The organism is Sorangium sp. So ce124 (assembly GCF_051525235.1).
In the GTDB taxonomy this organism is placed as follows: Bacteria; Myxococcota_A; Polyangia; order Polyangiales; family Polyangiaceae; genus Sorangium; species Sorangium atrum.
The window spans coordinates 4,458,654-4,573,996 of record NZ_CP150312.1 but is presented as its reverse complement, the minus strand read 5'-3'; the positions used below and the strand labels follow the sequence as shown (position 1 = coordinate 4,573,996).

Annotated in this window: 86 protein-coding genes (2 of these 86 cut by a window edge); 44 read left to right on the top strand and 42 right to left on the bottom strand. The window is 71.5% G+C overall.

The window, feature by feature from the left end; all coding sequences use genetic code 11:
- The 7 genes from WMF19_RS17255 to WMF19_RS17225 form a co-directional block, all read right to left on the bottom strand.
- A protein-coding gene (locus tag WMF19_RS17255) for a tetratricopeptide repeat protein (protein ID WP_437900107.1) crosses the window boundary here: on the bottom strand, positions 1-5,067 show its start. 6,477 nt of this gene lie to the left of the window's left edge; only the first 5,067 of its 11,544 coding nucleotides appear in the window; it begins with the start codon at positions 5,065-5,067; the stop codon falls past the left edge of the window.
- Between the two features lie 76 nt (positions 5,068-5,143).
- Positions 5,144-6,052, bottom strand: a complete 909-nt coding sequence (locus WMF19_RS17250; RefSeq protein ID WP_437802111.1) for a tetratricopeptide repeat protein — start codon at positions 6,050-6,052, stop codon at positions 5,144-5,146.
- Between the two features lie 637 nt (positions 6,053-6,689).
- Positions 6,690-8,735 (bottom strand): AgmX/PglI C-terminal domain-containing protein, encoded by a 2,046-nt coding sequence (locus WMF19_RS17245; protein ID WP_437900106.1) that lies wholly within the window; start codon positions 8,733-8,735, stop codon positions 6,690-6,692.
- Positions 8,736-8,825: 90 nt separating this feature from the next.
- Positions 8,826-9,065: a hypothetical protein gene (locus tag WMF19_RS17240; protein WP_272098136.1), complete on the bottom strand. Its 240-nt coding sequence runs from the start codon at positions 9,063-9,065 to the stop codon at positions 8,826-8,828.
- Between the two features lie 378 nt (positions 9,066-9,443).
- On the bottom strand, positions 9,444-10,934 hold the full coding sequence (locus tag WMF19_RS17235) for a tetratricopeptide repeat protein (RefSeq protein WP_437900105.1): 1,491 nt from the start codon (positions 10,932-10,934) through the stop codon (positions 9,444-9,446).
- An 11-nt stretch (positions 10,935-10,945) separates the two neighbouring features.
- Complete coding sequence (locus WMF19_RS17230; RefSeq protein WP_437900104.1) at positions 10,946-14,827, bottom strand: tetratricopeptide repeat protein; 3,882 nt, start codon at positions 14,825-14,827, stop codon at positions 10,946-10,948.
- 91 nt (positions 14,828-14,918) lie between these two features.
- The gene (locus WMF19_RS17225) at positions 14,919-16,580 is read right to left on the bottom strand and encodes a tetratricopeptide repeat protein (RefSeq protein ID WP_272098133.1); all 1,662 of its coding nucleotides are present in this window, start codon (positions 16,578-16,580) and stop codon (positions 14,919-14,921) included.
- 654 nt (positions 16,581-17,234) lie between these two features.
- Between WMF19_RS17225 and WMF19_RS17220 the strand changes: the two genes are divergently transcribed.
- Both WMF19_RS17220 and WMF19_RS17215 read left to right on the top strand, forming a co-directional pair.
- A complete protein-coding gene (locus tag WMF19_RS17220) occupies positions 17,235-18,086 on the top strand; it encodes a hypothetical protein (protein WP_437900103.1) in 852 nt (283 codons plus the stop codon).
- A gap of 229 nt (positions 18,087-18,315) precedes the next feature.
- The gene (locus tag WMF19_RS17215) at positions 18,316-18,639 is read left to right on the top strand and encodes a YraN family protein (protein WP_272098131.1); all 324 of its coding nucleotides are present in this window, start codon (positions 18,316-18,318) and stop codon (positions 18,637-18,639) included.
- 85 nt (positions 18,640-18,724) lie between these two features.
- Here WMF19_RS17215 and WMF19_RS17210 read toward each other — a convergent pair whose 3' ends face one another.
- Positions 18,725-19,594 (bottom strand): HAMP domain-containing protein, encoded by an 870-nt coding sequence (locus tag WMF19_RS17210; RefSeq protein WP_437329680.1) that lies wholly within the window; start codon positions 19,592-19,594, stop codon positions 18,725-18,727.
- Positions 19,595-19,670: 76 nt separating this feature from the next.
- Positions 19,671-20,474, bottom strand: coding sequence for a HEAT repeat domain-containing protein (locus WMF19_RS17205; RefSeq protein ID WP_437900102.1), 804 nt, complete (start codon positions 20,472-20,474; stop codon positions 19,671-19,673).
- A gap of 495 nt (positions 20,475-20,969) precedes the next feature.
- On the opposite strand from WMF19_RS17205, the gene WMF19_RS17200 reads away from it, so the two are divergent.
- The 9 genes from WMF19_RS17200 (at position 20,970) to WMF19_RS17160 (ending at position 32,523) form a co-directional block, all read left to right on the top strand.
- Positions 20,970-22,721 (top strand): carboxypeptidase regulatory-like domain-containing protein, encoded by a 1,752-nt coding sequence (locus WMF19_RS17200; protein ID WP_437900101.1) that lies wholly within the window; start codon positions 20,970-20,972, stop codon positions 22,719-22,721.
- 146 nt (positions 22,722-22,867) lie between these two features.
- Positions 22,868-24,232 carry a signal recognition particle-docking protein FtsY gene (gene ftsY, locus WMF19_RS17195; protein WP_437900100.1) on the top strand — a complete coding sequence of 455 codons (1,365 nt, stop codon included), beginning with the start codon at positions 22,868-22,870 and terminating at the stop codon, positions 24,230-24,232.
- Positions 24,233-24,669: 437 nt separating this feature from the next.
- Positions 24,670-25,578, top strand: a complete 909-nt coding sequence (locus tag WMF19_RS17190; RefSeq protein ID WP_437900099.1) for an outer membrane beta-barrel domain-containing protein — start codon at positions 24,670-24,672, stop codon at positions 25,576-25,578.
- 139 nt (positions 25,579-25,717) lie between these two features.
- Positions 25,718-26,530: a hypothetical protein gene (locus WMF19_RS17185; RefSeq protein ID WP_272098125.1), complete on the top strand. Its 813-nt coding sequence runs from the start codon at positions 25,718-25,720 to the stop codon at positions 26,528-26,530.
- Positions 26,531-26,802: 272 nt separating this feature from the next.
- Positions 26,803-27,564 (top strand): HEAT repeat domain-containing protein, encoded by a 762-nt coding sequence (locus WMF19_RS17180; protein WP_437900098.1) that lies wholly within the window; start codon positions 26,803-26,805, stop codon positions 27,562-27,564.
- A gap of 314 nt (positions 27,565-27,878) precedes the next feature.
- The gene (locus WMF19_RS17175; RefSeq protein ID WP_437900097.1) at positions 27,879-29,483 is read left to right on the top strand and encodes a hypothetical protein; all 1,605 of its coding nucleotides are present in this window, start codon (positions 27,879-27,881) and stop codon (positions 29,481-29,483) included.
- A gap of 11 nt (positions 29,484-29,494) precedes the next feature.
- The gene (locus WMF19_RS17170) at positions 29,495-30,943 is read left to right on the top strand and encodes a cytochrome c3 family protein (RefSeq protein WP_437900096.1); all 1,449 of its coding nucleotides are present in this window, start codon (positions 29,495-29,497) and stop codon (positions 30,941-30,943) included.
- A 108-nt stretch (positions 30,944-31,051) separates the two neighbouring features.
- Positions 31,052-31,306 carry a hypothetical protein gene (locus WMF19_RS17165; RefSeq protein WP_044964942.1) on the top strand — a complete coding sequence of 85 codons (255 nt, stop codon included), beginning with the start codon at positions 31,052-31,054 and terminating at the stop codon, positions 31,304-31,306.
- A 77-nt stretch (positions 31,307-31,383) separates the two neighbouring features.
- On the top strand, positions 31,384-32,523 hold the full coding sequence (locus WMF19_RS17160; protein ID WP_437900095.1) for a hypothetical protein: 1,140 nt from the start codon (positions 31,384-31,386) through the stop codon (positions 32,521-32,523).
- Between the two features lie 16 nt (positions 32,524-32,539).
- Here the strand turns inward: WMF19_RS17160 and WMF19_RS17155 are convergent, their stop codons facing one another.
- On the bottom strand, positions 32,540-33,436 hold the full coding sequence (locus WMF19_RS17155; RefSeq protein ID WP_437900094.1) for a diguanylate cyclase: 897 nt from the start codon (positions 33,434-33,436) through the stop codon (positions 32,540-32,542).
- Between the two features lie 77 nt (positions 33,437-33,513).
- Here WMF19_RS17155 and WMF19_RS17150 point away from each other — a divergent pair, with 77 nt between their 5' ends.
- Complete coding sequence (locus WMF19_RS17150) at positions 33,514-34,284, top strand: DUF3105 domain-containing protein (protein WP_437900093.1); 771 nt, start codon at positions 33,514-33,516, stop codon at positions 34,282-34,284.
- 41 nt (positions 34,285-34,325) lie between these two features.
- Positions 34,326-38,831, top strand: coding sequence for a sigma 54-interacting transcriptional regulator (locus WMF19_RS17145; protein WP_437900092.1), 4,506 nt, complete (start codon positions 34,326-34,328; stop codon positions 38,829-38,831).
- A gap of 16 nt (positions 38,832-38,847) precedes the next feature.
- Here WMF19_RS17145 and WMF19_RS17140 read toward each other — a convergent pair whose 3' ends face one another.
- The 7 genes from WMF19_RS17140 to WMF19_RS17110 form a co-directional block, all read right to left on the bottom strand.
- Positions 38,848-39,582: an SCO family protein gene (locus tag WMF19_RS17140; RefSeq protein WP_437900091.1), complete on the bottom strand. Its 735-nt coding sequence runs from the start codon at positions 39,580-39,582 to the stop codon at positions 38,848-38,850.
- A 52-nt stretch (positions 39,583-39,634) separates the two neighbouring features.
- Entirely contained in the window at positions 39,635-40,636 is a 1,002-nt protein-coding gene (cyoE, locus tag WMF19_RS17135; RefSeq protein WP_437901641.1) for a heme o synthase, read from the bottom strand.
- A 371-nt stretch (positions 40,637-41,007) separates the two neighbouring features.
- Positions 41,008-41,889, bottom strand: coding sequence for a carboxypeptidase regulatory-like domain-containing protein (locus WMF19_RS17130; RefSeq protein ID WP_437900090.1), 882 nt, complete (start codon positions 41,887-41,889; stop codon positions 41,008-41,010).
- Between the two features lie 199 nt (positions 41,890-42,088).
- Positions 42,089-43,306, bottom strand: coding sequence for a hypothetical protein (locus WMF19_RS17125; protein ID WP_437329668.1), 1,218 nt, complete (start codon positions 43,304-43,306; stop codon positions 42,089-42,091).
- Positions 43,307-43,326: 20 nt separating this feature from the next.
- A complete protein-coding gene (locus WMF19_RS17120) occupies positions 43,327-43,830 on the bottom strand; it encodes a T3SS (YopN, CesT) and YbjN peptide-binding chaperone 1 (protein ID WP_272098114.1) in 504 nt (167 codons plus the stop codon).
- 44 nt (positions 43,831-43,874) lie between these two features.
- The gene (locus tag WMF19_RS17115; RefSeq protein ID WP_437900089.1) at positions 43,875-45,638 is read right to left on the bottom strand and encodes a hypothetical protein; all 1,764 of its coding nucleotides are present in this window, start codon (positions 45,636-45,638) and stop codon (positions 43,875-43,877) included.
- Between the two features lie 331 nt (positions 45,639-45,969).
- Positions 45,970-46,815: an SDR family NAD(P)-dependent oxidoreductase gene (locus WMF19_RS17110; RefSeq protein ID WP_437900088.1), complete on the bottom strand. Its 846-nt coding sequence runs from the start codon at positions 46,813-46,815 to the stop codon at positions 45,970-45,972.
- Between the two features lie 282 nt (positions 46,816-47,097).
- Between WMF19_RS17110 and WMF19_RS17105 the strand changes: the two genes are divergently transcribed.
- Positions 47,098-47,883, top strand: a complete 786-nt coding sequence (locus WMF19_RS17105; protein ID WP_437900087.1) for a J domain-containing protein — start codon at positions 47,098-47,100, stop codon at positions 47,881-47,883.
- A 4-nt stretch (positions 47,884-47,887) separates the two neighbouring features.
- Here the strand turns inward: WMF19_RS17105 and WMF19_RS17100 are convergent, their stop codons facing one another.
- Together WMF19_RS17100 and WMF19_RS17095 are read right to left on the bottom strand one after the other, a co-directional pair.
- Positions 47,888-48,622 carry an OAM dimerization domain-containing protein gene (locus WMF19_RS17100; RefSeq protein WP_437329665.1) on the bottom strand — a complete coding sequence of 245 codons (735 nt, stop codon included), beginning with the start codon at positions 48,620-48,622 and terminating at the stop codon, positions 47,888-47,890.
- 283 nt (positions 48,623-48,905) lie between these two features.
- Positions 48,906-50,450, bottom strand: a complete 1,545-nt coding sequence (locus WMF19_RS17095; protein ID WP_437900086.1) for a lysine 5,6-aminomutase subunit alpha — start codon at positions 50,448-50,450, stop codon at positions 48,906-48,908.
- A 125-nt stretch (positions 50,451-50,575) separates the two neighbouring features.
- Between WMF19_RS17095 and WMF19_RS17090 the strand changes: the two genes are divergently transcribed.
- The 4 genes from WMF19_RS17090 to WMF19_RS17075 all read left to right on the top strand — a co-directional run bounded on the left by WMF19_RS17090 (position 50,576) and on the right by WMF19_RS17075 (position 55,613).
- Positions 50,576-51,172 (top strand): FxsA family protein, encoded by a 597-nt coding sequence (locus tag WMF19_RS17090; protein ID WP_437900085.1) that lies wholly within the window; start codon positions 50,576-50,578, stop codon positions 51,170-51,172.
- A 475-nt stretch (positions 51,173-51,647) separates the two neighbouring features.
- Complete coding sequence (locus WMF19_RS17085) at positions 51,648-52,190, top strand: NUDIX hydrolase (RefSeq protein WP_437329662.1); 543 nt, start codon at positions 51,648-51,650, stop codon at positions 52,188-52,190.
- 456 nt (positions 52,191-52,646) lie between these two features.
- Complete coding sequence (locus WMF19_RS17080; protein ID WP_272098106.1) at positions 52,647-53,339, top strand: oxidoreductase; 693 nt, start codon at positions 52,647-52,649, stop codon at positions 53,337-53,339.
- Positions 53,340-53,432: 93 nt separating this feature from the next.
- Positions 53,433-55,613, top strand: a complete 2,181-nt coding sequence (locus WMF19_RS17075) for a RecQ family ATP-dependent DNA helicase (RefSeq protein WP_437900084.1) — start codon at positions 53,433-53,435, stop codon at positions 55,611-55,613.
- 13 nt (positions 55,614-55,626) lie between these two features.
- On the opposite strand, the gene WMF19_RS17070 is transcribed toward WMF19_RS17075, so the two are convergent.
- The 4 genes from WMF19_RS17070 to WMF19_RS17055 all read right to left on the bottom strand — a co-directional run bounded on the left by WMF19_RS17070 (position 55,627) and on the right by WMF19_RS17055 (position 60,241).
- On the bottom strand, positions 55,627-55,839 hold the full coding sequence (locus WMF19_RS17070; protein ID WP_437329659.1) for a hypothetical protein: 213 nt from the start codon (positions 55,837-55,839) through the stop codon (positions 55,627-55,629).
- Between the two features lie 309 nt (positions 55,840-56,148).
- The gene (locus WMF19_RS17065) at positions 56,149-57,258 is read right to left on the bottom strand and encodes a tyrosine/phenylalanine carboxypeptidase domain-containing protein (protein WP_437900083.1); all 1,110 of its coding nucleotides are present in this window, start codon (positions 57,256-57,258) and stop codon (positions 56,149-56,151) included.
- 81 nt (positions 57,259-57,339) lie between these two features.
- Positions 57,340-58,659: a PhoH family protein gene (locus tag WMF19_RS17060; RefSeq protein ID WP_272098102.1), complete on the bottom strand. Its 1,320-nt coding sequence runs from the start codon at positions 58,657-58,659 to the stop codon at positions 57,340-57,342.
- 220 nt (positions 58,660-58,879) lie between these two features.
- Positions 58,880-60,241, bottom strand: coding sequence for a sigma-54-dependent transcriptional regulator (locus WMF19_RS17055; protein WP_272098101.1), 1,362 nt, complete (start codon positions 60,239-60,241; stop codon positions 58,880-58,882).
- 394 nt (positions 60,242-60,635) lie between these two features.
- Between WMF19_RS17055 and WMF19_RS17050 the strand changes: the two genes are divergently transcribed.
- From WMF19_RS17050 to WMF19_RS17025, 6 genes are all read left to right on the top strand, one after another.
- Entirely contained in the window at positions 60,636-62,330 is a 1,695-nt protein-coding gene (locus WMF19_RS17050) for an aminotransferase class I/II-fold pyridoxal phosphate-dependent enzyme (protein ID WP_437900082.1), read from the top strand.
- Between the two features lie 117 nt (positions 62,331-62,447).
- A complete protein-coding gene (locus WMF19_RS17045) occupies positions 62,448-63,155 on the top strand; it encodes a hypothetical protein (protein ID WP_437900081.1) in 708 nt (235 codons plus the stop codon).
- A 316-nt stretch (positions 63,156-63,471) separates the two neighbouring features.
- A complete protein-coding gene (locus tag WMF19_RS17040; RefSeq protein ID WP_437900080.1) occupies positions 63,472-64,269 on the top strand; it encodes a hypothetical protein in 798 nt (265 codons plus the stop codon).
- Positions 64,270-64,342: 73 nt separating this feature from the next.
- Positions 64,343-65,800 (top strand): serpin family protein, encoded by a 1,458-nt coding sequence (locus WMF19_RS17035; RefSeq protein WP_437900079.1) that lies wholly within the window; start codon positions 64,343-64,345, stop codon positions 65,798-65,800.
- A gap of 119 nt (positions 65,801-65,919) precedes the next feature.
- Positions 65,920-67,107: an acyl-CoA dehydrogenase family protein gene (locus WMF19_RS17030; protein WP_437900078.1), complete on the top strand. Its 1,188-nt coding sequence runs from the start codon at positions 65,920-65,922 to the stop codon at positions 67,105-67,107.
- Positions 67,108-67,161: 54 nt separating this feature from the next.
- Entirely contained in the window at positions 67,162-68,226 is a 1,065-nt protein-coding gene (locus WMF19_RS17025; RefSeq protein WP_437900077.1) for an LNS2 domain-containing protein, read from the top strand.
- Positions 68,227-68,313: 87 nt separating this feature from the next.
- On the opposite strand, the gene WMF19_RS17020 is transcribed toward WMF19_RS17025, so the two are convergent.
- On the bottom strand, positions 68,314-69,507 hold the full coding sequence (locus WMF19_RS17020; RefSeq protein ID WP_437900076.1) for a vWA domain-containing protein: 1,194 nt from the start codon (positions 69,505-69,507) through the stop codon (positions 68,314-68,316).
- 357 nt (positions 69,508-69,864) lie between these two features.
- Between WMF19_RS17020 and WMF19_RS17015 the strand changes: the two genes are divergently transcribed.
- Positions 69,865-70,482 carry an HAD family hydrolase gene (locus WMF19_RS17015; RefSeq protein WP_437900075.1) on the top strand — a complete coding sequence of 206 codons (618 nt, stop codon included), beginning with the start codon at positions 69,865-69,867 and terminating at the stop codon, positions 70,480-70,482.
- 27 nt (positions 70,483-70,509) lie between these two features.
- Here the strand turns inward: WMF19_RS17015 and WMF19_RS17010 are convergent, their stop codons facing one another.
- Positions 70,510-71,178 carry a DUF2293 domain-containing protein gene (locus WMF19_RS17010; protein WP_437900074.1) on the bottom strand — a complete coding sequence of 223 codons (669 nt, stop codon included), beginning with the start codon at positions 71,176-71,178 and terminating at the stop codon, positions 70,510-70,512.
- A gap of 168 nt (positions 71,179-71,346) precedes the next feature.
- Between WMF19_RS17010 and WMF19_RS17005 the strand changes: the two genes are divergently transcribed.
- Both WMF19_RS17005 and WMF19_RS17000 read left to right on the top strand, forming a co-directional pair.
- Positions 71,347-71,931 carry a class I SAM-dependent methyltransferase gene (locus WMF19_RS17005; RefSeq protein WP_437900073.1) on the top strand — a complete coding sequence of 195 codons (585 nt, stop codon included), beginning with the start codon at positions 71,347-71,349 and terminating at the stop codon, positions 71,929-71,931.
- Positions 71,932-72,063: 132 nt separating this feature from the next.
- Complete coding sequence (locus WMF19_RS17000) at positions 72,064-72,873, top strand: fumarylacetoacetate hydrolase family protein (RefSeq protein ID WP_437329645.1); 810 nt, start codon at positions 72,064-72,066, stop codon at positions 72,871-72,873.
- Positions 72,874-72,912: 39 nt separating this feature from the next.
- Here WMF19_RS17000 and WMF19_RS16995 read toward each other — a convergent pair whose 3' ends face one another.
- The gene (locus tag WMF19_RS16995; RefSeq protein WP_437900072.1) at positions 72,913-73,530 is read right to left on the bottom strand and encodes a glycoside hydrolase family 11 protein; all 618 of its coding nucleotides are present in this window, start codon (positions 73,528-73,530) and stop codon (positions 72,913-72,915) included.
- Here WMF19_RS16995 and WMF19_RS16990 point away from each other — a divergent pair.
- The 3 genes from WMF19_RS16990 (at position 73,512) to WMF19_RS16980 (ending at position 77,078) form a co-directional block, all read left to right on the top strand.
- Positions 73,512-73,808, top strand: coding sequence for a hypothetical protein (locus WMF19_RS16990; protein ID WP_437900071.1), 297 nt, complete (start codon positions 73,512-73,514; stop codon positions 73,806-73,808). The two genes, WMF19_RS16995 and WMF19_RS16990, sit on opposite strands and share 19 nt — an antisense overlap.
- A gap of 1,378 nt (positions 73,809-75,186) precedes the next feature.
- Positions 75,187-75,537 (top strand): hypothetical protein, encoded by a 351-nt coding sequence (locus WMF19_RS16985; RefSeq protein ID WP_437900070.1) that lies wholly within the window; start codon positions 75,187-75,189, stop codon positions 75,535-75,537.
- 56 nt (positions 75,538-75,593) lie between these two features.
- Entirely contained in the window at positions 75,594-77,078 is a 1,485-nt protein-coding gene (locus WMF19_RS16980; RefSeq protein ID WP_437898412.1) for an IS4 family transposase, read from the top strand.
- Positions 77,079-77,157: 79 nt separating this feature from the next.
- On the opposite strand, the gene WMF19_RS16975 is transcribed toward WMF19_RS16980, so the two are convergent.
- From WMF19_RS16975 to WMF19_RS16960, 4 genes are all read right to left on the bottom strand, one after another.
- Positions 77,158-78,618: a serine/threonine-protein kinase gene (locus WMF19_RS16975; RefSeq protein WP_437900069.1), complete on the bottom strand. Its 1,461-nt coding sequence runs from the start codon at positions 78,616-78,618 to the stop codon at positions 77,158-77,160.
- A 79-nt stretch (positions 78,619-78,697) separates the two neighbouring features.
- Complete coding sequence (locus WMF19_RS16970; protein ID WP_437900068.1) at positions 78,698-81,010, bottom strand: DUF2169 domain-containing protein; 2,313 nt, start codon at positions 81,008-81,010, stop codon at positions 78,698-78,700.
- A gap of 167 nt (positions 81,011-81,177) precedes the next feature.
- Positions 81,178-82,038: a hypothetical protein gene (locus WMF19_RS16965; protein WP_437900067.1), complete on the bottom strand. Its 861-nt coding sequence runs from the start codon at positions 82,036-82,038 to the stop codon at positions 81,178-81,180.
- Between the two features lie 9 nt (positions 82,039-82,047).
- Positions 82,048-83,664: a hypothetical protein gene (locus WMF19_RS16960; protein WP_437900066.1), complete on the bottom strand. Its 1,617-nt coding sequence runs from the start codon at positions 83,662-83,664 to the stop codon at positions 82,048-82,050.
- A 125-nt stretch (positions 83,665-83,789) separates the two neighbouring features.
- Here WMF19_RS16960 and argJ point away from each other — a divergent pair, with 125 nt between their 5' ends.
- The 6 genes from argJ to WMF19_RS16930 all read left to right on the top strand — a co-directional run bounded on the left by argJ (position 83,790) and on the right by WMF19_RS16930 (position 89,103).
- Complete coding sequence (argJ, locus tag WMF19_RS16955; protein WP_437329634.1) at positions 83,790-84,965, top strand: bifunctional glutamate N-acetyltransferase/amino-acid acetyltransferase ArgJ; 1,176 nt, start codon at positions 83,790-83,792, stop codon at positions 84,963-84,965.
- Between the two features lie 329 nt (positions 84,966-85,294).
- A complete protein-coding gene (locus WMF19_RS16950; RefSeq protein ID WP_437900065.1) occupies positions 85,295-86,176 on the top strand; it encodes a hypothetical protein in 882 nt (293 codons plus the stop codon).
- A gap of 48 nt (positions 86,177-86,224) precedes the next feature.
- Positions 86,225-86,833: an OmpH family outer membrane protein gene (locus WMF19_RS16945; RefSeq protein ID WP_437329632.1), complete on the top strand. Its 609-nt coding sequence runs from the start codon at positions 86,225-86,227 to the stop codon at positions 86,831-86,833.
- Between the two features lie 41 nt (positions 86,834-86,874).
- Positions 86,875-87,342 (top strand): 3-hydroxyacyl-ACP dehydratase FabZ, encoded by a 468-nt coding sequence (gene fabZ / locus WMF19_RS16940; protein WP_272098066.1) that lies wholly within the window; start codon positions 86,875-86,877, stop codon positions 87,340-87,342.
- A 20-nt stretch (positions 87,343-87,362) separates the two neighbouring features.
- A complete protein-coding gene (locus tag WMF19_RS16935) occupies positions 87,363-87,974 on the top strand; it encodes a TlpA family protein disulfide reductase (protein ID WP_437900064.1) in 612 nt (203 codons plus the stop codon).
- A gap of 25 nt (positions 87,975-87,999) precedes the next feature.
- Positions 88,000-89,103 carry a dipeptide epimerase gene (locus tag WMF19_RS16930; RefSeq protein WP_437900063.1) on the top strand — a complete coding sequence of 368 codons (1,104 nt, stop codon included), beginning with the start codon at positions 88,000-88,002 and terminating at the stop codon, positions 89,101-89,103.
- Here the strand turns inward: WMF19_RS16930 and WMF19_RS16925 are convergent.
- Both WMF19_RS16925 and WMF19_RS16920 read right to left on the bottom strand, forming a co-directional pair.
- Entirely contained in the window at positions 89,069-89,779 is a 711-nt protein-coding gene (locus WMF19_RS16925) for a pseudouridine synthase (RefSeq protein WP_437900062.1), read from the bottom strand. The two genes, WMF19_RS16930 and WMF19_RS16925, sit on opposite strands and share 35 nt — an antisense overlap.
- Positions 89,780-89,790: 11 nt before the next feature.
- Positions 89,791-91,017 (bottom strand): protein phosphatase 2C domain-containing protein, encoded by a 1,227-nt coding sequence (locus tag WMF19_RS16920; protein WP_272098062.1) that lies wholly within the window; start codon positions 91,015-91,017, stop codon positions 89,791-89,793.
- A gap of 300 nt (positions 91,018-91,317) precedes the next feature.
- On the opposite strand from WMF19_RS16920, the gene WMF19_RS16915 reads away from it, so the two are divergent.
- Both WMF19_RS16915 and WMF19_RS16910 read left to right on the top strand, forming a co-directional pair.
- Positions 91,318-91,467 carry a hypothetical protein gene (locus tag WMF19_RS16915; RefSeq protein WP_272098061.1) on the top strand — a complete coding sequence of 50 codons (150 nt, stop codon included), beginning with the start codon at positions 91,318-91,320 and terminating at the stop codon, positions 91,465-91,467.
- Positions 91,468-91,726: 259 nt separating this feature from the next.
- A complete protein-coding gene (locus tag WMF19_RS16910) occupies positions 91,727-92,692 on the top strand; it encodes an FHA domain-containing protein (RefSeq protein WP_272098060.1) in 966 nt (321 codons plus the stop codon).
- Between the two features lie 66 nt (positions 92,693-92,758).
- Here WMF19_RS16910 and WMF19_RS16905 read toward each other — a convergent pair whose 3' ends face one another.
- The 7 genes from WMF19_RS16905 to WMF19_RS16875 form a co-directional block, all read right to left on the bottom strand.
- Positions 92,759-93,898, bottom strand: coding sequence for an acyl-CoA dehydrogenase family protein (locus WMF19_RS16905; RefSeq protein ID WP_437329627.1), 1,140 nt, complete (start codon positions 93,896-93,898; stop codon positions 92,759-92,761).
- A 79-nt stretch (positions 93,899-93,977) separates the two neighbouring features.
- Positions 93,978-94,121: a hypothetical protein gene (locus tag WMF19_RS16900; RefSeq protein ID WP_272098058.1), complete on the bottom strand. Its 144-nt coding sequence runs from the start codon at positions 94,119-94,121 to the stop codon at positions 93,978-93,980.
- Positions 94,121-94,399: a CcmD family protein gene (locus WMF19_RS16895; protein WP_437329626.1), complete on the bottom strand. Its 279-nt coding sequence runs from the start codon at positions 94,397-94,399 to the stop codon at positions 94,121-94,123. Before WMF19_RS16895 ends, WMF19_RS16900 begins: the two co-directional genes overlap by 1 nt.
- A gap of 4 nt (positions 94,400-94,403) precedes the next feature.
- Entirely contained in the window at positions 94,404-95,195 is a 792-nt protein-coding gene (locus WMF19_RS16890; RefSeq protein ID WP_437329625.1) for a cytochrome c biogenesis protein, read from the bottom strand.
- Positions 95,196-95,294: 99 nt separating this feature from the next.
- Positions 95,295-96,686, bottom strand: a complete 1,392-nt coding sequence (locus WMF19_RS16885; RefSeq protein WP_437900061.1) for a TolC family protein — start codon at positions 96,684-96,686, stop codon at positions 95,295-95,297.
- Positions 96,687-96,776: 90 nt separating this feature from the next.
- Positions 96,777-98,240 carry a sigma-54-dependent transcriptional regulator gene (locus tag WMF19_RS16880; RefSeq protein WP_437900060.1) on the bottom strand — a complete coding sequence of 488 codons (1,464 nt, stop codon included), beginning with the start codon at positions 98,238-98,240 and terminating at the stop codon, positions 96,777-96,779.
- Between the two features lie 21 nt (positions 98,241-98,261).
- The gene (locus WMF19_RS16875) at positions 98,262-99,428 is read right to left on the bottom strand and encodes a diguanylate cyclase (protein ID WP_437900059.1); all 1,167 of its coding nucleotides are present in this window, start codon (positions 99,426-99,428) and stop codon (positions 98,262-98,264) included.
- Positions 99,429-99,618: 190 nt separating this feature from the next.
- Between WMF19_RS16875 and WMF19_RS16870 the strand changes: the two genes are divergently transcribed.
- Positions 99,619-100,587, top strand: coding sequence for a COX15/CtaA family protein (locus tag WMF19_RS16870; RefSeq protein WP_437329621.1), 969 nt, complete (start codon positions 99,619-99,621; stop codon positions 100,585-100,587).
- 54 nt (positions 100,588-100,641) lie between these two features.
- Here WMF19_RS16870 and WMF19_RS16865 read toward each other — a convergent pair whose 3' ends face one another.
- Complete coding sequence (locus WMF19_RS16865) at positions 100,642-101,313, bottom strand: AMIN domain-containing protein (RefSeq protein WP_437900058.1); 672 nt, start codon at positions 101,311-101,313, stop codon at positions 100,642-100,644.
- Between the two features lie 60 nt (positions 101,314-101,373).
- Here WMF19_RS16865 and WMF19_RS16860 point away from each other — a divergent pair, with 60 nt between their 5' ends.
- Complete coding sequence (locus tag WMF19_RS16860; protein WP_437900057.1) at positions 101,374-101,949, top strand: DUF99 family protein; 576 nt, start codon at positions 101,374-101,376, stop codon at positions 101,947-101,949.
- A gap of 51 nt (positions 101,950-102,000) precedes the next feature.
- Here WMF19_RS16860 and WMF19_RS16855 read toward each other — a convergent pair whose 3' ends face one another.
- Positions 102,001-103,440 (bottom strand): hypothetical protein, encoded by a 1,440-nt coding sequence (locus WMF19_RS16855; protein ID WP_437900056.1) that lies wholly within the window; start codon positions 103,438-103,440, stop codon positions 102,001-102,003.
- Positions 103,441-103,688: 248 nt separating this feature from the next.
- Between WMF19_RS16855 and WMF19_RS16850 the strand changes: the two genes are divergently transcribed.
- The 4 genes from WMF19_RS16850 (at position 103,689) to WMF19_RS16835 (ending at position 113,084) form a co-directional block, all read left to right on the top strand.
- On the top strand, positions 103,689-104,300 hold the full coding sequence (locus tag WMF19_RS16850) for a bactofilin family protein (protein WP_437329618.1): 612 nt from the start codon (positions 103,689-103,691) through the stop codon (positions 104,298-104,300).
- A gap of 167 nt (positions 104,301-104,467) precedes the next feature.
- Positions 104,468-105,331, top strand: coding sequence for a hypothetical protein (locus WMF19_RS16845; RefSeq protein WP_437900055.1), 864 nt, complete (start codon positions 104,468-104,470; stop codon positions 105,329-105,331).
- A gap of 497 nt (positions 105,332-105,828) precedes the next feature.
- On the top strand, positions 105,829-108,975 hold the full coding sequence (locus WMF19_RS16840) for a PD-(D/E)XK nuclease family protein (RefSeq protein WP_437900054.1): 3,147 nt from the start codon (positions 105,829-105,831) through the stop codon (positions 108,973-108,975).
- Complete coding sequence (locus tag WMF19_RS16835) at positions 108,972-113,084, top strand: UvrD-helicase domain-containing protein (protein WP_437900053.1); 4,113 nt, start codon at positions 108,972-108,974, stop codon at positions 113,082-113,084. The genes WMF19_RS16840 and WMF19_RS16835 overlap by 4 nt, the downstream gene beginning before the upstream one ends.
- A gap of 56 nt (positions 113,085-113,140) precedes the next feature.
- On the opposite strand, the gene lon is transcribed toward WMF19_RS16835, so the two are convergent.
- A protein-coding gene (gene lon / locus WMF19_RS16830; protein WP_437329614.1) for an endopeptidase La crosses the window boundary here: on the bottom strand, positions 113,141-115,343 show its 3' portion. It continues 215 nt past the right edge of the window; only the last 2,203 of its 2,418 coding nucleotides appear in the window; its start codon lies beyond the right edge, outside the window — the gene reads right to left on this strand; its stop codon occupies positions 113,141-113,143.

Genomic DNA, 115,343 nt, shown 5'->3' with positions numbered 1-115,343 from the left:
CTCGTACACCGCGCCGATCTGGTAGTAGATGCGCTTCTTCTCGTTCGAATCGAGGACGAGATCGGCCTTCTTCGCGTAGACCGAGAGGAGCTCCTGCCAGCGCGAGAGGCTGAGGTAGAGCTTCGTCAGCGCGTCGATCGCCCGCAGATCCTCGGCGTCGAGCTCGAGCACCTTGCCGTAGACGGCGATGGCCGGATCGTGCCGCTCGAGCACCTCCTCCTCGATGCTCGCGGCCTGGAAGAGGGCGAGCTTCTTCTCGTTCAGGTCGTCGAGGATGTCCGCCTTCTGCTGGAGGATCTGCGACAGCTCGTTGTAGCGCTCCGCGGTCCTGAACAGCCGCTCGAGCGACTCGGCCGCGTGCAGGTTGCGCGGATCGATCTCGAGCACGCGCCGGTAGTGCCCGACGGCGCTGTCCATGTCGCCGAGGTCTCCCTCGTAGATCCGCGCGCTCATCGTGTAGAGCGAGCTCGCGAGCTCCGCGTCGGTCTGCTGCGCCGCCAGCGTCTCGAACACGCGCGCCAGGTCGGCGAAGCGGCCGGTCGCGCGCGCGAGCCGGTCGAGCCCCTCCTGCGTCGACTCCGAGGCCGGATCCTGGCTCAGCGCCCGCGCGTAGGTGTCGAAGGCCGAGCTGAGGTCGCCGCCCGCGTCCTCGTAGAGCACGGCGATCTGGTGGAGCAGCTCGACGCGACGGGTCACGTCGTCGCTGCGCCGCACCTGCACCTCGTGCACCCCGATGAGCTTCTGGAAGTCGCCCGACTGGCGGTACAGCGGCTCGAGGATCTCCGCGATCGCGAGCTCGTGCTCGGCGACCTTCCCGAGGCGCTCGAGCGCCCCGAGCGCCTCGACGTTCGTCGGCTCGCGCTCGAGCACCTGCCGGTAGATGTCGATCGCCGAGTCGACGAGCCGCATCCGCGACTCCCGCAGCGCGGCGAGCCGGAGCATCAGCCTGATCTGGGACTCCTCGTCGACGGCGATGCCGAGCTGCGCCTCGAGGTTGTCCGCCAGCTCTTCCCACATGCCCTGGCGGCTGAAGAGCCCGTCGAGCGCCGCCAGCGCCACCATGCTCGTGTTGTCGATGGAGAGGACCTCGCGGTAAGCGGCGATCGCCTCCTCCGGCTGCCCGAGCCGCTGCTCGTAGACCTCAGCCATTTGCGCATAGAGGCCCTCGCGCTCGGCCGGCTCGTGCACGAGCTCGATGCGGCGCCGGTAGACGCCGATGAGATCGCCCCAGCGCTCGGTGCGCCGGTAGAGCTCGTCCATCGCCTCCAGCGCCTCCGAGTCGGCGGGATCGATCGAGAGCACGCGGAGGTAGCCGTTCGCCGCCTCCTCGACCTTGCCGAGGCGCTCGTGGATGCTCGCGAGGCGCATCCAGTACTCGCGGCTCAGCCGGGCGTCGCTCAGCGAATCCGCGATCTCGCTGAAGATGACGTCGAGCCTGTCCCAGGCGCCCGCCTGCGCGGCGAGCGACTCGAGCTCCGCCCGCGTCTCGGCGTGCGACGGGTCGTCCTTGAGCGCCCGCGACTGCGCGTCGAACGCGCGGCCCAGGTCGCTCAGGCTCTCGGCCGCCGTACGCGCCACCTTCCGGAGCAGCGCGACGCGCGTCGCCGTGTCGCCCTCGGCCGCGGCGAGGATCTCGAGCGCCTGGATCAGCTTCTCCCAGTCGCCGCGCCCCTCGTAGATCTCCTGCAGGATGGCCGCCGCCTCGGCCCGCAGGGACTCGTTCGAGAGCAGCGCCTCGAGCGCGAGGCGCGCCGCGTCGTTGCCCGGATCGAGGATCAGGATTTCCTTGTAGTTCTCGAGCGCTCCGGCCGCATCGTTCAGGTGCTTCTCGAGGGTGCTCCCGAGCCGGAACTTGAGGTCGATGAGCGCCTGCTCGTCGAGCGGAGAGTCGATCCGCTTGCGGAGCACGTCGACGTAAGACGCCCAGTCCTGCTGCTCGCGGTAGAGCTTGTCGAGCGCCGCGAGCGCCTGCGGGTCCGTCGGCTCGTCGTCGAGCACCTGGCGGTACGTCCCGATCGCCTGCGCCGCGTCGCGCAGCTCCCCTTCGTAGAGCTCCGCGATCGCGTAGAGGATCTGCTTGCGCTCCTCCGGCTCGGTGACGATGCCGAGCTTCTTCTCGTAGATGCCGAGCAGCTCGCCGAACCGCCCCGTCTCGCGGTAGAGCCGCTCGAGCGCGCCGATCGCGGCCTGGTTCTCGCCGTCCGCCTCGTACACGGCGCGGAACTGCGAGAGCGCCTCGTCGATGCGCTTCACCTCGTCGAGCAGCACCCGCCCGAGCCGGAGCCGGAGATCGACCCCGAGCGCGATGTCCCCCTCGCCCTCGGCGCGCGAGATCGCCGACGAGTAGGCCTGGATCAGGGCGTCCCACCCCTCGGTGGAGCGCGCGGCCCGCTCGACGTCATCGATGCACTGCTCGTCCTGCGGCGCGATCTGGAAGGCCGAGAGGTAACGCTCGAACGCCCGCTGCGGCTCCTTGAGGCGCGTCTCGTAGAGCGCCGCGACCTGCCGGTAGAGGTCGAGCCGGGAGACGTCGTCCTGGTCGTGCGAGAGCTTCACCTCGATGGCGCCGGCGAGCCCCTTCGGGTTGTTCGCCTGCGTGTAGATCGGGATGAGCGCCTCGGCCGCGGCGAGGTGCGAGCCGTCGATCGAGAGCACCTTCTCGTAGGCGCGCGCCGCGCGATCCGCCTTCTGCTTCTGGACCATCCAGAGATCGGCGATCTTGACCAGCAGGCTGATCTTGGCCGCGTCGTCGGTCTCCTTGGCCTCCTGCGACTCGAGGACGCGGATGAACTCGTCCCACTTGCCGCTCTCGGCGTAGAACACCTCGAGGTCGTCCCAGCGCTGCAGCTGGAGGTACGCCTTCTTGAGCGCCTCCTGGGCCTTGCGGTCCTGGGGGTTCAGCGCGATCACCTCTTGCCAGGCCTTGACGGCCGCCTCGTCGTCCTTGAGGCGCTCGCCGTAGAGCTGCGCGAGCTTGCTGAGGAGCGCGAGCTTCTGGGTGCTGTCGAAGGTCGTGTCGACCTGCTTCTGCAGCACCCTCGCGAACGCCTGGTAGTCCTTGTTCTTCTCGTAGAGCCCGGCCAGCGCGTTCAGCGCCTCGGGGTTCTCCGGGTCGTTCGCGAGGACCTCGTCCCAGAGCTCGATGCAGAAGTCGACCTTCTTCACCCGCTCCGACGCGAGCTTCGCGATCTCGAGGTACTTCGCGGCGCGATCGCCGCCCTCCGGGAGCGCCGCGGCCTCGCGGCGGAGCAGCCCGATGAGCTTCTCCCAGTCGCGCCGCTTCTCGTAGCTCTGGCGGAGGAAGTCGATCGCCTGCGCGTGCTCGCCGTCGATCGCGAGGATCGCCTCGTAGCACTTCACCGCCTCGGCCGCGTTCGAGAACTTGCCCGAGTAGAGATCCGCCGCCTTCGCGTAGTTGTCGATCTTCTCGGCGGGATCCGAGACCGCCTCGGCGATCTCGATCAGCGTCTTGACGTACTCGTTGTACCGCTTGGCCTGCTCCTGCTTCTGGGCCTTGGCCTTGAGCTCCTCGACGCGGCCCGCGGTCTCCGCGGCCGGAGGCGGCGGCGCCGTCGGCCGCCGGCCGACCTCCGAATCGGCAGGCCTGCTCTCGGCGGGCGCCCGCGCAGGCGGCGGCGGCTCGATGTCGGCCACCGAGGACCTCGCGTCGCGCTCGGCCACCGACGAGGCATCCACAGGAGCGCTCACGGGCGCGCTCACCCTGCCGCTCACCGGGGCTGGCGTGCTGAGCGGCGCTGGCGTGCTGACGGGCGCAGGCGCGCTGACGGGCGCAGGCGCGCTCGTGGGAAGCGGCGTGGCGTCCGCAGGCGCGACGGCGACGGGCGCAGGCGGCGCGACGACGACGGGCGCGGGCGCGACGACGACGGGAGCGGGCGCGACGACGACGGGAGCGGGCGCGGCAGCAGCCGGCGGAGGCGCGGACGGCGCGACAGGCGCGGCCGTCAGGCGCTCGCCGATCTGCGCTTCGAACGCGCTCACGCTCGGGTGCGTCGGGGCGACCGCCGAGAGCCTCTCGAACCAGCTCCTGGCCCGGATGAGGTTGCCGAGCTGGCGCCAGGCAACGCCGCCCGCCTGCGCGATCATGTACGGGGAGCTGCCGTTCTGGTTGGCAGCGCTCTCCGCCAGCGACGCGACGCGCTCCCAGTTGCCCTCCTTCGTCCCCCAGAGCTCGCGCAGGTAGGCGAACGCAGCCTCGTTCGAGGGATCGAACCGGAGCGACTCCTCGAGGAGCTTCGATCCGATCTCGACGTTCTGGTGCCGCGTGGCCCAGCGCACGCCGAACTTGAACGCCGCCTCTCCGCGCGCCACGCCGGCGCGCGCGTCGAGGATGCGGCGCTGCGTCTCCACGATCGCCTGCGGCCGCTCCGCCTCGACGAGGAGCCCCTCGAACATCGCCGCGGCCTGCTTGTCGGAAGGCGCGGTCTCGTACGCCCTCCGGAGCAGGTCCTCGAGCTGACCGCGATCGAAGCGCTTCGCGAGGCGCGCCGCGCGGAGCAGGAGCCGCTTGCGCTCGTCGTTGCTCGCGGCCGCGTCGGCCGCGTCCACCAGCTCCGCCATGCGCGCCGACCACGACGACTGATCGACCTGCATGTCGAAGAGGCAGGCCCGCGCCTCCTCGCTCGTCCCGCCGGACGCAGCGAGCCCCTTCGCGTACATCTCCGTCGCGCGCTCGAAATCGCCCGCGTCGCAGAGCACGTCGCCGAGCTCCACGCGGAGCTCGGCGGCCGCGGTCCCCTCGGGGGCGTTCCTCAGCTCGAGCTCCAGGAGCTTCTGGACCATGTTGGTCTTGCCGAGGTCCCAGTAGATGGAACGAGCCGACTCCAGCGCCTCGAGCAGCGCTGGATTCAGCTTGTAGGCGTCCTGGAAGTGCTTCAGCGCCTTGACGGCCTGAAGGAACTTCTCCTCGAGCAGCCGCCCGAGCTTCAGGTGATATGCCGCCTTCCGGGTGGCGTCCCCTTCGGCCGCAATCCCCTTCTCGAGCTCCTCGACGAGCCCTTGCCAGTCATGAACCGACTCGAGATGATTGAGACGCTGCGCAAGATCCATTGATTATCGACCCTCGGCCCCGACCTTCGAACGAATTGAAACGCTTACGTGCCCCGTGCCGCGCGCGGCATCACGGCTACTGACCGCCGAGCCGCGCGACGAGCGTGTTCGCCGTCTCGCACTCGGTCTTGAAGCTCGCCGCCTTCGAGCCCTTACAGGCGCGGGTGGTGAACCCCTTGAGCATCTGGATCGCCTCCTGCTTGCGCGGCGGATCCAGGGTCGCGTAGGTGCTCCCGAGACTCCAGAGGATCTGTACAGACTCGGGACCATCCGTCGGCGCCACCGCCTTGGCGGCCTCGAGCTCGGACACCATCTCCGCCGTGGCCCCCCGGTCCTGGTAGACCGACGCGAGCAGGCTGTGGATGCCGAAGAGGTACTTGTCCCCCGGCTTCGCGAACGACATCGCCTCCTTGAGCACCTGCTCGGCCTCCTTCGTGTACCCGAGACGGGAGTACAGGTCGGCGAGCGCCGCGTAGTAGCGGATTTCGTTCGGGTTGTGCTCGATCGCCTTGGTGAGGTTCTCGAGCGCCTTCTGCTCGTCGTCCGTCCAGAGGTAGACGTTCCCGAGCTGGGAGTAGCAGTCCGCGAAGTTGGGGTCGTTCTCGATGCACTTCTGGTACGGCTCTTTGGACTCTTCGTAGGAGATCGTCTTCTTCTTCGCCTGCTGCTCGAGCGCCCACCCCCGTTCGAACCAGTAGTTGGCGAACTTCGGGGCGATCTGCGTGGCGCGAGACAGCGTCGATGCGACTTTGTCCCACTCCTCCTGCTTCTTGTGAGCCATCGCCAGCTTGAAGAAGATGCGGTGGTTGGTCGGGTCGAGCTTGGTCGCTTGCTCGTACTTGTTGGCCGCACCGTCGGGGTTGACGGCGACCTCCTTGTCGGCCTGATTCGCCAGGATGACGGCCTCCTGGCGGTGCCGGCTGCAGCCCAGGCCCGCCGCGCTCGCCGCGACCAGGCCAACCATCAAGAATGCCCCAAGCTTCATCTCGCTCACCTTTCGAATGGCCCCGGCATCGCCGGCCTCTGAGTGACCTGGGCGTCGCGTCGCCCCTCTTCAACGTCCCGGAGCCGGCTGCGCCGCTCCTTCAGTGTCCCGGAGTCGGCTGCGCCGCTCCTTCAGCTCAGCGTCCGGAGTCGGCTGCGCCGCTCCTTCAGCGTCCCGGAGCCGGCTGCGCCGCTCCTTCAGTGTCCCGGAGTCGGCTGCGCCGCTCCGTCCCCAATCCCGGAGTCGGCTGCGCCGCTCCTTCAGCAGTCTCGGAGACAGGCTGCCCCGCTCCGTGTGGCACCGTCACAAGCGTCCCGAGGTGGCGCGCGTTGAACCTCGCGCGGCGACGCGAGAATAGGCGGAGGCAACCGCGGAAGTCCAGGGCTTCAGACCCCGCGCATGCGCCTCGCGGCAGCGCCTCCACGCGGGGCCCCCACCCTCCCCCCGCGCGGCGGACGCCGAGCTGGCCACCCCACGGGCGCTCGCCGCAGACCCCCGGCCGCGACCAGCGCCAGCCGCGTCCAGCGCCGAAACGGAAAACGCCCCGCACGCGAAGTGCGGGGCGTTCGCTCGAACCGAGCGGCGAGGCGAACTCAGCCGCCGGGGCTGAGCATGTCAGCCGCCGGGGCTGAGCATGTCAGCCGCCGGGGCTGAGCATGATCGGGTAGACGACGGTGACGATACCGCCCTCGGGCTGCGGGAACGACAGGCCGTAGAACGCCCGAACGACGCAGGAAACCACGCCGTTATCGGGCAGATCCGAACCGCCGTTACCCACGTTGGAGACCGCGCCGTCGCGCCCGATGACGAAGCGCACCGCGACACGGCCCTGCAGATTCGGGTTGTTCCTGAGCCCGTTCTCGTAGCAAAGCCGGAATCGACCGAAGTTCTGACGGACGATACGCTGGATGACCTCGGGGGGCAGACGGCCGCTCACGCTGGTCGCACCCATGCGCACCTGCGGCGGCTTGGTGCGATGAGACCCACCGAGGCGGCCATGGCCGGAGCCGAAGCCCTGGCCGGTGCCGGTGCCGGCGCCGTGCCCGATGGTGCCGATCGAGCCGAGGCCGATGCCCTCGCCGCGCCCGCCACCGCCCTCGCCGATGCCGGAGAGGCCGAGGCCGCCGGCGCCGAACGAGTCGCCGATCTGATCGCCCCACATGTTGCCGCGGGCGCTCAGCGCATCGTTCCCGAGCGAATCGTCGCGTCCCCACGGCGCGGTCGGCGCGTTCGGATCGCCGCCGGCGCCGGCGTTCAGCAGCCCGATCATGCCGAACTCCGCGGCGTCGCGGAGCGCAGCCTGGCGGGCGATGTGCGGATCCGGGTTGTCGGCGGGCCCCTGGACGCCGTAGCGGTTGCCGGTGGCCTTGGTGTTCGGGTTACCCATCGAACCCTCTTCACCCTTGGCGCGTGTACCGGTGCCACCCTCCTTGTTGTCCGCCGCGTTCTCGGCGACCTGCTCGGTCTCCTTCTCCTCCATTTCCTTCTCGGCGGCCGCCGCGAGGTACTGCTGGATGAGGAACTGCTGGTCAGCGGAGATCCCGTCCTCGCCCGTATCGCCGAGGGGCGGCATGAAGAAGGCCATCGCCGCGAGCAGCCCGAGGTGAACCGCCATCGAGAGGCCCGTGTACAGCAGGCTCTGCGTGTCCAGCTGGAAGTGGCCAGCCACGACCTTGCCTGCGTTCACGGCGGACACCTGGAAGACGATGCCGTCGAGCTCGACCTTCGCCTTCCCGCCCGACGGAAGCGCCATCTGATAGGCGCCAGAGAGCTCGGAACACGGCTGCGTGAGGCCCTGATCGATCGCCTGCTGCACCGTCATCTTCGGCCTACCCGGGATCTCGATGGTGCCGGTCGCGCGAGGCAGGAGCACCACGGAGACCGAGCCGGAGCGATCCGCGAGGAGGATGGGCGCCCGCGTCGTGCCGAGCTTCTCCGAGGGGATGAAGTAGTCGCACTTGAAGTTCTTCCCCGCCTCCTCACCCACGTAGAAGGAGCGCGGCGGCGTGAGGTGCTCGACGTGGAGCACCGCGGCATCCCACAGGATCATGACCTCGACGGAGGCCGCCGGGACCTCGACTTCCTCGCTCGGCACGTCCGGCCCGTTCTTCACGAGCGTGTACGTGTACGAGCCCTCCGGCGCGTCCGGGGGCACCTCGTCGACGGCCGGCGCCGACTGCGCGAACGGGTTGTTGTAGGAGAACGGGTCCGCCCCGCCCGCGGCGGAGGCTGCGAACGGGTTCCCAGGCGGCGCGGCCGCGAACGGATTCCCGGGCGCCGCAGCGCCGAACGGGTTCCCACCAGGCGCCGCCGCAAATGGGTTTGCGGGGACCGGCTTGGCGGGACCCGCCGCCGCGGCGACCGCCACCGGCTCCGCGCGCTCCAGCATGATCTTCGTGCCGCCGATCTGCAGCTGATCGCCTGGGCTGATCTTGCACTTGTTGACGCGCGCCCCGTTCACCATCGTGCCCGGCTCGTTGCCGAGATCGATGAGCGTGATGTCCTGCGGGGAGGCGACCTCGATGACCGCGTGCATGCGCGAGGCAAGCTCGTCATCGACACGCAGATGGCTCTTCGCGTCCTTGCCTACCTTGACGATATCCTGGGTGATCGTCTCCCGGCGGACGAGCGCCTCGTTTTGGTAGAGCGCAAATGTGAGAGCGACCCTTTGCTTGCCTTCCATCTCCGCCAGCCTTCCCTGTGCGCCGCGCGGCGCACGCCCCCAGCACCGGGGGGTAAATCGATAGGGCAGGTGCCAAACCTGCCCATCACATCAGAGGTTCTCGACCGACTTGAGCATTTCCGGAACGAACGAGGTGCGGGGCCTGATCAGCGTCGTCCGGACAGGGCCGGGCCGCACGCGGATGGTGGCGTCGTTGGGGCCGAACCCGCCGGCGTTCAGCGGATCGTCCGAGAACTCGTACCCGTACCCCTCATCCTTCTTCCCAGCGCCAGGAGCCGCCCCCTGCGCGAACGCCGATGAGGCGACCACGCTCATAAGAACGGCAGCCACGACTCCCGCACCCAATCGGGTCAACCCTCTCATTCCAGCCTCCTCACAATGTTTCGACGCGGTTACAGTGCCATTGTACCGCCTTCCGCGGCGGCCGGTCAACCAGCTTCGCATGCTATCGAGGCGTCGGAGAGCACGACCCACACACGCCTCGACAACCGATTCTACCCAAGGTTCCCAGAACGCTGCGACGAAGACGAAAAAAACGAGCCCCCTTCTCCTTGATGCAGCTTCGTGCAGCGAGAGAAGGGGGCTTCAGGTGCCGTTGTCTGTCGCACCGCCACGCGGTCCGACCCGCCCGTCGAGCTCGCCCGGAATACTACCGTATCCCTCGCTCACCCTCCTTGCGACCCGGACAGCGCCCAGGACGAGGCTCCGCTACTGGGCAGGAGCCGGGGCCGGGGTCGTCGCTTCGCCCCCTTCGCCCCCTTCGCCCTCGCTCCCGGCAGCTGCCTCCTGCTCGGCTTCCTTCGTCTTCATGTCAGCCTCGGCCGCCTTCCGCTCGGCCTCGGTCTGCTTGTTGAAGGCGATGATCTGGTCGATCTCGCTCATGCGCTCCTTCGACCGCTTCACCGCGTCGGCGAACTCGGTGCTAGCGCCCGCCTTCTGGATGAACTGACCGAACAGCCCCTTCGCCGACATGAGGGCGCCCTCGGCCCCCTTGCCGCCCGACTTCGCCTTGTACTCCTGGGTCAGGATCGCCTCGTTGTAATAGGTCTCGGCGCGCTCGGGGGCGACCTTCTTGGCGGCATCGAGCTCCGCGCTGGCGGCCGCCACCATGCTGTCGAAGTTCGCGTCATCGATCTGACCGCGCAGAGCGAGCGCGAGGCCCAGATGAGCGTCGTAGTCGTTCGGACGCATCTTCAGGGCCGCGCGGTACGCCTCGTCCGCCTGCTGGAACCCCCGGAACTGGAGGTTCACCGCCGCGTAGTTCATCTGCGCCTCGTAGAAGGTCGGGTCGAGCTTCCTCGCGATGTTGAACTCCTGCACGGCGCCGTTCAGGTTCGCGAGCTCCACCTGGATCATCCCCGCGGTGTTGTGGATCGGCGCGTAGTTGGGGTTCTTGCGGATGGCCTGGGAGCAGACCAGCGCCGCGAGTTCCAGCGCCTGCGTGTCGACCTTCTTCTGCTTGCTGACGTTGGTCGCGACCGCCTTGCCCGACTTCCTGCCCGCCTTCTGCTTCGCCGTCTCCAGGTAGTAGATAGCGAGCTGGTTGAACGCGGGCATGAAGGCGTCGTCGACGGCCAGCGCGCTCTGGATGTACCGCTTCGCGCGCTGGAAGTCGTTTGGGCCATCGTTGTCGGCGACCTGGTTGCCACGCTTCATGTACAGGAGCGCGAGGTGCACGAGCGCCTCGACGTTCTTGTACTGAGCATCGACGACGGCGGCCTGGCGCATCTCGCTGATCGCCGCGTCGATGTTCCTGTCGCCCGACTCCGCCAGGTTGTAGAGCGCCACCTGGACCCGCGCGGGGTGGAACTTCGGGTTCTTCTGAAGCGCTTGCGTGAAGTGCTTCTTCGCCTCCGAGTCCTTCTTGCAACGCTGGTACGCGAGCCCCGCGTTGTAGATGGCCTCGGCGAACGTCGTGCCCCCTTGCTCGTCCGCCGCGTCCAGGAACAGCTGGGCCGTCGAGCTGCAAGTCGCCTCGGACCAGTCCCCAGCCTTGTCGTGCTGGACCATGGTGTCCATGGCGGTCTTGAACTTGTTGGCCGCCTCGACCGACACGGCCTGACCCTTGCTGTCCGTGATCGTCTTGCCCGTCGTCGGATCCTTCGCCCCGTGAGCCGTACCGCCGGTGCTCCCGCCGCCACAACCCGTCGCGGCCAGAAGGAGCACCGCAACCGCTGCCAATGAGGTGATGCTTCTCATGTTTCGCTCCATCACTTCCTGGGTCGGGTCGTGGCCCGATCGAGCGCCGAGCCTTCCTTGGACGCACCGGACGCAGCCGGCGCGGCCTTCTTGTCGTCGCTCGCCTTCTTGTCGTCGCCCGCCTTCTTGTCCTCGCCCTCTTCCTTCTCCTTGCTCGCAGCCGGCTTGTCAGCGGCTGTCAGCGCCTCTCGGAAGGGGGTCCCGTCGAGGTTCAGCGGCGCAGGGCGTTCGCTCATGCCGGAGTTGACCCGCGACGGCGAGCCGCGGAATTCGTCGATGAGGTGGTACTCGGCGCCGTAGTTCTTCGACAGCCACACCTCGCAGGTACGCGAGTAGTCGTCGAAGTACTGGTACTTCACGGACAGGTCGAGGCAGGTCTTGAACGCGCCCTTCGCCATCTGCTTCTGCGGCTCGCTCGCCTCGTCGAGGCGCGAGTAGTACTCGCCCCGGATCTCGTCGTACGAGACGTCGGTGCCCGGGACCATGCCGTGCCCCTTCCATTCCTTCGGGATGGGCGCGGCCCGGAACTCGGCGACGAACTTGCCCCACATCTGACCGACGCGCGCGCCGGCTGCGATGACCCACTTCGGCGGAGGCGTCGGCTCCAGCTTGAGGATCTTCTGGTACTCGGCGTCGGCCGCCTCGATCGCCGGGCGCTTCTTCTTCACCCAGTCGGCGACCTTGGTGTTGATGTGCTTGAGGACGTCCTCGCGGTTCCCGGAGCCCTTGTACTCGGGGAACTTGATCTTATCGACGTCCTTCCGCTTCTGCTCGGCGAAGTGGAAGTAGGCCTCGCCGACCGCGGTCAGCACCTTGCCGAGCCGACGCAGCTTCTCCGGCTCCTCGCCGCCGATCGCGTCGAGCTTCTTGAGCGCGGCCGCCGGGTCCTTCCAGTAGCCGCGGACCTTGTTGTACTCGCCATTCGCCGGGGTCACGCTCTTCGTCTGCAGGAGGACGCGCGCGTACATCGCGTGCGCCTGCACCTGGACGTCGAACGTCGCGTTGCGATCGATCTGCGGCATCGCCGTCGACAGCCGCCGGCGCGCCTGATCCCAGTCCTCGCGATCGATGTAGTGCGCGCCGATCGCGAACGCGATCTGCGCGGTCTGCGCCGGCTTCGCCTTGCCGTAGTTCTTGTTGAAGAGGTCGGCGTCCTTGATCGCCTGGTCCTCCTGACCGAGGCCGAGCCGCAGCACGACCGCGTCCTGGAGCGCCTCGGCGGCCTTGTCCCCCTTCGGGTTCTCGCGGGCGTAGCGCTCGTACCAGTTCGCCGCCTCGTCATAGACCGCGATCGCCTGGTAGTTGCCGCCGATCTCGTAGATCGACGTCTTCGCCAGCTCGGTGTTCTGGAGGTTGTACCGCGGATCGAGCAGGATCTTGCGGGCCGAGATGGACTTGGCGATGAGGCGGGCGGCCTGGAACGCCTTGGCCGCGTTGTAGAGGATCTCCTCGCTCTTCTCGCACGCGGGCTGCTTCGCCTCGCAGGCGGCCTCGCCGTACTTCTTCCACATGTCCATGTAGGCGACGGCGGCCTTCTCGTAGTTCTTGAGGGCCTCGACGCCGCCGGCCGCATCAGCCGCCTCGACGAGCTTCTGGGCGCGCAGGCGCTCGATGTCGCGCTGGATGCGGATCAGGATGCCGCACTGCTCGGCGTTCTCCTTCTCCTTGCCGCCCTTGCAGTAGAGGTCGACGAACTTGGGCACGTCCGCGGCCATGTCGTCGTAACAAGACGGACGCGGCGGGTCCATGTTCGCGCCGAGGACGTTGAGCGACTCGAGGTAGAGCTGAGACGCGTAGATGCCGACTTCCTTGTCGGCGTGGTTCAGCGCCACGTCGCGGAACGCGAGCGCGGCCTCCTCCCAGTGCTGCGCCTCGAAGTACGTGCGGCCGCGCGCGTACTTCACCTCGACGTACTGCTCCTGCGCTTCCTTGTCGTTCGCCGCGGGCTTGATGTAGCAGACGTACCGGTTGAAGGCGGTGATCATGCCCTTCTGGCTGTCGCTGAAGTCCTTGGGCAGGAACTTCGCCTTCTCCGCCTTCTTGTCGCCCTTCTTGCCCGTCCCCCCGTCGGGGAGGTTGCCGGACCCCTTCTTGTCGGAGCCGTCCTTGTGGGTCTCGGTGTAGATGTTCTGGTAGCAGAGCACCGAGGCGTACGCGGCCTCAGCCGCCTGCGGGCCGTTCGGGTCCTCGGCCACGACCGAGTCGAACGCGGGACCGCACTTGGCCCAGTCCTTCTGGAAGTACAGAAGGTCGGCCATCGCGTACTTGATCTTGAAGATGTTCGGCCAGTCCTCCTTCAGGATGCGGGGGAACTCGAACTTGGCGAACTGCTCCTGCTTGAAGTTGTTGACGACCTTGTCGTAGAGCTGCGCGGCGAGCTGCATCGTCTTCTTGTCGCCGGTGCCGCGCACGCCGCCCGAACCCACCGCCTCGAGGTGCCAGGCCATCGCCGTCTCGGTCAGCAGACCGGCGGTGATGTTCGAGCACTTCAGCTTGGCGTCCGCCGGGTGCCCCTCGCCCAGGAACTTGTTGTGGACGTCGAGCTGGCGCCCGAGCTCGCCCATGATCTGGTCCTTGTTGCCAGACTTCATGGCGAGCGTCGCCTCCGCGATGTGCCCCTGATAGACGCAGTACCTCGGGCCCCGATCGCGGGTCATCAGGTCGGTGTAGAGCTCGATGCCCTCCTTGTAATGACCGGTGTCGAGGTAGTTCTGCCCGAGGTCGTCCATCATCTTGAACGTCTTCTCGGAGCTGCCGCTCGCGTCGCCGCTGAGCGGCCGGAGGAAGTCGTGCGACTTGCGCGGGTCACCCGCGAGCGCGTAGACGGGGATGATGTCGCGCCGCGCCGAGACCGCGAGCTGCGCCGCGTTCGGCATCTGCTGGAACTGCTGCCCGTACTCGATCGTCTTCTTGAACTCGCTGATGGCGCGGGCGAAATCGCCCTTGTTCCAGTAGACGTACCCGAGCTTGTAGTGGGCGTAGCCCCAGACCTTGTTCTCGGGCGGCGGGTACTGGGTGACCTTGACGTACGACTGCTCAGCCAGGTCCCACTTGGACGGGTCGCCCTGCGCCTCGTTGAAGAAGAGCTCGCCGAAGGCGAGGTACGCGTTCGGGATGTACTTCGAGTTCGGCCAGTTCTTGATCAGCTCGAAGTAGACCTTGCGAGCGTCCTCGAGCTGCTGGGCCTGCTCGTACTCGTAGGCGAGGTAGTAGAGGACCTCGTCCGTGCAGCCCGTGCTCTTCGCGGGGTCGGCCGCGTTGGTGCTCTGGCAGTACTTGGGATACTGCGTCTTCAGGTCCGTGTAGTACTTGATCGCCTGCTTGCGCGCGAGGCTGAGGATCTTGTCGGCCTTGCCGATCTCGGCCTTGATCCCGGCGACCGCCTTCGGGTTCTTCCGCTTGGCCTCGTCCGCCTTGATCTGCCCCTCGGTCTTGTCGCGGAACGCCGCCGACTCGAGCTCGACGTAGCCCTCTGCGAGGCGCCGCATCAGCTTCGGCCGGTCCGGCGCGTTCTTCGGCGTCGAGGAGTACAGGCCCTCGAGCCCCTGGATCTCCGTGACCAGCAGGCTCCTCACCTTCGGGGCGAGGCGATTGCGCCGCTCGTCGCGCTGCGCCGAGGCCTGTGAAGCCGTCGGATTGGTCGGCTTCGTCAAGTCCTCGCGCTTCTTCAGCTGGATCCCCTGCGGGGCTGACTTGAAGCTGACCTGCGGCTTCTTGCCCGCCGACACCTGGAGCTTGCCGCCCGGACAGGCGGCGATCGCATCCTTCGCCGGCTGCGTGATGCACGCGTCGGCCGCCGACGCGGGGCTCGTCGTGACCGCGCACGCCGCTACGGCCAACGTACCCGCCGCCGCGCGGAGCGCATGCAGTACACCGAACTTCGACTGCTTCATCTCCATCTCCGTCCCTCCGCCACGGACCCCCGTGAGGAAGCGCTGCCTGCCCCGCGACCTAGGGCCGCGGGGCCAACCATGATGAAATCGCTCACTTGCTGCACTTCGACGTCACGACCTGCCGGTAGAAGCCGAGCTCGTCGCGCCAGTACTCGCCGTCGAACGGCCAGAGCACGTGCTCGTCGTCGGGCTTGACGACGCCGTAGGTGAGCGCGTCCTCCTTCGACAGCTGGCCGCTGACGACCTGCTGATCCAGCTTGTTCCTTTCGGCCGCGGTGATGTCGATGAGGATCTTCGACGAGTCGCGGAGGTGCTCGTTGAGCTCGTCGAGGTTGCGCTGGTAGCGCTCCCGGCCGAGCGTGCCGGCGTTGCGGATCGCGAGGCTCCTCGCGAACTCGAGCGCGTCGGTCACGTCGCTTCCGACCGGGGAGTTCCGGAAGTTGGCGGGCGCCTTCTTGAACCGATCCGCCTCCTCATCGAGGATGCGCACGTACTCCATGTTGCGGCGGAGCTGGCGGTCGGAGAGCGCGTTCTCGACGATCGGCCGGACCCTCGGCGGGATGTCGCCCTTGCCGGCGCCCACGTCCTTCAGGAACTGGAAGAAGCGCTCCTCGTTCCCCTCCCCCTGGTACCGGGACAGGATCGACTCGAGGTCCTTCTTGATCGGCTCGTACTTCTTCTTCATCTTCGCGACGATCGTGGTCGCGTCGCCGTACTGGCAGATCGTGAACGAGACGACGGCCTTCAGGATGTCGGCCTCGGGATAGAACGAGTTCGGGAAGTAGGGCGACTCGATCGTGTGGATGTTGCCGAGCGCCTGCGGGTACAGCCCGGCCATGAAGTACGCCCAGGACTGCTCGAAGAGGCTGTCCAGCCAGTACTCGCTCGCGACGTCGACGCGGTTCCAGTACTTGACGGCCGCCGAGAGCTTCGCGGCGTCGATCGTCGGAACGTTGTTGTCGTCGAGGCGGACGGACGCCGAGTAGTAGGTGCGCGCCATCGAGAGGAACGCGAGGTCGCGCATGCGCGCCTCGTCCTCGAGGCCCTCGACGCCCTCGTCGATCGCCTGGACGATGCGCTGGAACGACTTGACCGCCGGCACCGACTTGCGCAGCTGCACGTACGAGATGCCGCTGAAGAACTGCGCCTGGACGTAGTACTTGCTGTTCGGGTCGACCTTCGCGAAGAGGCTGATGGCCTCCTCGTAGTTCCGGTTCCGGTACTTGTAGCGGCCGAGCAGGTAGTTGAGCTGCCAGTAGAGGTCGCGCTGCTGGGGGTTGTTGAACCGCGCGATCTGCTCGGTCTTGTACTTGCCGACGCGCTCGATGATGTCCGCCGGCTCCGGGAGCTGCGTCGCGAGCTTGGACAGCCAGAGCAGCGTCTCGTTGAACTTGAGGTGGTTCGGCTTGTCGGCGATCTGCGAGAAGAGCGCATAGCTCGCCTGGTAGAACTGCAGGCGGTAGAGCGCGATCGCGAGGTGGTACTGGGCGATCTGCTTGTTGCCCTCGTCATCGCCGGTGTCGCCGTCGACGACGCGCTTCAGCTGCCGCGCAGCGTCGCTCCACCGCTCGCTGTCGAAGAGCCGCTTGCCCTGCGCCGCCTCCTCCGTCATCTGGCCCGCGGTCACGGGGCCCGCATCCTCGTCGGCGCTGACCTCTTTGCTGGGCTTCTTGTCGCCCTTGGCGTCCGCCTTTTCAGCCGCGACGGGCTTACCTTTGCCGGGCTGCGCATGCCCCACGGCGGGGGATAGCAACAGGGCAGAAGCTACAAGGCAGATACTCGCCACCCGGTTCCGCATCGTCGTTCCTCGCTTTCGGCGACGTAAAGATCGTGGCCCCTTCGCCCCGTTCGCGGCTCCACACACGGAGAACGCGCGCCGTAGACCCCCGAGGCAGCTCGGTCAGGAACCAAAAAGTTCAATGAGAATCAACGGATACTTGCGTGTGGCGGGGGATGGTAGGATTGTGGCGCGCAGCTTGTCAAGCGATGCCGGGCGAGGGGCCCCCTCTTGCATTCCCGTCCTGAGACACCCGGCGCCGCGTCGACCTTGGGGTTGCGCACTGCGTAGGAGTCGACGGTGGAATTATCGAACGGAGGCGCGATCGCTTCCTTAAACGCGATCGTCGCGCCGCCGCCTCACCGCCGCCGCCCAGGCGGCAGCCAGGCCGTCCGCCGCCAAGGGATGAGCGCGCGCAGGGTCGAACGCCTCGCACCGGCGGCGCCCGCCACCTCGGCGACGTGGACGGGCGCGCCCCATCCGGCTGTTGACGCTCAAGGCGCGCTTCGTCTAGGGTCCAACCGCTGACGTTGTGCCTTTGAGCACCTCGACTTGAGCGTTTTCTTGCCTCCCGTCCGCGCGCCGCTGCCGAAGCGGTGGCGCGCACCGCCGCCGAAGGAGCACGTTCTGATGACCCGTTCCATTCTGTCCGGCCTGCTCGGCCTGCTCAGCGTCGTCGCTATGGCGAGCCTGCCCTCCGCGTGCGAGAGCGGCGGCGTCGGCGACCCGTGTCTGCCTGAAGACGAGTACGATTCGCAGTTCGCTGGCTTCAAGGTGACGGAAGAGAACATCGAATCGCGATCCTTCCAGTGCCAGACGCGCATCTGCCTGGTGAACCACTTCCAGGGGCGCGTGAGCTGCCCGCTCGGCCAGGAGGCGCCTGCGACGTGTAAACCCGGGGAAGGCGGGTGCACCACCTGCGAGGAGTCGGGGACGTACGCGCCCGACTGCGACCCGACGAGGCCGGACGGCGGCAAGAGCCAGTGCCTCAGCGGCAACTGCGACGCCGCTGGCGCCTTCTGTCGCTGCGGCGGCGACACCGACTGCCCCGGCGACGGCTGGAAGTGCGATGACGGCGTCTGCAGGCTGTACCTCTGCCGCGACGGCTTCACCGGCTGCCAGGACCCGACCAAGTCGGCGGCAGAGAACGAGGGCAAAGCCTGCTGCGTGCCGGGGACCGACGACCAGGTCGCGTCGCCCGTGTGCGGCCAGTGCGCCGCCAACTCGAACCGAAACGCGCAGCAGGCGGTGTACTGCTCGTGCCGGTGCGGCGTGGCCGATGGCGAGCCGGACGACCCGAACTTCAACTTCTGCGAGTGCCCGCAGGGCTTCACCTGCTCGGAGATCCGCCCGAACGTCGGCCTCGGGGACCCGAACATCACCGGCAAGTACTGCATCAAGCAGAACACGCAGTTCGAGAACGAGGGGGCCTGCGGCGACGTGCAGGGCCGCGCCAACTCGGACCAGTGCGAAGGCTTCTAGGCGTCGGGTGACCGGCCGTCGCGGCTCGCGCAGCTCTCCGCCGACGACGGCCGATCTGGCCGGAACCTCCCTCTCCCTCCCTCCCAGCGACGATTCGGGCTCACATGACGGCCGGCCGCCCGGGCGCGCCGTGACGCGCAGCGCACGGCCGGCTCCGGCGAAGAGCCGGCCGGCGATCGGGCCCGCTGCCGACGCGCGGCGAGCGCTGGGCGCGCGCGCGGAGGACGCGGTGGTCGCTCACCTCGCCGCGCAGGGCGTGGAGATCATCGCGCGCAACGCGCGGGTGGGGCGGCTGGAGATCGACGTGGTCGCGCGCGACGGCCCTGTCATCGTGATCATCGAGGTGCGGACACGCGGCGCCGGCTCGTACGTCCGCGCCCTCGACAGCATCGACGCGAGCAAGCGCGCCCGCGTGCGGCGAGCGGGCGAGCGGCTCTGGCGCGCCACGTTCTCGCGCGTGCGCGGCGTGGAGCGGATGCGCTTCGACGCCGCATCCGTGACGTTCCTCCCGAGCGGCGAAGCGACCGTCGAGATCATCAAGGCCGCCTTTTAGCGCGGCCTGAACTCTTCTTATTTTTGGCTTGATCTCGGGAGGGATTCGGACAGCGCGTGCGTCGATCGACCGCGCGCGGGCTCGATCACGCGTCGAGCTGCTCCTGCATCTCGCTGCGGAGGCGCTTCAGCTGGGAGAGGCCCTCGGGGTCGATCTCGAGCGTCCCCTTCTCGGCGCGCGCCCCTGCCTCGAGCTTCTCGAGGACCGCATCCATCTTGGCGATCTTGCCCTGCTGGCGCGCCCTGAGGTCCTCGACCATCTTCTCGAACGCCTCGAAGAAGTGCTGGAGCTCGTCGCCCTTCCGGAGCTTCTCGCGCACGACCAGCTTGCCCTCGCCGACCTGACGGAGCAGCCGCTTCATCTTGAAGATCGGCCCGGCGATCTTGTGCGTGAAGACGATGCCCGCGATGCCGACGCCGAGGACGAGCAGCGACAGGAGCGCCACGATGAGTCGTAGCAACATCTGCTGGTTGTTCGCGACGTCGGCGGCCTGCCGCTCGAGCGCCTCCGCCCGCTGCTGCAGCGTGGCCGCGTCGCGCTCGAGCCGCGACTGCTCGTCCTTGAGCTTGTTCTCGTCGCGCTGCGCCGCCTCGCCGAACGTCTTCGCGAGCTCGGGATCGTCCTTGTACTCCTTCGCGATGTTCATCGCGACGACCTCGCTGACCCGACGGCTCTGGACGAGCACCTCCTGGCCGCGCTTGACCGTCTCCTGCCCCTGACGGACGGTCTCTTGTCCCTGCTGCACGGCGCTGCGGCTCTGCTCGATGATCTTCGAGCTCGCGTTCCAGAGGAGGATCCCGAGCGCCACGGAGAGCGCAAGGCTGATCCCCACGAGGAACCCCGTGTACTTCAGCTGGAAGTTCTGGTCGATCAGGTAGTTCCGCGCGCTCCGCTGGTAGCGCGCTCTGACCTCCGGCGCGGAGGTCTGCGGGGCCGTGCTGGAAGCGTCGCTCATGGGATCCTCGGAGCTGGCTGGAGATGACAAGGGTCGTGAGGCACTGGAGAAGCCAAATTCGAGCAACGAAGGTGCGTCACAACGAGGCGACGACCTTGTGGAAGGTCTCGACCGCGTTCTCGACGCACATCTTCATCAGGATGTTCTCGCTCTGGACGTCTTTCTTCGGGGTGCCGCTCTGCGTGAGCTTCGGCGCGAACTCACCCTGGAGCGACTTGGACGGATAGGTCCACATGCTGACGCGGACCACCTGGGTGAGGTTGCCGCCCTGGTACACGGCGGGCTCGACCGTGGCGAGGAGATAGAAGCCCTTCAGCTTCTTGCCGTTCAGAATCTTCTTGCCTTGCGCCACCGTCTCGCCCTTGGGGGCGACCGCGTAGCCGGCCTTCGCGAGGATCTTCGACTGGATCGCTGCGCGCACGAGCGGCTCGATCTCGGACTCTGGGCGGCCGCTCTTGTTCGTGATCTCGATGGCCACGTAGTACTTCGTGTCCGCGCCCGGAGGCGGCGGCGCAGCCGAGCCGCCGCTGCCACCGCCGCCGGCGGACAGCGCCGCGATCGACTTCTGCATCTGCGACTTGACGGCCGGCGTCTGCTCGCGCCCCTCGGCGCGCTCCAGGCACGCGAGCCCCGCGGGCTTGCCGAGCTTGCCGAGCGCCGCGGCCGCCGCGACCTTGACGGACGCGTTGCTGTCCGTGAGAGCATCGCAGAGCGGCCTCGTGGCGGCGTCGTCTCCCGACGCGCCGAGCGCGAGCGCCGCCTGCGTGCGGACGCGATAGTCCTCGTTGGTCCTGAGCTGGTCGGCGAGGTAGCTCGTGCGCTGATCCGCGTAGAGCCTCGTGGGTATCAGCGAGAGTACAAGCGTCACAACCAGCAACACGAGCACTGAAAAGGGCCGACGCATTCCACGTCCGACGATACACGAGCGCATCGCCGCCGTGGCGATCGGATCAGCCGGTCTACACCCGAAATTTGGTGCGCACACGCTCGCACTTTTGCCTTGCATTCGCTCGCTCCTCGCTGCGACCAGACTGGACGGTTTGACGCGGCCTGCCCGCGGCGCTTCAACGCGTGAAACATGTTGGGCTCACGGCGAACACGGCTTCATCATCCGCTTATCTACCCACCCGCTGCCGCCATCGACCCGACGCGCTGCCGCGAGCTCGCGTGCACGTCCGCTCACGTCCGCTTACGTCCGCGCTCGCCGCTTGCTCGCTCGCTCGCGCCGCAGGCGGCGGGCGAGCGCGAGCTCGGCATGGCTTCGGATCGGCTTCCCCTTGCCCATGCCGTGTCCGCGTGACGGATAATGCGCGACCATGACGAGGAGCTCGCCGGAGGCCTTCGGGAGATGCGCGCACTGAGACGATGCCTGCCGTTGGCGCTCCTCGCGGCCACGGCGCTCGCGGCGGCGCCCGCGGCGCACGCGCAGACGCAAGGTGCGCCGCTCCGCATCCATGTGCGAGGAAGCGCGCAGATCGAGGCGGTCGCATGGACCGAGCCCGACGGGTTCGTCGTGCGCGGAAGCGTCGTCGACGATGCGCGGAGCGCGATCGCGGAGGCGCCGCTCTCCATCGATGCGCTCACGAGCGCCGGCGCGCCTGCGGTCCTGCCGGCGGTGGATGGGTGCGCAGCCGACGGCGCGGCGCGCGCCCGCGAGCCCCGCCCCTCGCAAGGCGGCTACGTGATCGCGACAGACGAGCGCGGCGGGTTCTGCCTCCGCGGGCGCGCGCCGCTCGCGGACGCGACGCTGCGCATCCGGTTCGCAGGAGGAAAGCTCTACGACGCGGCCGAGGCGAAGATCCCGATCGAGGCACACGCGGCCCCGCTCGCGCCGGTGATCCTCCGGTTCGATCCGCCGGTGGACGCGATCGATCTCGATCGCCCGACGGTCAACGTCGCCGTGGCGCTCCGGCTCGATCGCAGCGGCGCGCGCGGCTTCGCGAGCGGCGCGCCGTTCGAGCGCGACCGGCTCCCGGTCGTGCTCGAGGACGAGCGCGGCGCGCGGCTCGCCGAGGCGCCGACCGGCGGCGACGGCCGCGCGCGCTTCGAGCTCCCGACCGAGCGCCTCGACGGCGCCGGCCAGGGCGTGCTGCGCGCGCGCTTCGATGGAACCGCCACGCTCGCGAAGGCGAGCGTCAGCCAGGGCGTCGTCCGGTACGCGCAGGTCACGCTCGATCTGTCGCATCCCGTCGAGCCGGCGCGCGCGGAGGACGGCGTGTCGATCGACGTCGAGGTGCGCTCGTCCCGTGGCCCGGTCGAGGGCGGCGTCGTCGAGGCGCTGCGCGCGGGTGAGCCCGTCGGAGCGGCGACCGTGACCGGCGGCAAGGCGCGGGTGATCGCCGCGTTCACCGCCGAGCGAGCGGGTACGGTCCCGATCTCGCTCCGCTACGTGCCCGCCTCTCCATGGTGGATCCCCGGCGCGGAGCTCGCGATCGACGTGCCCGTAGCGGGCCCCGGGGCGTGGCGACAGATCGCGCTCGGCGCCGCCGTCCTCGCCATCGCGGGCTGGGTGCTCGGCGGCTGGCGGCGGGCGCCGAAGCGCGCCGCGGCGACGCGCGCGGGCGACGAGCGGCCCGTCGCGCCGCCCGGCCGCGCCGGCGTGCGTGTCATGGGACCGCTCGAGGGCGCGACCGGCTGGCGTGGCGCCGTCGCCGACGCGCACGACGGCACGCCCATCGCGCGCGCCGAGCTCGTGATCGTCGTGCCCGCCTTCGACGGCAGCGGCGTCATCGCCCGCGCGCTGACCGACGACGTCGGCGAGTTCTCGATCGAGGCGCCGTACAGGAGCGACGCGAGGCTCGTGGTCCGCGCGCCGATGCACAGCAGCCATGAGCAGGCGCTCCCGTCGCCGAGCAAGCTGGGCATCGCGCTCGTCACGCGGCGCCGCGCCGTCCTCGACCGCCTCGTCCGCTGGGCGCGGCGCCAGGGAGCTCCCTTCGAGGGGCCGCCCGAGCCGACGCCCGGGCACGTGCGCCGCGCGGCGAGCAGGGTTCAGCAGCGCGAGGTCGAGCTCTGGGCGAGCCGGATCGAGCACGCCGCCTTCGGCCCCGATCCCGTCGACGAGCGGATCGAGCAGGACCTCGGGGCGTCGGAGCCCAAGCCGGGCGCCTCGCCGCTCGCCCCGTGAGCCAGGCGCACGGGGGCCCGCGCAGCGCCGGCCCCGCCGCCGCGTCGATCTGCCGTTTCGCTGGCCGGATCGCGCCCCCGCGCGACCGCACGTTGACGTATGGGGTGCGTCCCATATAGTCGGCTCCCTCGCCGGAGAACGCCAACGTGGAAATCGCCCTAATTATCGTCGGCCTCGTCGTGGTGGCGGCGATCGTCTACTTCGTCACGAAGAAGGCGCCGCCACCGGAGATCGCAGCGCCCCCCGAACCGAAGAAGCTCCAGGAGAAGGCGAAGCAGCCCTCCGAGAAGCCGGCGGACAAGCCGACCGAGAAGCCGCGTGCCCCGAAGAAGCCTCCGGCGGAGGAAGCTCCTCCCGCGAAGGCGAAGGAGCCCGCGCCGCAGGAGGAGCCGCCCGCGGCGGTGCCCGCCCCCGTCGAGGCGCCCGTCGCGCCGCCGGCCGCCATCGAGCCGGCGGCGCCGGAGCCCGCCGTCGCGGAGGCGCCCGTCGCGCCCGCGATCGAGGCGCCGGCCGCCAAGCCGGCCGCCAGGCCGGCGCGGGAGACCGCGCCTCCGGCCGCGCGCAAGCGAGACATCGAGGGGCTCCGCAAAGGCCTCACGAAGGTGCGGGAGAGCGAGGGCTTCTTCGGCCGGCTCAAGGCGCTGTTCGCCGGCAAGAAGGAGATCGATCCCAACGTCGTCGAGCAGATCGAAGAGGTGCTGCTCACCTCGGACGTCGGCGTGAAGACGACAGAGCTCCTCCTCGACGAGATCCGGTCGGCGCTCAGCAGGAACGAGCTCGCCGACACCGACAAGGTCTGGGACGCGCTGCGCGAGCACGCGAAGCGGATCCTGCGCGTCGGCGCCGGCGGCGGGCTGCCGCTGAAGGCGCAGCCCACCGTGGTGATGGTGGTCGGCGTGAACGGCGTGGGAAAGACGACCACGATCGGCAAGCTCGCGACGCAGCTCAAGGCCGAAGGCCGGACGGTGGTGCTCGCCGCGGGCGACACGTTCCGGGCGGCGGCGGTGCAGCAGCTCAACGTCTGGGGCAAGCGCGTCGGCTGCGAGGTCGTGCGCGGCAAGGACGGCGCGAACCCCGGCGCGGTGATCTTCGACGCGATCCAGAAGGCGAAGGACACCGGCGCCGACGTGGTGCTCGCCGACACCGCCGGCAGGCTGCACACGAAGACGAACCTCATGGAGGAGCTGTCCCGGGTCGCGCGCACCATGAACAAGGCGCTCGAGGGGGCGCCTCACGAGACGCTGCTCGTGCTCGACGCCACGAACGGCCAGAACGCCATGCAGCAGGCCGCGCTCTTCAAGGAGGCGCTGCCCATCACCGGCATCGTGCTGACGAAGCTCGACGGCACCGCCAAGGGCGGCGTCATCCTCGGCATCTGCGCCGAGCATGGGCTGCCCGTCCGGTACGTCGGCATCGGCGAGCGCGCGGAAGACCTCCGCGAGTTCGAGCCCGACGAGTTCGTCGAGGCGATGCTTGGCCGCGCCAGCGGCTCCGAAGACGCGGCCGCCTGACGCGCCCCGCGGCGTGAGCGCCGGCGGCGCTCGATCTCTCCTCACCACCCAATCGCGCGGCTCGACACCGGTCCAACCAACGGGCGATGGCTCCGATGTCTCAGCACGCCGCGCCTCTGCCGCTGAACCCGTCAGGCGTCACGATCGTCGCGCCCTCGGCGCAAGCACACCGGCGATCCGAGCCCGCGGTGATTGTGCAGCGAGTCTGCCGCTCGCCGCGAATCCACCCGGCGCGCCCCCTCTGCGACGCCGCCGGTCGTCCGTGGCAAAAGGATTTGGTTGTTGATCCTTTTATTTTCGGCGTGATATAGTCCGTCGGGCTTGGCGGTTGACCGAATTATTTAATGAATTCGAGTAGTTAGGAAGCTGTACTACCTGGGCGATCGATCGCTCGCATCGCACGGACTTTGGAAGGGATGGCGATGAACCAGGCTCGCGTGGGGCTTCTCGTTGCGGCTGCGCTGGTCGCGGTGCCGCTTACGGCGTCGGCTCAGCCAAAAGGGCAACCCAAGGAAATCAACCTCGACGAGCCAGAGACTCCTGCCGAGGGCACGGAGCCGGTGGAGGCGCCCGCTGCCCCGACCGAGGGCGGCGAAGAGACGGGGCTTGGGGACATCTGTAAGATCGACCCGACGGCGTGTCCCACGATCAATTTGGAGAAGGAGGCCGCGAAGGATCTCAAGAACGAGACCTACGCGGTGCAGCAGATCTACGCGCTGCGCTACCACCGCTTCGAGGTGAACCCGTACTTCGGGCTGACGATGAACGACCAGTTCGTCGGCCACAACGGGCCGGGGCTCGCGGTCAACTGGTACCTCACCAACGTCCTCGCGATCGGGGTCAACGGCAACTGGTACGGTGCGCTCAACACGCCGTCGGACTTCAACTTCCAGACGAGCAGGGCGGCGCGTATCGGCGAGCCGATCACCGAGTATCAGTGGAACGCGAATGCGAACTTCACGTACGTCCCCGCGTACGGCAAGTTCGCCGGGTTCAGCGACTTCATCTTCCACTACGACTTCTTCGTGCTGGGCGGTGTCGGCGCGATCTCGACGAGGCCGATGGCCGTCGTCGACCCCGACAACCGCACCTTCGACTGGAAGCCGAAGCTCTCCTTCCACGTCGGCGGTGGCCTCCGCATCTTCTTCAACCGCTGGTTTGCGGCGATGTTCGAGGTCAGCGACTACATCTTCTTCGACGAGCTCGAGAACCCCAGCGTCGCGGCGAACCCTCAGGACAAGAGCACCTGGCTCGCCGAGGGGAAGAGCTTCACCAACAACGTACAGGCGCAGGTCGGATTGTCGGTCTTCCTGCCGTTCTCCTGGGAATACCGGCTGCCGAAGTGAAGACTTTGGACGTGGGGACGCGCGGACGCCGAGCGCGAGACATAGGATGATTCAGCCAAAGACGGGGACAGGCATGATGCGTCGATTCGTCCAAAGCCTCTGCACCGTGGTGGCAGGGCTTACCGGCTGTGCACTTCTGATGACGGCTGCGCCCGCGGAGGCGCAGGAGATCCAGCTCACGGGCCCTCTGGCCGGCGCGCCGGCCGTGCGGCAGCTCCGGCTCCACCGTGCCGGGCGGTTCGAGGTGGCTCCAGGCGCATCGTTCACTCTGCTGGACGAGTACCGGCGGACGATCATGCCGGGCCTGCGCCTCACCTACCACTTCACGGACTGGCTCGGCTTCGGCGCCTGGGGCGGGTACGGGTTTCAGTACAACGCCGGGTTGACGGACGAGCTCCAGCGCGTCGCGATCGACGGGCGTAACTGCGATGCCCAACCGTTCACGAAGGCGTGCCAGTTGACCAGGGTCAACCTGACCAAGGGCGACCTTACGAAGGATCAGCTCGGACAGATCCAGTGGGTCGCAGCGCCCCAGGTCACGGTCGTTCCCTTCCGCGGAAAGCTGGCGCTGTTCGCCGAGCTCTTCGTTGATACCGACGTGAGCTTCTTCGCGGGAGCCGCGGCGATCGGCGTGAAGGAGCGCAAGGAGTGCGGCACGACCAACCAGAACGCCTGCGCGGAGACCTTCGGACTCGAGAGCCGCATGGCCTTCGCGCCGACGTTCGGCCTCGGCTGGAACTTCTACCCGTCGGACTTCATCGGCTTCGGCGCGGAGTGGCGCGCCCTGCCGTTCGCATGGAATACTTCGGGCTTCGACAACCACGGGCTCGGAACGGACGAGGCGTTCCCCGACCGCAAGGTGGACGACAAGGACCGCGAATTCCACTTCACGAGCATGGTCACCGTGAGCCTGAGTATTCAGTTCCCCACCGGCATCAAGACGACGGAGTAGACGGCTGCGCCGGCTCGCGGTGACCGAGCCGGTTCGCCCGGGGTAGCTCAGGCGGGAAGCACCCTCTGCCGCGAGCCACTCTAGCGGGGCGCCGATTCATGTGATACGGGCTCAGCCGCTAGGCAGGCGCGTGAGGCGGGCGAGAGCACGCTGCAGCGAGCCGAACGACGCGGATGAGCCCGTAGCGCACGAAGATGCGCCCCGCTATAGATCCGGTGACGATCGCCGGGTAGCTCGGACCGGGCGGCGGGGACAGCCACCAGAGGTCAGCGTTGGGTATTTTCGATTTTCTCCGCAAAAGCAATCCCCCTTCCGGGGGCGTCCCCTCCGACAAGAAGGTGGCCGGGCCTGCGAAGGTCGTCGCGGACAAGCGCGCTCAGACGTACGACCGCCTCGACGCCATCCAGTCGCTCGCCGCGATGAAGAGCGCGGATGCGGCGGCGGCGCTCCTCAGGCGCTTCACGTTCTCGATCGACCCCTCCATCACGGATCAAGAGGAGAAGGATCTGGCTTTCCGGGGGATCGTCGATGCGGGCAAGGACGCGGTGCCGGCCGTTGTCGAGTTCTGCATCAAGGCCGAGGCGCTCACCTGGCCGCTCAAGATCCTGCGGGCGCTGCTCGACGACGCCGAGTACCGGACCGAGCTCGTCCAGCTGCTCGACCGCCTCGACACGGAGTATGCGCGCAACGTCGAGCCGAAGCAGCAGCTCATCATGGCGCTGGGCGACATCAAGGGCGACGACGTGCGGGTGGCGGTCGAGCGGTTCCTGGACGACGTCAACGAGACGGTCAGGTTCCACGCCGTGCAGACCATCTTCTCCCAGGGCGATGAGGCGAGCGTGCCAGCGCTGGTGAAGATGCTCGCGACCGAGGAGTCGGTCCGGGTGAAGAACAAGGTCGCCGAGGGGCTGATGACCCGGGGCTGGACGGTGCCGGCCGAGCTGCGGAGCAGCGCGAGCCAGGCGCTCCAGGACTCGAACGGCTTCAGCGTGGGCTCGGACGGCAAGCTCCGGAAGGGCGCTGGATACAGCTGACCCGGCGCGCATCGTGACAAACCCGTTCGTCCTGCGATCGGGTTGACAGCATCACCGCGTGTGGACGAAACTCCACGCCATGCTTGTTCAGCCCTCGGCGGCAGCTGAGAGCGAAGCCGCGCAGACCGGCCCGCACAAGACGAAAGCGAGCGCCATCCGTGATTGAGCATCTCTCATGGATGGCGGAGCTTCCGTCGCGACGTCGTCCGCGGCACGCCAGCGACGCACGCCCTGGCACGCTCGTGGGGAGCGCCCGTCGCGTCCCCCTCTGTCGCCTCCCCCTCCCTCACCTCCCCCTGTCACGCGCGCTGGCCGTGGCGTGCTTGCTGCCTTGCGCGCTCGTCCCGCGCACCGCAGCCGCGGCCGACTTCGAGGTCGAGTCGACGACCGGCGTCCAGGCCTACGAGGTCGCGAGCCCCTGGGGCGACACGAACATCGAACGGAGGCGGCTCCTTCAGACGCTGGGGCTCGCCGTCTACAACCTCCAGGGCGACTCTGCCCCAGGCGAGGCCGACTACTCCGCGACCGTGCGGCTCCGGCTCGACGCGGACTTCGGGATCAATGGCCACCTCGACGGCGCGCAGCGGGGCGGCGAGACCGACTACAGCATCGATGGCGGCTCGCGCTACATCCCGGGGCTGCGCGAGGCGCCCATCGATCTGATGTACGCGTACGTCGAAGGGCGGAACGTCGCCGGCGGGTGGCTCGGCTTCCGGGTCGGCCGTCAGTACGTGAGCGACGTGCTCGGGTGGTGGTCGTTCGACGGCGCGCTCCTCCGGGTGACGACACCGTACTACGTTCAACTCGAGGCGTACGGCGGGCTCGAGCAGCGCGGCGGCCTGCCGCTCTCCACATCGCGCTTCGAGCAGCAGGGGATCTGGCGCGGCAGCCACCGGGGATTCGGCGATGACCGGACTCAGCCCGGGAGTGCAGCCGATTTCCCGTCGTATCAGGAGTCCGATCTGGCGCCAGCGTTCGGCGTCGCGCTCGAGAGCGCGGGTCCGAGCTTCGTCCACGGTCGCCTGACCTACCGCCGCGTTTACAACCTGGGGACCTCTGTCACCCAGCAGTTCCCGGATCCGGGCGGAGGCGTCCGGACGTCCGATGCGTCGCGCATCTCGCAGGATCGGCTCGGGTACGCCGCCAACATCAACAAGCCGGATCTCGGCGGCCTCAAGGGCGGAGTGACCTACGACTTCTACAACCAGCTCGTCGGCTCGTTTTACGGCGGCCTGGAGGTGTACGCCGGGAGCCGCGTCACGCTGGGGGCGGACGTCGACTACTTCGTTCCGACGTTCGACGCTGACTCGATCTGGAACTGGTTCACCCACGATCCCATCACCACGATCACGGGACGGGCGGCGGTGGACGTCACCCGCGAGATCGATGTCGCGGCGTGGGGCGGCACGCGGATGTGGATCGCCGAAGGCAACCCGGAGGAGTTCGGCGCCGGCCAGTGTGAGGCGGTGAATCGACCAGGCTGCGTCGGCGCGACGTCGCTCGATCCGAATGACGGCGCGCTCCGCGACTACGCGCGCGACGAGAAGAACCGCGCCGCGACGATCTCGACCGACGTGCTCGCGAACCTCGCGGGACGCTACCGCACGCGCACGACGTCGGTCGAGCTCCGCGGGATGCTGCAGACGGGGGAGCGCGGGCGCCGGACGGGGGCCGATCTCTCGGGAGAGAAGCGGCTGAGCGGGCAGCGCTACGCGCTCGGAGCACGGATGTCGCTGTACGACTGGGAGGATCCGCTCAGGCCAGACCGGGGCGCGACGTCGTTCGGATATGTCCTCGGGGCTGGGTATCGGCCGGGCGAGGTCGCGGATTTCAAGATCGAGTGGGAGCACGACATGAACCGGCTGGTGGGCCAGCGCTTCCGGGTCGTCGGCCTCGTGAACCTGCGGGTGGCGCCGTGAGCGAGGATCGCATGGAAGCAAGACAGGACGGCCGGCGCCGCGCTCGGCGAGACGAGGCGAGGGTCGTCCCTGGATGGGTCGCGATCGTCGCGTGCCTGGGCGCGCTGGCGCTCGCGATCGTGGGCCCCGAGGCGGCTGCCCAGCCGAAGCCGCCGGCGGCAGCAGGCGACGACAGCGCCGAGGCGGCCGATGGCGACGCGGACGAAGGCGACGCCGAGGGAGAGGCGCCTGCGAAGGCGCCGCACGGCGGGTACACGTCGGGCCTCCACCCGATGCCCGCCGACGCGGAGGTGCCCCTGGCGTGGATGCCTCCCGGGACGAGCGCGACCCCGGTCCCGAGCGACGAGATCTATCCCCCGCAGACGCTGACGATCCGCTTCAACCACAAGAAGCACGTCAAGGGGCTCAAGCAGACGTGCAAGTCGTGCCACGGCGCGGCCTACACGAGCGGCGCGGTGACGGACCGGCTGCTGCCGAAGCCGAGCGAGACTTGCGACAACTGTCATGATGTCGATCACTCCGACCTCACCCAGGTGAAGGCGGGGACGAACGAGAACGGACAGTGTGCGTACTGCCATATCGGGGAGAACGCTGGCAGCGACGGAAAGGTGGCGCCGCTCGTGCTGCCGCACGCGAACCTCCGCTTCCCTCACGCGAAGCACGTGAGCCGGAACATCAAGTGCAGCCAGTGCCACGGCCGCGTCGATCGGATCGAGCTCGCTACCCGGGACCAACTGCCGCGCATGGCCGGCTGCTTCACGTGCCACAACATGAGCGGCGCGGCCCAGGGTGAGGCGAAGAGCGACTGCGACGTCTGCCACGTGACGCGCCCCGACGGGCGGCTCGTGACGGCGTTCGCCACGGGCGATCTGCTGCCGCCCGCGTGGCTGCACAACGCGGGGCACACGCCCGACTGGCTCGAGCGGCACAAGCAGATCGCCGCGAACGACAGCGCCTTCTGCGGGTCATGCCACAGCGCGAACTACTGCACCGACTGCCACGACGGGAAGATCCGTCCGCGCAACGTCCACCCGAACGACTTCCTCTCGATGCACCCGCAAGCGGCCCGGCAGGACAATCCTCGCTGCGTGAGCTGCCATCAGGAGCAGACGTTCTGTGCGGACTGTCACCGGCGGACGGGCGTGGCGCGCGACGCGCCGAGCGCAGCGCGGCCCACGGGGCGCCGCTTCCATCCCCCGCCGGCGGAGTGGACCACAGCGCCGCGCGGCGCGAAGCATCACGCCTGGGAAGCAGAGCGAAACCTGAATGCGTGCGTTTCCTGCCACACCGAGCGGGACTGCGCGACCTGCCACGCGACGCGCGGGGCGTCAGGCGGGCAAGGGCTGAACCCGCACCCGCTCGGGTTCGAGAGCAAGTGCAAGACGGCGTTCTCCCGGAACCCGCGTCCGTGCCTGGTGTGCCATCAGTCGAGCGACAGGTTCGTGCAGCGGTGCCAATGAAAAGTCAAAATCCGTCAGTATATTCCTTGCCCTGGCCTTCCAGCGACGGGTATAGCGAAGTGCGCGCGGCTTCCCTAACGATCGCCGCGAACGCCAAGGAGAACGGGCGTGAAGGAGCTGATCAAGTACCTGATCGACAACCTCTATCTCGATTTCCAGGGGGAAATCACGCTGGAGACAGTGCGGGGCTTCCTCCGCGAGGACGACGGACGGGAGGCACGCCAACTTTTGTCGAAGCTCATCGAGGAGAAAGGGGTAGACGACATGCTGATCACGCTGGCCGACTGTCTCAAGGAGCACATCCAGTCCGGGGTGAACGAGAAGGTCGTCCGCGAGCAGCTCTCGCTCTACTCCGAGAGCTGAGCACGCTGGCTCGCGCGACGCGCCTCGCCCCCCTCCCCCTCTGTCTGCAGGCGGCCCTCGCGACGGCCGGCTGCGACGTGGGGGAGGCCACGCTCCAGCCGATCGACGCCCCTCCTGTCCAGCTGATCGAGGCGCGCGCCACGACCAGCCTCGACCAGAACTACCAGCCCGTCCGCACCGCGCTCGATCCCGCCGGCACGACCGAGGTCCTGTCGACAGCGAGCTTCGTGCTGAAGTTCGATCGCTTCCTGCTGCCGAGCTCGGTGAGCGCCACGGTCGGCGCCGAGTCCGTGTGCGTCTCGGGCGATCTGGCCACGGTCCAGACCTACGCCGACTGCGTCAATCCGATCGCCCTCGCGCCCACGTACAACCCTGTCCAGCGGGAGGTCATCTTCCGCCAGATCGAGGGCATGCCGGGCCTGGTTCCCGGGACCCGGTATGCGCTGACCGTCTTCAAGCCGGCGGACGAGGCTGCGCCGTCCGGCGTCCGCGCGTTCGACGGCGCGCCCCTCGACGGCAACACGCGCATCGAGTTCTCCGTCGCGGCGACGAACCCGCCCCAGGCGATGCCGGAGCGCCCGCCGAGCGGCGACTTCTTCTGCCAGCGAGACCTCGAGTGCGTCATGCGCACGGAAGCTTGCCAGGGCGACGCTCCCGCGGATCCGACGTGCATCGCCTGCGTGAAGGGCGCCGCGTACCACCTCTTCTACGGCTGCTTCGGGTGCCACAACGGCGCGAGCGCCGCCGCAGGGCTGGACCTGAACCTGGGCACGGCGTTCAACCAGCTCGATCCGCTGCTCGAGACAGCGATCGGGCGCACCGCCCACCAGACCCAGATGGGCGAGAAGGCGCACGTGGGGGAGGCATCCCCGGAGCGCTTCGGCAGGGCCATGCCGCTCATCGACCCGGGAAACCCGGGGAATAGCTACCTGCTCTACAAGATCCTCATCGGGCAGATCGCGGTCGACCCCTCCTTGCCTGCCGATGCGGCGGAGAAGCTCCGCCAGGAGAACGAGCGGCTGCAGGCGGCGTTCGTGGTGGGGATGCCGATGCCGCCCCCGCCCTCGAAGCCGATATTCTGGTTCCACCCCCAGAACCCCCAGATGCCGGACGATCAGTACACAACGCCTTACGTGGACGGCATGGACATCCTGTCCGCGTGGATCCTCGACGGCGCCGTGCCGCGAGACTGCTCCGCCCCGGCTGCCTCGCCCTGACGGCGCTTGCGCAGCGTCACATCACGCGATTCCGCCCGGCCTTCTTCGCATGATAGAGCCGCTCGTCGGCGCGGCGGTAGAGCTCCATCGGCGAGACAGGCGCGTCCGGCGTGACGGCGGCGACCCCGAAGCTCGCGGTGACGGCGACCTCGCCATCCTCGAAGCGGAACGGCGTGCGCTCCACGAGCGCGCGCAGCTTCTCGGCGACCAGGCGGGCGCCGTCGAGGGCGATCTCCGGCACGAGCAGCGCGAACTCCTCCCCGCCGACGCGCGCGAGGACGTCGTCGCGGCGGACGTTCGCGGCGGCGAGCGCGGCCATCTGGCGGAGCACGGCGTCGCCCGTGAGGTGCCCGCGGGTGTCGTTGATGTTCTTGAAGTGATCGATGTCGAACATGATGAGCGCGAGGTGGCGATGGTAGCGGCAAGCCCGCGATACCTCGCGCTCCAGCGCGACCTCGAAGGAGCGCTTGTTGTGGACCTGCGTCAGACCGTCGAAGGTCATCAGCCGGTAGATCTCCTCGTGATACGAGAGCTCGACGTTCCCACCCTGGATGAACTTGAAGATCGTCCGGCCGATCTTCACCTGGTCGCCGTCCTTGAGGGCGCGCTCATCGACGGAGACGTCGTTCACGTAGGTGCCATTGGTCGAGCCGAGATCGCGGACAACGTAGCTCATCCCCGTCCAAGAGATGCGCGCATGACGCCGGCTCACCGCGTCGTCGTCGAGCGGGATATCGGTCTGTATCGCGCGCCCACACTCGATTGCCCCGGTCCCTAGCGCGATGCGGCGCCCGAGCTCGGTGCCGTAGATCACCACCAGACACGCGGTGCCAGGCGCCACCGGCAGCACCGGCGGGGCGATCGAGGTGCAGGTGACGAGCGTCTGCCGATGATCGTTCTCTTGCTTCGCCACGCTAGGGGAGCCAAGTACACCAGAGCCGACGTGCCAGGGCAACGCGCGTCGCGCGTCGGACATGGTAGGCTTCGGCCATGAAACACTGCGGTTTCGCGCAGATGTGTGTCGCTGCCACGATGGCCGCCGGGCTCGCCGGTCCTCTCAGCGGGTGTGGCACGAGCGCGCCCCCGATCGACGAGGGCGACGCCGCGCCCGCGCCGCAACAACCCGAGACCGTCACGAGCTTTCCGGAGGCTCCGCCGCTCCCGGGCGAGACCGAGTGCAAGGTCGTCGTCAGGACGGGGATCCCCGTCACGTCGGCGCAACACGTGGCCACGTGCGCGCCTGTCCAGTACACGACCAACCCGCCGAGCGGCGGAGATCACTGGGGCATCTGGGCCGAGTACAAGCGCTTCGAGTCCGAGGTCCCGCGCGAGATGTACGTCCACAACCTCGAGCACGGCGCGATCGTCCTCGCGTACCGGTGCGCCTCGTCCGGCTGCGCGGAGGTGAAGGCGGCGCTCGACGAGGTGCGGGCCGAGGCCGCCTCCGATCCGAAGTGCCTCCTGGTGCCGGGAGGGCCGGAGGCGCGCCTCGTGATGACGCCCGACAGCGCGCTGGACACCCCCGTCGCAGCCGCGGCCTGGGGCGCCACGTACACCGCGACGTGCCTCGACAAGGCGTCGCTCGCGCGCTTCGTGGCGGACCACTACGGCAAGGGCCCGGAAGACACGTGCGGCGACGCGGGGGCCGTCGATATCGATCTGCCAGACGGCGGCGCGCCGAGCTGCGGCGACGGCCCGGGCGGCGGCGGCGGCGGCGGAGGCGCGGGAGGCATGGCGGAGGGCGCTCCACCGGAGCCGTAACCGGGTTGACAGGTGGCTCGCGGCCCGGGAGCATTCTGGGCATGAGCGAGCCGTCGACCGTGACACCTCGGTTGGCAGAGCGCTTCCGGCTGCTGGACGTCGCGGGGTCCGGCGGGTCGGCCGAGGTCTGGAGGGCCGTCGATAGGGAGCGCGGCGGCATGGTGGCGCTCAAGATCGAGCCGCGCGAGCGCGGAGCGCCCGCGGCGCAGCGCGCCTCCGCGCGGCGGGCGCTCGCCCGAGAGGCGCTGCACGCGGCGCTGGCGCTCTCGCCGCGGCTGCCGGAGCTCGTCGACGTCGGCTGGCTCGCGATGCCGTCTGGCGTCGCTCGCGCCGCGCGCGTCGAGGGCGCCCCCGGCGAGGAGGGGCGCGCGTTCGTCGCGATGCGCTGGGTCGAAGGGCGAGCCGTCGCCGACGCCCTGCGCGGGCTGCCTCCCGGCGAGCGCGCGGCGCTCGCGCTCGCCGCCGCGCGCGACGCGGGCGAGGCGCTCGCCGACCTGCACGGCATCGGCCTGGCGCACGGAGATCTCAAGCCGGAGAACCTTATCCTGACGCCGGAGGGGCGGGTCGCGGTGATCGACCTGGGGCTCGCGTGCTCGATCCACGAGGCCTCCGTGGACGGGGCGACGCTGAGGTACATCGCGCGCGGGGACGCGGAGCTCGGAGACGCGCGGGCGAGGGACCTGCTCGCGCTGGGGACGCTGCTCGCCGAGATCGCCTTCCCTGGCGTGGCGGACGCGGACGATCCCATCGGAGCGGCGCGGGCCGCGGTGGCCGCGGAGAGCGCGGCCGGGCCGCCGCTCGACGCCATCTGCCGGGCGCTCCTCTCGCCCTCCCCCGCGGCGCGCCCGTCGTCCGCGTGGGTCACCGAGTCGGCCCGCGCCGCGCTCGCCGGCGCGCCGCGCGCGCGGCACCCGGTCGCCGCGTCCCCCGCGGGGCGCGCCGGCCGCGACGCGGGGGCGCCCGCCGCTGAGCGCGATCGACAGGACCGCGACGCGCGCCGCGTGCGCGCCGCCTACCTGCGCCTGCGGCGACACGAGCTCGATGCGGCGCTCGGGGTGCGCGACGACGTCGCCCCCTGGCTCGTGGACGCGTTCGCGGTGGTCGAGCGGGTGCGCGCGCTCTCCGGCGCGCCGCTCCGCGCGGGCGACGGCGCGGCGCGCGCGGGTCCGCCGCAGGGCGACGCGGCGTGGCTGGGGCGGCTCGGGCCGGACCGCGTCGCGCGGTGGCTCACCGCGCTCGCGGGGACGAGCGCGGCGGCGTGGCCGATGGGGCCCCTCGCGTCGGCGCCGGAGAGGGCGCTCGCGGACGCGCTCGTCGCGCTCGCGCGGCAGGTCCCGCCGCGCGCCTGGACGTACGCGGACGTGGAGGCGGCCGTGCTGGGAACCCCGGGGAGCGGCGCGCGGCGGCGGGCGAGCGCGGCGCCGGAGGACCGCGGAGCTGCCGAGGGCGCCGCCGAAGCACGAGCCCTCGGCGCTGCGGAGGCGGCGGCGCTGGCGCTCGCGATCGCGCGGGTGCCGCCGGATCCGCTCGCGCTCGAGGCGGTCGAGCAGCGCGACGACGCGCCCGCCAGCCTGGTCGTCGCGGCGGCCAACGCGCTCCGGCTGCACGGCGACGCCGGGCGCGCGCGGAGCCTGATGCTGCGCTCGTGCGTTCGAGGCGCGACGGATGCCGCGGCGATCGCGGCGGAGGTGCTTAGGCGCGCCGGCGATCGCGCCCTCGCGGAGGAGCGCGCGCGCGCCGCGATCGACGCCGGCGCGGACCCGGAGGGGCGCGCGCGCGCGGTGCTCGCGCGCGTCGCGATCGACGCGGGGGCGCTGGAGGCGGCCGACGCGCTCGCCGGCGATGCGGTCACGGCGCCGCTCTGCGAGGTGCGCGCGCTGCTCGCCGTGCTGCGCGGCGACACCGCGCGGGCGCTGTCGGAGGTGGCGCGCGGCGAGGCGCTCGCGAGCTCCGTCGAGGAGCTGGCGCGGATGGCCGCCGTGCGCGGCTACGCGTGGCACGCGAGCGATCCGGAGCGCGCGCACGCGTCGTTCAGCGCCGCGGTGGACTACGCCGTCCGCGCCGGCGCGGTGGTCGAGGAGGCGACCTACCGGACCGGCGAGGCGGCGGCGGCGGTGGATCTCGGCGATCTCGACGGCGCGATCGCGACCTCGACCCGCGCGGCGCTGCTCTGGGAGCACCTCGGCCGGCCGGCGCAGGGCGCCCGGGCGCTGCTCGCCTGCGCCGCCGCCTACGCAACAGCGGGCCTGGTGCACGAGACCTGCCGGACCGCCGAGGACGCCATCGCGCGGGCCCGCGACGCGGGCGACGCGAAGGCGGAGGCCTACGCGCTCTGGGCCATCGCCGACGTGGTCGCCGCGCGGGGCGACGGCGGCGCCAGCGCGGACGTCGGATCGCACGTCGACCCGCGCGCGGCGGCGGCGCGCGCGGCGGCGCTCCTCGCCGGCGGCTCCGCGGACGACACGCTCCGGGCGGCCGCGCGGCTCCTGCGCCACGGCGCAGACGAGCTCGATGGATCCCGCGTCGAGGAGCTCGACGAGCTCGCGAACGGCCCGGAGCCCGCGGCGGCCTCGCGGCTCGACTGGTGGGGCGCGCGCGCCGCGATCGCGCTCGCCGCGGACGACGTCGGCGCCGCGATCGCCGCGGACGACGCGCCGCGCGGCCCGGCGGGCGCGTCGGGCGCGTCGGCGTGGCGCGGCCGCAGCGACCGCGTCCTCGCCGCGATCGCCGCGCTCGCGGGCGCCCGCGCCCCGATCGCGGCGCGCGGCCCGGCGCTGGCCGCGGCGCACGCGCTGGCCGTCAGGGCCGGCCAGACGGACGTCGCGCACCGGGTGCTCGCGGCGCTCGCCGACGCCGCCCGCGAGCTCTGCGGGCGCAACGCGGGCGCGGGCTCGGCCGGCGCCTCCGCTGCGTCGCCAGGGGCGGCGGCGCTCTCCGGCGCGGTCCGATCGCTCCCGTGGGTGGTCCGCGCGCGGGCGCTGCCGGAGAGCGGGCTCCGGCCCGAGCAGGCGCGCGATCTGGAGGCCCTCGTCGGCGCGCTCGGCGAGCGCGAGCGGCTCGCGCCGCTGCTCGACCGGGTCGTCGACGCGCTCGTGCTCTGGACGGGGGTCGAGCGGGGGCTCCTGCTCCTGCGCGCCCCGAACGGGCGCCTGGTCCCGCGGGCCGCGCGCAACCTGGCGCGCTCGAGCCTCGGCGCGGAGCAGCTCGCGCTGTCGGAGACGCTCGCGCGCCGCGCCCTGGAGGCGCGCGAGCCGGTGGTCGCGGTCGACGCGGCGGGGGAGCTGCCGAGCGTGCACCGCAGCGTGCACGCGCTGAAGCTGCGGAGCGTGCTGGCCGTCCCGCTCGTGGCGCGCGGCGAGGCGCTCGGCGTCGTCTACCTCGACGACCGCGTGCGCCGCGGCGCGTTCGGCGCGCAGGAGCTGCGGTGGGCGCGCGCCATCGCGTCGGTCGCGGCGCTGGCGATCTCCGACGCGCGCGCGCAGGTCGAGCTGCGCCGCGCCGCGCGCCGCGCGGAGCGCGCCTCGTCGCGCCTCGCCGAGGAGCTCGCGCGGCGCGAGGCGGAGCTCGACGCCGCGGCGCTCGAGCTCGCCAGGGCGCGCGGCGGCCGCGACACGCGCTACCGGTACGACGCCATCATCGGCGAGAGCGAGCCTCTGCGCGCGATGCTGCGCCTCGTCGATCGGGTGACCGCCTCCGAGGTGCCGGTGCTCGTCTGCGGCGAGTCCGGCAGCGGCAAGGAGCTCGTGGCGCGGGCCATCCACCACAACGGGCCGCGCGCCGCGCACGCGTTCGTGAGCGAGAACTGCGGCGCGATCCCCGAAGGGCTCCTCGAGTCGGCGCTCTTCGGGCACGTGCGCGGCGCGTTCACGGGCGCGGATCGCCCGCGCGCCGGGCTCTTCGAGGTGGCCGATCGGGGCACGCTGTTCCTCGACGAGATCGGCGAGATGAGCCTCGCGATGCAGACGAAGCTGCTGCGGGTCATCGAGGACGGCCTCGTGAGGCCGATCGGCTCGGAGCGGGCGCGCAAGGTCGACGTGCGCGTCATTGCCGCGACCCACCGGGATCTGGAGGCGCTCGTCCGCGCCCGCGCTTTCCGGGAGGATCTGCTCTACAGGCTGAACATCATCACGATCCGGGTGCCGCCGCTGCGCGAGCGCGCGACGGACGTGCCGCTCATCGTCCAGCACTTCCTCGAGAAGCACAGCCGCGGTCCGGTCCGGGTCACGCGCGGGGCGATGGATCGGCTCTCGGCCTACGCGTGGCCGGGCAACGTGCGCCAGCTGGAGAACGAGGTCCGGCGGGCGCTCGTGCTCTGCGACGGGACCATCGATCGGGAGCACCTCTCCCCGGAGATCGCGCACGGCGGCAGCGCGACGCCGCGCGAGCTCGGCCTCAACGTCCGCGCGAGGATCGACGCGCTGGAGACGGAGCTCGTGCGCGACGCGCTCGAGCGCACGCGCGGGAACCAGACGCAGGCCGCCAAGCTGCTGGGCCTGTCCAGGTTCGGCCTTCAGAAGATGATCAAGCGGCTCGCCATCGAGGCGTGAGGCGGGCCCGAGCGGGTCACCTCGACTTCACGAGCGCGCCCGCGTCGCGCAGGATCGTGTCGATCCCGTCGTCGTTCGCCTCGTAGTAGCCGCGGATCACGCCCTGCTGGTCGACCAGCACGAGGCGCTCGCCATGGAAGATGCTGAAGAGGCCAGGGCTCGACTCCTGCTTGCCCATGGCGATCTTGAAGCCGTCGAGGACCGTCGACTCTATCTGATCGAGGGAGCCTGTCAGGAGCGTCCAGCGATCGAGCGGGAGCTGCTGCGACGCCGCGTAGGCCGCGAGCACCGCCGGGGTGTCGTTCTCCGGGTCGACGGTGAATGTCAGGAGGTGCAGCGCGTCACCGAGATCGCGGCCCCGGTGCTCGATCTCCTTCATGCGCTGCGTGAGCTTGGGACACACGGTCGGGCAGGTCGTGAAGATGAAGTCCGCGATCCACACGCGGCCCCGGAGCTGCTCCAGCCCGAACCGCGCGCCCCGCTGATCCGTGAGCTCGAAGGCGGGCAGAGGGATGCGGATCGCGGGCGTCTCCGCGGCCTGACCGCGGAGCGCGCGCCCGGCGACCCCGATGGTGATGAGCGCCACGAGCCCGACCAGCGCGAGGAGCCCGGCCCAGAACACGGGCGTGCCCACGAGCCCACGGCGCGGGGGCCTCCCCGCGTCGCCGCGGTCGGACGGGAGTGATTGGCCGGTCGGCTCCGCAGGCGACAGAGCGCCGTTCGCGTGGCGCGTGGGCTCGCTTGAGACCATCCGGTGACGCTTAAGGGCCTGTCCCCTGTGAGTCAAGGCGACGAGGCGCCGCTCAGGCGCCGATCATCAGCGCGGCGAAGAGGAGCACCAGGTAAACCATGGAGGCGAAGAAGACCTGACGCGCCCAGCGAGCGCCGGTGCCCGCGCGGAGACCGTAGACGCCGAGCCCGAAGAACGCGCCGCCGAGGAGGACCGCGGCGCCGAGGTAGACAGAGCCCGCCACGCCGAGCGGGACGAACAGCACCGAGGACACCACGAGCAGCGCGAGGTAGCCGACGATGTGGCGCCGTGTCGTGAGATCGCCCTTCTCGAGCGGCAGCACCTTGAGCCCCGCGCGCTGGTACTCGTCCTGACGGAAGAGCGATATCGCGAGGAAATGCGGGATCTGCCAGAGGAACATGACGGCGAAGAGCAGGAAGCCCGGCGCGTCGATCTGCCCTGTGACGCTCGTCCACCCGAGCAGCGGCGGGATGGCGCCGGGGATCGCGCCGATCGGCAGCGAGAGCGTCGTCCGGCGCTTGAGCGGGGTATAGACGAGGACGTAGCTGAGCAGCGCCACCGCGGCGAGCACGCCCGTGGTCGCGTTCACCCCGATGAACAGCACCGGAATCGAGGCGGCAGAGAGCGCGATCCCGAACCAGAGCGCCAGCTCCGGCGAAAGCCGCCGCGCCGGCAAGGGGCGGCTCCGCGTCCGCTCCATCAGCAGATCGGTGTCGCGCTCGATGTACATGTTGAGCGCGTTGGCGCCCGACACGACGAGCACCGTCCCCAGCAACGCCAGCGCCAGCTGCGCGGGCGGCACCGCCGCGCGCTCGATCGCGGCCTCTCCCGCCAGTCCGGCGCGGAGATAACGGCTCGCGACCCACATGCCGCCGAGCATCGTCGCGGCCACCATCCTCGTGATGCGCGGCTTGGTGAGGCTCACGAGATCGGCCGCTCCCTTGAGCAGCGGGCGCGCGCTCGTGGGGACCGCACAGCCGCCGCCCTCGGACGGCTCAGCCTGGCGAACGTAAGGGACGACCGGGGCGCGCTCGGCGGCCTGCTCGACGCTCATGGTCACGCGCGCACCTCGCTGCTGTGCTCGGGGCCCACGCCGCGCGCTCGCACGGCATCTCCGAAGATCCCTGGGCTCGGGACAGTTACACTGAAAAACGTCATCACCGGAGCGCGGGAGGCGGGAGAAAACAGCATCGGGGCCGGGAGACTAGCGCGCACAACACGTCTCGGGGAGTCGAGTTCGTCAGTTGTCGCCCGCCTCCCTTTAGGGCACGAGTCGCCTTGCGGCAACCGTCGTGGCGTGCTCAGCCGTTCTTTGCGCGTCGAGCGAGCCTGGAAAGGTCGCTCCCCCGCGCCGCTCGCCGCCAGCCGGGCGGCCCGGGGCGGGGCGGGGCGGGGCGACGCCTGCCGCAGCCGCCGCCATGGATCTCACCAAAGGCCCTTGAGCTCGTCCTTGTTTTCCGCCGGCTCAGGCTCGGTTCCGGCGTACGTGAACGTGACCTGGGCGGGCTTGTCGTCCGCGACCGCGACGTCGGCGGTCTTCAGGCCATAGCGGGGGTGCCACGCCTCGAGCTTGTACTTGCCGGCAGGGACCTTCTCGATGGTGAACGAGCCGTCATCCCCGCTCACGGCGAAGAACGGGTGATCCGTCACCACGACAAAGCCGCGCATCCACGGGTGGACGTCGCAGGTGAGCTTGATGATGCCGTCCTTCCACGCCTTCGTGAGCGGCGCGGCGCCCCCCGGCTGCGCCTGGTTGAACAGCGTCTCAGAGCCCTTGTAGGTGTGCACGTTGTGCAGCGTCCGGTCGCTGTTCTTGATGTCGACCTGCTGCTCGGAGACCACGCCCTGGATGCGCGGCACATACATGCAGTCCTGCTGGTCGACCACCGCGTGCGCGTCGGGCGCCTTCCAGCTGCCCGGCACGCCCCCGACCGCGATGCGGACGAAGGTGTCCTTGAGCTTGCCATCGTTGACGACAACAGCGTTGTAAAGGACGTCCTTGTCCTGGCAGAACGGAGCGTCCTTGCGCGCGGTGGGGACCTTCATCTGGACCGGCTTGCCGGTGAACTTGACGATCCCCTTGATGATCCCGTTGCCCTCGGGGGCCGCCGGGGCGGCCGCCTGCGCCGTGGCCTTCGGCGCTTCGGACCCCTGAGGGGCCGCGGCGGGCTTCTCGACCGAGGCCACCGGGGGTGCCGCCGTGATGGCCGTCGCGGCCGTGCCGCCGCTCGGTCTCGGGGGCTCCTCGGGGCACCCTGCGAGCGTGAGCGCGAGAGCAGAGAGCGAGGCGAGATCGCGACGATGCATGAGGACTCTCCCGCGCCCGCGGCGCGCCACGCGAGCCTGATTCGCGCCCCTCCGAGCCTGATCTGGCGTCTTCAGGGAGGGGTCGTCTGGACCGGGCGGCGACTCCCACCGCGTCTTTCTCATGGCGAGCAGCGGGTGGAATGCCGCGCGCCGTCGTTCCGCACAGCGAGGGCGTGCTTAACGAGTGTCGTCGCTCGCGTCAACCTGACGCGCCGCCGGTGATGTCCGGTTTCCCGGCGCCCGGGAGCGAGCCAGAGGTGCGCTCGCGCTCGTTCGCGAGCACGGCCGCCCAGAAGCCGCGCTCGTCGCGGGCCGCGAGCGCGACGCAGAGGGCGGCGATCACCAGCGACAGCGCGCCGAGCGGCACCTCCGGAGCGCTGCCCGCGACGAGCAGCAGCGCGAGCGCGCCGCCCAGCGCCGGCAGCCGCGGCGGGGCGACGAGCGCGAGCGCGACGATCACCACCGAGAGCGCAGCGACGAAGAGCTGTATCGAGAGCGGCACGACCGGAGCGGGGCGGGTGAGCAGCCGGTCGAGCGCGCGGCGGAAGAGCGCCTCGACCATGGATGCGTCGTCGGCGGCGCCCGCGAGCGCCGCCCGCGTGGCGAGCAGGGCCGACGCGAGCGCCACCAGCGAGAGCGGGCTCACGAGGCGCGGCCGCGGCGGCTCGGCCTCACGCGGCCGCGCCTCGCGGCCCGCGCCGAGCGCGACGGTCGCCGTGAGGACGGCCAGCGCATCGAGCGCGAACGCGGCGGTCGCGACGGAGCTCGTCGCGCCGGCGAGCGCCTTCGAGCCGCGGTCGTTCGCCCAGACGGCCAGGAGGACGCCGGCGAGCCGCACGAGCGCAGAGGCGCCGACGAGCCCGAGCGCGGCCGCGACCGGCCGCACGAACGGGACGCGGAGCGCCTCCCACGCGCTGCCGAGCGCGAGGATCGCGGCGCTCACGCCGATGAGCGCGGCGGAGAGGTCGGGCACGCGCTGCACGGTCGCGTGCAGCACGACGAGGATGACGAAGCTTCCCGCGACGATCGTGCCGATCCGCAGCGCGTACGGGACGCGGCTCCGCACGACCGCGCTGATCAGCGCCATCGCGACGACGATGGCGCCGATCGCGAAGAGCTGCGAGGCGCCGGCGCCGGCGAGCTCGATCGTGTGGACAGCGCGCTCGATGCCCACCGCCAGGCCGACCATCGCGGGCGCGAGCATGCGGCCGAGGATCATCGCGAGCAGGGCGAGGACGGCGAGCGGCCGGATCAGCGCGAGCACAGGCAGGCCGGCGAGCGGAGGTCGCCCGGCGGCGGAGGACCGGCGCTCGGGAGGCGGAGGCTCGCCGCCCTCCTCGCGATGGGGCGAGGCAGCGGCGTCCGGCGCGGCGGTGGGAGGAGGGCCTTCGGGTGGGAGATCGATGTTGAGGAGCATTGAAGATGAGCGCCCGTCGCTCAGCCCTTGTCCCAGGCGCGGGGAGCGTCGAGATCCGTGAAGACCGCGGCGGTCGCCGAGGCGTCGATCAGGTCCTGCATCCGCTGGCCGCCGGCCTCCTCGACGATGCGGTCGTCGTACTCATCCGCGAGCACGGACAGATCCCGGAGCGCGACGAGGATCTCGTCGGCGTCGAGCGTCTCGCCGCCGAGGAGCGTGTGGACGATGACCACACACGAGCCCTGCGCGACGTAACCGAAGGCGCCGAAGCGGATGCGCGCGTTCAGGCGGAGCAGCTTCATCGCGAGGTCCGGCGTCATCTCGACGCCGCGGGCGAGCTGCGCGACGAGCCGCACGAGCGCGCGATCGGGCGCCCAGGGGAGGACATGAAGGTAGACGTACGCGGTCCCCTGGCGGACGACGTAGAACTGCGGCTCGACACGGGTGAACGCCGGGGAATCCGCGAGCGCCGCCTCGATGCGCGCGTTGGTCACTCGAACGGCCTCGTCGGAATCCTTCGGCATGACGCGCAGGATACATCGCCGCGGTCCCGGTGCAGAGCCGGGACCTAACGCCCGAGCGGAAGCAGCGGACCTGGCGGCGCCGGCGCACCCTCGTCGCCCGGGACGGGCCGCGGCCCCCTGCGCACCGGCGCCGGCTCGACCGGGGCGGCGCCGGTGGGCGCCTTCAGCAGGAACGGGCGGGCGTTGCGGGTCGAGCACGCGTCGTACGGATCCCTGTGGAACTCCCAGTGCAGGTACACGTTGCCGTCCGGCGAGACGATCGCGTCCGGCGCCTTGCCGAACGGCGACGCGCGCTGCACCGAGTTCAGCGCGACGATGTCGAAGGCCGTCATCCCGCTCGGCCTCGTGACCCCGAGGCGCACGATGCTGCCGCTGTCCTTGTTCAGGACGATCTCCACGTGGGTCACCCGGTTCTGGTTGAACGCGTGCCCGGAGGGCAGGCTCTCGAGCGACGCCAGGAACTCCTCCGCGAAGATCGGGTGGAGCCGGTTGTGGATCATGTTGATGTACGTCGCGAACGGCACCCGCGCGGCGTTGAGCGAGGTCTGGTTGCCGGGCTTGACCGAGGGGTCGTAGTTCTCGATCGCGGCGCGCCATTTCTTCCACTTGTCCGTCGTCTCCCACGAGCCCCGGTGCGCGCTCTTGCGGGAGGCGCCGTCCGAGGCCCGCTCCGCCCTGAGCTTCTCGTTGCCGACGGCCGCCTGCACGCCGGCCATGTCCAGGTTGAGGTTGGGCCCGCCGGGGAGCCCCGGCGCGCCGAGGCCGATCGAGCCGACGCGGACCGGGCTCTGGTAGGGCTGCGGCGTCGCCTTCTTGCCGGCCACGCGGCTCTTGCCGTCGCCGCCCGGGTTCGCCGGATTGAGGGTGTAGCCGCCGCGCGCGCCGTCGATCACCTCGGGCGACGCCGGGCCGGAGCCGCCCGCGGCGCCCCTCTCCGGCGGCGGAAGCGCGGGAGGTGCCTGCGCGACGCGAGCCCCGCCGCTCGCGCCCGGCACGCTCGGGGAGGACGCTGCCCGGGAGGCCTGCGCGGCCTGCGCCGGCGACGCCGGGCTGTGGTGCTCCGCGCTCTCGCTCCTGGGGTTCCCCTCGCCGGGCGCGTGCTTCTCGTTGCCGGCGCGCTCCTCGCTGTGGCCGCTGTGATCGTGGTCGCTGTCGCCGACCGTGTCCGTCGGCGCCTTCGGCCCCGACGGCGTCCCGGGCGTCGGCTCCGGATCGTCCTGATCCTTCGAGCGGATCTGCGCCATGGTCTCCTCGGCGACCTTGTTGGCGTCGTCCGCGATCCGGTTCGCCTCGGGGTTGTCCTCCTGGTCCTTCTGGACGTGCTGGCGGACGGCGATCCGTTGATCCGCCGGCGGCAGCGGCGGCGGCGGCGCCGGCTGGACCGGTACGATCTTGGCCGCCGCTTCCTTGGGCGGCTCGGGCTTTGGCGGCGCGGGTGGAGGCGCCTTCGCCTGGCGCGGCGGCTCAGCCTTCGGCGGCTTCCGCGGTGGGATCGTCGCCGCCTTGGTCGGATCGGGCTTCGGCTGCTGCGGATCGGGCGTCGCGTCCTTGTCCGGCTCGCTGTCCGCCGGTCGCTCCGGCGGCGCGAGCGGGGCGGGAGGCGGCGTGAGCGCCGCGCCGTCGGTCAGGATCTCGAACGTCGTGTCGCCCGGCCGGAGGCCATCCCTCACCGCGTGGACCATCTGGCGGAGCTGGGCGCGATCCTCGATGACCTGCGCCACCTCGACCGCGCCGCCGCCGCCCGCCATGTGCGCCACGATCGCCGCGCAGATCCACAGGGCGAGCGGGATGTGGGCGTCACGTGACACGGCGCTCAACGCCTCCGCGCTGCAGAGGCCGCACCGCGCGACATGGCGCAGCCGTAACAGCAGCGAAAGACGGTCACCGGTGGCACCTCCAGACTCCGCGTGAACGACCTGCTCGAACAGTGCGCCGATGCGCCAATCGTACCCCGGAAGCGGTTCGAACCTAGCATCCAGGGATCAGCGCAGCAACGGTCGGCTCGCGCGAAGCCGCATCGTCCGCGCCGCGCCGCGCATGCGACGCGGTCCGCGGGGAGCAGCCCTGGGCGGGCGCGCCGGCGCTCCGGCCGCGCCCGCCGTCGGCCAGGCGCCCTGCGCCGTCGCGCCCGCGCCACGATCAGAGCTTGATGATCGCGTCCCAGTGATCCGCGATCTCCTGCGCCGTCCAGACGCCGCCCTCGTCCTTGAACTTCCCGGGGCTCTGGACGACTTTGTAAATGTACATCTGTGCACCCGCGACGGCGAGGACGTTGCCGGTCTTGTCGGCGCACAGGTCGGACGCGAGGAACAGCGCCGCAGGCGCCACGTGCGCCGGCGTGAGCGTGTCGCCCGCCGATTGGAACATGGGCAGATCCTCCGTCATGCGTGTCTTGGCGATGGGCGCGATCGCGTTGACGGTGATCCGTTGCTTCTGCAGCTCGATCGCGGCGGTGCGGGTGAGCCCGTAGATGCCGGCCTTGGCAGCCGCGTAGTTGGCCTGCCCGAAGTTGCCGATCATCCCCGAGACGCTCGTGGTGTTGACGATCCGCCCTCCCCCGCCCTGCGCGACCATCTGCTTCGCGGCGGCCTGCGTGCAAAGGAACGTCCCCTTCAGGTGAACGGCGATGACGGCGTCCCACATGCCCTCATCCATCTTGAGGAGCGTCTTGTCGCGGACGATTCCCGCGTTGTTCACCAGGATGTCGACCCGGCCGAACGCATCGACGGCGGTCTTCACGATCTTCGCCGCGCCCTCGGGGGTCGCCACGCTGTCGAAGCTCGGCGCGGCCTGCCCGCCCGCGGCCTTGATCTCCTCCGAGACCTGCGCCGCCATCGCGTCGCTCGAGCCCGCCCCATCGCGCGTCCCGCCGAGATCGTTGACGACGACCTTCGCGCCCTCGCGGGCGAAGAGCAGCGCTTCCTCGCGGCCGATCCCGCCGCCGGCTCCCGTGATGATCGCGACCTTTCCGTCGAGCAAGCCCATCGCAGATTCCTCCTGATCCGCGCGCCGGCGCGGTGCGCCGTGCCGTTTTCGCGCGGAGCTTCGCACGGCGGGCCCCGGCCCGGGCACACATTCGTGCGCGCAGGGGCGCGCAATCGCGCGAAGGCCAAGAGACGACCAAGCGACGGCCGAACGCAGGCCCGAGCGATGGCCGAGCGACGGTGCGCGCGAGCGGGCCCGTCCGGCGAGGGAGACATCCGCGTGCCCGAACGCCTGCGCCGCTTCTTTGGCCGATCGAGCGCGGCAGTGATAACGCCGCCTTCGATGCAACTGCCCAGCCGCCTTTCCACGTCGACCCTGGGAGACCTGCTCGGCGCGCTGCACCGCGAGAAGACCACCGGGCTCCTGGAGCTCTGCGAGCTCCGGACGCCGAGCGGCTCGACGGTGCCGGGCCGCCAGCACCGGATCCAGCTCTTCTCCGGCCTCGTGACGGCCGTCGAGACGCCGCTCCGGGTGCCCCGCCTCGGCGAGATCCTCGCGAAGGAGGGCTCCGCGCCCGAGCCGTCGATCCAGCGGCTCGCCGCGCTCGTCGCCGCGCACCGGGGGCGCCGGACAGGCGAGGTGCTCGTGGCGGCGGGGCTCATCCCGGCGAGCGCGGTCGACCGCGCGCTCCGGATCCAGCTCCGAGAGCGCCTCGAGGCGCTCTTCAGCATCGAGGAGGCGACCATCTGCTTCCACACGGCGAGGCCCCTCGCCGGGTCGCTGCGGCAGACCGGCCCGCTCTCGCCGAGCGATTTCCTCCACGGCCGCCCGCGCGCGCGGGATCGGCAGCGGCGCGGCTCATCGGCGCGCGCCGCGCACGGCGGGCCGGCGAGCGCGCCGCCGCGGAGCGCTCCGCCGCGCGCCGCTCGCGTGGACGAGCCGCGCCGCCGGGCGCTCGAGGCGCTGGGCCTGCGCGAGGGCGCGACCGAGGCCGACATCCGCCGCGCCTTCCGCCGCCTGGCCGCGTCGCTGCACCCCGACCGCGCCGCGGCGCAGGCCGGCGACGGCGCCCTGCGCACCGCGCGGTTCGCCGAGCTCTCGGCCGCCTACCACCTGCTCGTCGCCTGACCGCCTACGCCCGGCCCACGAGGCGCTCGATCAGGAACGACGCCACGGTGATCGGCTTCGTGCCCGGGCCGAACCCGGCGTCGAAGCCGAGCTCGACGGCCAGGTTGTGATCGATGCGCGGGCCGCCGAGCAGCAGGATCACCTTGTCCCGGAAGCCCTGGCGCGTCGCCATCTCGACGAGCGCCGCCGCGTTCTCCTTGTGGCAGTTGCGCTGGGTGATCACCTGCGAGACCAGGATCGCGTCCGCGCCGAGCGCCTTGGCCTTCTCGCAGAGCTCGGCGTTCTCGACCTGCGCGCCCAGGTTGTGGGCGTCGAAGCACTTGAAGCTCTCGAGCCCCTTCTCGCCGGCGAACCCCTTGTAGTTCAGGATCGCGTCGATGCCGACCGTGTGTGCGTCGCTGCCGGTGCACGCCCCGACGACCACGATCTTGCGGCCGAGCTTCTTCGCCTGCGCCTCGATGTCGTCCCGCGTGAGCGGCTGTGCGGCGAGCTCCTCGACCTCGATGTCCGAGAGGTCGACGCCGTGCTGGGAGTGCCCGTAAACGACGAAATACGTGTGCTCCCGGCTGGCTTGCTCCATCGCCGTGACCAGCGGCTCGCGCAGGCCGTGCGACTCGGCAAAGCGCTTCGCCGCCTCGCGCGCGCGGTCGCCCGGCAGGACGCGGAGCGTGAACGACATCTGGACCATCCCGTCCCCCTCTCGGTCGCCATACGCACGCAGGATGTTTCGCAGTGTCATGCTCACCTCTGTCTACAGCGGTGGGCCAGAAGAGCCCATCCATCGTTGACAGTAGCGCCATGCGGCGTCGCGCGGCCAGCGCGATCGAGAGGGAGAGAGCGCGCTTCTTCCATGCTTCCATGCTTCAGCCATGCTTCGGCGCACGGAAGATGCCAAGTCAGGAAGAATGTCGTCCGGCGCGCTGACGCTCCGGCTCTGTCGAGAGTTGTCCCGGGAATCCCGTCCTTCTCGGCGCGCCCCCAGCCCGAAGGCCCTCCGACCGGAACGGCGCAGCAGGACAGGCCTACGACCGCTCCAGGACCTCGAGGATCGGGTTCAGGTACTCCGGATGGCGCGCGACGACCCCCGAGTACCCCTTCCCCCCGGTGCGCGTGCGCTTGACGTCGCCGAACGCGCCGCGCCCGATGGCGTCCCAAACGGTCTCCTGCTCGACCTCCCGCAGCAGCTCGTGCGCCTTGTCGAGGACCTCGCGGGCGCGCCGCTCGACGATGCCGCCCGGCTTCCACTGGATCTCGTCGCCGAGGTGCCGCGCCGCCGTGAAGATGTAGCGGGCGCTCTTCAGCGAGAGATACCGGTCCATGAGGAGCGGTGTGTGGACCGCCTCGCTGAACATCCCGAGCAGCTCGATCGACTGGCCGGTCGTGATCCCGACCAGGTTGAACATCGCGTCGTGGACGTGGCTGTGGAAGATGTCGCCTGTCTTGAACTTGGTGGGCGGCATCCACTTGATCGGGTGCCGGTCGAAGATCTGCCGGACGAGCTGGGCCTGGGCGAGCTCGAAGAGGAGGCTGTCCTCGAGCCAGGGGTCGATCTCGAACGCGTGGCCGAGGCCCATCTGCTCCTCGCGGAGGCCCGCGCGCCGCGCGAACGCCTCGTTGATGAACTGCGACGCGAGCACCGTATGGGCCTTCTCGACCGCATCGGCGGTCGTGAGGTAGTTGTCCTCTCCCGTGTTGATGACGATACCGCTCCTCGCGATGATCCTCCGGGAGAAATACTGATCGATGAACGTCCGCTGCATGTTGATGTCGCGGAACAGGATCCCGTACATCGCGTCGTTGAGCAGCATGTCGAGCCGCTCCACCGCCGCCATCCAGGCGATCTCGCTCATGCAGAGGCCGGACGAGTAGTTCGTCTGCGCGAGGTAGGTGCCGGTGTCGCGGGTCGCCTCGTCGGCGGCGCGGCGGATGATCCTGAAGTTCTCCTGGGTCGCGTAGGTGCCGCCGTATCCCTCGGTCGTCGGCCCCTCCGGGACGTAGTCGAGGAGCGACTGGGCGGTCGCGCGGATCACCGCGACGATGTCGGCGCCGGCGAACCCGGCGGCCTTGGCCTGCACGGCGTCGTCGTAGATGTTGCCCGTCGCGACGATGACGTACTTGAGCGGCGCGACGCCGACCCGGTGCGCCGCCTTGTTGGCCTCGCGCTCGTCGCGGGCCCTGTCGATCCGGGCGATCGCCTCCCGCGTCGCGGCCTCGAGCGCGCCGCGCGCCTCGGCCGCGGACGGCCCCGCGCCGAGGTCGGCCGCCTCGCTGAACGCCAGCATCTCCGCGGCCTCCTGCACCGAGCCGGCGCCCTCGCAGAGCGCCCGGCCCAGGTGGTAGGCGACGCCGCGACCGGCTTGCCCCGCCCTGTGGATGCGATCGACGAGCGCGTTCACGAGCGGCGTCCCCTCGGCGTCGGCGCCGACCACGCCGTACGCGCGGGCGACGGTGCGCTCGACGCCGACCGTGGTGTGGCGGTCGATGAAGCGCTGCACCTCGTCGGCGATGTCGGCGGCAAACGCGCGACACGCCTCCACCTTTTCCTGCTCCACGGGGACAGTCGTCATGGATTTCTCCGGGGCAAGCGCTCTTAGCGCACTCTCACCGCGGCCGGTACTCCGGCGCAGGATCCATGGCGGCGGGCGGCCTCACGCGTGCGCGGCGCGGCGGGCGGCGCTAGACGACGGGGGTCATGGGCAAGCTCATCCTGCTCTTCACGGCGCTCCCGATCCTGGAGCTCTGGCTCCTCCTGTCGATCGGCGACGTCATCGGCTTCTGGCCCACCGTGGCGATCGCGCTCGGGACGGCGATCCTCGGCGCAGCGCTCGCGAAGCGCGAGGGGCTCAAGGTGCTCGCCTCGTGGCGCGGCGCGCTGGCGGCGGGCCGCGCCCCGGACGAGGGGCTCACGGGAGGGCTCCTCGCGCTCCTCGGGGCGGCGCTGCTCATCACGCCGGGGGTGCTGACCGACGTGGCAGGGCTCATGCTCCTGCTCCCACCGGTGCGCCGCCGGATCGCAGCGGCGGTGCGGGAGCGGATCGAGCGGCGGGTGGCCGCGGCGAGCGCCGCCGGCATCGGCGTGGACAGCCCCGGCAACGGCGCGTTCTTCAGCATGAGGGTCATCGACCTGAGCGGCGGGCCGTTCGGCGAGCGCGCCGATGGGCGCGCTGGCGCGTCCCGCGGTCGACCGGCGTCATGGCAGGTCATCGACGTCGAGGCGGAGGTGACCGAGGGGGCCGAGGAGGATGAGGCCGGCGGGCCAGCGCGGACGACGCGACGACTGCCCGGCTGACACCTCGATGTCATCGACGCCCCGGCGAACGCATGCGCGCTCGCGCGGCCCGGATCACCAGCGACTCTCACGCACGACACACGAACACCGGCGTCAGGAGCTCGGCGAGACAGCGAGCAACGACGCAGGACAATGATTCACGTCCGAGCTGCACGACTGAAACGACAAAGAAACAGAGCGCATTGTAGGCTCCTCAACGTCGTCGGCGCAGCCCGACATCCCAGGAGAAACGACATGAAGATCTGAACCTGCGCAACATGACGCAACAACGCACAACCACACCAACGCAGCACCCTCCTATGAAAGATCCAACTCGAACCTCGATCCCATCGACCCGGCCGCGCCGCCCCGGCGGCAGCGCGAAGAGCGACCCCGGCACGACGTCCAGCCCTGAGCAGCGCCGACGCCCTCGCTTGAACGCCCGGCGGGCGGTGCTCCAGCGGCCCCGCCGCGCGCCCTCGCGGAGGGTGCCCAGATGAGGCTCATCAAGTCGATGGCCAGCTGGCTCCTCGGGTACGTCGATCCACGGGAGCCGCTCGGCAGCTCGCTCATCAACGCTCTTTCCCGACTCCCCATCCACCTCGCCGCGGACGCCGTGTGCCTCCGGAGGAACGCGGACTCTGGCGCCCTCGAGGTGCTCCTGACACAGCGCGGAGCGTCGGCGGCAGGCCCTGGAGAGTGGTGCTGCCCAGGCAGCGTCCTCTCGCCGGGCGAGCAGCCCGAGCACGTCCTCCACCGGGTCGGGATGACGATCTCCGACTTCACGTTCGTCGGCGATTACTTCTCGGCCGCCACGCGCGGCTGGATGCTCTCCCGGGTCCATCAGGCGAAGCTCGCCGAGGTGCCGGCCACGGGCACCTGGTGGCCAGTCGAGCAGCTGCCGAACAACCTGGTACCCAAGCACAGGGAGCTGGTCATCCCGATGGCGGTCAAGGCCTTCCATGCCCAGCGCGCGAAGCGCTCGCAGGCCCAGCGCACGAAGCGCTCGCAGAAGGTCGCCAGCGCGCAGCTCACGTGAGGCGCCGCGCGGGCCCCGCGCCGCCGCGACGCAGGAGGCGGGCGGCCCGCTCAAGGCACATCTCGCACGCTCGCTCCGAGCGGCGCCCGCGGGATCACAGGAGATGTGCGATCATCCCCCCTTCAGCGTACGGCCATCTCCAGAGCCGGCAGCTCGATGGAGCCCTGCGGTCGTCCGTCTATGCTGCTCCGGACGAGCGCGGCGCGTGGCTGAGCGCGGCGCGTGGCTGAGCGCGGCGCGTGGCTGAGCGCGGCGCGTGGCTGGCGCGTAGCTGGCCAACGACAGAGCATGTAGCGCCCGGACACACCAGGAAAGGAAGCGTGGGGGGCCCGCGCCGTCGGTCCGCTCGCGCCGCGCACGGCCGGCCGCTATGGTTCGCGCGCCGCTTGCGTTACGCTGCGTGGTACGGCTGTGGATCCCCGCGGCGGCGCTCTCCGCGGGTGATTCCGCACGGACATGGAAGACATGACGGTCGACAAGACAGCTCTCATCGTGGGAGGAACGGGCCTCGTCGGCGGCCACTGCCTGCGCCTCCTCGTGCAACAGCCAGCGTACACGAAGGTCGTCGCCCTGCTCCGCCGCCCGGCCCCGATCGAGGACGCGCGGCTCTCGCAGCGCATCGTCGACTTCGACCGGCTCGAAGGCGCGGACTTCGCCGGCGTGAGCGACGTGTTCTGTGCGCTCGGGACGACGATCGCCAAGGCCGGCTCCGAAGAGGCCTTCTACGAGATCGATTATCGCTACCCCATCACCATCGCCAGGCTCGCCGAGAAGGCCGGGGTGAAGCAGTTCGTCCTGGTCTCCTCCGTGGGCGCCGACCCGCGCTCGACCAGCTTCTACCTTCGCGTGAAGGGCGAGCTCGAGCAGGAGCTCTCGGCGGCGAGCTTCGCGGCGGTCCACGTCCTCAGGCCCAGCCTGCTCCTCGGCGAGCGGGGCGAGGTCAGGAAGGGCGAGGCCATCGGCGTCGCGGCGGCGCAGACGCTCCGGTTCACGATGAAGGGCGGCCTGCGCAGGTACCGGCCCATCGACGCGAGGACCGTCGCCGGCGCGATGGTCGCCGCGGCGCTCGGCGGGCGCAACGGTCGCCACGTCTATCACTTCGACGACATGGAAGCGCTCGCCAAGGGCATCGGCGTCGTCCAGGCCTGATCGCCGCCATGGCGCCGCCACCCACCGGGCGACGCATGCGCGCGGAAATGCTAGGGCTCGCGGCAGGCACGGCGCTCGCTCGACGACGCCGCCATGGTCCTCGCTGAACGCCCCTCGCCGATCGTGACCGAGCGCCTCGCCCCCTCCTCGCTGCGCCCGCCGGAGAGCCCGCCCCCGTCGCTCGACGCCGTGCTCGCGGAGCGGTTCGGCATCGCCGCGTTCCGGCCGTGGCAGCGCGAGGCGATCGAGGCCCTGCTCGGGGGCGCGGGCCGCGTCCTCGTGGTCGCCCCGACCGGCGGCGGCAAATCGCTCTGCTACCAGCTCCCGGCCGTCGCCCTGCCCGGCACGACGCTCGTCCTGAGCCCGCTCATCTCCCTGATGGAAGATCAGGTCCGCGCCCTCGAGGCGCGCGGCATCCCGGCGACGTTCATCGCGTCCAGCCTCGCGCGCGACGAGAACGGCCGCCGCCTCGCCGCCCTCCGCCGCGGCGAGTACAAGCTCGTCTACGCCGCGCCCGAGCGCCTCGCCCTCGACGGGTTCCTCGAGGCGCTCGCCGCGAGCCGGCTCTCGCTCGTCGCCGTCGACGAGGCGCACTGCATCGTCCAGTGGGGGCACGACTTCCGGCCCGACTACCTGCGCATCGGCGCCGCGCTCGCGCGGCTCCGGCCGCCCCGGGTCCTCGCCTGCACCGCGACGGCGACCCCCGACGCGCGCGACGAGATCATCCGCCGGCTCGGCTGGCCGCTGCCCGCGCCCGACGGCGCGGACGGCGACGGCGATGCGGTGAGCGGGCGCGCGCGCGGCGCCGAAGAGCCGCCGCCCAAGGTGATCCTGCGCGGCTTCGCCCGGCCCAACCTCCACCTGCAGGTATCGGCGGTCGACGGCCCGCGCGAGGCCGGGCGCCGCACGGCGCGCGCGCTGCTGGAGGCCCTCGGCGATCCCGGGCGGCCCCGCGGGGCGGGCATCGTCTACGCCGCCACCCGCAAGGGAGCCGAGCGCCTCGCCGAGGCGCTCCGCGACGCAGGCTGGAACGCGGAAGCGTACCACGCCGGGCTCGCCCCCGAGTCCCGCGCGCGCATCTCGGCGGGCTTCGCCGATCGCAGCCTCTCCGTGGTCGTGGCCACGAACGCCTTCGGCATGGGGATCGATCGCCCCGACGTCCGGCTCGTGGTGCACGCCCAGCCGCCGTCGTCGATCGAGGCCTACTACCAGGAGGTCGGCCGCGCCGGGCGCGACGGCGACCCGGCCCGCGGCCTCCTCTTGTTCGCGCCCGCGGACATCGCGCTGCGCCGCCGGCTCTGCCAGCTCGGCGAGGGGGGCGTCGAGGCGAACGCCGACGACGCCGCGCGCGCCTGGGGGCTGTTCCGAGAGCTTCTCCGCTACGTCGACGCCGCGACGTGCCGGCACGACTTCATCCTCCGCTACTTCGGCGACGAGGCGGAGTCGCTCGGCGGCTGCGGCCACTGCGACGTCTGCCTGGAGGTCGACGCCCTCGAGGCGAGCGACCCGGCCGCGCTCGCCCGGGACAACGACCTCGTGCGGCGCGCGCTCGCCGGCGTCGCGCGGGTCAAGGGCGGCGCCGGGATGCAGGCGGTCGCGTCGATGCTCGTCGGCGAGTCGAACGAGCGCGTCCGCCGCATGGGGCTCGACCGGCTCTCGACCTTCGGCGTCCTCGAAAGGAAGAGCCACGACGAGGCCATGTCGATCCTCCGCGCGCTGCTCGCGAACGCCTGGATCGATCTCACGACCGGCGAGTTCCCCGTCCCCCTCATCACGCCGGCGGGCTGGCGCGTGATGCGCGGAGAGGTGCCCGCGCGGGTGCGGCTCCCGGTCCCCGCCGCGCGCCGGCGGCCGCGCCGCGCGGCGCCGGGCGCGTCGCCCGCCGCGCGGCCGCCGGCGGCCGCGCCCTCCACGCGGGCGCGCGCGCAGCCGGCCCCGCAGGCGTTCGCGTCCGCAGCGACCCGCGACGACGCGGCGCGCCCCGCGCCGGGCGCCCCCGTCCCGGCCTCGCGCGCGCCAGCGGAGCCCGGCGTCGAGCTCGAGGAGCACGACGTGCCGCTGTTCGAGGCGCTCCGCGCCCACAGGGCCGCGCTCGCCAAGGAGAAGTCGCTGCCCGCCTACGTCATCGCGCACGACCGGACGCTCCGGGAGATCGCGCGGATCCGGCCCGCGTCGCTCGACGACCTCGCGCTAGCGCGCGGCATGGGGCAGGCGAAGATCTCGAGCTACGGGGAGGGCATCCTCCGCGTCGTCCGGGAGTTCTCGGGCCCCTGAGCGGCCCGGGACCTCAGGCGAGGCCCGCGACGCGGAGCTCCGCGATGAGCTGGCCATCCAGGCTGACGAAGGTCGTCAGGCGCCCCTCGACGTTGATGAACACGTCGAGCATCAGGCCCGCGCCGAGATCCAGGACATGGAGGTCCCCCTTGAGGACCACCGTCGGGGCCTCGCCTCCCCTCGGCGGCCGTCTGGGTTCCCTCTCCATGGCCTTCTTCGAGTTCATTCCCGCCTCCGCCTGCCGGCCCGTCCGCGCCGCGCGCTTCCAGGACCGCCACCGCGCGCCGCGCGGATGCGACAGCACGCGCGAGGCAGCCCGCCCGCCGGCCACCACGTCAAGCGCGTTCCATGCCGCGCTCGCACGGCTGGAGTGATCCTTCCCTTCACGCAGCCCCCTTTCTCGCCCGCCCCTCACCGACCGGCGATGCCTTCATTTCATGGGATCGGCTTCCCAGGAAGGCACGAAGTTCAGCGAGGATCGGACTTTTCTTCCCGGCTTCCCATCCTCTCGGTCGAGCTGGGCAGCCACGGTCCATCACCTCTCCCTCGCCCAGGACGAAAGCGACGCCGCTGCGCCCACCGAGACCCGGCCCGAGGCGAGCACCGGCCCCAGCGCTGGCTGCTCCACGAGCAGCGCCTCGACCCGCAGCAGCGCCGGCAGGTAGACGACCTCCCGCGCGAGGCCGCCGCCCCGGTGGACGCGCGCCGCGATGCGCAGGGCGTCCCCCGTGGAGCGCGCGCCGCGCGCCTCGAGCAGCCGCGCTGTCTCGACGAAGCCCGCGCCGCGCTCGACGCTCCGCGCGGCGAGGTGGCGCAGCCCGAGCTCGATCCGGCGGGCGCCGACCAGGTACCCCGCGGCGCGCTCGCGCGCGAGCGCCCAGCCCTCCTGATCGTCGCCCCCGTTCGCGGTCCCGATCGCGAAGATCCCGAGCGGGAGCGCCGCGGCGCGCACGCTCGGCGCCGCGTGCCCCTCGATCTCGTGGAGCACCGTGCGCTCGACGTCGTCGCGCGTGAGCATGCGCCCCCGCGCGACCTGGATCACCCCGTCGCCCGTCGCGGCGAGCGGCGCGATGTCGGCGATCACGACCCGGAGGGGCAAGCGCCGCGCCCCGATCTCGCGGCGCATCCGCGACAGGAGCGACCAGGGCGAGCGCGCGTCGTCGCTCCGCACCCGCTCCTCGTCGCTCGACGCGGCGCCCGCCTCCTGCTCGACCCATGTCGCGGCGAGCGCGTCCGCCTGCTCGTCGAACGCGTCGCGCGCGGCGTAGCGGCGGCGCGCGGCGGACCAGCACCCCGCCCCGCCAGCGGCCTCGCAGATCGCGGCCTCCGCGGCGAGCTCGCTCGCGCGGCCGGCATAGACCGCGCCGAGCTCCCCTTGCCCTGCGAGCCGCTCGGCCGCCGCCTCCATCGCCTTTCGAAGCTCGCCGTGGTCCTGCGCGGGCGCGTAGGTGAACCGCGGGAGCTCCGCGCCGCTCCGATCCCAGGAGGCGGCGAGCCGCGCGAGCTCCTCGACGAGGTTCACCGGCGTGCTCGACCCGACGACGCGGATCCGCCGCGCCGCGGCGCCGAGGAGCCGATCCGCGTCCGGCACCCACGCCGGAGGCGCCGGCCGTTCGGCCGATCTAGCTCGAGGACGCCGCGCCACGGCCCGCCGCTCCTTCCAGATACGCCCCCGCCCCGCACGCCCCCGCCCCGTGAGAGCGCCGCGCGCCCGGCGCCGCTCGCCTCAGAGCAGGTTCGCCGCGAGCTCCGCGAGCTCGCTGCGCTCGCCCTTGGCGAGCACCACGTGACCCGCGATGCGCTCGCGCCTGAACCGCTCCGCCACCACGAGCAGGCCGTTCGACGCGTGGTCCACGTACGGGTTGTCGATCTGCTGAGGATCGCCGGTCAGCACGATCTTGGTCCCCTCGCCGCATCGCGTGATGATCGTCTTCACCTCGTGCGGGGTGAGGTTCTGGGCCTCGTCCACGATGAGGTACTGGTGCGGCAGGCTGCGCCCACGGATGTAGGTGAGCGGCTCGACCTGGATCCGCCCGCTCTCCAGGAGCTCCACGAAGCCGCGCGCGTCGCGCCCCGGCTTCGTGCCGCCGTTCGAGAAGAGGAACTCGAGGTTGTCGAAGATCGGCTGCATCCACGGGTTCAGCTTCTCGTCCACGTCGCCCGGAAGGAAGCCCAGATCGCGCCCCAGCGGCATGATCGGCCGGCTCACGAGCAGCCGGCTGTAGGCGTTGTCCTCGGTCGTCCGCTTCAGCGCCGCCGCGAGCGCAAGGAGCGTCTTGCCCGTCCCGGCCTTGCCGATCAGCGTGATCAGCCGCACCGAATCGTCGAGCAGGAGGTCCAGCGCGAACGCCTGCTCCTTGTTGCGCGGCCGGACCCCCATCACCCCCTCCCGCCCGACCCGGAGGGCGACGATCTGCCCGCGCGCCGCGTCGAACCGGCCGAGCGCCGTGTGGCTCGGCGCCCCCGCGTCGCGGAGCAACACCGCAGAATTCGGCAATAAATCCGCGAGCTTGTCGCTGGAGAGAGAGCCGTTCTGGAAGAACGCGTCGACCTCGGAGCCGGGCACCTCGAGCTCCACCACCGACTGCTCGATGGCCGGGTCGTGCACCCGCTGGTTCTCGTACGTCTCCGCCGGGATCCGGAGCGCGTCGGCGCGGATCCGGAGGTTCGTGTCCATCGTCACGAAGATGGTCGGCCGATCCTTGTGCCGATCGCGGATGTCGATCGCCGTCTGCAGGATGGCGCTGTCCTGCGATCCGGACTCCAGCCCCACGAGCAGCTCCGGCCGCCGCTCCGGGATCGCGATCCGCAGCGTGCCGCCGCTCTCGAGCAGCACCCCGGTCGCGAGCGTCCCGGCGCCGCGGACCTCGTCGAGCAGCCGGGCGATCGTCCTCGCGTTGCGCCCGCGCTCGGAGCCCTCCCGCTTGAACTGATCGATCTCCTCGATCGCGTAGATCGGGATGATGACGTCGTTGTCCTCGAACCTGAAGATCGCGTGCGGATCGTGGAGGAGGACGTTCGCGTCGAGAACGTAATTCTTCTTCATGGGGGAGCGGGACGACGTAGCCGCCTGAGGCGACGGGCGCAAGAGAGCTGTTGTGCCGCCCGCGCTTGGTTGCGGTCACGCGTTGACCCATGCATCGGCGCGAGCCCCTCGCGGACATCTGGAGAAATACCGACCTTCGACTCGGCCGGATCTGGAACATCGTCCACGGTCGTCGCGCCGTCCGCGTCGTCCCCGTCGACTCCCGGTCGGCCCGCCGACGTCAGAGATCGATCCGGTAGTCCTTGATCTTGTAGAGCAGCGCCCGGTGGCTGATCTCCAGCACCTCGGCCGCCTTGGTCCGGTTGCCCTTCGTCTTCTGGAGCGCGCGCCGGATGAGGATCTCCTCGATGACGCGGGACGTCTTCTTGATCGACAGCTCGCCGCTCGTCAGCTGCATCTGGATCGGATCGCGCGCCTCGCGGATCCGCTCGGGCAGGTCGGCCTCGCCGATGCGCTCGCCCTCGCAGAGCACCATGGCGCGCTCGACGGTGTTCTCCAGCTCCCGGACGTTGCCCGGCCACCGGTACTCCAGGAGCAGCCGCCTCGCCTCGGGCTCGAAGCCGCGGATGTTGATGCCGAACCGCGCGTTGTTCCTCGCGAGGAAGTGATCCATGAGGATCGGGATGTCCTCCCGCCGCTCGCGGAGCGGAGGGATCGCGATGGGGAGCACGTTGATCCGGTAGAAGAGGTCCTCGCGGAACCGGCCGGCCTGCGTCTCGGCCATCAGGTCGCGGTGGGTCGCCGCGAGGATGCGGACGTCGACCTTGATGTCCTTGCTGTCCCCCAGCCGGCGGAGCGTCTCCTCCTGGAGCACCCGGAGCAGCTTCACCTGAAGCGCGAGCGGCAGCTCGCCGATCTCGTCGAGCAGCAGCGTGCCGTGGTTCGCCTGCTCGAACAGCCCCGCCCTGTCGTTCACCGCGTCGGTGAACGCGCCCCGCTTGTACCCGAAGAGCTCGCTCTCCAGCAGGTTCTCCGGGATGGCGCCGCAGTTGACCGCGACGAACGGACCGCCGCGGCGGCTCGACCGCCTGTGGATCGCCCGGGCCACGAGCTCCTTGCCGACGCCGCTCTCGCCCGTGATGAGCGCCGTGGTCTTGTAGTCGGCGACCTTCGCGATCGTCTTGAAGATCACCTGCATCGGCGGGCTCTTCGCGAGGAGCTCCTCGAAGAGGTTCTCCCGCCGGATCTCCTGGCGCAGGACGCGGTTCTCGCGGCGGAGCGCCTCCCGCTCCTCGGCCTTGCGGAGCGTGAGCAGCACCTCCTCGGCCTTGAACGGCTTCTGGATGTAATCGTAGGCGCCCGCCTTCATCGCCTCGATCGCCAGGTCGACGTTGCCGTAGGCGCTCATCACGATGACCGTGGCCTCGTTGCCCTTGGCCTTCAGCGTCGCCAGCAGATCGAGCCCGCCCATCCTGGGCATCCGGACGTCGGTCAGGATGACGTCGGGCCCGAACGTCTCGACCATCGCGAGCGCCTCCTCGCCGCTCGAGACCGCCTCGACCTCGTAGCCGTCCCGCTTGAGGAACGTGCGCACCACGAGGCGCAGGTTTTCTTCGTCGTCAACGACTAGGACACGGCGCATAGACCCTGAAAACTTTTCCTACACCGGCGCGCACCACTCCGCAACGAGTTGCGCCTTTGCCCTTGCCGCGGCCTGTCATCCGCGGTGTTTGGGAGTCAGGTGCAGCGCGCGCAGGGCCCCCGGCGGGCGAGCTCTGCGAACGTCGCCGCGCACCACGCGAACGCCCCTGCGCGACGCGGAATGCGCGTGCGCGGCGACGGCGCTCCGCGGCGCTCGTGGCACGCCGGGACGACGCGGTGGTGGCAGTTGACGCGGCCCGCGCAGGCTGCTTTAGCGGCGACACGCGCAGGGAACGAGCAGGGGCCCGAGAGGCCTCGATCCTGCACGCCGGAGCGGCTTTCGCGGACAGGACCGCGCCCCTTAATTCGATCGCGTGAGGAGCCAGGGCATGAGGATGAAGGATCGTCTGGTCGACCAAGCAAAGAAGCTCACCTCGTCGGGCGTGGTCGTCCGTGTCGTCAGCAACGATCGCGTGATGCGGCTCGCCACGGGGGTCATGGACGCGAAGAACCGCCTGCGCGCCGCCCGGGAGCGGGCCGCGGAGGCCTGGGACATCCTGCTCAACGGGCACGCGCTCCCGAACATCGATCCCTCGCTCGACGACGAGGCCGGCGTCCACGGGGCGACGCCGTCGCGCGCGGCGGCTCGTCGGCCCGCCGCGCCCGCCGCGCCCGCCGCGCCCGCCGCGAGCGGCGCGGGGCTGTCGGTCGTGGAGGAGACGGCGAGCAGCGAAGCCCCGCGCGAGCGCGGGGCCGCGAGCCGCCCGCACGTGAACGGCGTGGGCTCGAACGGCGCCGGCTCGAACGGCGCCGGCACCTACGTGGCCGCGGCGGCCGAGCAGCAGCTCGCGACCCAGATGGCGGCGCGGACGTCGCTGGCGCGGATCGGCGGGCGCGACGTGTTCGAGAAGGCGTACAAGTTCATGACCGCGGACAACGCCCGCGCCATGGGGGTCTACCCCTTCTTCCGCCCGCTCGACTTCAACAACGGCCCCGAGGCGCAGCTCGAGGGCCGGACCGTGATCATGCTCGGCTCGAACAACTACCTCGGGCTGACGACCCACCCGAAGGTGCGGGAAGCCGCGCGGAACGCGATCGACAAATACGGCACCAGCATGACCGGCTCGCGGCTCGTGAACGGGTCGATGCGCCTCCACAACGAGCTCGAGCAGAAGCTCGCCGCCTACCACGGCAAGGAGGCGGGGCTCGTGTTCACGACGGGCTATCAGGTGAACATCGCGACCATCTCGGCGCTCCTCAGCAACAAGCGGAGCGTCGCGATGATCGACAAGGACGATCACGCCTCCATCTACGACGGCGTGCGGCTCGCGCAGGCGGCCGGCGCCCGGATGGTGCGCTACAAGCACAGCGATCCCGCCGCGCTCGACAGCGCGCTCTCCGAGATCGCCGACACCGAGGGCGCCCTCGTGATCACCGACGGCGTGTTCAGCGCCCAGGGCGAGATCGCGAGTCTGCCCGGCATCGTCGAGGTGGTGAAGAAGCACAAGGCGCGGCTCCTCGTCGACGACGCCCACGCGCTCGGCGTCATCGGCCCGGGGGGCCGCGGCACCGCCGCGCACTTCGGCCTCGGGAAGGAGGTCGACCTCATCGGCGGCACCTTCTCGAAGTCGCTCGCCTCGATCGGCGGCTGGCTCGTCGGCGAGCGAAAGGTGCTCGATTATATTCAGCATTTCGCCTACAGCTTCCTCTTCGCGGCGAGCGCCGCGCCGCCCTGCGTTGCCGCCGCCATGGCCTCGCTCGAGGTCATGCAGGAGGAGCCCTGGCGCCAGGAGAAGCTCCGCGAGAACTTCACGTACATGCGCACGGAGCTGCAGCGGCTCGGCTTCGAGCTCGGCAAGACCGAGACGGCCGTGATCCCCATCTACATCCGCGACGATCTCAAGACCGTGATGATGTGGAAGTCGCTCCTCGACGACTACTCGCTCTACGTGAATCCGTTCATCACCCCGGGCGTCCCGCCCAAGCAGCAGGTGCTCCGGACGAGCTACATGGCGACCCACGAGCGCAAGCACCTCGATCACGCGCTCGAGGCGTTCGAGAAGGTCGGCAAGAAGTTCGGCGTCATCTGAGGCGGGCCGGGCGGGAGCGGCGCCCTCCGGGCCCGCTCCCCGTGCTCGCGGTGATCGACGCGCGCCCGCCACGTTCGGCATTTTCGCCGCGCGGCGGGCGTGGTCAGCTGAGCGGTCATGGATCTTCGACCGTTCGCGCAAGGTGTCGCCGGGGCGCTGGGCCCTGCGCTCCGCTCTTTCTTCCTGACGGCCGCGGCCATGTCGTTCCTGGCCCTCGCCCTCGCCGCCTCGTCGTACGCCATCGCGGCCGACGGCTCGGCGCTGCGCGGGGCGCTGGCGGCCGTCGCGGCGCTCGCGCTCTCCGCCGTGATCGGCTTCACGCTGTCGTGGAAGCGGGCGCTCGGCACCGGCATCCTGCAGATCGTGCGGGCGAAGCGCCTCGGCGGGATGCTCGTGGCCTCCGTGTTCGAGCGGCTGCTCGGCGTCTCCGAGCAGGCCGAGGCGGGCGCCCGCGGCGGGCGGGTGGCGCAGGCGGTGGAGCGCGTCCCGCTCAACGAGGCGGTGAAGCGCCTGCGCCTCGCCGTGATCCACAGGGTGCAGGCGGCGCCGACAGGGGGCGGCGTGCGGGGGTTCCTGCGGCGCAAGATCGAGGCGCAGCTGCTCGGGACCATCGAGACGCTGACGCTGGCGCGCTTCCGCAACGAGGCCAACCAGGCAGGCGGCATCGACCTGCTGAAGGTGCGGGACGAGCTCTCCCAGGGCGTCGACGGCCTCGTCACCGACCAGATCGAGGGGACGCTGCTGAAGATGACGCTGCTCCTCGTCGGGGCCGCCGCGCTGGCGTCGCTCGGGGCGGCCGCGGGCATCCAGTACATCCCTCTGTGATCCTCCTCTCAAGAAGGGCGCAGGCCCCTCTCCCCCTGCGCGCCCGCGGCCCTCGGCGAACGACACCTCGCCCGGTCCAGCGCCGCCGACGGCTCAAGCCGCTCCCCTGCCGATCGACGCCTGTGGCCAGCGAGGCAGCGAGGTGCGCCCGCGCGGGCAGGCCACGCGGCCGCGCGCCGCTCGGGGGCTCTCCATGCACATCGGCTTTGCCTAACTGCTCTGCACTACGTTAGTGTCGACCGACTGCCGTTACGTTTCATGTTGCTCTCATGTTTCATGTTGCTTTCACCTCGTGCTGCGCAGAGGAGGCAATTCGATGATGGAGAACGATATGCGGAGAAGTTGCTCGGCGCTCGCTTGCGTCGTGGGGTTGCTCGCGTCGCCCGCCGCCTGGGCTCAGGATCCCGCTGCGCCCCCGGCTGATCCGGGCGCAGCGGCCGCGGCCGCGCCGACGCCCGCGGCGGAGCCCGCCGCGCCGGAGCCGCAGGCGAGCCAGATCCCGAGCTGGTTCCGCTTCGACGCAGACAGCCTCGGTCTCCAGCTCTGGGCGGGCGCCACGCACCAGGTCGGCCCCATCAGCCTCTCGAGCGACATCTACCTCACCACGCTGGGAACCGCTGAGTTCGACATCGGCCCCGCCTTCACGATGGGCCCTGTCATCCTCAACCCGATGGTGGGCTTCTCGTTCAACTTCACGACGATGCAGCCGGCGGCGCTGGTCGCCCCGCAGCTGTTCACCTTCGTCGACTCAAAGCCCGTTTACTTCGAGTCGTGGATCCTGGGGTCGTTCTCCAGCATGTTCGACGAGAGCGTCCAGAACTACGTCTACACGCGGGACTTCCTGCTCTACTACCCCATCGACGACTTCGGCATCGGCCCGCACCTCGAGGCCACGCTCGACCTCAACGAGGTCACGCTCGAGGACGATCCATCGACCGCCGGTGTGGACGTCGACGAGAGCGGCCTCGCCAGCCTGCAGGTCGGGGGCGTGCTCGGGCTGAACTACGGCACGGGAAACAAGCTGCTCCTTTACCTCGGCTACGAGACGCAGGAGGAGAGCCAGATCGGCGGGAAGAAGCTCGCCGGCCGGTTCACGTTCGTCCACAATTTCTGACGACGGGAGCACACGCTCGCTCCGCCTTCCGGTCGAGCTTCCCGCCGGCCTGGCGCGCTGGTACCTCAGCGCCATGGCCAGACCGATCTCGTTCTTCACGACCGCGTTATGCACGCTGCTGGGGCTCGGGTGTCAGGCCCGGGACGGCGCCCCGCCGGCCGCGCCGGCCCCGAGCGCGTCCGCTTGCCAGCCCGCCGACTGCGGCCCCCTCGCGATGATCGCCCGCGTCTGCGACGACGGCTCCACCGGCACCCCGCAGTGCGCGCGCGCCGAGGGCGGGGCGTGCCGGTGGGAACACGTCTGTCCCGGCGCGAAGCCTGCCTCCGGGGCGGCGGCCCCTGGGCCGAGCGAGCCCGCCCCGCCGGACGCTCAGCAGCCGGATCCTCCGCCGCCGGCCACGGCGCTCGCCGACACGAACGCCGCGTTCGCGCAGCGCCTCTACGGCAAGCTCGCCGCGACCAAAGACAAGCTCTTCTTCTCGCCGGCGAGCATCTCGACGGCGCTGGCCATGACCTACGCCGGCGCCCGCGGCGAGACAGCGGCTCAGATGGCGAAGACGCTCGAGTTCACCCTCCCGCCCGAGGCGCTCCACGCCGCCTTCGGCGGGCTCATCAAGGAGCTGGCGCTGGCGACCGGGCCCCAGGGGCCCGAGCTCCGGATCGCCAACCGGCTGTGGGGCCAGGCCGGGCTGCCGATCGAGCCCGCGTTCCAGAGCACCACCCAGCAGCACTACGGGGCAGGGATCGAGCTCGTCGACTTCAAGGGCGGGAGCGAGCCGGCGCGGGGGCGCATCAATCAATGGGTCGAACAACAGACGAACGGGAAGATCAAGGACCTGATGCCCGCCGGGAGCATCACCGGCCTCACGCGGCTCGTCCTGACGAACGCCGTCTACTTCAAGGGGAAGTGGGCGACGCCCTTCGACAAGAAGGCCACCAAGAACGAGCCGTTCACGGTCAAGCCCGGGACGGCGCCGGCCGTGCCGATGATGCGCAAGACGCTCAAGGCGGGCTTTGGAAAGACCGCTGACGCATCGGTGCTGGAGCTCGCGTACGAGGCGCAGAGCCCCGAGCGCCGGCTGGCCATGGTCGTCGTCCTGCCCGCGCAGGTGGACGGGCTGGCGCAGGTGGAGCAGCGCCTGGCAGCGGGGCAGCTCAAGGCGTACGTGGATGCGCTCGAGCCGGCGCGGGTCGACGTGGCGCTCCCGCGCTTCAAGATGACCGCCGAGCTCGAGCTGTCGGCGACCCTGAGCGCGCTGGGGATGCCGCTCGCGTTCGACGAGAAGAAGGCCGACTTCTCCGGGATCACGAGGGCAGAGCCGCTCTACATCTCCCAGGTGCGCCACAAGGCGTTCGTGGAGGTCAACGAGGAAGGGACCGAAGCCGCCGCGGCCACGGGGGTCGTCATGACGACACGATCCGCCCCGGCGCCGCCCCAGGTGTTCCGCGCGGATCACCCGTTCGTGTTCCTGATCCGCGACGTGGCGACTGGCACCGTGCTGTTCATGGGCCGGGTGACCGACCCGCGATGACCTCGCTCCCGGCGGACGGGGGGCCGAAAGTCCGCGCGGAGCTCCAGAACCGCCGTACGATGAGCCGTTTTGCCGAGCCCTCACGGGCTCCGCCAACCCCCGATGTCAAGGAGCGAGCGATGAAGAACGAAGACGCCGCGAAGGTGCTGCATGCCGTCCGTGACCTGGCCCCCGCGATCGCCTCACGGAGCGCGGAGATCGAGGAGGCGCGGCGCCTCCCGGCGGATCTCCTCGGTCAGCTCAAGGCGGCGGGGTGCTTCCGGATGTTCCTGCCGAGGAGCCACGGCGGCCACGAGGTCGACCTGCGCACGGGGATGGACGTCCTCGAGGCGCTCGCCCGGGCGGACGGGGCCACCGGCTGGACCGTGATGATCGGCTCGGAGAGCCCGCAGCTCTTCGCGCTCCTGTCGCGCGAACGCTTCGACGCCATCTACGCCGGCGGGCCGGACGTGATCATCGGCGGCGGCTTCAACGCGCAGGGCGAAGCCCACGCGACGGACGGCGGCTACCGGGTCACCGGGCGCTGGAGCTTCGCGAGCGGCTGCGAGCACGCCAGCTGGCTGTTCGGAAACTGCGTGATCATGGACGGCGGCCGCCCGCGGATGGGCCCGGCCGGCGAGGCGCGCGAGGCGCGCGAGACGCCAGAGGTGCGGGGCATGCTGTTCCCGGCGAGCGAGGCGCGCATCATCGACACCTGGTCCGTGCTCGGCCTGCGCGGCACGGGCAGCCACGATATCGCGCTGGAAGGGGCCTTCTGCCCCGAGGCGAACACCCTCGATATCTTCCGGGGCCAGCCGTCGGTGGCCGGGCCGGGCTTCGTCGCGCCCGTCCTGCACTTCGCGCTCCACATGGGGGCGGTGGCGGTGGGGATCGCCCAGGGGGCGCTCGACGACATCGTGACGCTCGCGAGCTCGGGCAAGAAGCGGCTGTATGCGCGCGCCCAGCTGGCAGACTCTCCGCTGTTCCAGGTGAACCTCGGCCGCGCCGCGACGAGCGTCCGCGCCGCCCGCGCCCTGCTGCGCGACATAGGGGACGAGCTCTGGGCCGCGTGCGTGAACAACCCTGGCGCCGCCCTCGCGGTGGCGCCGCGGATCTCGGGCGCCCTGGCGTGGGTGACGGAGGTGACGGCCCGGGCCGTGGACACCTGCTATCAGGCGGGCGGGGGCGGAGTCGCCCGGAACGCGTCGCCCTTGCAACGGCGGTTCCGGGACATTCACACCTTCTCCCAGCACGCCGCCGCCGCAGAGGGCTGGTTCGGCCAGGTCGGCGCCGCGCTCCTTGGGCAGCCGACGGGCCTCTGGACCTGAACCTTAACGACCACGACTGCGACCACGACCACGTTCACGACCAACGCGGTATAGGTGGTCGTATTGCGCCCCGCCCCGCTCGCCCCGCTGGTCCTCGCCGCCGTCTCGTTCGTCGCCTGCGCCGGTGCCCCGCGGCAGGCCGATGCCCCCGCGCCGCCGCGGCCCCGGGCGGGCGCCTGCCCGGCCCGTCCGGCCTGCGACGCGCCGCCGCCGGAGGCCTTGCCGCGCGGGTTCAGGCACACGCGCTCGCGCCTCGTCGCGGCCGGGTGGCCGCGCCACCGCGGGCGCGACCTCTTCGCCCGCGCCGACGGGCCCCAGTGGGCCATCGCGAAGTTCGCTTACGGGCCGCAGGACGACGACCTCGAGGACGAGGACGTCGAGGCCTATCTGCTCCGCGGCTGCAGCGGCGCCTGGGAGCGGCTCGGCACCTTCCGGACGAGCGACGATGACCACCCGCACCCGACGACGGAGGGGATCCCGGACACCGGCGGGCGCGTCTACATCGACCTCGCCGCGGGCCGGCGCCTCGAGGTCGGCCGGCACCGCGTCCACCTCGCCGTGGCCGGCGACGCGACGAGCGCGGACCTGTTCATCGAGGTCCTCCCGCCAGGCGCGCAGGTGGCCGTGACCGACGTCGACGGGACGCTCACGTCGAGCGAGGCGGCGGTCGTCAGCGAGCTGGTCGGCGGCGCCCCGCCGGCCGCCCACCCCGGCGCGGCGGACGCGATGCGCGCCCTCGCCGAGAGCGGGATCTACCTTTTCTACGTGACCGCGCGCCCCGAGTGGCTCGTGGGCAGCACGAGGGTCTGGCTGCGAGAGCAAGGCTTCCCGCCGGGCATCCTCCACACCACCATCGGCGTCACCGGCGCGTTCGGCGGCGCGGCGGCCAAGTACAAGACGATCGAGCTCGGATGGCTCAAGGCGCGCACGGGCATCGTGCCCTCCTTCGGCTTCGGCAACATGCCGAGCGACGTGGCGACGTACACGGCCGCCGGGATCGCCCCCTCGCGGTGCTATTATTACAAGCTCGGCGGCGATCTCCGCGGCGGCGTGCCCCACGACGACTACCGGGGCCTCGTCCGGGCGCTCTTCCGCCCACAGGCCGCCTGCGCGCCCTGAAGGACGCGCTCGCGACCCGAGCCTCCGCCCCCGCAGGCGGGGCGGGCGCGCCCGCATCAGGGAGCGCCCCCGCCGCCCATCACTGGATCACTGCGGGATGTCGATCACGTCCTCGCAGGTGAAGTCGACGCCCAGGGACGCCTCTGGATCGGACTGTATCGCGTTGCACACGCTCTCGCAGAGCTCGATCTGCGACGGGTTCGATGGATTGTCGTAGCGCCAGGCGTCGTCGCTCGCGCACTCCTGATCGTACGCGACGGCCTTCGGTTGGCCCCCTCCGCTCGTGTACGTCACGCGCACCCGCTGCTTGTCGAACGTCCTCCCGTCGGGCGCCGCCGGGATCGCGACGTTGCACGTCACCGCGGCGCCGCGGATCTGGTCGATGGCCGCCCTGAACGCGGTCGCGGTCGCGTCGGGGTTGCCGGTCTCGATGATGAAGGCCTGCCCCGTGCCGCCCGCCTCGGCGATGTCGCGCAGGTTGTCGACGTTCCCCGGCTCGTCCTCCGGCGGGTTCGCCACCCCGATCACGTAGGTCGGGATGTTGTCCTGGCGCGCCCCCTCGACGCGCTGGACGACGGCCTCGATGGAGTCCGCCTGTCCGCCGCAGCGCTGCGGGTAGCCGTCGGTCACGAGCACGAGCGCGTACTTCCCGGGGCTCTCCTGGCGCTGCCGCTCGATGAAGGTCACCGTCCCATCGACAACGAACGCCGTCGGCGTGCTCGTGCGCCAGTCGTCGTCGGTCGCTGGCGTGACGTCGTCGATCGCCTTACCGAACGCGTCGGAGGGCAGCGGCGTCATCTCGACGTCCGGCGCGCCGTAGGTTCTGGCGTCGCACATCCGCCGCTCGCCGGGGAAGAACGTGAGCGAGGCGGTGAGCCCCGCGGACGCCGGATCCGTGAAGAACTGCTTGGTCGCGGCGACGACGGGATCCCACTTGAGCTCCTTGCTGTGCGAGGGCCTGTCGTTCATCCCCATGCTGCCAGACACGTCGAACGCGACTGCCAGGTACACGGGCTGGAGCCCGGCCTGGGCCGTTTGCGTCGCGCACGCCTCGCCGGCGCCGGTCGAAGGGCCAGCGCCGCTGCTGGGGTTGCCTGAGCCCGAGCCGCTGCCCGAGGTCACCCCCCCTGAACCGAAGCCGCTGTCGTCGCCTCCGCTCCCGCTGCCCGAGCTGTTCGCGGCGCCCGAGCCACTCTGATTCTCGTCGCCATCGCCGCCGCCGCACGCCGCGCTGGCCACGGCGACCGTGAACAAGGCAATGCCCATAGCAGGCAATCTCATGGCCTGACTCCTTTTAAGTAAGTGCCGGCGCTGCGCGCCGGTAGAAAAGCAGACCAACCACACGAGTCCTCAGGAGCCGGCGCATCGCCGGACCACGCTCCTGAGGACTCGCCACCCATGCCCAGTATAAGCCATCGCGCAGCGCATTGCGAGATGCGCCTTCCCAAAGTTCGTATCAATTTTGTGTCTTTGTTACACGCCGCTTACACGCCGCTTACACGCCGCTTCCACGCCGCTGCCACGCCGCTCTCACGTCGCGGCGCCCTCAGCGCAACTCACCGGTGTGGCCGCACGCCTGTATGCCCGTGTGACCTGTGTGCGCACACGCGCGCGTGCCGGTGCTACGGTTCGCGCCTGATGGTCCGCGCAGTGTGTTTCGATCTGATGGATACCGTCCTTTACGACCCGTACCGGGAGGCGCTCGCCGCGGCGATCCGGTCCGCCGCGCCCGCCGCGCCCGCCGCGCCCCCCGAGATTGCGAGGCATCGCGACCCCACGTGCTGGCCTGCGTTCGAGATCGGCGAGATCGATGAGGCCGAGTTCGCTCGCCGATTCTTTCGTGAAGGCGCGGAGGGGTTCTCGTTCGACCTCGACGCGTTCAACCGGGTGCGCCGCGCGGGATATCGCTTCTTGCCCGGCGTGCGGGAGATCGTCGCGTCGCTCGAGGGCCGCGCGCTCCGGTTCGTGGCGAGCAATTACCCCGTGTGGGTCGAGGAGGTGCGCGAGGCGTTCGCGCTCGACGTCCTGTTCGAGGGCGTCTATTCGAGCCATCACCTGGGCGTGCGCAAGCCGGCGCGCGAGTTCTTCGATCGGCTCATGGCGCGCATCGGGGTCGACGCGGGCGAGTGCCTCTTCGTCGACGATCGCGCGGAGAACTGCGAGGCTGCGGCCGCGATCGGGATGCGCGCGCACGTGTTCGACGGGGCCGCGGGGCTTCGCGCGCGGCTGGTCGGAGAGGGGCTGCTCGGCGCGTGACGGGCTCGCCCCGCTCCGCCCCGCGCGTCAGAGCGCCGCGCAGAGCGGGCACGAGGCGCCCGCGTGCGGCGCGTCGCCGCGATGGAGATCGAGGATGGCGCGGGAGATCTGCGCGAGCTCGCGCCGCACCTCGCGGCGCATCCCCTTCACGCGCGGGATGGCCATCGAGTCGTAGGCCGTGGTCTGGTGCCGCATCCAGGCGATCACGGCCGACTCGGCGCGCTGCGCGACCGGGATCCGCTCGGTGCGGGCGACGGTGCCGCTGCCGACAGGCGTGGCGTGCAGCGTCACCTTGGTCGCGACCGCGCGCGCGAGCGCGGCGTAGCGCGGCGAGAACCGGAGGAACGCGGCCACCGCGGCCTCGAACTCGCGCACGTACTCCTCCTGGTCGCGCTCCCTCCGCCGGGCGTCCGCCTCCCGCTTCTTCGCGTACGAAGGCGTGCTGCGCTCGGCCTCGAGCGCGGCGCGGGCGGCCTCGATGGTGGCGGCGGGCGCCCAGAGGCCCCGGGAGAACGTCTTCCTCCCGCGCTTCTCGACCACCATCCAGGATGGGCCCGCGAGCTTCACCCGGCGGGTGAGCCCGGCGTCACCCGGGGGCAGGCACGCCCAGCCTTCGGGCGGCGAGAGCAGCGCGCCGTCGGGCGCGCGGAAGCGGCGGGGATCCGGGGTCGGGGCCAGGGTCAGGCACTCGGGCATGGCGAACCGGCGGCGTGCTAGGCCAGGTCATGCCGCGCGTCCAGCGCCGGCCGGCCGCCTCCGTCGCCCGGCGCCGAAGCGGCCCCGCCGGGTGATGGTACGCTCCGCGCCAGCGAGGGGCGCTCGCCGGTGTCCGCCCCGGCCCGGCCAACAGGACAGGAGGACAGCGTGTCGGACGACGATCGCACGAGGTGGGACGCCCGCTACCGCGAGGGGGGCGGCGATCCGGGGGAGCCCTCCGCCGTGCTCACGGCGCTCGATCCGCTCCTGCCCCGGCGCGGGCGCGCGCTCGACATGGCGGGCGGCGCGGGTCGTCACGCCCTGTGGCTCGCGCGGCGCGGGCTCGACGTGACGCTGGCCGACATCTCCGAGGTCGGGCTCGGCATCGCTCGGAGCGCCGCGGCGAAGGAAGGGCTCGCGCTGCGTACCCTGGCGCTCGACGTCGAGCGCGACCCGCTCCCTGCCGGTCCGTGGGACCTCCTCCTGATCTTCTATTTCCTCGAGCGCCGGCTCGCGGCCTGCGCGGCGGAGCTCGCACCGGGCGGCCTCCTCGTCGTCGTGCACCCGACGCGGTCGAACCTGCTGAGACACGCGCACCCGAGCGCGCGCTGGCTGCTCGATGACGGCGAGCTCCCGGGGCTCCTCGGCGAGGCGCTCGAGGTGGTCCGCTACGAGGAAGGGTGGCTCGAGGAGGGGAATCACGAGGCCCGCCTCGTCGCGCGGCGTCGGGGCGCCGCGGCGCCTCCTCCGTGACGGCGGCCCGCCGCCGACGTCGCGCGACGACCACGACGCACGAGCTCCGCGCAGACGGCGGCCAGGCGCTCGGCGTCGTGTTGCGTGGGTCCCAGGCTTGCCGCGACGCGAAGATCGCGCTTTGCTCGCGCCATGCGCTTCGCTCGCCTCGCGCCTCCGGATCAGGATCGCCCAGCCTTCTTCGCCCGCCTCGACGGCGCAGCCGCGCTCGTCCTGGACGCGCCGCCCTGGCTCGGCGGCAAGACCACGGGGGAGGCCGTGGCGTGGACCGACGTCGATCTCGCCTGCCCCGTGGTCCCCACGAAGATCGTGTGTGTGGGGCGCAATTACGCGGCGCACGCCCAGGAGCTGGGCAACGACGTCCCGGTCGAGCCGCTCCTCTTCCTCAAACCGCCCTCGGCGCTCATCGGTCCTGGCCAGTCCATCGTGCTCCCTCCGGAGAGCCAGCGGGTCGAGCACGAGGCGGAGCTCGGCGTGGTCATCGGCCGCCGCGCCCGGGACGTGCGACCGGAGCACGCGCTGGATCACGTGCTCGGGTACGCCTGCCTCGGCGACATCACCGCGCGGGATCTGCAACGGAAGGACGTGCAGTTCACGCGGGGCAAGGGGTTCGACACGTTCTGCCCTGTTGGCCCGTGGATCGAGACGGAGCTCGATCCCGGGGCGCTCCGCGTGCGGGCTGTCGTGAACTCGCAGGTGCGGCAGGACGGGCTGACGGCGCAGATGATATGGGGAGTGCCCGAGCTGGTCGCGTACATCAGCCGGGTGATGACCCTGGAGCCCGGCGACGTCATCGCGACGGGGACGCCCCAGGGCGTGGGGCCGATCGTGTCCGGCGACGAGCTCGTCATCGATATCGCCGGCGCCACGGCCGAGACGCGCGGGATCGGCGCGCTGCGGGTATCCGTGACGGCGCGGGGCGACGGCGCGAGCGGGCGCTAGCTCGGCGAGCGGCCCGGGTCGACGCTCGAACCCCGGCGCTCATCTCATGGAGACGCTCACGTCAGCCCTTCCGCTGCTCTGATATCCTTCCACGAGCATCGAGACCTCGCTCAAGCTCCCCATGTTCATCCCCAGCCTCTGCCATGCGTCAAAGTGGTTGGCGACGGTGATGGTTCCGCTCGTGCGCTTCTGCTTACGAACGCTCCAGAACTGATAAGGGGCATTGATGCCATCAATCGCGAGCACCTCGGATCGCTGGGTTTTGTAGATGTCATAGACGCCTCCGTCGCTCGTGACGGTGCCCATGGTTCCCGGTCCGCCAGGGGGACGCCAGCTGCCCCAGCCATCGATGATATAGTATTCCACGGCCGGGCTCTTCGTCCATCCATAGACACCCAGGTAGGCATTGCCGTTTGGCTGAAAGTCAGCCTCGTAGGTCACGATCTGATTCGCCGACCCGGGCCTCAGGCCTTTACGGCCCAGCAGGTTGTTGATATCGCTCCATTCCACGCTGAAGCCATCCGCGGTGTTGGTCAGGCATCCGGTCCCCTGGTCCTTCCAGAGTTGATAGTAGAAGCCGCAGTGGTCGCCAGTTTGATTGCTGCAGACCGGCTGTTCGGATGTCGTGCACGTGTCGGGTGCGCCGCCGGTCCCCACCCTCCCCGCCTGCGCCGCCGGCCCCGCCGCCCGTCACCGAGCTGCTGCTCGACGACGAGGCCCCGCCGGCCCCGCCGCCGCCCGTTCCCGAGCTGCTGCTCGACGACGAGCCCGAGCTGCTGCTCGACGACGAGCCCGAGCTGCTGCTCGACGACGAGCCCGAGCTGCTGCTCGACGACGAGCTGCTCGACGAGGAGTCCAGGACTTCGAGGTCCTCGCCCACGGCGCGCTCGACGTTGCACGCCAGCAGGCCGCATGCGACCGAAGCGGATAAGTAGACAAGCAAGGGAGCGACGCGCATTGAAGGGTTCTCCATGATGGACCGGCTGAGCCTCAAACTTCTGCTCTAGATGGATTCATGAACCCATCGAGCCGTCTGCGGCCCCTTCGATCCAGTGGTCAAAACTCGAATCTTCCGGCGAGCGTGCCCATGTTCCCGGTGATCATGGATGCACCCGCGGTGCCTGCGCCGACCACAGGCCTGGCGATCACGACGTTTGTCGAAGAGACACTCACATGCGAATACCCCGTGAGATGGGGATGGGCATCACTTCAGAGAAAGCAAGAGCACCTCGGACGCGCAGCCGCAAGAGGCAAGTAATCCCCACAGTAGCCTCACTCGGAGTCGGCCCTTGCGCGATCCCGCGACCGACTGCGGCGCCCGGCTGAGAGGGGTCCGGACCGCCAAGGGAGGTTTGGAATATTCTTATAGCCACGAGGCGAAAGTCAATGGTCTTTACTGCTTCATCGCGACAGTTCGCTGCTTCGCTGTGGCGGGCCTTGCAAGATACAGTCACGCTGCGCGCACGGGTTCAATCATGGACCTCTGTCGACCCTCACTTCGTTCACTCTCCTGGAAAAGCGATGACAGCTCGATCCGGGCGGGGCCGCGACGAGGCTGCAAGCGCAAAGCAGGCCGACCTTGCCGTGGAAGCGCATCGACATGGTGAAGGCTCCTCGCCGAGCTGCGACACGCGGAATGGGGACACGCGCCATTGTTCTTGGTGGGATCTGGGCGTCAAACAGAAACTCGGCGAGTGTTCCGAAGAGACAGGAGTGGACCCGTTCTGGGCGTACACTGATGAGCTGGCAGTGATGTGATTGGGAGTCTTCGTCAGCCGAGTGGTCGGCGAACAGCACGCGGCCGGAGATCCGCGGCGCCGCGGCGATCTCGTTGGACGCACCAAAAGGGACTGCGCAGGAGAGAGCCAGAGTCGCGCAGGAGATCTAGCGGCGCTGCGCAGGACGATGCCAAGGCCGCGCAGGAGAGCCAGCGGCGCTGCGCAGGAGGCGGCCGTGGCTGCGCAGGAGAGCCAGCGGCGCTGCGCAGGAGGCGGCCATGGCTGCGCAGGAGCGCCGCCGGCGCTGCGCAGGAGGCGGCCGTGGCTGCGCAGGAGCGCCGCCGGCGCTGCGCAGGAGGCAGCCATGGCTGCGCAGGAGCGCCGCCCGCGCTGCGCAGGAGGCGGCCGTGGCTGCGCAGGAGCGCCGCCGGCGCTGCGCAGGAGGCAGCCATGGCTGCGCAGGAGCGCCGCCCGCGCTGCGCAGGAGGCAGCCATGGCTGCGCAGGAGGCGGCATTCAGTGATGAAGGACACAGAATCGACGTGCAGGAGGCCAGTTGAGCTGCGCAGGAGCCGCGCAATAGTGAGCAAGAACACATGACGGTGGCGCAGGAGGGCGGCCGCGCGGTTATGGAGCGCCATCCCCCGCCTCGGCTTGGGCGGGCGCGGGCCGACGACAGGCCCGCGAGCGCGCCCCCCTCTCCCTCATCGGAGTTCACCAAGCGCGTTCAGGGCACCAAGCCCGCCCCCCGGCAAGTCACCAACGTGGTCGTGGTCGTGAACGTGGTCGTGGTCGTGAACGTGGTCGTGGTCGTGGTCGTCAACGGCTCGGTCGTGAACGTAGACGTCCCCAATCGTCGCCCAAGGTTTTCGCGGAACGTTCACGTCCACGATCGTGTCGTCGACGACCACGACCACGACCACGACCACGACCACGACCACGTCTGAAGATCCCGCACATCTTTTTTTGATCCGTTTCGGACCCGCCAAGCGTCTGAAATGTCATGGGAAATCCCGATGTGGCGGAAGCGACGCCGTCGCTCGTGCGCGAGTTCGAGACGGTGCAGCTGGGCGATGCGCGCCTGCATCAGCGGGTCCGGGCGGTGGTGGCGCGGCTGAGCGTCGCGCCGGGCGAGAGCTTCCCGGACGCGCTGAAGACAGAAGCCGAGCTGGAGGGCTTCTACCGGCTGCTTGGCAACAAGCGCGTGTCGTATGGTGCGCTGGTGCAAGCCCACAGCGAGCAGACCCTCGAGCGGATGGCCGGTCACGACACGGTTCGCGCGGTGCATGACACCACCGCGGTCGCCTTCGACGGCGACGGCGCACGCAAAGGGCTCGGTCCGCTCAACGGCAAGGACACCCAGGGCTTTTTGGCGCACGCGACGCTCGCCGTGGCCACCGACGCGATCAACCAGCCGCTCGGACTGCTGGGGCTGGCCTGCTGGGCCCGCAAAGCCTCCGCCCTGTCCAAGAGCCCACGCAAGAAGAACAGGACGGGCAGCGACTATGCGCGCGTGACCGACAAGGAGTCGACGCGCTGGCTGCGGCAGGTGGAGGCGGCCGAGCAGGCCGTGGGCGACCGCACGTCGCTGGTGCACATCATGGATCGCGAGGCCGACGCCTACCCGCTTCTGTGCGCCATGGTCGAGCAGGGCCACCGCTTCGTCGTGCGCATGGCGCGCGATCGGAACGTGGCGGAGCTGGCCGAGGACGAGGAGGAATCGCTCGACGACAGCGAACGGCTGCGGCTGAGCGAGGCGCTGGTCGAGCTGCCGATCCGGCTTAGCCGCGAGGTCGTGCTCACCCAACGCCGCGCCGGCCCGGTACCTGCGCGCAAGCGCGCGCACCCCGAGCGCTCGGAGCGGAGGGCCACGCTGGGCGTCGGCGCCCGGCGCGTGGCGCTTCGCCGTCCGTACTACCTGCCCGAGCTGGCCGAAGAGCTGGCGGTCAACATCGTGTGTGTGCAGGAGATCGACACCCCAGCGGGCGAAGAGCCGGTCGCGTGGGTGCTGGCGACCAACGAGCCGGTCGACACGCCCGACCAGATCGCAGCGATCGTCGACCATTACCGGGCACGGTGGCTCATCGAGGAGTTCTTCAAGGCGCTCAAGACCGGCTGCGCCCTCGAGACGCGCCAGCTCGAGAGCTTCCGGAGCCTGACGAACGCGCTGGCGCTGTTCGCTCCGATCGCGTGGCAGATGCTGCTTCTGCGCTCGCTGTCACGCCTTGAGCCCAATGCACCTGCGGAACGAGCCCTGAACCCCACGCAGCTGAAGCTGCTGCATCAGCACCAGCCCAAGAAGCTGCCGGCTCAGGGGGCGACGGTAGTCGATGCGCTCTACGCCGTTGCCGGTCTTGGTGGACATCTGAAGCGCAACGGTCCCCCCGGCTGGCTGACGCTTGCGCGCGGAATGCAGACCTTGCTCATGCTGGAGATGGGCTGGAACACCGCCGTTGCCAACACAGCGAAAACTAAGGGGGAAATGTGATCAATCCTCAGACGACCACGTTCACGTTGGTAACCGCCGGGGGCGCTGACGCGGCGCTACCTATCGAGAGGGCGCTCGCTCAGACCCCGGCGCCCTCCCGGAGCACGATCGTTACGTGCGACAGCCCGGTCCCGCCGAGGAGCATCGCCTTCACCAGGAACTCCACCATCGTGTCGAGGCACTCGGCGGGCGAGAATCCCGCCCTCCCCGCCCCGAGCAGCGGCAGCGCCATGCTCCGGAGCTTCATCGTGTCCGCGTGATAAAAACACCCCTCCAGGAGCCGCAGGATGAGGTCGCGCGTCGGTCTGTAGGTCGCCACGTGATCCCAGTCGAGCGTGATCGCGTGAAACACGAACCGCGCGTTCAACCTGCCAGCGGAGCTGACCACCACCCCGCCGTGACGCACGGGAACGTACTTGCGCGTCTCCATGTGGCACACGCCGCCGCTCGCGTGGTTCAGGGCGAGCGCCACGCCGCCCGACATCGTGAGCTGCCCGTCGTCCGCGCTCACGAGCGCGTCGGCCGACACGCCTGCGATGTTCGCGCGCACGATCGAGAGCGTCCTGTCCCCGTGGAACTGCAAGGCCGTGACCGGCCCCGCAGGGCCGCCCGACAGGAGGGCGGGCCGGAAGCGCTTGTACTGCTCCATGTACACGCGGAGCGTCAGGTCGTGCGGGTCCCCCCAGCGGGTGCTCTGGGCGCCCACGAGGGCGGTGTCGATCTCCTCGAACGACTGAAAGCGGTCCTTCGGGTCCTTGGCCAGGCAGCGCTCCAGGACGGCCTGCACGTCCTCGTCAAGCTCGGGACGGAGCGCCCGCGGCCGGGCCGGGATGTCCTGCCGGTGCGCGAGCAGGAGCGGCAGGAGCTCCTGCTCCTCGAACGGCCGCTGGCCCGTGGCCGCGTGGTAGAACGACGCGCCATAGCTGTAGATGTCCGCGCGCGTGTCGCTCTCCTGCGGGCTCCACGCCTGCTCGGGCGCCATGTAGAACGGCGTCCCCAGCACGGTCCCCATCGCGGTGAGGGGCTGCTCCCGGAGCGCCGACGGCCCCGTCGTGGCGGTCAGGCGCGCGAGGCCGAAGTCGGCGACCTTCAGCTCCCCTGACGGCGCGATCAGCATGTTCGACGGCTTCAGGTCGCGGTGCATCACGCCGAGCTCGGTCGCGGCGGCCATCCCCCGCGCCGCGTGGAGCATGTAACGCCGCAGATCGTCGAGCGGCAGCGGCCCGCCCTGGAGCCGCGCGGCCAGCGACGGGCCGCCCACGTATTCCATGACCATGAACGGCGATCGGCTCGAAAGGAAGCCGAAGTCGTAGCAGCTCACCACGTGCGGCGACTTGATCAGCGCCGAGATGCGCGCCTCGCGCAGCATCCGCTCCCCGGCGTTCGGATCCGTGTGCCCGGTGAGCACCTTGATCGCCACGACCCGAGCGAGCGCGAGGTGGCGCGCGCGGAAGACGGCGCCCATGGAGCCCACGCCGAGCAGCCCCTCCACGCTGTACCGGCCCGCGAGCTCCTTGCCCAGCGTCGACGCGTCGATCATGAACGGACCATCGCTTGCACCAGCGATGATGTTCGGAACCCCGCGCGCCGCGGTCAAGGGGCACGGCGCGCAGCGCGGATCAGACGGCGTACGCCGCGGGAGCGCCGCCCTGCGCGCGCTGGCGCGGCGCCTCGCGCAGCCTCGCGATCTCGGCCTCGACGCGGGCTCTGAGGCGCGGATCTTCGGCGAGGCGCCTGGCCCAGAGCCGCTTGATGCGCACCCACACGGTGCGCCGGATCGCGCGCTCGCCGAGCGCCGCCGCGCCGCCGCTGCGCTCGGTCGCGACGATCAGCCGGGCATAATCGGCCGCATGCAGCGGGCCACAGACGGCTTCCCACGCGCCGACATAGGCCGCGTCGAACCTGTCGCGGAGCGCCCGCTCGCGGCTCCTGGCCTCTTCCGTCATCGAGTCCCGCCACCGCCGCTCGGCCTCTGCCCAGCGCGCCTCGGACAGGCCGTGCGCCTTGAGCACGTCGGCGCGGGGGACAGGCTTCTCGGCGAGCTCCGCCGCGACGATCGCGCACCGCTCGAGGCTCACCTCTTCTCCGTCTCCGAGCGGCGGGAGCGGCCCGGAGGGCGATTCGTCCTCGCGCCGGAGGACGTGAAAGAAGCGGGACGCGGCGGGTCGCTCGGGCTCACGCACGAGGACGCCCGAGGCCGGGGCGGCGTAGGAAGAAGACTCGACGGGCGGCGGCAACACCTCGACGGGCGGCGGCAACACCTCGACGGACAGCGGCAACACCTCGACGGACAGCGGCAACACCTCGACGGGCGGCGGCGGAGCATCCTCCAGCGCGAGGGTCGCGAGCCCGATGGACGGGCCGGGCGCCGGTGAAGCGAGCGCGCCGGACCAGGGCGCGCCGACGATCGGCGCCCTGAGCTCGAGCCGCGGCGCCGACCTCGGGTCGAAGAAGAACGGGATCGCGGGCCGCTCGCCGACGAGCACCTCCTCCTCGCTCGACAGGGCGAGCGTCGCGCTCGCGACGGCATCGATCAGGGGTCGCGCCGACTCGGGCCCGCTCTGCCCCGCCGATCCCGGCGCGGCCACAAACGGCAGCGCCGCCGCGCATACCGCCGCCGCGCCCTGCTCGTCGGTGAGCGTCGCGCTCACGGCGGCATCGATCAGCGGTCGCGCCGGCTCGGGCCGGCTCTGCCTGGCCGATCCCGGCGCGGCCGCGAACGGAAGCACCAGCGCGCGCACCGCCGCCTCGCCCTGCTCGTCGGAGAGCGCGACCGTCTGCTGCGGCGACGGGCGCTGGATCAGGTCGATGATCTCGATCTCGTCGTCCGAGAGGTGGATGGTGCACCCCGGATCCCCGTCCCGAAGGCGCGCCGGGCCAGGCGCGCCGGGCGCGTCCTCGATGTGCACGGTCCCTTGCGGGCCGATCCGGAGCGCGTCCGGAGCCGCTCCCGGAGCGCCCGAGGCCCGCCCGAGGCGCAGGTCGGGCCACGCGAGCTCCTCGCCGTCGACCGCGACGCCGGCGACGATCCGCACGGCCGCGAGGGCGCCGTCGTCGACGGGGACGATCTGACGCCACACGACCGTGCAGCGCTGCTCGGCGCCGTCGATCCGGAGCGTGTCCGCGTTGAGCTCGATGACGTCGCCCCCCGTCGCAGGAGGCATGGCGAGCCCGTGGATCCGCGCCATGCCGCGCGCCCGGGGCAGGCGCATCTCCAGCCGGCGAGCGGCCGGGTGCAAATTCTCGAGCACGATCCACTCGTCGCCGCGCAGATAGTCGATCCGCTGGTCCGGGGGCGCCGCCTGGAAGTACGACCAGTCGAAGCCGGCGGGGATCTCCGCGTTCGGGCCCTCGAGCGTCTCGCGCCGGGTCTTGCCGAGCAGCCGCTTGCGCACGGGCCAGGCGCGCGCGATCGGGCCGAGCCCCGCGGGCCGCGCGGGGTCCTGCGGGTCGAGGACGCGGGCTTCGCCGTCGCTCGCGTCGATGCCGAAGGGGTTCTCCAACCCGTTCGCGCCGCGCGCTGCCTTCTCGTACACGAGGGGCATCCGCTGGAACGGCTTCCTGTCGCGGACGAGGAGGCGTTTGTCGAGCGCGCAGCCGCTCGCGCCGAAGACAGCGAGCCGCACCGGCAAGGACTCGACGTGCGCCCCGTCAGGGGCGTGCGCGTCGCCCGTGAAGAGCACGTCCGCGCGGCCCAGGTAGGGGGCGAGATCGCCGGTGAACCGCACGCTCCGCGCGGGGTTCTTGCCGTGATGCACCTCGGCGCGGAAGATCTCCTGCGGCTCCGTCCGCCACATGGCCGCGCCCGGCGTGAACGCGAAGCTCGCCTTGACGATGATCGTGATGTAGCGCTGGCCCTGCGTGCGCCACGAGACGGCGGCGGCCTCCGCGCCCGGGAGCGACGCCACGGCGTCGGGGGGCAGCGCGCTCACGACCGCCTCCTTTTGTAGAAACACCTCGCCATCGCTCGCATCGCGTCAAGCATCGCTCTGCGACGATTGAACCCGCTCAAGGTGAACATCGTGTTGCAATCGCGTGATCCGCGTGTGGAGCCGGCGCGGCGGCGAGGGCGTTGGCAGACGGGGACCGGCGCCGCCGCTCACCCGCCGCACGGGTTCGCCCGGCACGCCCGGACGAAGCCGATCTCGCTCTGCCCCGCCTCGATCTGTTCGATCCACCAGCCGAGCCCCGGGTGAGCGGCCCGGATGAGCGCCGCCGTCTCCGCGAAGCGCGCCGTGTCCCCGCGCGCGGCGTAGATCTCGGCACGGAGCGCCTGGGCCTCCGGCTCGTAAACGCCGCGGAGCACGTCGAGGATGGCCGGGTCCACGTCGCCGAGCGGCTGCGGCCCGTACAACAGATAACGCAAGATGCTGTCGAAGCGGAGCGGATCGCCCGGCTCCACGCGGCCCGTGACCGCCGCGCCGCTGTCCGGAGGGAGGCTCGTCCAGCGGCCCCAGGAGCCCGCGCGGGCGGCCTCGGGCGCGAGCCGCCCGAGCTCGCGCTGCTCCTCGGGGCTCGGCGCCGCGAGCTCGATCGGCACCGGCGCGCTCTCCGCGCGGTTCGGCGGCCCGACGTAGACGATCGCCAGCGTGTACTGCCCGGGATCGAGCCCCGCCGGGAGGTACGACGAGACGTCGATGAGCATGCGCCTGCACTCGCCCGGGCACAGGCGGAACACCGGCGTGCCGTGCTCAGGGAGCACGACCGGCGAGGGCTCGGTCCTCACGACCTCCTCGCCGGTGTCCGCCCGCGCGAGGCGGACGCCGATGGATCCTGCGTTGCCCGCCCAGCTCGGGCGCGGTAGCCGCAGGATGCAGGCGCCAGGGCGGTCGGCGCACAGCGTGATGGCCACGTGCAGGGGGAAGCCGAGCACATAGCGGCGATCGTGGTCGAGCGAGCGGAGCACCAGCCCAGGCGGGCCGACCGGGTCCCCGGCGCTCCGCGTGTGTTCATCGGACATGACAGCCCCTCATCTCCATTGAAGTCCCCTGTTGTTCTCGAGGCGCACGCGCCGGGTCTCCTTCACGTGGCGCCCGCACAGGTCGTTGCCGACCCGCCCGTCGGTCCCAGGGATGAGCTGCTGGTCGGCGTCCACCATCCAGTGGGACCCGTAGTTCATGCAGCACGTCGTCCGGCGCGGCGTCCGGTAATCGAAGTAGCCGCACTTGTGCGGCATCCCGAAGGCGTGCGTGAGCTCGTGGACGATGGTGTGGAGCGTGCCTTGCTCGTAGCCGCGCCGGGGCTGCGCCGCCTCGGGATCCCACCACGCCCTGTGATGGGTGAAGAGGATGGTCCTGCCGGCGAAGTACCTCGCCGGCCCGACGTCGATCGTGGGGCTCATGCCGGCGACATAGGCGGCCCCTGAGCCCCGCACGTCGGCCTCGGCGCTCGCGGGGATGCCGTAGCCCGGAGGCTCCCACGCCCCTTCCCTGCGGCGGGCCCGCGGGAAGAAGAAGAGGCGCCTCTCGTACGCGTGCGCCAGGGACCCGTCGCCCGCCGTGAACTGGCTCTGGATGTCGTGCGGCGCCAGCCAGAGGCGGGTCCGCGGCGGGTCGTCGAGGATGGCCGCGCTCGCGACCGAGAAGCTGATCTGCCAGTTTTCCCAGCGAAACGTGATGTAGCTCGCGTCCGGGTGGGTGCCTGGGATCTCCACGTACTCGCTGCGCCGCTCGCCCTCGCCGCCGTCCAGGATCGTGACGCTCCCGGAGAAAAGCACCTCGCCCCGGACCTCGGGCACCGGGTGCGGCTCGAGCGCGGCGATCAGGCAGAACCAGCCAGGGTCCCCGGCGTGCTCGAAGTGCTCGCTCACGAAGCGCGAGGCCATGTCGCCGAGCGTCTCCGCGTCGAGCGCCAGGCGCTGCAGGTCCGGGATCACGCGCGCCTCGGCGAAATCGAGCTGGCTGAAGACCGGCTCGAAGTGCGCCGGCACCAGCTCCACGGGCAGCGGGGGTGCGCTCTGCATCCGGATGTACTCGACGTCGATCCGGCGCCAGAGCGTCATGATCCCGGTCTCGTCGCCGGCCGCCTCGGCGCCGCCGGCGGCGTCGAGCGCGGCGCTCACGATCAGGTTGTCTCCGGCGATATCGGTCATGTGGCGCCGGACCTTGCTCCTCCCCCCGACGATCGCCGTGCTCGCGCTGGTCTGCGTCACGTCGGACAGCGCGTAGCCCTCCAACTCTTCCCAGCCAGGCGCCCTGTCCTGCGTTCCCTCGTTGTCGCCTTCGACCGGCCCCACATAGTTCCCCGCGGCGTCGTAATCGTTCTCGTCGAGGGTGGGAGCCCAGTCCGGGTGCACCTCCGGCCGCTCATTCGAGGGATCGTCGGGATCGCGCGCGCTCCAGCGAATCCGGGCTCCTTCTGGCAGCTCGCCCTCGGAGCTCGTCACCTCGACGGTGATCTCGACGAGCTGCGTATTCTTTGCCCATTGCCCGTCGAGATCTCGATTGATGTAGACGCGTCCTCGGTTATCGAGGCTCTTGTAACCAGGCTTGTATCCAGCCGCCCGCGTCGTCCCCGGCGGCGCCGTGCTGTCGGGAAAGCCCGGCAGATACAGGCCCTTGATGTCGACAATACGGACCGAGATCATCGGGGCAGAGCATTGCAAATGCCGCGCTCAGCTCGGCCGCCTCCGGGCCTCTCATCCCCCGCGGCGCCTGCCCTCCGCTTGTCGCTTTCTCCCGGCGCGCGTTCGTGCGTAGACTCCGCGCCCTCATGAGCTTCGAGCCAGTTGCAGGTTTTCGCTTCGGCGCCGTCAGCGCCGGGATCCGGAAAGACGGGCGCATCGACGTCGCGCTCGCGGTGGCCGATCAGCCGGCGGTCGTGGCCGGCATGTTCACGCGGAATCTGGTGCGCGCGGCGCCCGTGGACATCGCCATGCAGCGCGTCCGGTCGGGGCGCGCTCGCGCCGTCGTCGCCAACAGCGGGTGTGCGAACGCCTGCACGGGCGAGGCAGGGTGGAAGGCGACGCTCGATACGACGCGCGCCGTCGCCGAGTCCATCGGCGCCTCGGAGGACGAGGTGCTCCCCGCCTCGACCGGCGTGATCGGCGCCGTCCTGCCCGCGCACCGGATCATCGAGCGTGTCCCCGAGCTGTCGGCGCGCCTGTCGCCGAAGGGCTACCTCGATTTCGCCCAGGCGATCTGCACGACGGACCGCTGGCCGAAGCTCGCGCAGCGCAAGCTCGGCGCCGGCGCGACGCTGCTCGGCATCGGCAAGGGCGCCGGGATGATCCACCCCGACGTGGGCCCGCCCCACGCGACGATGCTCGTCTTCCTGTTCACCGACGCCGTGCTCGACGCCGGCGAGGCGAGCGAGGCGCTGGCGGCCTCGTGCGACGTGACGTTCAACGCGTGCAGCGTCGACGGGGACACCAGCACCAACGACACGGTGCTCCTCTTGTCCTCCGGCGCGTCCCAGCGCCGCGTCTCGCGCGACGAGCTCTCGGCGGGCCTCACCGAGGTCTGCGGCGAGCTCGCGCGCTCGATGGTGGCCGACGGCGAGGGCAGCACGCACGTCGCCGAGATCCGCGTCCGCGGGCTCGCGACGCGCGACGGCGCGCGCGCCGTCGCGCGCACGGTGGCCACGTCGATGCTCGTGAAGACAGCGCTGTTCGGCAAGGACGCGAACTGGGGGCGGCTGCTCGCCGCCGCGGGCCGCGCCGGCGTCCCCTTCGACCCGCGCGAGGCCCAGATCCTCGTCGGCGGGATCCCGATCGTACGGAACGGCGCGCCGGTCGGGGCGGAAGCCGAGCTCAAGGCCAACGAGGTGCTCGCGCGCGACACCTACGTCATCGAGCTCGTGCTCGGCAGCGGCCCCGGCGACTTCGCGTACCTCACGAGCGATCTCGGACACGGCTACGTCGACGTGAACGCGGGGTACCGCTCCTGATCCTCACGGGGTGACCGGCCGGGCCGCTCGCAGGAGCGCCCCCGCGCCTTCGCCCTGACCGGAAGCGCCTGCTGCGGCATTCCACATCACTCCCGGGCCTCGAGCGCCGGCCGTCCCCCGCCTCGCCGCCGCGCGACCCCGCGGATCAGTGAACCTCGCGCGACGAGCGCAGGTGAACGCAGGTTCACAAGCGGGTTCACAAAATGAGCGCCTCGTCGGGCTTCCCGGCCCTCCTCTCCTGCCGCCCCGTGGCACGCTGCGTGTTAGCGCGCGTCATGGTAGTCGTGCGGGAAGGCCGCGCCGGTGCCGGCCGCCGCTGGAGGACTTCGATGCTTCTTCATTCCCCCCTTGCGAAGATCCTGGGTCGAGGCGCGCTGTTCCTGATGATCGCCGCGACCGCGACGGGCTGCGGCGGCTGTGGCGACGCGTCGCTCCAGTGCGACCCCGATGGCGACAACTGTTTCCTCTGCGACGGCTACGGGTGTCGCCCCGTGGAGCCGGACGTCGACACCAGCAGCGGCGGTCGGGGCGGCGCGGGTCCGGCAGACCCGGGTCAGGGCGGCGGGGGCGCGGGCGGCGCGGGCGGCGCGGGCGGCGCGGAGAGCGAGTGCGACGCGGAGCTCACCACGTGTCCCTGCGAGGGCGACGGCGCGTGCGAGGACGGCACGCGGTGCGTCGACGGGCTCTGCATCGCGGCGTGCGAGTTCAGCTACGAGTGCGGCGACGGCAGGGTGTGCGTGAACGGCGAGTGCGCCGATGGCTGCTCCAACGCCGCGCCCTGCGCGGAGCCCGGCACGCGCTGCGACCGCGGGGTCTGCGTCCCCGACCCCGCGAACCCCGCGTGCAGCGACGCGGCCCCGTGCGAGGGCGGCGCGGTCTGCGTCGACGGCGCCTGCACCACCGGCTGCGCGACGCACGCGGACTGCGCGCCCGGCGAGGTGTGCAATGCGGCCACCGGCGCGTGCATGGATGACCCCTCTCCTCAGCCCGGCTGCGGCGCCAAGGCCTGCGCGGCGCAGGGCCAGGAGTGCATGGATGACGGCTACTGCCACTACCCGTGCGAGAACACGCGGGCCTGCCAGCTCATCGACAGCCGCTTCGTCGGCTGCGACGACGGGTTCTGCAAGACGCGGGAGGAGGTCGCGCCGGAGTGCTCGCTCGACGAGCCTTGCCCCGACGGCGAGAGCTGCATCTCGGGCAAGTGCCTCTGATCCGCCGCACACCTTGACCGTCCGTCACGCGGCAGGTAATCGGCTCCAATGGTCGCCCGCTCTCCTGTCCATCGGTCCGCGCATCGGTCCGCGCCGCTCCTCGTCCGGATCGCCCGCGCCGCCGCCGTGTCGCTCGCCCTCGCCGTGCCGAGCGTCGCCGCCGCCGAGACCCGGATCGCCGTCGTCGACGTGCAGCACGCCGTCATGCAGACGGAGGACGGCATCCGGGCGCAGGCCACGCTGAAGAAGCTCTTCGACCGGCGGCAGCAGGAGCTCGACGCGAAGCAGACCGAGCTCCAGCGGGCGCGCGAGGACATCGAGAAGCAGTCGCGCGTGCTCTCGCGCGAGTCGCTCCAGAAGCGGATGGAGGACTGGCAGCGCCAGATGGTCGAGCTCCAGACCGTGTTCGTCGACTACAACAAGGAGCTCCAGAAGAAGCAGGGCGAGCTCACCGGGCCCATCCTCAAGAAGATGATGCTCATCGTCGGCAGGATCGCGAAGAAGTCGAGCTACGAGATCATCTTCGACAAGCAAGCGGCCCCGTACGTCCGCGCCGATCTCGACCTGACGGAGCAGGTCATCCAGCTCTACAACACCGGCGGCGGCGAGGACGACGCCGGCGGCGACAAGGCAGAGAAGAAGGACGACGCGAAGTAGCGCGCCGCCCGCGCGCTCCACACCGCGGAAAGGAGCCGGCCTTGCCTGACCGAACCCAAGCGCCCGTCACGCTCGACATCCATCAGATCCTGTCGATCCTGCCGCACCGTTACCCCCTCGTGATGGTCGACCGGGTGACGGAGATCACCGCCAACAAGTGCATCCGCGGCTACAAGTGCGTCGCTTACAACGAGCCCTGGTTCCAGGGGCACTTCCCCCAGCGGCCGATCATGCCCGGGGTGCTGATCCTGGAGTCGCTCACGCAGCTCGGCGGCATCCTCGCCTACGCGTCGGATCCGTTCGACGCCACGTCGAACCTCATGTTCTTCCTTGGCATCGACAAGGCGAAGTTCCGCCACACCGTGACGCCCGGCGACCGGCTCGATCTCTACGCCGAGGTGCTGCACCACCGCTCGAACGTCTGGAAGCTGCGCGGCGAGGCGAGCGTCGACGGGACGCTCTGCGCCGAGGGAGAGATGCTCGCTTCCATCGTCGATCGCGAGCCCTGACCGAGGAGGGAGATCTCGTCATGAGGCCCAGTCCATCGCCGTCGTTCGCCCGTGTCCTCGCGGCCCTCTGCGCCTCGCTCGCCCTCTCGCTCGCGGGCGGCTGCGGCGGCGCCGCGCCCCTCGCGCCCCCGGCGCCCGAGACGGGCGGCGGCCTGATCGGCTCGGCGGCGCCCGAGCTCGCGGCCGAGGTCGTGAGCGGCGAGGGGCCGTCCACGCTCAAGGACGCGCGCGGCAAGGTGGTGATCGTCGATTTCTGGGCGACCTACTGCCGCCCCTGCAGGAAGTCGTTCCCCAAGTACCAGGCGCTCCTCGACCGCTTCGGCGGCGATCTCGCCGTGCTCGCCGTCTCCCTCGACGCGCCCGAGGACGTCTCGACGGAGCAGCTCACGGCGTTCGCGGACGAGGCGGGGGTGAGGTTCAAGATCCTCTGGGACAAGGACCAGAGCGCGGAGAAGGCGTACAAGCCGCGGAGGATGCCGACCGCGTTCGTCGTCGATCGGGGCGGCGTCGTGCGCCATATCCACGCGGGCTACGAGGATGGCGAGGAGGACAAGATCTCCCGGGAGATCGAGGCGCTCCTCGGCCCGGGGGCCGCTCCGCCGCCCGCCGACGGCGGCCGCCAATCCCCTTGAGGCTCCCGAGGAGGCGACGCTCGTCTTGACGACCCCCACCCTGATCCGGCGCGTCTCGGTCGAGGCGCTCGACATCCCGCTGCACGAGCCGTTCGGCATCGCCGGCGGCGCGCAGGAGCGCGCGGCGAACCTCCTCGTCACCGTGGAGCTCGCCGACGGGACGCTCGGCTTCGGCGAGGCGGCGCCGCTGCCCGCCTTCAACGGCGAGACGCAGGACGGGTCGCGCGCGGCCGCCCTCTCCCTGCGCGAGGCCGTGGTCGGCTCGGACGCGCGCGCGTGGCGCGCCGTCGCGCGCGCGCTCCACACGGCGGCCGGGGGCGGCGCAGGCGCGGCGCGCTGCGCGATCGAGACCGCGATCCTCGACGCGCTGACGAAGCGCGCCGGCATGCCGCTCTGGGCCTTCTTCGGCGGCTCCGGGACGGCGCTCACGACCGACATCACCATCACCACCGGCTCGCCGGAGCGCGCGGAGGAGGCCGCGCGGCGCGCCTCGGGCATGGGATTCCGCACGCTCAAGGTGAAGGTCGGCGGCCGCCTCGCCGCGTCGGATCCGGCGCGCATCGAGGCGATCCACGCGGCCGCGCCCGGGGCGTCGCTGATCCTCGACGGCAACGGCGGGCTCACGGCGGGCGAGGCGCTCGCGCTCGTCGCGCACGCGCGCCGGCTCGGCGCGGACGTCGCGCTGCTGGAGCAGCCGGTGCCTCGGGACGACTGGGACGGCATGAAGGAGGTCACGCGGCGCGCCGGCGTCGACGTGGCCGCCGACGAGAGCGCCGCCTCCGCGGAGGACGTCCTCCGCGTCGCGGCGGAGCGCGCGGCGACCGTGGTCAACATCAAGCTGATGAAGGGCGGCATCGCCGAGGCGCTCGACATCGCGGCGGTCGCCCGCGCCGCGGGGCTCGGGCTCATGATCGGCGGGATGGTCGAGTCGGTGCTCGCGATGACGGCGTCGGCGTGCTTCGCCGCCGGCCTCGGCGGGTTCTCGTTCGTCGATCTCGACACGCCGATGTTCCTCGCCGAGAACCCGTTCGACGGCGGCTTCCTCCAGCGAGGCCCGGCGCTCTCCCTCGAGGGGATCCGCGCCGGCCACGGCGTCACCCCGGAGCGCCGCGATCCAGGGGCGGGCTAGCTGTCGCGTCGCCGACGGCGCCGATCCACGCCGGTATGCCCAGCTGATCGAACGGGCCTCGCAGGTCGTCGGGCAGCGGCGCGGCGAGGCGCAGCGGCGCGCCCGTCTCGGGGTGGGCGACGGCGAGCTCGGCCGCGTGGAGCGCGAGGCGGTGCAGCGCATAGCGCTCGCGGAACAGGCGGTTGTGCTCGCCCTTGCCGTAGTTCACGTCGCCGATGATCGGGTGGCTGATGTGCTTGAGGTGCCTCCGCACCTGGTGCAGGCGGCCCGTGCGCGGGCGCGCCTCGACGACGGCGTAGCGCTCGAGCGCGTGGAGGCGCTCGAAGTCGGTGACGGCCGGGACGCGCGGGCCCCCTTCGCGCCGCGGGATCGGGTGATCGATGCACCCGCGCTCGGGGGGAACGCCGCGGACGAGCGCCAGGTAGCGCTTCCGCGCGAGGCCCTGCTCGAACTGCGCGCCGAGCAGCGCCGCGGCGGCGGAGTCGAGCGCGACGAGCAGCACGCCGCTCGTCGCCCGGTCGAGGCGGTGGACCGGATAGACCTTCCGGCCCAGCGCGCGCTCGGCGAGGTCGACGAACACGACCGGCGCGCTGCCCCAGCCGCGGTGCACGAGCAGCCCGGACGGCTTCGCGAAGGCCGCGACGCGATCGTCCAGGTGCAGCAGGGAGAGCTGCATCGCGGCCCCGCTCATCCGGTCCCGAGCGCGAGGTACCGCGCGAGCCGCTGGTAGAGGGCGGCCGCGAGATCCGCGTCGTGCTCGCAGACCTCGGCGAAATCGTCCTTGCGGATCCGGATGAGCCGCGTGCGCGCCGCGGCCACGGGCAGATCGCCCTTGCGCCGCGCGCCCACGAGCGACTCGGGGAAGAGCAGCCCGGAGGACCCGACGCGCCGCCCGTCCGGCAGGTTCACGGCGCCGTCGAGCACCAGGTAAGCGACCAGATCGCTGGCGACGTCGCGCGGGATCCGATCCCCCGCGCAGAGCTCCACCTCGACGCCGGCCGCGAGCGCCCCGAGCACCGCCGCGGGGCTCATGCCGGCGAGGAGCGGGCACGCGGAGAGCACCGACAGATCGCGCGAGGACGGGCCGGCGTCGTCCGCGCGCTTCACGAAGCGCTCCTTGATGTCGATGACGATCACGCTCGCGTTGTCGTGGCCCCCCCGCTCGCGCGCGTGGCCGAGGAGGCCGGCGGCGACCTCCTCGGGCCCGCCCTTCGAGCAGAAGCGGGAGAGCGCCGCCTCGCTGTCGACCGCGTTGTGCACCCCGTCGGTGCAGAGGACGATGCGGTCGCCGCGCGAGAGATCGACGAACACGGTGTCGACCGCGACGGTGCCCGCGAGCCCGATCGCGTTCACGAGCGGGTTCCGTTGCGGCTTCCTGGCCGGGGTCGGGTTGCCGGCCGCGCGGAGCGTATCGTAGAGGGCGTGGTCCTGGGTGAGCTGGACGGTGGTCGTCGGGCGAACCAGGTACGCGCGGCTGTCGCCCGCGTGGGCGAAGAACGCCCGGCTGTGCGCGAGCACGACGAAATCGAGCGTCGTGCCCATCCCCTGGTAGCTCGGCTCCGTGCGGCGCGCCTCCAGGATGGCCGCGTGCGCGGCCTCGCCCACGCGCCGGAGCAGCGCGAACACCTCGCGCCGCGCCTCGATGTTCGGGTCGGCCACGTACGCGTCGAGGATGTCGGCGGCTGGCGGGCGGAGCACCTCGGCGCGCACCGTGTCGACGGCGATCTGAGCCGCGACCTCGCCCGCGGCGTGGCCGCCCATCCCGTCGGCGATGCCGAAGAGGGCGAGCTCGGGGCAACAGAGGATCCGGTCCTCATTGCTCGGGCGGACGAGGCCGACATCGGTCGATGCGGCGAACTCGATGCGATAGTCGAAGCGTGGGAGGATCCGGGACACCGCGACCAGGATAGACACCGTGCGGGCGGCGTCAAAATGGCGCGGCTGTCGACGACCGCGCGACGGCTCCGCGACGGCTCCGCGCCCGCTCGCCTGCGCCCGCCGGCGCTCGCCCCTGCCCCCGCCGCGAGCGCGCGCCACGTCGCCGCCCGCTGCCCCCCTCGCGCGGCGGCGCGCAGCGCGTCGTCGCCCTGGCCCGCCGACGCGGGCCGGCGCGCCCTGCGCACCGGCCGCGGCGAGGCCGTGCCTCCGGCGGACACACCAGCGTGCAACGCGCACGGATCCACGGTTGGCCCGACTCTCGCGTCTTCGGGGAGCATGCAACTCATCGAGGTGGACGTCGGGCGCTTTCGGCTCGAATTGGGCGGAGGGCTCGGGCTGGAGGTCATCGTCCTGTTCAGCCGCTCGGTGGCCTTCTGGCGCTGGGGTGGCGAGCTCGTTGCGGAGGTCAGCGTCGGCGTGAGCTGAGCCGGACAGCCGTCGTCTCGACCTGAGCCCCGCCGGCCACAGCAGATTCGGGGCGCGCAGCGAAAGAGCCCCAGACGAAAAATTCCGGTAGGATTCGGCTCGACCGCATGAGGCCTCGCCGCTGTCTGACATCCACCACGCTCGCTCCTGCCGCGGCTCTGCCGGAGGCCTGCGCAGCGACTCCGCCGTTCACGCTCGAGCTCGGCGGTCCGACGCGGACTGCGGGGCGCGCGACCTCGCGCCGCTCGTGGAGCGCGCGATGACGGTAGAACCGCGGATCGACGTCGCCACGATGCGGCGCGCCCTGTCCACCGCCGAGGCGGTGATGGCGCTGAACCCTCCCGAGTCGCCGATGAGCGAGGGGTACCGGCTGTTCCGGGTGTCGGGCGGTGACGTCGCGTGGCTGGACCTGCCCGCGAACAGCGGCGCGTATGCCGTCTTCGGCTCGCACCCGCGCTGCGACATGAAGTTCGCGTCGGGCGACGACGTCTGCGTGCGCCACCTGGTCGCCACCTGCTGCAACCTCCCCGACGGCGCCTTCGGCCTGCGGCTCATGGATCTGCAGACCTCGATCCCCTTCTTCGTGGACGACGACGTGCCGCGGCGGTCGATCGTCGTCAGCGGCCCGCTGCTCGTGCGCATCGGCAAGCACGTGGTCGGCGGGCTCCCGGTCGGGCCGCGCGCCTCGTCGAGGGCGCTGGAGGTGAGCTCGTGCGGGATGAGCGAGCCGCCGCGCGGGATCGAGAGCATCGCGGGCAAGGCCGTCAGCGAGGGCGCCGCGCCGCCGGCGGCGACCGAGGGCATCACGACCAGCCATCGCTTCGCCCGCGGAGAGATCTCTCACATCACGTCGGTGCGCCCCGTCTCGCACATCGAGGAGATGGTGGCTCCGCGCGCGAAGAGCGGGTACGTGCGGCTCACGCTGCAATCGAGCGAGCGCAGCGCCGCGGTCGAGCTGCCCCAGCAAGCGCTCGACGACGGCGTGCTCCTCGGGCGCGCCGACAACTGCCTGGACCGCGGCCTGCGCGCCGTCCTGAGCACGCACATCTCGCGGACCCACCTGCTGCTCCTGCGGGACGGCACGGAGATCATGGCCCTCGATCTCTGCTCGACGAACGGGACGAGGTTCGCGGGCCAGAAGGTCCGCCGCGTGATGGTGCCCGCCGAGGGCCTCGCGCTCACGCTCGGCCCCGAGCTCACCCTGATCTGGCACCCGCAGATCTGACACGCCGGCCGCGCCTCGCGGCCGCTGGCGCGCCCTCGCGGCGCGCTATGCGCTACGCGCTACGCGCTACGCCAGAAGCTGGCGCGCGATGACGAGGCGCTGGATCTGGCTCGTGCCCTCGTAGATCTGGAGGACCTTCGCGTCGCGCATCATCTTCTCGACGGGGTACTCCTTCACGTAGCCGTTGCCGCCGAACACCTGCACGGCGTCCACGGCCGTCTGCATGGCGCTGTCGGCGCCGTAGGCCTTCGCGAAGCTCGAGACGATCGGGTCGCGCACCCCGTGATCGAGGTTCCACGCGGCCTTCTGGTAGAGCAGGCGCGTGCCCTCGACGCGGATCGCCATCTCCGCGAGCATCCACTGGATGAGCTGGTGGCTGCCGATCGGCTGGCCGAAGGTCTTGCGCTCCTTGGCGTAGGCCACGCACTCGTCGACGCAGCGCCGCATCAGGCCCGTCGCGGCCGCGCCGATGTCCGGGCGGGTCTGGTTGAAGGTCTCCATGGCGAGCTTGAAGCCCTGCCCCTCGGGCGCGAGCAGGTTCGCCTTCGGCACCTTCACATCGTCGAGGAACACCTGGGCGGTGTCGCTCGCGCGCTGGCCGAGCTTGTCCTCCTTCTTGCCGACGCGGAGGCCGGGCGTGTCGCGGTCGACGATGAACGCCGCGATCCCCTTGTGCCGCAGCTCCGGGTTCGACGTCGCGAAGATCACGTAGTAGCGCGCGTAGCTCGCGTTCGTGATCCAGCACTTCTGCCCGTTCAGCACGTAGTCGTCCCCGTGCTTCGTGAAGCGGGTCTTGAGGCCCGCGACGTCGCTGCCCGCGTCCGGCTCGCTCGTGCAGTAGCTCGCCATGATCGGCTCGGCGGTGAGCATGCCGAGGTACTTCTTCTTCTGCTCCTCGCTGCCGGCGAGCTTGATGGGGGTGAGCGCGAGGCCGTTCGCCAGGAAGCTCGTCTGGATCCCGGTACACCCGTACGAGAGCTCCTCGGCGAGGAGGGCGTTCTCGAGCTCGCCCATCCCCGGGCCGCCGTACTCGGCCGGGCAGGTCGGGTTGACGAGCCCGATGTTCCAGCCCTCCACGAAGACATCCATCGGGAAGTACGATTTCTGATCGCACTCGGCCGCGATCGGGAGGATGCGCTCCTTCGTGAAGCGACGCGCCGTATCGATGAGAGCCTTGTGCTCTTCGCTCACAGAGAAATCGACCACCTTGTGACCTCCGGCTCGTGGGGCGGGGACGGCGCTCACCGAGCCCGCCAGCTACGCGGGACGAGGGCCTGCGCCCCCGTCACTGCTTCATTCTGCGCTTACGTCGCTCTAGCTCGGCCCGCACGGCGCGGCTGCCCAGGATGTAGCCGACGATCAGCCCGAGCATCAGCACCACGGGGATGTAGAGCGCGTGCTGCGGGGTCATCTCCCCCAGGTTCGGCATCAGCTCGCCCCCTGGCCTGCTCCAGACCGCGCCTTCTGCACGGCGGCCTCCAGCGCGTCGATGCGCCGGTCGATCTGCTTCTGCCGGCGCCAGGAGAGGAAGACCAGCGCGAACAGGATGAGCCAGATCGCGGCGTACGCCTCGACCAGCAGCTTCTCTCCGCTCTGCATGTCGTTCCCCCCCTGGACGGGGCGGAACGCCTGCGACCGGTCGTCCGACGCGGTGCTCGTCGGCTGCTGCAACGCCGCATGGGAGAACAAGGAATGATGGGAATTCACGTTGTCAGTCCTCTCCGATGCCGGCTTCGAGGGCCTCTTGCTCGATCTCCGCGAGCCGCGCGGACGCGAGATCGACGCGGTAGCGCGCCCACACGAGCGCGAGGGTGAGCAGGGTGAACGAGAGGAAGCCGAAGCCGAGCGCCATCTTCATGTCGGGGTGCCCGAGGCCGCCGCCTTTGCCCGTGATGACCGTGGGGTGGTTACCGCCCCACATCTTCACCGAATAATGGATGATCGGCAGGTTGGCCGCGCCGAGGACGCCCAGGGCCGCCGCGAACTTGCGCTCGGCGTCGCTGTCGCCGGTGAAGGCGCGGAGCACGACGTAAGCGATGTAGATAAGCACGCTGAGCAGCGACGTCGTGAGGCGCGGATCCCACGTCCAGTACACGCCCCACGCCTTGGCGGCCCACAGCGGACCGGTGACGAGGACGATCAGCCCCATCGCCACGGCGACCTCGGCGCCGGCCTTTGCCAGCGAATCCCAGCGCTGGGTGCCGCGCGCGAGGTAGCCGGCGGAGCCGATGAAGCAGACGGTCGCGCCGATGTACATCGCGTACCCGGCGGGGGCGTGGAAGTAGAAGATCTTCTGCACGATCCCCATCGTGGCCTCGGTCGGCACGACGTAGGCCACGAAGTGGAGAGTGCCGATGATGGCGAGGGCCGACGCCGCGAGCAGGACGTAAAACGCGATGCTGGCGCCCGCGGAGGCCCCGCTCGCCGCGCGCCGCGCCGCATCACCGTTCGCTGCCAAAGCCACCTTGTGCGGCGCCTGCTCGACGTTGACGTTGGCTCCCATGCTGTCCGCGCACCGTACTGCCAAGGACGGTCGCGTTCAAGCCGGGGTGACGCGGAGCCGAGCGACGCAGCGCGTGCCTCAGCGCGGCCGCCCCCTCGCTCAGGTGCCGTCCGGCGCGATGGCGTCCCAGCCGGTCGCCTTCGCGAGCCGCGACATCGCCATGTCGAGATCCATCGTCGCGTTCAGCTGGTTAAATCGGTTCGTGGCATATGCCTTGGCTGGATCGATGAGATCCTTGTCCGTCATCGTCCCGACGTCGATTCCTTGCTGCACCATCACGAGCCAGCGCTTCCCGTACTTGGTCGCCTTGCTGTAGGCGTCGAGCCGCTTCTGGGCCTCCACGACCTCGGCATAGGCGGTCTCGACCTCGGTCGCGACCCCGCCCATGGCGAAGCGCTGCGTCGCCGCCATCTCCTCGAGCTGCGCCTCGGCGGCGCGGATGCGCGCCGCTTGCGGCAAGAGGTCGAGCTTCCACTGCAGCGCGAGCGCCGCGCTGTAGTGGAAGAAGTTGCCGGGGTCGTTGGTGAACGGGTTCAGCTGATCCGCGACCTCCGGGGCGGCGCTCACCCCGACCTGCACGGCGATGCCGATGTCGGGGAACAGCTGCGCGCGCGCGAGCCGCACCTGCGCGGACCTCGCGTCGAAGCCCGCGCGCGCCTGCGCGAGCTCCGGCCGGTACAGGCGCGCCGCGGTCAGGTAACGGGTGACGTGGCCGAGCCGGTGCTTCGGCGGGCGGATCGGGAGGTCGGGGATGTCGAGATCCGCGACGCCCGTGTAGAAACGCAGCCCCGCCAGCGCGACCGAGACGTATTTGTCGGCCTCGGCCCCGCGCGCCTCGAGCTCGGCCCCGAAGGTCTGCAGCTTGAGCAGCTCGATGGGATCGCCCTCCTCGCGCTCGACCTGCTCCTCCAGGCGCCGGAGCGCCTTGTCCATCTCGGCCCTCACGTCCACGAGCAGGCTGCGCGAGTCGCGCGCGAGCTGGAGGCCGAAGTAGGCCTTGCGGACGTCGAGCCGCACCGCGTCCCGCTCCTTCTCGACGCTCGCCTGGTTCACCCGGACGTTCGCCTCGGCGGCGTCCCAGAGGTTCGTGATCTTCCCGAACGTCCAGAGCGGGATGACGCCGTCGATGTTCACGCGCCAGCCGACCCCGAGGCTCGAGGTGAGCGAGACGTCGGTGTTCGGGCTGAAGACGTTGTTCCCGCGGACGGTCGGCGCGAGCGCGACGCCGCCCGTCAGCTTGAACTGCGAGAACGGGGCGTACCGGGCCTCGTCGAGCTGCGCGCGGACCTGGTCGAGCTTCGCGCGGGCGACGGCGACGTTCGGGTGATTGCGGTCGGCGAGCGCGAGGACACCGGGGAGATCGTGGACCACCGCCGCCCGCCGCCCGGGAGCCCCGCCGGCGTCGGCGGCGGCAGCAGGGAGCGGCGCCAGCCGGACCGCGAGGGAAACGGCGGCGGCAGCAAGGGCAGCTCGTGCAGCGCGTCGGGCCATTTTCGGCGCAACGTAGCACGAGCCGGCCGCGCGCTTCTGCGACGTGCGCGCGCGACGTGCGCGCGCGCCGTGCGCCGACGTGTCCGCGCGTCAGCCCGCGCCGCCCTTGCCCGGGGCCGCCCCGTCGGTCTCCCCCTGCGCGGCCTCGTCTCCGCGCGAGGCGACCTTTTTCTTCAGCCTCCGGAAGTTCGAGCGATCCATCCCCGCCTGCCGCGCCGCCTCGCTGAGGTTGTTGCCCGTGCGCTCCAGCAGGCGCCCGACGTAGATCTGGTCGAACGCATCGACGGCGCGCTCCTTGGCCTCCGCGTAGGGGAGATCGCAGAGCTCGGCCGGCAAGACGAGCGCGTCCCTCGGAGGGCGAAGCGGCGGCCCGGAGCGCCCCGACACCGAGGGCGGCAGATCCGCGGGCAGGATCGCCTCGCCGCGCGCGGAGATCACGGCGTGCTCGATGGCGCTCTCGAGCTCGCGCGCGTTGCCCGGCCACGCGTGCTCGCGGAGCAGGCGCGCCGCCTCCGGGCCGATCCGCTTGACGTCGCGCCCGTGCCTGCGCGCGCAGCGGTTCAGGAAGTGGCTCGCGAGCAGCGCGACGTCCTCCCTGCGCCGCCGGAGCGGCGGCAGCTCGACGACGATGACGCCGAGGCGGTACGCGAGATCCTCCCGGAGCTGGCCTGAAGAGGCGAGCTCGCGGAGGCCTTCGCACGTCGACGCGATCACGCGCACGTCCACGCGGCGCGGCTCGCCCCCCGCCCTCGCGATCTCGCCGTGCGTGAGGACCCGGAGCAGCCTGGCCTGGGCCGCGAGCGGCAGCGCCGAGACCTCGTCGAGGAAGAGCGTGCCCTTGTCCGCCGCCTCGATCAGGCCCCCGCGGGCGCGGCCGTCCGGCGAGGCGTCGCCGCCTTCGCCGAAGAGCTCGTCCTCGGCCCGCGACGGCGGCAGCGCGCTGCAGTCGACGGCGACGAACGGCCGCGCGGCGCGCGGGCCGCGCCGGTGGACGGCGCGCGCGACGAGCTCCTTGCCCGTCCCGCGCTCGCCCACCAGCAGGAGGGGCGCGGCGACGGCCGCCACGCCGAGCGCCTTCCTGTAGGCGTCCTGCATCGCGGCGGAGCTCGTGATCACCTCGCCGAGCTGCTCGTGCTCGTCGACCCGCTCCTCGAGGGCCCGCGCGCGGCGCTCGAGCCGACCGCGCTCGATCGCGCGCTCGATCGTGATCGCGACCGCGGCCTCCGCGTCGACGGGCTTCGTCACGAACCCGTACGCGCCGGCGCGAACGGCCGCGATCGCGGCGTCGAGGTCGGCGTGGCCGGCCATCACCACGACCTCGACGTCGGGGTACGCGGCCCTGATCCGATCGAGCACCTCGGCGCCGCTCATGCGCGGCATGGCGAGGTCGAGCAGCACCGCCTCGACGCGGGTCGTCGCGAGCAGCCCGAGCGCCGCGGGGCCGTCCTCGGCGGTGAGGACGTCGAAGTCGCGCACGAGCGCGCGCGCCAGGCCGCGGCGCAGGGCGGGCTCGTCGTCGACGAGGAGGATACGGGCGCGATCTGCGGCGTTCACGAGGCGGAGCGGCGAGCGGGGCTAGAGCGGCTTGCGTGAGGGGAAGGGCGGGAGGTCGGTGCCCCGGCGCGTCTGCGGCTCCTTCGGCTCCTCCGCAGCCGTGTGCGCCGCGTGCGTCGCGGCGAAGGCCGGATCGCTCGAGCGCCGGAGCTTCCCTGGCGGGGGTGAGGACTGCGGCTCGCCGCTCGCCGTCGGCGTGTAGATGTGGCCGTGCTGCTGGAAGACGCAGATCCGGTTGCCGCCCTCGCGCTTCGCCTGGTTGAGCGCGCTCTCCGCGGCGCGGATCAGCGCGTCCTTGGAGCGGACGTCGCGCGAGGGGTAGAGCGAGACGCCGATCGAGACGCTGCACGGCCTCACCTCTCCGCCGAACTCGACCGGGTTGCCGGAGGCCTCGCGCCAGATCCGCTCGGCCACCGTCAGCGACCCGGCGAAGTGGGTGCTCGGCAGGACGATGAGGAACTCCTCGCCGCCGTACCGCGCGACCACGTCCACCTCCCGGACGGAGCGGCGGATCCCATCGGCCACGCGCCGGATCACGGCGTCGCCGAGCGTGCGCCCCCCGGTCTCGTTCATCGCCTTCAGCCGATCGATGTCGACGAGCACGCAGGCGAACGGCTCGTGGTAGCGCTCCGCGCGCTTGAACTCCTCGTTGAGGCGCGTGAAGAGGTAACGGTAGTTGTAGAGCCCCGTCATCTCGTCGTGGATGGAGAGCTGCTCCAGGTAGGCGCGCTGCGCCGCGACCTGGTCGTGCAGCCGCTTGATCCGGAGCATCGCCCCGACCCGCGCGAGGAGCTCTTCCTCCTCGAACGGCTTGCAGACGTAGTCGTCGGCGCCGATCTTGAGCCCCTCGACCCGGTTCGCCGTGTCGCTCTTCACGGTGACCAGCACGACGGGGAGGAACGACTCCGACGTCATGCTCTTGAGCAGCCTGCACGCCTCGAGGCCGGTGAGCCGGGGCATCACGATGTCGAGGAGCACGAGATCGACCCCTCCCCGCCCGATCAGCTCGATCGCCTCCTGGCCGTCGTCGACCGCCTCGACCTGGAAGCCCGCCTTCTGAAGGATGCTCGCCAGCATCTGGCGCGCGAGGCGGTCGTCGTCCGCAACGACGATCCTGGCCGGTCGACCGCTCGGGAGCTCGATCGGCGCGGAGAGCGAAGCGCTTCGGAGTTCGTCGCTGTTCGGCACCGGCACATCCTCCCTTCAGCCGGGGCCGGGCGCAACGAGATCGCGCTGCGGTGGACGCCGCCTCGCCGTTGGTCGCGCGCGATCGCGCGCGGTGGGGCCGCCGATCGCAGGAGTTGCTTGGGCAGGTTGCCCGTGCATCGCCGATCTCGCGCGGGCTGCCGTCGCGCTGGTTTCGCGGTAAGGACCCGGCATGACTCAGGCGCGGTTCTGGAAGCTCGCGGCGCTCGCGCTGGCCTTCACGCTCGGCGTGATCCTGTGGGGCGCGTTCGTGCGCGCGACCGGCTCGGGGGCCGGCTGCGGCAGCCACTGGCCGACGTGCAACGGCGACGTCATCCCGCGCTCTCCGAGCGCGGCGACCTTCATCGAGTTCACGCACCGGGCCACCTCGGGCATCGCGTTCCTGCTCGTCGCGCTGCAGCTCGTCTGGGCCTTCGTCGCTTATCCGTCGGGCCACCCGGTGCGCGGCGGCGCGGCCGCGTCGATGCTGTTCATGATCACCGAGGCGGCGGTCGGCGCCGGGATCGTCCTGCTCGAGTACGTCGCGCACGACGCGTCGGCGGCGCGCGCGCTCTGGATGGCCGTGCACCTCATCAACACGTTCCTGCTGGTGGGCGCCATGACCTGCACCCTCTACTGGGCGCGCGGGGGCCGGCGCGTGCGCTTGCGCGGCCAGGGGGTGACGGGCGCGCTGCTCGGCGCCGGGCTCGCAGGCGTCCTCGCGGTGGGTGTGACCGGGGCCATCGCCGCGCTCGGGGACACGCTCTTCGCCGCGGGCTCGCTCCGCGAGGGGCTGGCGCAGGATTTCTCGCCCGCGGCGCATTTCCTGCTGCAGCTGCGCGTGCTGCACCCGACGGTGGCGGCGGCCGTGGCCGTCTACCTCCTCTTCGCCCGCGGCGCCGTCGCTGCCCGGCGCCCCTCGCCCGAGGTCGCGCGGCTCTCGGCGGCGACCGGAGCGCTCGTGCTGCTGCAGATCGGCGCGGGGCTCCTCAACCTCTTGTTGCTCGCGCCGGTGTGGATGCAGCTCGTCCACCTGCTGCTCGCCGATCTCCTGTGGATGGTCCTCGTCACGTTCGCCGCGGCGGCGATGGGCGAGCCGGCCTCGGCGGCGGACGCGGGTCCGCCCGGGGAGAAGGCCCGGCGGGAGGCCGTCGCCATCTAGTTGCCCCTCTGGCGGCGAGCTCGGCCCGGACCCCGGCCGCGGCCAGCCGGAACGCTAGAGATCCGAGCTCTCGTCGCTCCCGGGCTCCTGCGAGATCGTGCGGCGCTCCGAGCGCTTGCGCGATCCCTCGGCCGGCGCCGCGGCGCGCTGCTCGGGGACGGACGGGGGGAAGTCGACCTGGAGCACCATCCCTTGATCGGTCTCGAGCACGCGGTAAGCCGCGTCCGTCTGGGTGCGCAGGTCGATCACCATGTCGAGATCGTTGCCCTGGCCGACGAGCTGCACCTGGGTCACCGGGGTCGCGAAGAACGACGTCACGAGCGGGAAGCGGTTCGTCTGGATCGCCCCTGCGCCCTTCAGCCGGTAGACGAGGCGTCCGGCGGCCTTCGACTCGGCGACGTCGACCTTGCCGCCGTGGATCTGCACGAACACGCGCGAGCCGCCGGCCGGGAGCATGCGGAAGCCGGGGAAGGTGGCGACCGGCCGCCCGGCGAGGCTCGCCTGCGCGTCCTTCTTGGGCTTGCGCGCGCGCCCGGGGCGCTTCGGCGCGCCGGCGCTGCCGCCGCGCGGCTTGTTGACCGCCGGCTTCTGCGGGGCGGCGGCCTTCTCCGGCGCCGCGGCGGCCTTCGGGGCCGGCTGGGCGGTGGCGCCCTGCCCGAGGGCGAGCGACGAGGCGAGGCCGAGGGCGAGCAGAAGGCTCAGCGAGAGGTGCCTGGAAGGTCGCATTCTATCAGTACAGCACGACCGCCTGGCCCAGCAAAGACGGCAGCACGTTAAGCTCCGCGTGTGCCGGCCCGCGCTCCACGCTTCTCGCACGTCATCGGGGTCGACGACGCGCCGTTCGCCCGCGACCACCGCGGCGACGTGCAGGTCGTCGGGACCGTCTTTTCGGGGCTGCGCCTCGAGGGCGTCCTCTCCACCCGCGTGAGGCGCGACGGGCGGAACGCCACGCCCGCGATCGCCGCGATGATCCGCGGCTCCCGCTTCTACGCCCAGGCGCAGGTGGTCATGCTCCAGGGCATCGCTGTGGCGGGCTTCAACGTCGTCGATCTCGCGGCGCTGCACGACGCCCTCGCCCTGCCGGTCGTGGTGGTGGCGCGGCGCCTCCCGGACCTCGACGCGATCCGCGACGCGCTGCTCTCGCGCGTCCGGGGAGGGCGCCGCAAGTGGGCGCTCATCGAGCGCGCCGGCCCGATGGAGCCCGTCGCGAGCGTGTACGTGCAGCGCGCCGGGATCTCGCTGGACGACGCGAGCGCGCTGATCGCGCGGCTCTCGGTGAACGGCCACCTCCCCGAGCCCCTGCGCGCCGCGCACCTCATCGCCGGCGGCCTGACCACCGGCGAGAGCCGCGGGCGCGCGTAACGGTACGGTGACGAGCCTCTGACGCGCGCGAGCCGCGACGGCTCGCGCGCGTCAGAGCGCCTGCCGGCGCGAAGCGCTGGCGGCGCCCGCCTTCTCGGCCTTCTTCCCGCGGCCTGTCACCTTCGAGTAGATGACGTCGAGGTTGGCGTTGATGTCGAGATAGAACTGGGCGTCAGGACTATAGAAGAAGTTCCTGCGCTGGCCGTCCTCCCCGAGCTGCGCCGTTGTGTTGTTGTAGCCGAGCGTGAGGTCGACGACCTCGTAGACCGGGTAGCTCACGTTGATGTCGAACGCCGTGTTCGGGAGGTAGGTGGTCCCGTCGAAGGTATACGGGGCGCAGCCGGTGCTGATCTTGAGGCATCCCTCTCCGAGCTCGGGCTTGAACCGGCTGAGCAGCCCGAAGCTCGTCCCCAGCGAGAGGTCCTTGTAGAGCGGCACGTCGAGATCGAGGCTCGTGGTCAGGCGATTGAGGACCTGGGCATACCCGCTCAGCTGTTCGTCGAGCTCGCTCTCACCGCTCGGGTTCTGCCGGAGTCGTCGGAGGTCCGGGTTCACCCGCATGATCGATCTGGAGAACAGGTGGGCATACGTCACGCCGAGCGTCGCCGTCACATGGTTGAGCCCGTCGGCCTTCGAGCCGAGCAGCTTGATCTTCTGGCTCACCTGCGGGCCGACCGACACGGTGAAGTAGTCGCCCGAGTTCCAGCTCTGCGGCGAGGTCGGCAGGGTCACGCGCAGCCGCATGGCGGCGTCCGTCTTGTACTCGCCTTTGTTCGCGCCGCCGCTCTCCCAGAGCGCGCGGCTGTACCGGGCGCCGAGCGTCGTGTCCTTGAGCTGCGGCTCCCGGTACGTGGCGGTGGTGTCGCTGTTCGTGAGCTCGACGAGCCAGCCGATCTCGGCCGACAGCGACACCTTGTCCTTGGGGCGGTCGAGCAGGTAGTAGCTCGGCCGCAGCGTGAAATCCCAGCCGTAGACCTGGATGTCGGGCGTGTACTCGCCGCCGACGCCGAAGAGGGTCGTGCTGCCGGCCTGGTTCCAGGTGAACGTGGTCCCGCGCCAGCGCAGGTTCGTCTCTTCGTCCTCCTCCTGTACGGTATCGGCCGCGGTGGCCAGATCGAACCGCACCACCGGCGAGACCACGGCGTCGGACCGCGGTGTCGCCGGGGCCGACGGCGGCTCTGCCGGAGGCTCCGGCTGCGCGGGCGGCGCTGGCTCCGCGGGCGGAGCAGCGGCGGGCGCGGCAGCCACGCCCGGCGCAGCCGCAGGGGCGCCGGCAGCCGCGGCAGGAGCGCCGGGCGCGGCAGCGGGAGCGCCGGGCGCGGCAGCGGGAGCGCCGGGCGCGGCCGGCGCCGGGGCGGCCGGTTGCTGCGGCGGCTGAGGCGGCGTGAGATCGGCCGGTGGAGCTGTCGGCTGCGCGGGCGGCGTCTGCGCGGACGCCACCGAGATGCTGCCCAGGACACCGGCAGCCACAAGCAACGATCGGAACGTCATCTCCACTCCCTCTCCTGGTCGCCTCGGACCCTCACGCTCCACCGCGCGCTCGGCCAGACGTCGGCTCACCCTCCGCGCGCCGTCCACCGGCGCGGTCAGCGCGCCGGGACACCTGCTCGGTCCGCCCCCTCTGCAGAAAACGTACCCTGCCGCAATTCGTCTCCAAGCATCGGAAATCACTCAACATACACGGCCACCTCGGCGCGCCCGTTACGCGACTGACGCGCACCCCCGTTGCGAATGTGACGATGCCTGAAGTAAGCCAGCAGGCGATGGAGCCGATGTCCTTCCCGGGCGACAGGGATTCGCCCCTCTCGCCGCGATCCCCAGGAAGCCCGCGCGGCGACGACGGCGGGGGCCACCGGCCCACCGAGATCAACGCCCTCCTGGGCCGCGGTACGCACTTCGAAGGCAAGCTCTTCTTCGAGGGCCGCGTGCGCATCGACGGCAGCTTCCGCGGCGAGATCCGCGGCGAGGACGTGCTCGTGATCGGCGAAGGGGCGCTCGTGATCGGGGAGATCCACGTGGTCACGTGCATCGTCACGGGCGGCGAGGTCCAGGCGAGCATCCGCGCCCGCGACGCCATCGAGCTCTACGCTCCCTCCAAGGTGACCGGCGCCCTGCACGCGCCCGCCATCTTCATCGATCGCGGCGTGCAGTTCGACGGCTCCTGCAAGATGGCCCCGCTCGACGAGGAGCCAGGCGAGCGGCCCCTGCGGCCCCCCGCGGCCTCGTCCGAGCCCGACGCCGACGCTGCCGGACAGGCCGCGAGCGCCGCGCCCACGAGCGAAGACAGCGGCGGCAGCGCGCAGCGCGGCGCCAGCGGCGTGAACGTGAAGCGCGCCGACGCCGATCGCTGAATTCCGACCTCGTCCGAAGAAAGCATGTTTTCTGTAGTGCGCAGGCGTGCGGCTGCCTGCTCACGGAGTTACATGTAGCGAGGGGCTGCGGTCTCGCCGCCCGAGGCGCATGTCCGCTACGTGGGGGGGAGCCCGCGCTGACGGACGTCGCTCGAACAGGAGAGTCCATGAAGAAACTGTGGTCCCTGTCCTTGATCGCCTTCTCGCTCGCCGTCCTCGCCCTCTCCCTCTCGCCGCGCGCGGCCCGCGCCGCCGACGCCGAGTCGGAGAAGCTCGCGTCGCTCGGGAAGGCGCTCCGGTACACGCTGAAGACCACCGGGCCCGTCGCCGCGATCGACACCGGGGGCGCAGCGATCCTCGTGAAAGCGCCCCTGCCGGCGGTCCGGAAGATCGTCACCTCCTACGGCAGCTACAAGACGTTCATCGGCCCCTTCGACCAGAGCCGCGTGCTCGCGAAGCGCAAGGGCACGAGCGAGGTCTATCTCCAGGTGCCGATCCTGAACGGCGCCGCGCACATCTGGACGGTCGCCGACATGTCGCCGCCCACCAAGGACGGCGCCGACGAGGTGATCTCCGGCCGCCACAAGCGCGGCAACGTCGCCGACTTCCGCGCCCGCTGGCGGCTCCGCGCCGTCGACGAACACCACACGATCCTGAAGCTCGAGCTCTTCGTCGCCCCGAAGCTCCCCTTCCCGCCCTCGGTCGTGACGTCACAGCTCGTCAAGGCGGCCGACAAGGCGGTGACCGCCGTGCGGAATCGCGCACAGTCCGAGGCGCCCCCCGGCACGCAAGCGACCACCGCCGCCTCCGATGCTTCACCCGCCGCCTCCGATGCTTCGCCGGGCGCCGTGACGAGCGCGTCCGCCGCCGCGTTGACCGGCGCCGGTCCCGCCGCGCGAGGCGGCGACCAGGGCAGCGCGACGGCGGCTCCCACGCTGCTGCCGCCAGCGATGCCGCCGGCCAGCCTGTCCGATCTGCCGCCGGCCGACGACACCAGCGTCCGCCGCGACAAGGACGTGGCGCGCCGCTAGGCCCCTCGCAACCGACAGGGCGCCTCGCGACGGAGCGCCCAGCCCCCTCGTCCCCCTCTCCTCCTTCCGTCCGCCCTGCCCCGCTCGGCCTACCGAGGCGGCTCACGCCCCGTCGTGACGCCCGGTCACCTCCGATCGCCGCCGACCACCGCTGAGCCTGTTGAAAACTGCAGAGCGCCCCGGGCGTGCTCTGGCCCGCCCTCGCTGCGTGCAATTCCGCAGGTCTACGGCGCGCTGCGACCCGGACCGTCCGGGGTTCTCAACAGGTTTTTCAACACGCATTCCCTTTTCCCCACAAGAATTCCCACATTCCGCGGGACTTTTTCAACAAGGCGCGCCCCCGGCAGAGGTTGCGAGGGGACGGATGCATGAAGTAAAGCGTCTGCCGTGAGGTCCCCCTTGCTGGACGTGCATTCAGACGCGCCGGCGCCCTCTCAGCCGCCTGCCCTGGCGGGCGCCTGCGCTTCCCGGGAGCGGCACTCGGCCGTCTCGCGGTGGTGAGCAGAACATCGCTCCTGATCGTCCCGACCGAGCGGCACGTTGAACGCGAGCTCGCCTCGCTCGATCTGCGCGACCCGCGTACCGCAGGCCAGGAAATCCGCTCACGGTGGAGCTTCGTCTCCGAGGCGCTCGCCCTGCTGGCGCCGGACGCCGCCATAGCGAGCCCTCACACGAGCCGCCTCGCCACCCGGCTCGCCCTCGACGCCCTGCCGCCGGATCGGCTGCGTCAGCCGGCCGAGCCCGCCGCGCGCGTCGCGCTCGCGCACGCCATCGACCGCGCCCTCGGGAGCTTCCGGCGCGCCGGGACCTCCCCGGCGGAGCTGCGGGCGCTCGGGACCCCGTACGCGATCGCCATCGCCGAGGTCCTCGATCGGGCGGACGCCGCCCTGCGGGCAGCGCGCCTCGTCGACCCGCGCTGCGCGGGGTCCGTGCTCGCGCGGGCGCTCCGCTCGGCCGGCGCGTCCGCCGCGCTCCCGCTCCCGCGCAAGGTCACGATCCGCGGCGCCGTGGCCTGGGAGCCCGACGATCTCGCCTGGGTCGAGGCGCTCCACGCCGCGGTCCGCGCCCGCGGCGGCGCGGGCGTCACCGTCGAGCTGCCCGCGCTCCCGGACGAAGGCGCGGCGCCGATCGCCGACGCGCTGGAGCGGCGCTGGGCCTCGCTCGAGGACGCGCCGGAGATCGCCTGGGTGCCCGACGGCGGAGCGGAGCCGCTCGCCGCCGTCGCGGCGAGGACCCCGGAGGGCGAGGCGCGCGCCGCCGCCGCCGAGGTGGCCGCCGCGCTCGGCCGCGGGATCCCGCCCGAGCGGATCGCCGTCGTCGTGCCGGCGCTCGACGACGCCGCGCTCGAGCCCCTCCGCGCCGCGCTGGCCGACGCGGGCGTCCGCGCCTCGGAGCCGCGCGGCCGCGCCGCCGCGAGCTGCCCCGACGGGCGCGTCGCGCTCGCCATCCTGCGCCTCGCCGTCGGGCCGGTGCGCCGCGAGCAGGCGATCGAGATCCTCCGCGCCCCGGGGGTCCACGCCGGCGCCTGGATGGACCGCACGTCCGCCACGGAGGCGGAGCGGCGCTCGACCGACCTGGCCCACCGGCTGCGCGACGTGCCGGTCGAGGTGGATCGCACGGGCCGGCTGCTCATCGACGGCCTGATCTCGGTCGTGGCAGCCCGCCGCGCGGACCGCCGCGCAGGGACGGCGCGGACGCCGCCGGCGACCGCGCAGGAGGCGCTGAGCGACGCGGAGCTCGCCCTGGGCCTCGAGGTGCTGCGCGGCGCGGGCGGCGCGCACGGCGACGAGGACGGCGACGACGAGGCGTGGATGCCGCACGCGCTGGAGCGGCTGCTGGCCAGCGCCCGCTGGATCGGCGAGGCGGCGACGCGGCCCGAGATCGTGCGGCGCTTCCTGTCGCTCCTCGACAAGCTGGGCTTCGGCGAGCCCGGGATCGAGGAGCTCCGCGCCGCGCTGCGCGGCGAGCGGCGGAGCGGCGGCGCGCTCGCGCTCGAGGCGATGGGCGCGATGGGGCAAGGAGCGCGGGCCGCGCGCGCGATCCGCGAGCAGGCCGAGGCGCTCGCGCGGGCCGCGTACGACCTCGGCTGCGAGGAGCGCCCCGCCACCGCGGCCGAGATCTACGCGGAGCTCGAGCGGGCCGCGGCCGAGCAGGGCGCCGGGCCGCGCGGCGACGCGGGCCGCGCCGGCGCGGTGCGTATCGACGTCGCCGCCGGCTTCACGGCGCTCGAGCACGACGTGGTGGTGGTGACCGGGCTCGACGCGCGCGCCTACGGCGGCAGCCCGGGCGCGGACGAGACGCTGCTCGGCGAGGCGCTCCGCGGGAGGCTGCCGGCGCCGAGCCGCCCCGCGTCGGGGCGCGAGCGCCAGGCGGCCCAGCGCGCGGAGCTCGGCTGGGCGCTCGCCGGCGCCCAGCGCGTCGCCCTCTGCTTCACGCGCGGGGACGACAGCGAGCCGAACGAGCCGCACCCGCTCTTCGTCGCGGCCGCGGCGGCCGGCGCGCCCCAGCGCACGGAGCCCGCCTCGCGCGTCGCCCCGGACGCGGCGCCCCTCGGCCCGCGCGACGCGGAGCTCATCGCCCTCGCGGGCGGCGGGCGGCCGCCGGCGGACCTCGCGGAGCGGATCCGGATCGAGCGCGCCCGCGCGGACTTCTTCCTCGATCCGCGCGCGCCGATCGACCTCCACACGGGCCGCGTCCTCGTCGACGGCGATCCCGCGCTCGCCGCGCAGCTCAGGGCCGCGATCGGCGGGGCGCACCCCGACAGGCCGATCGCGGTCACCCACATCGAGCGCGCCGTGGGCTGCGCCTTCGCGGCGTTCGCCCGCCGCGTCCTGCACGTGCGCCGCGCCGACGACCTCGCCGAGTCGGCCGACGCGCGCGAGCGCGGCACGCTGATCCACCGCGCCCTGCAGGCCTCGTTCGAGGCCCTGCGCGAGCTCGGCCCGGAGCGCGATCCGGCCGAGCAGCTCGCGGCGGCGCGCGCCGCGGCCGAGGCGGCGCTCGGCGTCTCGGCGCCCATGGCCCCGCTCCGCCGGGAGGCGGTCGAGAAGGCGATCGCGGACGTGATGGAGGTCGTGGCCCGCACGCTCGACGGAGACGGGGAGGACGCGTCGCCGGAGCTCCGCTTCTTCCTGGCCGAGCGGCGCTTCGGCGCCGGAGAGCCGCCCCCCTGGCGGCCGCTGGAGCTCCCCCCGCTCGACGAGGAGGGCGGCCCGAGCCTGTGGGTGGACGGCCAGATCGACCGGCTCGATCGATCGACCGACCAGCGCGTCGTGCGGGTCGTCGACTACAAGACCGGCAAGCTCCCCGACGCCAAGGAGCGGCGGAGGGCGCTCCAGCTGCCGCTGTACAGCGCCATCGCGGCGCGCGCGCTGGGCGCGGAGGAGGTGCGCGCCGTCTACATCGGCGTGCGCCAGCGCGGGCTCATCGAGCTGTGGCCGCGCACGGCCGACGAGCAGCGCGCGCTCGCCGAGGGCTGGGCCGAGGCCGCGCGCACGGCGCGGGCCGCGGTCGTCGCGCTCTGGGAGGGCAAGGCCGCGCCGCGGCCGACGCTCTCGACGATGTGCGCGCGGTGCGACGCGCGCGACGTGTGCCGCCGCCCCGCGGTCGTGCCGAGCGACGAGGCCGCGGAGGAGGTCGCGTGAGCTCCGCGCCGCGCGGCGCGGAGCTCGCCGAGGGCGACGCGCTCATCTACGCCTTCCGCCGCAACGTCGTGGTCGCCGCGAGCGCCGGCACGGGCAAGACGCACCGCCTCACGGCGCTCTACGTGCTGCTCACGCTCGGCCTCACCTCCCTCGGCCTGCCCGACGCCGCGTCCGCCGCGCCGCCCGTGCCGCCGGACCGCATCGTCGCGACGACGTTCTCGCGCGCCGCGGCGCGGGAGATCGCCCACCGCGTCGAGCGATCGCTCCGCGAGATCGCCCGCTGGAACGGCGAGGCGGACATCCCCTTCGCCGACATCCTTCGGGCGCGGCAGGCGGCCGTCGCCGGCCTCCCCGGCGCGTCGCTGCCCGTCGCCGAGCTGCGCAAGCGCGCGGAGGAGGCGCTCGCCCGCCTCCCGGCCGCGCGCATCGACACGCTCCACGGCGTCGCCAAGCAGATCGTGGACCGGCACGCGATCGCGATGGGGCTCTCGCCTTCGGCCCGGATCCTCGACGAGGAGGAGGCGCAGGCGCTCAGCGATCTCGCGGTCGACGAGGCGCTGAGCCGCGCGCTCGCCGAGGGGGGCGAGCGCGCCGACGCCGCGCGCGCGCTCATCGCCGCGACGGGCGGCGTCGAGGCCGCGCGGAGCGAGGTCACGCGGCTGCTCGACCGGCTCGACGAGGACGGCCTCGCCCCGCGCCGGCTCGCCGTGTCCGACCACGCCGCCGAGGCCAGCGCGCTCGCGCGGGAGCTCCGCCGGCTCGCCGCCGGGAGCGCAGCGCTCGGCAGCGCCGCCTTCCGCGCGCCGGCGGCGGCGCTCGTGGCGGCGCTCGGCCGCGAGGACGGCGGCGCGCCCTTCCCCGCGGGCGCCGCGAGCGCCCCGCTCATCGAGCTCCTCACGCAGCGCAAGCCCCACAAGAGCAAGTCCACGCCGGCCGACGAGGCGCTCATCGCCTTCCGCGAGGCGCTGCCGGGCGAGAAGCACCGCGACAAGGCGCAGCAGCTGCTCGGCTTCCTGCGCGAGGCCCCGGCCCTGTCGCGCCGCGAGGCGCGGATCATCGAGCTGCTGGAGGAGATCCGCGAGCGGCTCTCGGCGATCCGCCGCACCGAGGGCGGCCTCGGGTTCGGCGATCTCCTGCGCGCCGCCCGCGACGGCCTGCGGGACGATCCGGCGATCGGCGCGGCGGTCCGCGGCTCGGTCGACGTGCTGCTCGTCGACGAGTTCCAGGACACGAGCGCGGTGCAGCGCGATCTCGTGTACCTCCTGCGCGAGCGGGACGACGCCGCCCTCGCGCGCCCGGCCGGCGTGGCCCCGACGGCGGCCGGTCTGTCGGGCCACGGCCTGTTCCTCGTCGGCGATCGCAAGCAATCCATCTACGGGTTCCGCGGGGCCGACGTCTCCATCTTCTGCCGCGTCTGCGCGGAGCTCGCCGGCGCCGCCGCGGGCCGCGCGCTCGAGCTCGCGCCCGCGCTCTGGTCGCCGGATCCGAGCGCCGATTTCGTGGCGCTCCGCGAGAGCCGCCGGTCGACGCCCGAGCTGCTCGCGTTCATCAACGCCTTCTCCGCGCGCGATTTCGCCCAGGATCGCGGCTCGGGCGACGGCGGCGCGGGCGACGGCGACGCGGGCGCGCGCGAGGCTGGAAGTCCGCCGCGCGAGTTCGAGATCGCCTACAGCGCGGCGGAGCACCTCGTCGCGGCGCCGGGCAGGGCCGCGGAGGGCCCGACGGACGTCGTGCTGGTCAGCGACGGCGGCGGCGCTCCGGACGGGGTCGACGCCCTGGTCCGGGACGCGCGCGGACAGCTGCGCGAGGCGCTGATCGCGGCAGCGTACATCGCGCGGCGCGTCCGCGGCGCGGGCGGCGACGGCGCTGCGGGCCGCGACGGCGCTGCGGGCCGCGACGGCGCTGCGGGCCGCGACGGCGCTGCGGGCCGCGACGGCGCCGCGACCGGCGATCTGCGCTTCCGCGACGTCGCCGTGCTCACCCGGCGGAGGAGCACGATCCCGCTCGTCGAGCTGGCGCTCGCGCGCCTCGAGATCCCGTACGTGGTGGCCGGCCGCGCGCTCTTCGACGCGGCCGAGGTCCGTGATCTGGCCGCGATCCTCCGCCTCCTGCTCGATCCGCGCGATCGCCTCGCCCTGGCGACCGTCCTCCGCGGCCCGGTGGTGGCGCTCTCGGACACCTCGCTGGCGCTCCTCGCGCCTCCTGGCCGCGGCCTCGCGGTCCCGCTGCTCGGCCGCTGGTCCGCCGCCGCGCTCGCGCAGGGGGGCCGGTCGCCCTCGCCCGACGACGCCGAGCTCGACGACGGACGCCCGCTCCCCGCGCTCGCGCGCCTGCCCGCGGGGGATCGCGAGCGGCTCGAGGCGTTCCGCGCCCGCTATGCCGGCCTGCGCCGCGCCGCGCTCCGCTCGACGCCCGGCGAGGCGATCCGCGCCGCGGTCACCGCCTTCGATCTCGACCGCGTCCTCGCGGCGCTCCCTCGCGCCCAGGCCCGCCTCGGCAACGTCGACCGCCTGGTCTCCATCGCCCGCCGCCGGGGCGGTTCGCTCGCGAGCTTCGTCCGCTGGCTCGATCGCCGCATCCGCGACGAGGCGGACGAGCCCGAGGCCGCCGTCTTCTCGCCCGAGGACGACGCCGTGCGGCTCACGACGATTCACGCCAGCAAAGGGCTCGATTTCCCGGCCGTCGTGCTCCTGGATCTCAACGCCGAGCCCCGCGCGGCCCAGCCTGGCCTGAGCTACGTCCCCGCCGCGGGGGACCGGCCTGCCGCGCTGCTCGTGCGCCACTACGTGCAGGTGATCGACGGGCGGCTGCGGACCAGCACGCTCCAGGACGCCGAGGCGTCGGCGCGCGGGCCGTCGTTGCCCATCAGCACGCCCGCGCTCCAGGCGGCGCGCGCCGAGGTGCGGGCGCGGGAGCGCGCCGAGCGGCAGCGGCTCACGTACGTCGCGATCACGCGCGCCCGCCGCGAGCTCGTGCTCGTCGGCGCCGAGGCGAAGCCGCGGAGCGGCTCGGCCTGGCTCACGCTGAAGGCGGCGGTCGACGCCGACCCCGGGGCTGCGGCGGCGGTCGACGCCGACCCCGGGGCCCCGGCGGCGGTCGACATCGAGGCCTCCACGCCGCTGGCCGGCACCATCCGTGCGACGCTCGACGCCGGCGCGCTGCTCGCCGGGGCGAAGGCGCCCGCGCCCGGCACCGACGCGTACGCGCGCGCCGCGCCGGCCCCCCGTGCGCCCCCGGCCATGGGGCCAGCGCGCGCGCAGACCGTGCTGGTCGCGGCGGCGTCCCTTGCGGCGTTCCAGGCGTGCCCGCGCCGCTTCCGGCTGCGCCACCTCCTCGGGATCGCCGAGCCTGCCGGCGAGGGCCAGCTCGGCCTGTTCGACGTCGAGGGCCCGCCCGAGCTCCCGGGCGAGGAGCGCGTCGAGCTCGAGGACGGCGCGGACCCTCGCCCTCCTGGCCGCGCCGTGCACCGGGTGCTCCAGCGCTGGCCTCGCGCGCGCTGGGGTGAGCCGACCGAGGCCGAGGAGGTCGCCGCCCGCCTCGCCTTCGAGGGCTTACCGCCGCACGGCCCGGACGTGCTGCGCACCGCGGAGGGCGTCGCGCGCTTCCTGGACGGCCCTTACGCGCGCCAGGTGCGCGGCGAGGAGGCGTCGCTCCTCCGCGAGGAGGCGCTCGTGCTCGACGTCGAGCCCCAGCGCGCCGGACGGCGGCGCGGCGCGAGGCTCGCGCTCTCCCTCGCCATCGATCTCGCCATCCTGCACCCGGGCGGCCAGATCGACGTCGTCGAGTACAAGCGCGCGCGCCCCCGCGCGGATCTCTCGCCGTACGAGCTCCGCCTGCGCGCGTGTGCGCTCGCGCTCAGGAGGCGTCACCCCGACCGCCCCATCCGCGCTGGCGTGCTCTTCGTCGGCGCCGAGGTCGAGCCCGTGTGGCTCGCTGCCGCGGGCCCCATGGGGACCCTCACCGACGACGATCACGCGCGGTTCGAGCGCGAGCTAGCCCGCCTCGCCGAGCGCTTCGCCGAGGCGAGGTCCGAGGATCGCTTCGACGGCGTCCCGGTCGAGGCGTGCCGCAAGCTGCGCTGCGGCTTCGTGCGCGCCTGCCACGGCTAGCGCGCCCCCGCGCCCCCCATCGACAGACGACGGTAAGGCCCTCGACGACCTCTCCCCTACTGCGCCCCCGCCTGCTCCTCGATCTCCTCCGGCGACGCGCTCTGCGCCGGAGCGCGCCGCGGCGGCTCCAGCACGATCGGCAGGATCTCCTCCATCGACGACACCATCGTGATCTTGATCTGATCCTTGACGTCCTGCGGCACGTCCTCGAGGTCGCGCCGGTTCTTCGCCGGGATGAGCACGTGCCGGATCCCGGCGCGGTGGGCCGCGAGCAGCTTCTCCTTCACCCCCCCGACCGGCATCACCCGCCCGCGCAGCGAGATCTCCCCCGTCATCGCGACGTCGCTGCGCACCGACGCCCCCAGCAGCAGCGACGCCACCGCCGCGAACATCGTCACGCCCGCGCTCGGCCCGTCCTTCGGCGTGCCGTGCTGCGGGATGTGCACGTGCAGATCGATCTCCTTGAGCCACTCCGGATCGAGGTGCAGCCGATCGGCCTTGCTGCGCACGAAGCTCACCGCCGTGCTCGCCGACTCCTGCATCACGTTCCGCATGTTGCCGGTGAGCACCACGTTGCCCTTGCCCGGCATCTTCGTCGCCTCGATGAAGAGGATCTCGCCGCCCGCCGGCGTCCACGCGAGCCCGGTCGCGACCCCGGGCTGGAGCGTCCGCTCGGCGATCTCGGGGCGGTGCTTGTGCGGGCCGAGCACCTGCTCCACGTGCTCGGGCGTCGCCACCTCGCGCACGTCGTGGCCCTCGGCGACCTTCACCGCCGTCGCGCGGCACACCGCCGCGATCTGCCGCTCCAGGCCGCGCACGCCCGCCTCGCGCGTGTAGTGGTCGACGACCGCCTCGATGCCCGGCTCCGTGAACTCCAGGCGCTCGTCCGTGAGCCCGTGCGCCGACAGCTGCTTCGGCACCAGGAACTCCCGCGCGATCCCCAGCTTGTCGGTCCGCGTGTAGCCGGGCACCTCGATGACCTCCATGCGGTCGACGAGCGGCCCCGGGATGCCGTCCCAGTTGTTGGCGGTCGCGAGGAACATCACCTGCGACAGATCGAACGGCAGGTCGAGGTAGTGGTCCTGGAACGTCGAGTTCTGCTCCGGATCGAGCACCTCGAGGAGCGCCGCCGCAGGATCGCCGCGCAGGTCCACGCCCATCTTGTCGACCTCGTCGAGCACGAGCACCGGGTTCTTGGTGCCCGCCTTCTTCAGCGCCTGCAGGATGCGCCCGGGCAGCGCGCCCACGTACGTGCGCCGGTGCCCGCGGATCTCCGCCTCGTCGCGCACGCCGCCGAGCGCGATCCGCTCGTAGCGGCGCCCCATGCTGCGCGCGATCGACTTGCCGAGCGACGTCTTGCCGACGCCGGGCGGCCCGATGAAGAGCAGGATCGGCCCCTTCTTGTCCGTGCGGAGCTGCCGGATCGCCGAGTACTCGACGATCCGCTTCTTCACCTTCTCCAGCCCGAGGTGGTCCTCGTCGAGGCAGCGCCGCACGCTCTCGACGCTCAGCTTGTCCACCGTCGTCTTGGACCACGGCAGATCCGCGATCCACTCGAGGTACGTCTTGGTCACGTTGAACTCGGCCGACTGCTGCGCCATGGAGCGCAGCCGGCTGAGCTGCTTGCGGACCACCTTGTCGACCTCCGCCGGCACCTTGGCGCGCCGGATGCGCTCGCGGAGCTCCTCGATCTCGTCGTCGTCGCCGCCCTCACCGAGCTCCTCCTTGATCGACTTCATCTGCTGCCGGAGGATGTACTCGCGCTGCGACTTGCCCATCTCCTCCTGCACCATGGAGGAGATCTCCTTCTTGACCCGCAGCACCTCGAGCTGGCGGCCGACCATCGCGAGCACGAGGCGGACGCGCGCCTTCACGTCGAACGCCTCGAGGATCTCCTGCTTGTCGCCGACCGAGGCCTGCGCCTGCGGGAAGTTCGAGGCGATCAGATCGGCGAGCGCGCCCGGCTCGCGCACGTTGTCGAGGATGCCCGCCGTATCGCGGGGCAAATTCGGCATCAGGCCGAGCACCTCGCGCGTCGCCTCGCGCAGGCCCGCGCCGAGCGCCTCGAGCTCCACGTCGCGCACGAGCGACTCCGGGATGCGCTCGATCCGCGCGCGCATGTACGGCTCCAGCGAGAACGCCGACTTCACCCGGAAGCGGCCGAGCCCGTTCAGCACGACCGAGTAGTTGTTCGGGCCGAGCCGGATGACCTTCACAACGCGCGCGACCGTCCCGACGGAGTAGAGCTCCTTGAACGTG

Coding starts and splice junctions, on each gene's coding strand:
- WMF19_RS17250 (WP_437802111.1), bottom strand. CDS start 6,052: ATGAAGCTTGGGGCATTCTTGATGGTTGGCCTGGTCGCGGCGAGCGCG.
- WMF19_RS17245 (WP_437900106.1), bottom strand. CDS start 8,735: ATGGAAGGCAAGCAAAGGGTCGCTCTCACATTTGCGCTCTACCAAAAC.
- WMF19_RS17235 (WP_437900105.1), bottom strand. CDS start 10,934: ATGAGAAGCATCACCTCATTGGCAGCGGTTGCGGTGCTCCTTCTGGCC.
- WMF19_RS17230 (WP_437900104.1), bottom strand. CDS start 14,827: ATGAAGCAGTCGAAGTTCGGTGTACTGCATGCGCTCCGCGCGGCGGCG.
- WMF19_RS17220 (WP_437900103.1), top strand. CDS start 17,235: ATGACCCGTTCCATTCTGTCCGGCCTGCTCGGCCTGCTCAGCGTCGTC.
- WMF19_RS17210 (WP_437329680.1), bottom strand. CDS start 19,594: ATGAGCGACGCTTCCAGCACGGCCCCGCAGACCTCCGCGCCGGAGGTC.
- WMF19_RS17185 (WP_272098125.1), top strand. CDS start 25,718: ATGACGGCTGCGCCCGCGGAGGCGCAGGAGATCCAGCTCACGGGCCCT.
- WMF19_RS17170 (WP_437900096.1), top strand. CDS start 29,495: ATGGAAGCAAGACAGGACGGCCGGCGCCGCGCTCGGCGAGACGAGGCG.
- WMF19_RS17150 (WP_437900093.1), top strand. CDS start 33,514: ATGAAACACTGCGGTTTCGCGCAGATGTGTGTCGCTGCCACGATGGCC.
- WMF19_RS17145 (WP_437900092.1), top strand. CDS start 34,326: ATGAGCGAGCCGTCGACCGTGACACCTCGGTTGGCAGAGCGCTTCCGG.
- WMF19_RS17140 (WP_437900091.1), bottom strand. CDS start 39,582: ATGGTCTCAAGCGAGCCCACGCGCCACGCGAACGGCGCTCTGTCGCCT.
- cyoE (WP_437901641.1), bottom strand. CDS start 40,636: ATGAGCGTCGAGCAGGCCGCCGAGCGCGCCCCGGTCGTCCCTTACGTT.
- WMF19_RS17130 (WP_437900090.1), bottom strand. CDS start 41,889: ATGCATCGTCGCGATCTCGCCTCGCTCTCTGCTCTCGCGCTCACGCTC.
- WMF19_RS17125 (WP_437329668.1), bottom strand. CDS start 43,306: ATGCTCCTCAACATCGATCTCCCACCCGAAGGCCCTCCTCCCACCGCC.
- WMF19_RS17120 (WP_272098114.1), bottom strand. CDS start 43,830: ATGCCGAAGGATTCCGACGAGGCCGTTCGAGTGACCAACGCGCGCATC.
- WMF19_RS17110 (WP_437900088.1), bottom strand. CDS start 46,815: ATGGGCTTGCTCGACGGAAAGGTCGCGATCATCACGGGAGCCGGCGGC.
- WMF19_RS17105 (WP_437900087.1), top strand. CDS start 47,098: ATGCAACTGCCCAGCCGCCTTTCCACGTCGACCCTGGGAGACCTGCTC.
- WMF19_RS17100 (WP_437329665.1), bottom strand. CDS start 48,622: ATGACACTGCGAAACATCCTGCGTGCGTATGGCGACCGAGAGGGGGAC.
- WMF19_RS17095 (WP_437900086.1), bottom strand. CDS start 50,450: ATGACGACTGTCCCCGTGGAGCAGGAAAAGGTGGAGGCGTGTCGCGCG.
- WMF19_RS17090 (WP_437900085.1), top strand. CDS start 50,576: ATGGGCAAGCTCATCCTGCTCTTCACGGCGCTCCCGATCCTGGAGCTC.
- WMF19_RS17085 (WP_437329662.1), top strand. CDS start 51,648: ATGAGGCTCATCAAGTCGATGGCCAGCTGGCTCCTCGGGTACGTCGAT.
- WMF19_RS17080 (WP_272098106.1), top strand. CDS start 52,647: ATGGAAGACATGACGGTCGACAAGACAGCTCTCATCGTGGGAGGAACG.
- WMF19_RS17075 (WP_437900084.1), top strand. CDS start 53,433: ATGGTCCTCGCTGAACGCCCCTCGCCGATCGTGACCGAGCGCCTCGCC.
- WMF19_RS17070 (WP_437329659.1), bottom strand. CDS start 55,839: ATGAACTCGAAGAAGGCCATGGAGAGGGAACCCAGACGGCCGCCGAGG.
- WMF19_RS17060 (WP_272098102.1), bottom strand. CDS start 58,659: ATGAAGAAGAATTACGTTCTCGACGCGAACGTCCTCCTCCACGATCCG.
- WMF19_RS17055 (WP_272098101.1), bottom strand. CDS start 60,241: ATGCGCCGTGTCCTAGTCGTTGACGACGAAGAAAACCTGCGCCTCGTG.
- WMF19_RS17050 (WP_437900082.1), top strand. CDS start 60,636: ATGAAGGATCGTCTGGTCGACCAAGCAAAGAAGCTCACCTCGTCGGGC.
- WMF19_RS17045 (WP_437900081.1), top strand. CDS start 62,448: ATGGATCTTCGACCGTTCGCGCAAGGTGTCGCCGGGGCGCTGGGCCCT.
- WMF19_RS17040 (WP_437900080.1), top strand. CDS start 63,472: ATGATGGAGAACGATATGCGGAGAAGTTGCTCGGCGCTCGCTTGCGTC.
- WMF19_RS17035 (WP_437900079.1), top strand. CDS start 64,343: ATGGCCAGACCGATCTCGTTCTTCACGACCGCGTTATGCACGCTGCTG.
- WMF19_RS17030 (WP_437900078.1), top strand. CDS start 65,920: ATGAAGAACGAAGACGCCGCGAAGGTGCTGCATGCCGTCCGTGACCTG.
- WMF19_RS17020 (WP_437900076.1), bottom strand. CDS start 69,507: ATGAGATTGCCTGCTATGGGCATTGCCTTGTTCACGGTCGCCGTGGCC.
- WMF19_RS17015 (WP_437900075.1), top strand. CDS start 69,865: ATGGTCCGCGCAGTGTGTTTCGATCTGATGGATACCGTCCTTTACGAC.
- WMF19_RS17010 (WP_437900074.1), bottom strand. CDS start 71,178: ATGCCCGAGTGCCTGACCCTGGCCCCGACCCCGGATCCCCGCCGCTTC.
- WMF19_RS17000 (WP_437329645.1), top strand. CDS start 72,064: ATGCGCTTCGCTCGCCTCGCGCCTCCGGATCAGGATCGCCCAGCCTTC.
- WMF19_RS16985 (WP_437900070.1), top strand. CDS start 75,187: ATGACGGTGGCGCAGGAGGGCGGCCGCGCGGTTATGGAGCGCCATCCC.
- WMF19_RS16980 (WP_437898412.1), top strand. CDS start 75,594: ATGGGAAATCCCGATGTGGCGGAAGCGACGCCGTCGCTCGTGCGCGAG.
- WMF19_RS16975 (WP_437900069.1), bottom strand. CDS start 78,618: ATGATCGACGCGTCGACGCTGGGCAAGGAGCTCGCGGGCCGGTACAGC.
- WMF19_RS16965 (WP_437900067.1), bottom strand. CDS start 82,038: ATGTCCGATGAACACACGCGGAGCGCCGGGGACCCGGTCGGCCCGCCT.
- WMF19_RS16960 (WP_437900066.1), bottom strand. CDS start 83,664: ATGATCTCGGTCCGTATTGTCGACATCAAGGGCCTGTATCTGCCGGGC.
- argJ (WP_437329634.1), top strand. CDS start 83,790: ATGAGCTTCGAGCCAGTTGCAGGTTTTCGCTTCGGCGCCGTCAGCGCC.
- WMF19_RS16950 (WP_437900065.1), top strand. CDS start 85,295: ATGCTTCTTCATTCCCCCCTTGCGAAGATCCTGGGTCGAGGCGCGCTG.
- WMF19_RS16945 (WP_437329632.1), top strand. CDS start 86,225: ATGGTCGCCCGCTCTCCTGTCCATCGGTCCGCGCATCGGTCCGCGCCG.
- WMF19_RS16935 (WP_437900064.1), top strand. CDS start 87,363: ATGAGGCCCAGTCCATCGCCGTCGTTCGCCCGTGTCCTCGCGGCCCTC.
- WMF19_RS16925 (WP_437900062.1), bottom strand. CDS start 89,779: ATGCAGCTCTCCCTGCTGCACCTGGACGATCGCGTCGCGGCCTTCGCG.
- WMF19_RS16915 (WP_272098061.1), top strand. CDS start 91,318: ATGCAACTCATCGAGGTGGACGTCGGGCGCTTTCGGCTCGAATTGGGC.
- WMF19_RS16910 (WP_272098060.1), top strand. CDS start 91,727: ATGACGGTAGAACCGCGGATCGACGTCGCCACGATGCGGCGCGCCCTG.
- WMF19_RS16900 (WP_272098058.1), bottom strand. CDS start 94,121: ATGCCGAACCTGGGGGAGATGACCCCGCAGCACGCGCTCTACATCCCC.
- WMF19_RS16890 (WP_437329625.1), bottom strand. CDS start 95,195: ATGGGAGCCAACGTCAACGTCGAGCAGGCGCCGCACAAGGTGGCTTTG.
- WMF19_RS16885 (WP_437900061.1), bottom strand. CDS start 96,686: ATGGCCCGACGCGCTGCACGAGCTGCCCTTGCTGCCGCCGCCGTTTCC.
- WMF19_RS16870 (WP_437329621.1), top strand. CDS start 99,619: ATGACTCAGGCGCGGTTCTGGAAGCTCGCGGCGCTCGCGCTGGCCTTC.
- WMF19_RS16865 (WP_437900058.1), bottom strand. CDS start 101,313: ATGCGACCTTCCAGGCACCTCTCGCTGAGCCTTCTGCTCGCCCTCGGC.
- WMF19_RS16855 (WP_437900056.1), bottom strand. CDS start 103,440: ATGACGTTCCGATCGTTGCTTGTGGCTGCCGGTGTCCTGGGCAGCATC.
- WMF19_RS16850 (WP_437329618.1), top strand. CDS start 103,689: ATGCCTGAAGTAAGCCAGCAGGCGATGGAGCCGATGTCCTTCCCGGGC.
- WMF19_RS16845 (WP_437900055.1), top strand. CDS start 104,468: ATGAAGAAACTGTGGTCCCTGTCCTTGATCGCCTTCTCGCTCGCCGTC.